General features: G+C 52.7%; 105 protein-coding genes, 7 tRNA genes, 2 pseudogenes and 1 riboswitch (2 of these 115 cut by a window edge). Of the genes and pseudogenes, 50 read left to right on the forward strand and 64 right to left on the reverse strand.

Annotated features, from left to right (window positions below):
- A protein-coding gene (locus tag AC6I4B_RS15425; RefSeq protein WP_497766326.1) for a hypothetical protein crosses the window boundary here: on the forward strand, positions 1–1,277 show its final stretch. 1,318 nt of this gene lie to the left of the window's left edge; the window shows 1,277 of its 2,595 coding nt (coding positions 1,319–2,595); the start codon falls outside the window, past its left edge; the stop codon is at positions 1,275–1,277.
- Between the two features lie 59 nt (positions 1,278–1,336).
- On the opposite strand, the gene gsiD is transcribed toward AC6I4B_RS15425, so the two are convergent.
- Genes gsiD through iaaA form a run of 5 tightly spaced genes read right to left on the reverse strand, consistent with a single transcriptional unit; the run spans position 1,337 to position 7,598 of the window.
- Positions 1,337–2,248 (reverse strand): glutathione ABC transporter permease GsiD, encoded by a 912-nt coding sequence (gsiD, locus tag AC6I4B_RS15430; protein WP_497766327.1) that lies wholly within the window; start codon positions 2,246–2,248, stop codon positions 1,337–1,339.
- A 1-nt stretch (position 2,249) separates the two neighbouring features.
- Positions 2,250–3,170, reverse strand: a complete 921-nt coding sequence (gene gsiC, locus AC6I4B_RS15435) for a glutathione ABC transporter permease GsiC (RefSeq protein WP_497766329.1) — start codon at positions 3,168–3,170, stop codon at positions 2,250–2,252.
- Positions 3,171–3,222: 52 nt separating this feature from the next.
- On the reverse strand, positions 3,223–4,761 hold the full coding sequence (gene gsiB / locus AC6I4B_RS15440; protein WP_497766331.1) for a glutathione ABC transporter substrate-binding protein GsiB: 1,539 nt from the start codon (positions 4,759–4,761) through the stop codon (positions 3,223–3,225).
- Between the two features lie 23 nt (positions 4,762–4,784).
- Positions 4,785–6,644 (reverse strand): glutathione ABC transporter ATP-binding protein GsiA, encoded by a 1,860-nt coding sequence (gene gsiA / locus AC6I4B_RS15445; protein ID WP_497766333.1) that lies wholly within the window; start codon positions 6,642–6,644, stop codon positions 4,785–4,787.
- Between the two features lie 12 nt (positions 6,645–6,656).
- A complete protein-coding gene (gene iaaA / locus AC6I4B_RS15450; RefSeq protein WP_497766334.1) occupies positions 6,657–7,598 on the reverse strand; it encodes a beta-aspartyl-peptidase in 942 nt (313 codons plus the stop codon).
- 213 nt (positions 7,599–7,811) lie between these two features.
- On the opposite strand from iaaA, the gene moeA reads away from it, so the two are divergent.
- A complete protein-coding gene (moeA, locus tag AC6I4B_RS15455; protein ID WP_497766336.1) occupies positions 7,812–9,047 on the forward strand; it encodes a molybdopterin molybdotransferase MoeA in 1,236 nt (411 codons plus the stop codon).
- A complete protein-coding gene (gene moeB, locus AC6I4B_RS15460) occupies positions 9,047–9,796 on the forward strand; it encodes a molybdopterin-synthase adenylyltransferase MoeB (protein WP_497766337.1) in 750 nt (249 codons plus the stop codon). Before moeA ends, moeB begins: the two co-directional genes overlap by 1 nt.
- A gap of 530 nt (positions 9,797–10,326) precedes the next feature.
- Here the strand turns inward: moeB and fsa are convergent.
- Positions 10,327–10,989: a fructose-6-phosphate aldolase gene (fsa, locus tag AC6I4B_RS15465; RefSeq protein ID WP_497766339.1), complete on the reverse strand. Its 663-nt coding sequence runs from the start codon at positions 10,987–10,989 to the stop codon at positions 10,327–10,329.
- A gap of 133 nt (positions 10,990–11,122) precedes the next feature.
- Here fsa and AC6I4B_RS15470 point away from each other — a divergent pair, with 133 nt between their 5' ends.
- The 4 genes from AC6I4B_RS15470 (at position 11,123) to AC6I4B_RS15485 (ending at position 17,985) form a co-directional block, all read left to right on the forward strand.
- Positions 11,123–12,022, forward strand: a complete 900-nt coding sequence (locus tag AC6I4B_RS15470; RefSeq protein ID WP_497766341.1) for a glycyl-radical enzyme activating protein — start codon at positions 11,123–11,125, stop codon at positions 12,020–12,022.
- Between the two features lie 4 nt (positions 12,023–12,026).
- Positions 12,027–14,459: a formate C-acetyltransferase/glycerol dehydratase family glycyl radical enzyme gene (locus AC6I4B_RS15475; RefSeq protein ID WP_497766342.1), complete on the forward strand. Its 2,433-nt coding sequence runs from the start codon at positions 12,027–12,029 to the stop codon at positions 14,457–14,459.
- 1,293 nt (positions 14,460–15,752) lie between these two features.
- On the forward strand, positions 15,753–16,562 hold the full coding sequence (locus AC6I4B_RS15480; protein WP_497766344.1) for a Cof-type HAD-IIB family hydrolase: 810 nt from the start codon (positions 15,753–15,755) through the stop codon (positions 16,560–16,562).
- Positions 16,563–16,719: 157 nt separating this feature from the next.
- Positions 16,720–17,985, forward strand: a complete 1,266-nt coding sequence (locus AC6I4B_RS15485; protein ID WP_497766346.1) for a DUF1479 domain-containing protein — start codon at positions 16,720–16,722, stop codon at positions 17,983–17,985.
- On the opposite strand, the gene AC6I4B_RS15490 is transcribed toward AC6I4B_RS15485, so the two are convergent.
- Complete coding sequence (locus tag AC6I4B_RS15490) at positions 17,952–19,055, reverse strand: LacI family DNA-binding transcriptional regulator (RefSeq protein ID WP_497766347.1); 1,104 nt, start codon at positions 19,053–19,055, stop codon at positions 17,952–17,954. The two genes, AC6I4B_RS15485 and AC6I4B_RS15490, sit on opposite strands and share 34 nt — an antisense overlap.
- 300 nt (positions 19,056–19,355) lie before the next feature.
- Here AC6I4B_RS15490 and AC6I4B_RS15495 point away from each other — a divergent pair, with 300 nt between their 5' ends.
- Both AC6I4B_RS15495 and AC6I4B_RS15500 read left to right on the forward strand, forming a co-directional pair.
- Positions 19,356–20,657: an MFS transporter gene (locus tag AC6I4B_RS15495; RefSeq protein WP_497766349.1), complete on the forward strand. Its 1,302-nt coding sequence runs from the start codon at positions 19,356–19,358 to the stop codon at positions 20,655–20,657.
- A gap of 15 nt (positions 20,658–20,672) precedes the next feature.
- Positions 20,673–23,036 carry a glycoside hydrolase family 31 protein gene (locus AC6I4B_RS15500; RefSeq protein ID WP_497766350.1) on the forward strand — a complete coding sequence of 788 codons (2,364 nt, stop codon included), beginning with the start codon at positions 20,673–20,675 and terminating at the stop codon, positions 23,034–23,036.
- Positions 23,037–23,120: 84 nt separating this feature from the next.
- Here AC6I4B_RS15500 and AC6I4B_RS15505 read toward each other — a convergent pair whose 3' ends face one another.
- A complete protein-coding gene (locus tag AC6I4B_RS15505) occupies positions 23,121–24,716 on the reverse strand; it encodes an ABC-F family ATPase (RefSeq protein WP_497766352.1) in 1,596 nt (531 codons plus the stop codon).
- A gap of 218 nt (positions 24,717–24,934) precedes the next feature.
- Between AC6I4B_RS15505 and ldtB the strand changes: the two genes are divergently transcribed.
- Entirely contained in the window at positions 24,935–25,855 is a 921-nt protein-coding gene (gene ldtB, locus AC6I4B_RS15510) for a L,D-transpeptidase (protein WP_497766353.1), read from the forward strand.
- A gap of 326 nt (positions 25,856–26,181) precedes the next feature.
- On the opposite strand, the gene AC6I4B_RS15515 is transcribed toward ldtB, so the two are convergent.
- The 4 genes from AC6I4B_RS15515 to mntR form a co-directional block, all read right to left on the reverse strand.
- Positions 26,182–26,898 carry a GntR family transcriptional regulator gene (locus tag AC6I4B_RS15515; protein ID WP_497766355.1) on the reverse strand — a complete coding sequence of 239 codons (717 nt, stop codon included), beginning with the start codon at positions 26,896–26,898 and terminating at the stop codon, positions 26,182–26,184.
- A 15-nt stretch (positions 26,899–26,913) separates the two neighbouring features.
- A complete protein-coding gene (locus AC6I4B_RS15520; RefSeq protein ID WP_497766356.1) occupies positions 26,914–28,290 on the reverse strand; it encodes a glycoside hydrolase family 1 protein in 1,377 nt (458 codons plus the stop codon).
- A gap of 141 nt (positions 28,291–28,431) precedes the next feature.
- Positions 28,432–29,544, reverse strand: coding sequence for an anion transporter (locus tag AC6I4B_RS15525; protein WP_497766358.1), 1,113 nt, complete (start codon positions 29,542–29,544; stop codon positions 28,432–28,434).
- Complete coding sequence (mntR, locus tag AC6I4B_RS15530; RefSeq protein WP_497766359.1) at positions 29,541–30,014, reverse strand: manganese-binding transcriptional regulator MntR; 474 nt, start codon at positions 30,012–30,014, stop codon at positions 29,541–29,543. Before mntR ends, AC6I4B_RS15525 begins: the two co-directional genes overlap by 4 nt.
- A gap of 182 nt (positions 30,015–30,196) precedes the next feature.
- Between mntR and mntS the strand changes: the two genes are divergently transcribed.
- A complete protein-coding gene (gene mntS, locus AC6I4B_RS15535) occupies positions 30,197–30,322 on the forward strand; it encodes a manganase accumulation protein MntS (protein WP_497766360.1) in 126 nt (41 codons plus the stop codon).
- 256 nt (positions 30,323–30,578) lie between these two features.
- Positions 30,579–32,159 carry a phosphoethanolamine transferase gene (locus AC6I4B_RS15540; protein WP_497766361.1) on the forward strand — a complete coding sequence of 527 codons (1,581 nt, stop codon included), beginning with the start codon at positions 30,579–30,581 and terminating at the stop codon, positions 32,157–32,159.
- 293 nt (positions 32,160–32,452) lie between these two features.
- On the opposite strand, the gene ompX is transcribed toward AC6I4B_RS15540, so the two are convergent.
- Positions 32,453–32,962: an outer membrane protein OmpX gene (gene ompX, locus AC6I4B_RS15545; RefSeq protein ID WP_497766363.1), complete on the reverse strand. Its 510-nt coding sequence runs from the start codon at positions 32,960–32,962 to the stop codon at positions 32,453–32,455.
- A 353-nt stretch (positions 32,963–33,315) separates the two neighbouring features.
- Here ompX and rhtA point away from each other — a divergent pair, with 353 nt between their 5' ends.
- From rhtA to glnQ, 5 genes are all read left to right on the forward strand, one after another.
- Positions 33,316–34,203, forward strand: coding sequence for a threonine/homoserine exporter RhtA (gene rhtA / locus AC6I4B_RS15550; RefSeq protein WP_497772196.1), 888 nt, complete (start codon positions 33,316–33,318; stop codon positions 34,201–34,203).
- Between the two features lie 296 nt (positions 34,204–34,499).
- Complete coding sequence (dps, locus tag AC6I4B_RS15555) at positions 34,500–35,003, forward strand: DNA starvation/stationary phase protection protein Dps (RefSeq protein WP_497766365.1); 504 nt, start codon at positions 34,500–34,502, stop codon at positions 35,001–35,003.
- Positions 35,004–35,364: 361 nt separating this feature from the next.
- Entirely contained in the window at positions 35,365–36,111 is a 747-nt protein-coding gene (gene glnH, locus AC6I4B_RS15560) for a glutamine ABC transporter substrate-binding protein GlnH (protein WP_497766366.1), read from the forward strand.
- A 188-nt stretch (positions 36,112–36,299) separates the two neighbouring features.
- Entirely contained in the window at positions 36,300–36,959 is a 660-nt protein-coding gene (glnP, locus tag AC6I4B_RS15565) for a glutamine ABC transporter permease GlnP (RefSeq protein ID WP_497766368.1), read from the forward strand.
- Positions 36,956–37,678 (forward strand): glutamine ABC transporter ATP-binding protein GlnQ, encoded by a 723-nt coding sequence (glnQ, locus tag AC6I4B_RS15570; RefSeq protein ID WP_497766370.1) that lies wholly within the window; start codon positions 36,956–36,958, stop codon positions 37,676–37,678. Before glnP ends, glnQ begins: the two co-directional genes overlap by 4 nt.
- Positions 37,679–37,723: 45 nt before the next feature.
- Here the strand turns inward: glnQ and rlmF are convergent, their stop codons facing one another.
- Positions 37,724–38,650, reverse strand: a complete 927-nt coding sequence (gene rlmF, locus AC6I4B_RS15575) for a 23S rRNA (adenine(1618)-N(6))-methyltransferase RlmF (RefSeq protein WP_497766371.1) — start codon at positions 38,648–38,650, stop codon at positions 37,724–37,726.
- Positions 38,651–38,851: 201 nt separating this feature from the next.
- On the opposite strand from rlmF, the gene AC6I4B_RS15580 reads away from it, so the two are divergent.
- From AC6I4B_RS15580 to ybiJ, 4 genes are all read left to right on the forward strand, one after another.
- Positions 38,852–39,112, forward strand: coding sequence for a YdgH/BhsA/McbA-like domain containing protein (locus tag AC6I4B_RS15580; RefSeq protein ID WP_497766372.1), 261 nt, complete (start codon positions 38,852–38,854; stop codon positions 39,110–39,112).
- A 268-nt stretch (positions 39,113–39,380) separates the two neighbouring features.
- Positions 39,381–41,633: a catecholate siderophore receptor Fiu gene (locus AC6I4B_RS15585; RefSeq protein WP_497766374.1), complete on the forward strand. Its 2,253-nt coding sequence runs from the start codon at positions 39,381–39,383 to the stop codon at positions 41,631–41,633.
- A gap of 48 nt (positions 41,634–41,681) precedes the next feature.
- Positions 41,682–42,359 (forward strand): PKHD-type hydroxylase YbiX, encoded by a 678-nt coding sequence (ybiX, locus tag AC6I4B_RS15590; protein WP_497766375.1) that lies wholly within the window; start codon positions 41,682–41,684, stop codon positions 42,357–42,359.
- Positions 42,360–42,820: 461 nt separating this feature from the next.
- Positions 42,821–43,081 carry a DUF1471 family protein YbiJ gene (gene ybiJ / locus AC6I4B_RS15595; protein WP_497766377.1) on the forward strand — a complete coding sequence of 87 codons (261 nt, stop codon included), beginning with the start codon at positions 42,821–42,823 and terminating at the stop codon, positions 43,079–43,081.
- 243 nt (positions 43,082–43,324) lie between these two features.
- Here ybiJ and ybiB read toward each other — a convergent pair whose 3' ends face one another.
- The 3 genes from ybiB to rhlE all read right to left on the reverse strand — a co-directional run bounded on the left by ybiB (position 43,325) and on the right by rhlE (position 48,206).
- Entirely contained in the window at positions 43,325–44,293 is a 969-nt protein-coding gene (gene ybiB / locus AC6I4B_RS15600) for a DNA-binding protein YbiB (RefSeq protein ID WP_497766378.1), read from the reverse strand.
- 64 nt (positions 44,294–44,357) lie between these two features.
- Positions 44,358–46,517, reverse strand: coding sequence for an ATP-dependent DNA helicase DinG (dinG, locus tag AC6I4B_RS15605; protein WP_497766379.1), 2,160 nt, complete (start codon positions 46,515–46,517; stop codon positions 44,358–44,360).
- A gap of 306 nt (positions 46,518–46,823) precedes the next feature.
- Positions 46,824–48,206, reverse strand: coding sequence for an ATP-dependent RNA helicase RhlE (gene rhlE, locus AC6I4B_RS15610; RefSeq protein WP_497766381.1), 1,383 nt, complete (start codon positions 48,204–48,206; stop codon positions 46,824–46,826).
- Between the two features lie 226 nt (positions 48,207–48,432).
- Here rhlE and cecR point away from each other — a divergent pair, with 226 nt between their 5' ends.
- The 5 genes from cecR to AC6I4B_RS15635 all read left to right on the forward strand — a co-directional run bounded on the left by cecR (position 48,433) and on the right by AC6I4B_RS15635 (position 54,163).
- Positions 48,433–49,110 (forward strand): transcriptional regulator CecR, encoded by a 678-nt coding sequence (gene cecR, locus AC6I4B_RS15615; RefSeq protein WP_497766383.1) that lies wholly within the window; start codon positions 48,433–48,435, stop codon positions 49,108–49,110.
- Positions 49,107–50,102 carry a secretion protein HlyD gene (gene hlyD / locus AC6I4B_RS15620; protein ID WP_497766384.1) on the forward strand — a complete coding sequence of 332 codons (996 nt, stop codon included), beginning with the start codon at positions 49,107–49,109 and terminating at the stop codon, positions 50,100–50,102. Before cecR ends, hlyD begins: the two co-directional genes overlap by 4 nt.
- Entirely contained in the window at positions 50,095–51,834 is a 1,740-nt protein-coding gene (locus tag AC6I4B_RS15625; RefSeq protein ID WP_497766385.1) for an ATP-binding cassette domain-containing protein, read from the forward strand. The genes hlyD and AC6I4B_RS15625 overlap by 8 nt, the downstream gene beginning before the upstream one ends.
- A complete protein-coding gene (locus AC6I4B_RS15630; RefSeq protein WP_497766387.1) occupies positions 51,824–52,957 on the forward strand; it encodes an ABC transporter permease in 1,134 nt (377 codons plus the stop codon). The genes AC6I4B_RS15625 and AC6I4B_RS15630 overlap by 11 nt, the downstream gene beginning before the upstream one ends.
- A gap of 99 nt (positions 52,958–53,056) precedes the next feature.
- Complete coding sequence (locus tag AC6I4B_RS15635) at positions 53,057–54,163, forward strand: ABC transporter permease (protein ID WP_497766388.1); 1,107 nt, start codon at positions 53,057–53,059, stop codon at positions 54,161–54,163.
- Here the strand turns inward: AC6I4B_RS15635 and AC6I4B_RS15640 are convergent.
- Complete coding sequence (locus tag AC6I4B_RS15640; protein WP_497766390.1) at positions 54,125–54,535, reverse strand: YbhQ family protein; 411 nt, start codon at positions 54,533–54,535, stop codon at positions 54,125–54,127. The genes AC6I4B_RS15635 and AC6I4B_RS15640 overlap by 39 nt on opposite strands.
- Before the next feature lie 244 nt (positions 54,536–54,779).
- Between AC6I4B_RS15640 and AC6I4B_RS15645 the strand changes: the two genes are divergently transcribed.
- Positions 54,780–54,965, forward strand: coding sequence for a SymE family type I addiction module toxin (locus AC6I4B_RS15645; RefSeq protein WP_497766391.1), 186 nt, complete (start codon positions 54,780–54,782; stop codon positions 54,963–54,965).
- A 40-nt stretch (positions 54,966–55,005) separates the two neighbouring features.
- Here AC6I4B_RS15645 and AC6I4B_RS15650 read toward each other — a convergent pair whose 3' ends face one another.
- The 14 genes and pseudogenes from AC6I4B_RS15650 to moaA form a co-directional block, all read right to left on the reverse strand.
- Positions 55,006–55,332 carry a CdiI-like immunity protein gene (locus AC6I4B_RS15650; RefSeq protein ID WP_497766393.1) on the reverse strand — a complete coding sequence of 109 codons (327 nt, stop codon included), beginning with the start codon at positions 55,330–55,332 and terminating at the stop codon, positions 55,006–55,008.
- 9 nt (positions 55,333–55,341) lie between these two features.
- Complete coding sequence (locus tag AC6I4B_RS15655) at positions 55,342–55,644, reverse strand: hypothetical protein (protein ID WP_497766394.1); 303 nt, start codon at positions 55,642–55,644, stop codon at positions 55,342–55,344.
- A gap of 44 nt (positions 55,645–55,688) precedes the next feature.
- A pseudogene (locus AC6I4B_RS15660) lies at positions 55,689–56,018 on the reverse strand (DUF637 domain-containing protein); the annotation flags it as partial.
- A gap of 74 nt (positions 56,019–56,092) precedes the next feature.
- Positions 56,093–56,515, reverse strand: a complete 423-nt coding sequence (locus AC6I4B_RS15665) for a hypothetical protein (protein ID WP_497766395.1) — start codon at positions 56,513–56,515, stop codon at positions 56,093–56,095.
- A gap of 503 nt (positions 56,516–57,018) precedes the next feature.
- Positions 57,019–57,240: a hypothetical protein gene (locus AC6I4B_RS15670; RefSeq protein ID WP_497766397.1), complete on the reverse strand. Its 222-nt coding sequence runs from the start codon at positions 57,238–57,240 to the stop codon at positions 57,019–57,021.
- 177 nt (positions 57,241–57,417) lie between these two features.
- Positions 57,418–57,666 carry a YxzC family protein gene (locus tag AC6I4B_RS15675; RefSeq protein ID WP_497766398.1) on the reverse strand — a complete coding sequence of 83 codons (249 nt, stop codon included), beginning with the start codon at positions 57,664–57,666 and terminating at the stop codon, positions 57,418–57,420.
- Between the two features lie 137 nt (positions 57,667–57,803).
- Positions 57,804–57,980, reverse strand: a pseudogene (locus AC6I4B_RS15680) (DUF637 domain-containing protein); the annotation flags it as partial.
- A complete protein-coding gene (locus AC6I4B_RS15685) occupies positions 57,965–58,084 on the reverse strand; it encodes a hypothetical protein (protein ID WP_497766399.1) in 120 nt (39 codons plus the stop codon). The pseudogene AC6I4B_RS15680 and the gene AC6I4B_RS15685, both read right to left, overlap by 16 nt.
- 453 nt (positions 58,085–58,537) lie before the next feature.
- Positions 58,538–59,242 carry a Bax inhibitor-1/YccA family protein gene (locus AC6I4B_RS15690; protein WP_497766401.1) on the reverse strand — a complete coding sequence of 235 codons (705 nt, stop codon included), beginning with the start codon at positions 59,240–59,242 and terminating at the stop codon, positions 58,538–58,540.
- 53 nt (positions 59,243–59,295) lie between these two features.
- Complete coding sequence (gene moaE / locus AC6I4B_RS15695; RefSeq protein ID WP_497766402.1) at positions 59,296–59,748, reverse strand: molybdopterin synthase catalytic subunit MoaE; 453 nt, start codon at positions 59,746–59,748, stop codon at positions 59,296–59,298.
- A 1-nt stretch (position 59,749) separates the two neighbouring features.
- The gene (gene moaD, locus AC6I4B_RS15700; protein WP_497766404.1) at positions 59,750–59,995 is read right to left on the reverse strand and encodes a molybdopterin synthase sulfur carrier subunit; all 246 of its coding nucleotides are present in this window, start codon (positions 59,993–59,995) and stop codon (positions 59,750–59,752) included.
- Positions 59,988–60,473, reverse strand: coding sequence for a cyclic pyranopterin monophosphate synthase MoaC (gene moaC / locus AC6I4B_RS15705; RefSeq protein WP_497766405.1), 486 nt, complete (start codon positions 60,471–60,473; stop codon positions 59,988–59,990). Before moaC ends, moaD begins: the two co-directional genes overlap by 8 nt.
- Before the next feature lie 3 nt (positions 60,474–60,476).
- On the reverse strand, positions 60,477–60,989 hold the full coding sequence (gene moaB / locus AC6I4B_RS15710; RefSeq protein ID WP_497766407.1) for a molybdenum cofactor biosynthesis protein B: 513 nt from the start codon (positions 60,987–60,989) through the stop codon (positions 60,477–60,479).
- Positions 60,990–61,011: 22 nt separating this feature from the next.
- Positions 61,012–62,001, reverse strand: a complete 990-nt coding sequence (gene moaA, locus AC6I4B_RS15715; protein WP_497766408.1) for a GTP 3',8-cyclase MoaA — start codon at positions 61,999–62,001, stop codon at positions 61,012–61,014.
- A riboswitch (molybdenum cofactor riboswitch) is annotated at positions 61,989–62,126 on the reverse strand. Its footprint overlaps the gene before it by 13 nt.
- Positions 62,127–62,356: 230 nt before the next feature.
- Here moaA and yvcK point away from each other — a divergent pair.
- Genes yvcK through pmrB form a run of 4 tightly spaced genes read left to right on the forward strand, consistent with a single transcriptional unit; the run spans position 62,357 to position 66,736 of the window.
- A complete protein-coding gene (yvcK, locus tag AC6I4B_RS15720; RefSeq protein WP_497766410.1) occupies positions 62,357–63,280 on the forward strand; it encodes a uridine diphosphate-N-acetylglucosamine-binding protein YvcK in 924 nt (307 codons plus the stop codon).
- A gap of 59 nt (positions 63,281–63,339) precedes the next feature.
- Positions 63,340–64,971 (forward strand): phosphoethanolamine transferase EptA, encoded by a 1,632-nt coding sequence (eptA, locus tag AC6I4B_RS15725; RefSeq protein ID WP_497766411.1) that lies wholly within the window; start codon positions 63,340–63,342, stop codon positions 64,969–64,971.
- A 10-nt stretch (positions 64,972–64,981) separates the two neighbouring features.
- On the forward strand, positions 64,982–65,653 hold the full coding sequence (gene pmrA / locus AC6I4B_RS15730) for a two-component system response regulator PmrA (protein WP_497766413.1): 672 nt from the start codon (positions 64,982–64,984) through the stop codon (positions 65,651–65,653).
- Positions 65,654–65,656: 3 nt separating this feature from the next.
- Positions 65,657–66,736: a two-component system sensor histidine kinase PmrB gene (gene pmrB, locus AC6I4B_RS15735; protein ID WP_497766414.1), complete on the forward strand. Its 1,080-nt coding sequence runs from the start codon at positions 65,657–65,659 to the stop codon at positions 66,734–66,736.
- 361 nt (positions 66,737–67,097) lie between these two features.
- Here the strand turns inward: pmrB and uvrB are convergent, their stop codons facing one another.
- The 5 genes from uvrB to bioB all read right to left on the reverse strand — a co-directional run bounded on the left by uvrB (position 67,098) and on the right by bioB (position 73,362).
- Complete coding sequence (uvrB, locus tag AC6I4B_RS15740) at positions 67,098–69,122, reverse strand: excinuclease ABC subunit UvrB (protein ID WP_497766415.1); 2,025 nt, start codon at positions 69,120–69,122, stop codon at positions 67,098–67,100.
- A 636-nt stretch (positions 69,123–69,758) separates the two neighbouring features.
- Positions 69,759–70,436, reverse strand: coding sequence for a dethiobiotin synthase (bioD, locus tag AC6I4B_RS15745; RefSeq protein WP_497766417.1), 678 nt, complete (start codon positions 70,434–70,436; stop codon positions 69,759–69,761).
- On the reverse strand, positions 70,429–71,184 hold the full coding sequence (gene bioC / locus AC6I4B_RS15750) for a malonyl-ACP O-methyltransferase BioC (protein ID WP_497766418.1): 756 nt from the start codon (positions 71,182–71,184) through the stop codon (positions 70,429–70,431). Before bioC ends, bioD begins: the two co-directional genes overlap by 8 nt.
- The gene (gene bioF / locus AC6I4B_RS15755; protein WP_497766420.1) at positions 71,171–72,325 is read right to left on the reverse strand and encodes an 8-amino-7-oxononanoate synthase; all 1,155 of its coding nucleotides are present in this window, start codon (positions 72,323–72,325) and stop codon (positions 71,171–71,173) included. The genes bioC and bioF overlap by 14 nt, the downstream gene beginning before the upstream one ends.
- Positions 72,322–73,362 (reverse strand): biotin synthase BioB, encoded by a 1,041-nt coding sequence (gene bioB / locus AC6I4B_RS15760; RefSeq protein WP_497766421.1) that lies wholly within the window; start codon positions 73,360–73,362, stop codon positions 72,322–72,324. Before bioB ends, bioF begins: the two co-directional genes overlap by 4 nt.
- A gap of 84 nt (positions 73,363–73,446) precedes the next feature.
- Between bioB and bioA the strand changes: the two genes are divergently transcribed.
- From bioA to AC6I4B_RS15810, 10 genes are all read left to right on the forward strand, one after another.
- Complete coding sequence (gene bioA, locus AC6I4B_RS15765) at positions 73,447–74,736, forward strand: adenosylmethionine--8-amino-7-oxononanoate transaminase (RefSeq protein WP_497766423.1); 1,290 nt, start codon at positions 73,447–73,449, stop codon at positions 74,734–74,736.
- Positions 74,737–74,806: 70 nt separating this feature from the next.
- Complete coding sequence (locus AC6I4B_RS15770) at positions 74,807–75,283, forward strand: kinase inhibitor (protein ID WP_497766424.1); 477 nt, start codon at positions 74,807–74,809, stop codon at positions 75,281–75,283.
- A 439-nt stretch (positions 75,284–75,722) separates the two neighbouring features.
- Positions 75,723–77,705 carry a PTS mannitol transporter subunit IICBA gene (locus AC6I4B_RS15775; protein WP_497766426.1) on the forward strand — a complete coding sequence of 661 codons (1,983 nt, stop codon included), beginning with the start codon at positions 75,723–75,725 and terminating at the stop codon, positions 77,703–77,705.
- A gap of 82 nt (positions 77,706–77,787) precedes the next feature.
- Positions 77,788–78,945: a mannitol-1-phosphate 5-dehydrogenase gene (locus tag AC6I4B_RS15780; RefSeq protein ID WP_497766427.1), complete on the forward strand. Its 1,158-nt coding sequence runs from the start codon at positions 77,788–77,790 to the stop codon at positions 78,943–78,945.
- Positions 78,946–79,024: 79 nt separating this feature from the next.
- Positions 79,025–79,666, forward strand: coding sequence for an MltR family transcriptional regulator (locus AC6I4B_RS15785; RefSeq protein ID WP_497772198.1), 642 nt, complete (start codon positions 79,025–79,027; stop codon positions 79,664–79,666).
- A gap of 204 nt (positions 79,667–79,870) precedes the next feature.
- Positions 79,871–81,154, forward strand: coding sequence for a putative acyl-CoA thioester hydrolase (locus AC6I4B_RS15790; protein WP_497766429.1), 1,284 nt, complete (start codon positions 79,871–79,873; stop codon positions 81,152–81,154).
- Between the two features lie 409 nt (positions 81,155–81,563).
- The gene (locus tag AC6I4B_RS15795; protein ID WP_497766430.1) at positions 81,564–82,943 is read left to right on the forward strand and encodes a family 4 glycosyl hydrolase; all 1,380 of its coding nucleotides are present in this window, start codon (positions 81,564–81,566) and stop codon (positions 82,941–82,943) included.
- 75 nt (positions 82,944–83,018) lie between these two features.
- Complete coding sequence (locus AC6I4B_RS15800) at positions 83,019–83,333, forward strand: PTS sugar transporter subunit IIA (RefSeq protein WP_497766432.1); 315 nt, start codon at positions 83,019–83,021, stop codon at positions 83,331–83,333.
- A 1-nt stretch (position 83,334) separates the two neighbouring features.
- The gene (locus AC6I4B_RS15805; protein WP_497766433.1) at positions 83,335–83,694 is read left to right on the forward strand and encodes a PTS sugar transporter subunit IIB; all 360 of its coding nucleotides are present in this window, start codon (positions 83,335–83,337) and stop codon (positions 83,692–83,694) included.
- Positions 83,691–84,998, forward strand: coding sequence for a PTS sugar transporter subunit IIC (locus AC6I4B_RS15810; RefSeq protein ID WP_497766435.1), 1,308 nt, complete (start codon positions 83,691–83,693; stop codon positions 84,996–84,998). The genes AC6I4B_RS15805 and AC6I4B_RS15810 overlap by 4 nt, the downstream gene beginning before the upstream one ends.
- Before the next feature lie 36 nt (positions 84,999–85,034).
- Here the strand turns inward: AC6I4B_RS15810 and pgl are convergent, their stop codons facing one another.
- Positions 85,035–86,030 (reverse strand): 6-phosphogluconolactonase, encoded by a 996-nt coding sequence (gene pgl / locus AC6I4B_RS15815; RefSeq protein ID WP_497766436.1) that lies wholly within the window; start codon positions 86,028–86,030, stop codon positions 85,035–85,037.
- A gap of 130 nt (positions 86,031–86,160) precedes the next feature.
- On the opposite strand from pgl, the gene AC6I4B_RS15820 reads away from it, so the two are divergent.
- The gene (locus AC6I4B_RS15820) at positions 86,161–86,979 is read left to right on the forward strand and encodes a pyridoxal phosphatase (RefSeq protein WP_497766438.1); all 819 of its coding nucleotides are present in this window, start codon (positions 86,161–86,163) and stop codon (positions 86,977–86,979) included.
- Here the strand turns inward: AC6I4B_RS15820 and modC are convergent, their stop codons facing one another.
- The 12 genes from modC to AC6I4B_RS15880 form a co-directional block, all read right to left on the reverse strand.
- Complete coding sequence (gene modC / locus AC6I4B_RS15825) at positions 86,980–88,038, reverse strand: molybdenum ABC transporter ATP-binding protein ModC (RefSeq protein WP_497766439.1); 1,059 nt, start codon at positions 88,036–88,038, stop codon at positions 86,980–86,982. It abuts the gene before it with no gap.
- 3 nt (positions 88,039–88,041) lie between these two features.
- Entirely contained in the window at positions 88,042–88,731 is a 690-nt protein-coding gene (modB, locus tag AC6I4B_RS15830) for a molybdate ABC transporter permease subunit (protein ID WP_497766440.1), read from the reverse strand.
- Positions 88,731–89,504, reverse strand: coding sequence for a molybdate ABC transporter substrate-binding protein (modA, locus tag AC6I4B_RS15835; RefSeq protein ID WP_497766441.1), 774 nt, complete (start codon positions 89,502–89,504; stop codon positions 88,731–88,733). Before modA ends, modB begins: the two co-directional genes overlap by 1 nt.
- Positions 89,505–89,733: 229 nt before the next feature.
- Positions 89,734–89,883, reverse strand: coding sequence for an AcrZ family multidrug efflux pump-associated protein (locus AC6I4B_RS15840; protein WP_497766443.1), 150 nt, complete (start codon positions 89,881–89,883; stop codon positions 89,734–89,736).
- Positions 89,884–90,068: 185 nt separating this feature from the next.
- Positions 90,069–90,650, reverse strand: a complete 582-nt coding sequence (locus AC6I4B_RS15845; protein WP_497766444.1) for a DUF1120 domain-containing protein — start codon at positions 90,648–90,650, stop codon at positions 90,069–90,071.
- Positions 90,629–93,052: a fimbrial biogenesis usher protein gene (locus AC6I4B_RS15850; RefSeq protein ID WP_497766446.1), complete on the reverse strand. Its 2,424-nt coding sequence runs from the start codon at positions 93,050–93,052 to the stop codon at positions 90,629–90,631. The genes AC6I4B_RS15845 and AC6I4B_RS15850 overlap by 22 nt, the downstream gene beginning before the upstream one ends.
- An 8-nt stretch (positions 93,053–93,060) precedes the next feature.
- The gene (locus AC6I4B_RS15855; protein ID WP_497766447.1) at positions 93,061–93,771 is read right to left on the reverse strand and encodes a fimbria/pilus chaperone family protein; all 711 of its coding nucleotides are present in this window, start codon (positions 93,769–93,771) and stop codon (positions 93,061–93,063) included.
- Between the two features lie 239 nt (positions 93,772–94,010).
- Positions 94,011–94,562 carry a DUF1120 domain-containing protein gene (locus AC6I4B_RS15860; protein ID WP_497766448.1) on the reverse strand — a complete coding sequence of 184 codons (552 nt, stop codon included), beginning with the start codon at positions 94,560–94,562 and terminating at the stop codon, positions 94,011–94,013.
- Positions 94,563–94,597: 35 nt separating this feature from the next.
- Entirely contained in the window at positions 94,598–95,311 is a 714-nt protein-coding gene (locus AC6I4B_RS15865; protein ID WP_497766450.1) for a DUF1120 domain-containing protein, read from the reverse strand.
- A gap of 193 nt (positions 95,312–95,504) precedes the next feature.
- Positions 95,505–96,242 (reverse strand): DUF1120 domain-containing protein, encoded by a 738-nt coding sequence (locus tag AC6I4B_RS15870; RefSeq protein WP_497766451.1) that lies wholly within the window; start codon positions 96,240–96,242, stop codon positions 95,505–95,507.
- Between the two features lie 35 nt (positions 96,243–96,277).
- A complete protein-coding gene (locus tag AC6I4B_RS15875) occupies positions 96,278–96,994 on the reverse strand; it encodes a DUF1120 domain-containing protein (RefSeq protein WP_497766453.1) in 717 nt (238 codons plus the stop codon).
- A 17-nt stretch (positions 96,995–97,011) separates the two neighbouring features.
- Positions 97,012–97,752, reverse strand: a complete 741-nt coding sequence (locus tag AC6I4B_RS15880) for a DUF1120 domain-containing protein (RefSeq protein ID WP_497766454.1) — start codon at positions 97,750–97,752, stop codon at positions 97,012–97,014.
- 634 nt (positions 97,753–98,386) lie between these two features.
- Between AC6I4B_RS15880 and modE the strand changes: the two genes are divergently transcribed.
- From modE to gpmA, 7 genes are all read left to right on the forward strand, one after another.
- Complete coding sequence (gene modE / locus AC6I4B_RS15885; RefSeq protein WP_497766456.1) at positions 98,387–99,175, forward strand: molybdenum-dependent transcriptional regulator; 789 nt, start codon at positions 98,387–98,389, stop codon at positions 99,173–99,175.
- Between the two features lie 67 nt (positions 99,176–99,242).
- Positions 99,243–100,712, forward strand: a complete 1,470-nt coding sequence (modF, locus tag AC6I4B_RS15890; protein ID WP_497766457.1) for a molybdate ABC transporter ATP-binding protein ModF — start codon at positions 99,243–99,245, stop codon at positions 100,710–100,712.
- Between the two features lie 232 nt (positions 100,713–100,944).
- Positions 100,945–101,961: a UDP-glucose 4-epimerase GalE gene (gene galE, locus AC6I4B_RS15895; RefSeq protein ID WP_497766458.1), complete on the forward strand. Its 1,017-nt coding sequence runs from the start codon at positions 100,945–100,947 to the stop codon at positions 101,959–101,961.
- Positions 101,962–101,971: 10 nt separating this feature from the next.
- Positions 101,972–103,018, forward strand: a complete 1,047-nt coding sequence (gene galT / locus AC6I4B_RS15900) for a galactose-1-phosphate uridylyltransferase (RefSeq protein ID WP_497766459.1) — start codon at positions 101,972–101,974, stop codon at positions 103,016–103,018.
- Between the two features lie 2 nt (positions 103,019–103,020).
- Positions 103,021–104,169 carry a galactokinase gene (gene galK, locus AC6I4B_RS15905; protein ID WP_497766460.1) on the forward strand — a complete coding sequence of 383 codons (1,149 nt, stop codon included), beginning with the start codon at positions 103,021–103,023 and terminating at the stop codon, positions 104,167–104,169.
- Positions 104,163–105,203 (forward strand): galactose-1-epimerase, encoded by a 1,041-nt coding sequence (gene galM / locus AC6I4B_RS15910; protein WP_497766462.1) that lies wholly within the window; start codon positions 104,163–104,165, stop codon positions 105,201–105,203. The genes galK and galM overlap by 7 nt, the downstream gene beginning before the upstream one ends.
- Positions 105,204–105,465: 262 nt before the next feature.
- Positions 105,466–106,218: a 2,3-diphosphoglycerate-dependent phosphoglycerate mutase gene (gene gpmA / locus AC6I4B_RS15915; RefSeq protein WP_035892201.1), complete on the forward strand. Its 753-nt coding sequence runs from the start codon at positions 105,466–105,468 to the stop codon at positions 106,216–106,218.
- 64 nt (positions 106,219–106,282) lie between these two features.
- On the opposite strand, the gene aroG is transcribed toward gpmA, so the two are convergent.
- Positions 106,283–107,335 (reverse strand): 3-deoxy-7-phosphoheptulonate synthase AroG, encoded by a 1,053-nt coding sequence (gene aroG, locus AC6I4B_RS15920; RefSeq protein WP_497766464.1) that lies wholly within the window; start codon positions 107,333–107,335, stop codon positions 106,283–106,285.
- A gap of 332 nt (positions 107,336–107,667) precedes the next feature.
- Between aroG and zitB the strand changes: the two genes are divergently transcribed.
- Positions 107,668–108,612 carry a CDF family zinc transporter ZitB gene (gene zitB / locus AC6I4B_RS15925; protein ID WP_497766465.1) on the forward strand — a complete coding sequence of 315 codons (945 nt, stop codon included), beginning with the start codon at positions 107,668–107,670 and terminating at the stop codon, positions 108,610–108,612.
- Here zitB and pnuC read toward each other — a convergent pair.
- The 13 genes from pnuC to tolA form a co-directional block, all read right to left on the reverse strand.
- Positions 108,609–109,328, reverse strand: coding sequence for a nicotinamide riboside transporter PnuC (gene pnuC / locus AC6I4B_RS15930; RefSeq protein ID WP_497766467.1), 720 nt, complete (start codon positions 109,326–109,328; stop codon positions 108,609–108,611). The two genes, zitB and pnuC, sit on opposite strands and share 4 nt — an antisense overlap.
- Positions 109,329–109,351: 23 nt before the next feature.
- On the reverse strand, positions 109,352–110,395 hold the full coding sequence (gene nadA / locus AC6I4B_RS15935) for a quinolinate synthase NadA (protein ID WP_497772199.1): 1,044 nt from the start codon (positions 110,393–110,395) through the stop codon (positions 109,352–109,354).
- Positions 110,396–110,731: 336 nt separating this feature from the next.
- Positions 110,732–110,807 (reverse strand) — tRNA-Lys (locus AC6I4B_RS15940).
- A gap of 33 nt (positions 110,808–110,840) precedes the next feature.
- A tRNA-Lys gene (locus AC6I4B_RS15945) sits at positions 110,841–110,916 on the reverse strand.
- Positions 110,917–111,062: 146 nt separating this feature from the next.
- Positions 111,063–111,138, reverse strand: a tRNA-Lys gene (locus AC6I4B_RS15950).
- A 2-nt stretch (positions 111,139–111,140) separates the two neighbouring features.
- Positions 111,141–111,216, reverse strand: a tRNA-Val gene (locus tag AC6I4B_RS15955).
- Positions 111,217–111,368: 152 nt separating this feature from the next.
- A tRNA-Lys gene (locus tag AC6I4B_RS15960) sits at positions 111,369–111,444 on the reverse strand.
- Between the two features lie 2 nt (positions 111,445–111,446).
- Positions 111,447–111,522: transfer RNA gene (locus AC6I4B_RS15965), tRNA-Val, on the reverse strand.
- A 126-nt stretch (positions 111,523–111,648) separates the two neighbouring features.
- Positions 111,649–111,724: transfer RNA gene (locus tag AC6I4B_RS15970), tRNA-Lys, on the reverse strand.
- Positions 111,725–111,889: 165 nt separating this feature from the next.
- The gene (gene cpoB / locus AC6I4B_RS15975) at positions 111,890–112,684 is read right to left on the reverse strand and encodes a cell division protein CpoB (protein WP_497766468.1); all 795 of its coding nucleotides are present in this window, start codon (positions 112,682–112,684) and stop codon (positions 111,890–111,892) included.
- Positions 112,685–112,693: 9 nt separating this feature from the next.
- Positions 112,694–113,215, reverse strand: a complete 522-nt coding sequence (gene pal, locus AC6I4B_RS15980) for a peptidoglycan-associated lipoprotein Pal (protein WP_061283404.1) — start codon at positions 113,213–113,215, stop codon at positions 112,694–112,696.
- Between the two features lie 34 nt (positions 113,216–113,249).
- Positions 113,250–114,542, reverse strand: a complete 1,293-nt coding sequence (tolB, locus tag AC6I4B_RS15985) for a Tol-Pal system beta propeller repeat protein TolB (RefSeq protein WP_497772200.1) — start codon at positions 114,540–114,542, stop codon at positions 113,250–113,252.
- A 132-nt stretch (positions 114,543–114,674) separates the two neighbouring features.
- Positions 114,675–115,343, reverse strand: partial view of a cell envelope integrity protein TolA gene (tolA, locus tag AC6I4B_RS15990; RefSeq protein WP_497766470.1) — the 3' portion only. 576 nt of this gene lie beyond the right edge of the window; 669 of the gene's 1,245 nt are visible here — the last part of the coding sequence; its start codon lies off the right edge, out of view — the gene reads right to left on this strand; the stop codon is at positions 114,675–114,677.

A 115,343-nucleotide genomic window follows, 5' to 3' on the forward strand; every position in this document is an offset into this window, starting at 1 on the left:
ACGACTTAGCTGAAGCACGTGTTTCCTCCGTCTTTAAATACTCAGGTGATGACGGTATGGGCGATGCATCTGGCTACCTTGACCCGGCTAAAGAGCCAACGGCAAAGATTATCCAAATGGCGCGAGACGTCTCGACCAAAACCCAGGAAGCGGTATTACCGGTGATGATTTCCTACACCTGTAACCTCTCTTTGGGAGATGTAGAAAATATCATCGCCAACCCAGTCCGACATCAATTTAGCTTCGCGAACTTCATACAAGCATTGCAAATCGCGCAATCAATGAAAGACGAGGCGCATCCCGTACCGGCTGGCTTTATCGTCAACCCGGACTATCTCGGCGAATGCCAGAAATACGGCTTATCACCGGATAAACCGATCCCAGTTCGTCAACCGCTTTCCGAGGCACTCGCCCATCACGGGGTGAATATCGCAGTGCCAATGGCGATTACCGACACCCTCAAAGGCTATATCAAAGGTGTCAACTGGCTGGTTCGCGCGGTAGCACCGGATGTTTCGCTCGGCTGGCAGTTGAACCTGTGGAGCGTGGGTGGTTCTCAGTGGGTTTACAACGATTTTTCCTACGATGATGTTTTTGATCCAATCAGTGGCACCAAGAAGAAAATGCTGATGACCCCTGAGCTGGCCGGTAAACTTTGTGCACAATATGCGCTGTTAGTCGGCGTATTTGAGGACACCGAATTTACCCGTCAGGATGGCAGCAAAGCCGTGGCAAAAGGCGCTGATTTTATGGCTGTAGACCGCTACGAAGCCGATGATTTTACTTCACGCGCCTATAAAAATGGTTACTGTTATACCCCTTATGAATGGGATCGCACCTTCGATTTCTGCGCATCGCTGAGCCGCCACTTACGCCAGCCAGTGTTGCCGTGGCAGATGCCCGCAAGCCGCCTGGCGACGGTGAGCGAAGAAGTGGGCGAATTGGATGAGCAATTCTGGGGGACTGGCGGGAGTTATCTGATGGGGCATCCTGAAATCAGTAGCTCAGTATCGGCGATTAACCGTCGTCTGCTTGAAACGGAATTCCTCGATGCACACGCGTCGATGATGGGGCATAACGCGCAAGAATTGTTCAGCCGTCATCAATGGGATTTCACCCAGCCAAAATATGGTGATTTCCCGTCTCGCGGCATTTTCCATGTGCAGGTTGGTGGTGGCGCAACCACTGGCGTAGTCAGCGCTGTCAACCGTAACAGCAGCCGCTGGATGCGCGCAAAGCTGAAGGCATATCGCGATAATCCGGTTAAATTCAAATAATCATCGCTTATCGTGTACCACCGTTGCCCACCCATGTGGTGGGCAACGTTTTGCATTCTCTACCCTTTCAGTTTCGGATCCAGCGCATCGCGCAGGCCATCGCCCAACAGGTTAAACGCCAGCACCGTCAGGAAAATCGCCAACGCCGGGAACACGGCGACATGCGGTGCAATCACCATATCGGCGCGCGCCTCATTAAGCATCGCGCCCCATTCAGGCGTTGGCGGCTGCGCACCCAGACCGAGGAACGACAGGCTGGCGGCAGAAATAATCGACACGCCAATACGCATAGTGAAATAGACCACAATCGACGATACCGTGCCGGGCAAAATATGCTGAAACAGGATAACCCTATCGCTCGCGCCGATACTGCGCGCCGACTCGATAAACGTCTGCCGTTTGAGTACCAGGGTATTGCCGCGCACCAGACGGGCGAACGCCGGTACGGAGAAAATCGCCACCGCAATAATCACGTTGGTCATACCGCTGCCCATCACCGCCACCACCGCAATGGCCAGCAGAATGCCGGGGAACGCAAACAGCACATCGCAAATGCGCATAATAGTGCGATCCCACCCGCCTTCGTAGTACCCCGCCAGCAGGCCGAGCACCGTGCCAATCAGCGTACCTATCAGTACCGCGAATACCCCTGCGGTCAGGGAAATTTGCGCGCCGACCAGCACACGGCTGAAGATATCGCGCCCCATCGAGTCCACGCCGAACCAGTGCATCAACGACGGCCCTTCGTTAAGCCGGTCATAATCGAAATAGTTTTCCGCATCGAAGGGCGCAATCCACGGCGCTAACACCGCGACGATAATCAGCACCAGCACAAAAATCCCCGATGCCATAGCGACCGGTTGCTGGCGAAAACGCCGCCAGAACTCTCGCCACGGCGTGCGCTGTTGCCCACTTAGCACCGTCGGCATGGCATTCAAGAGCGCCTGGCGACGCCAGTTAAATAATCGCACGTTATTTGTACCTGATAGCCGGGTTAATGGCGGCGTACAGCACATCCACCACTAAGTTGATGAGAATAAACTCCAGTGAAAACAGCAGCACTTCGGCCTGAATCACCGGATAGTCGCGCATCTCCACTGAATCGACCAACAGCCGCCCCAACCCCGGCCAGTTAAAGACTTTTTCAACCACAATGGAGCCGCCAAGCAAGAAGCCAAACTGTAGCCCCATCATGGTGACCACGGGGATCATCGCATTGCGCAGCCCATGTTTGAGCACCACCACTTTCTCGCTAACGCCTTTGGCGCGGGCGGTACGCATGTAGTCTTCGTTGAGCACATCGACAAATGAGGCGCGGGTAAAACGCGCCATCACCGAAGCCACAGCCGCGCCCAGGGTTAACGACGGCAAAATATAGTGCTGCCAGCTATCGGCCCCGACGGTCGGCAACCAGCCCAGCTCGACGGAGAAAATCTGCATCAGCAGCATCCCCAGGGCGAACGCGGGGAAAGAGATGCCTGTCACCGCCAGCGCCATGCCGACGCGATCCGGCCAGCGGTTACGCCACACGGCGGCGGCAATACCGGCCGCCATGCCGAACACCACCGCCCATCCCATACTGGTCAGCGTTAGCCATAGCGTCGGCAGGAAGCGGCTGGCAATCTCCGTTGACACAGGGCGGCGCGACACCATCGACGTGCCAAAATCGCCCTGCACCGCATGGCTGATATAGTGCCAAAACTGTACGTACAGCGGCTGATCCAGCTCCAACTGTTGGCGCACCATCGCGATAACTTCAGCGTCCGCTTCCGGCCCGGCAATCAGTCGCGCCGGATCGCCAGGCAGCATATGGACAAACAGAAACACCAGCACCGCCACAATAAACAGCGTGGGGATCAGGCCGAACAGGCGTTTAATGACATAGTTGAGCATGACTCTCCTTGCCGTTGGCTCCCTGCTCCATCATGAAGCAGGGAAACATCGCTTACTGCAAATCCGCATCGTCAAAGCTAAAGCCCGTGTCCGGCATAATATAGAAACCAGACAATGACTTACTGTGCGCCGACACCAGTTTCTCCACCACCAGAGGTATCCACGGAGACTCTTTCCAGACAATGTCCTGCGCCTCTTTGTACAGCCGCGCTTTTTCTGCATTATCGGTCGTTTGTAGCGCGGTCGTTAGGTCTGTGTCCACCTGCGGATTGCTGTAAAACGCGGTGTTAAACTGCGTTGGCGGCCAGTTAGAAGAGGCAAACAGGGGCGACAGCGCCCAGTCAGCCTCACCGGTCGAGGCCGACCAACCGGTGTAGAACATTCTTACGCCGCTCTCTTTTTGCCCTTTGCCTTCAACCTCAGCCGCGCGCTGCCCGGCATCCATCGCCGTGACCTGCACTTTAATGCCAATTTGCGCCAACTGCTGCTGAGTAAACTGCAACACTTTCTGCGCGGTACTGTGGTTGTGCGATGACCACAGTGTTGTGTTAAAGCCGTTCGGGTAGCCAGCCTCTTTCAGCAATTCACGCGCTTTTGCCGGGTCATACGGCCACGGCGTGTACTGCTGAGAGTAAGCAATAGAGGGCGGCACAACGCCAGTTGCCGGGGTCGCATAACCGGAAAATGCCACTTTCACCAGCGCCTGGCGGTTAATAGCGTAGTTAATGGCTTCGCGTACTTTCGGATTATCGAACGGTTTTTGCGTCACGTTCATGCTGATATAGCGCTGCATGATTGACGGGCTAGCCACCAGCTCAAGCTGGCTATTTTTCGCCAGCCGTGCCGCCTGCTCGTAAGGGATGGGGAACGCAAACTGCGCTTCACCGGTTTGTAACATCGCCGCACGGGTGTTGTTATCCACCACCGGACGCCAGGTGATAGTGTCCAGTTTCGGCAACCCAGCCTGCCAGTAACCAGCAAACTTGCTCACTTTCACAAAGTCAGTCTGGTTCCAGGTTGTCAGTTGATACGGCCCCGTCCCCACCGGATGGAAGCCAATTTCATTGCCGTATTTTTTCAGCGCCGCAGGGGAAATCATCGCCGTCGCGGGATGGGCAAGAATATTGATAAACGCCGAGAATGGCTGTTTGAGGGTGATTTTTACCGTGCTGGCGTCCACCGCTTCGGTCTTATCGATATTTTTGTACAAGTTGTAGCGTTTGAGGTGACTTTCTGGATTGCTGGCGCGGTCAAGGTTCACTTTCACCGCTTCGGCGTTGAAATCCGTACCATCCTGGAATTTCACTCCCTGACGCAGCTTAAGGGTATACACCTTGCCGTCGTCAGAAACGGTGTAGCTTTCTGCCAGCACGTTTTTGAGCTTCATCTCTTTATCAAGGCCAAACAACCCTTGATAGAACGATTTCGCCACCGCCTGCGACAACGTATCGTTGGCGTCATAAGGGTCAAGCGTCGTGAAGTTAGAACCTACGGCCACCACCACATCTTTCGCCGCGAACGTGGGAGATGCAGCCAACGCGGACGCAACGCCCAAAGCCATCAGCCATTTACGTGATACGTGTTGTGTCATGTTGTCCCCTGCCTGTCATTTTATTATCGATTAGTCAGCGCACTGCTCATCGGTTCTCGCGCCACAAAATGCCCTGGCGAAACCTGCTGTAAACTGACCTGCTCCACTTCTTCACCCCGTTTATAAATATTCCCCGGCAGTTCATCCGACAGCAGTACACGCTGCGCACGCCGATGCATTGGGTCAGCCACCGGTACGGCAGAAAGTAGCTTGCGGGTATACGGATGCTGCGGGTTTTCAAACACCGCGCGGCGTGGGCCAATTTCAACAATGCGCCCACGGTACATCACCGCCACACGGTGGCTAATGCGCTCGACCACCGCCATATCATGCGAAATAAACAGAAACGCGATGCCCATTTCACGCTGAAGCGACAGCAATAAGTTGATGATTTGCGCCCGGATAGAGACATCCAGCGCCGAGACAGACTCATCGGCAATCACCACTTTCGGCTCCAGCGCCAGCGCGCGGGCGATGCAAACACGCTGCCGCTGGCCGCCGGAAAACTCGTGCGGATAACGCCAGGCATGTTCCGGCAGTAGGCCTACGCGCTGCAATAGCCATTCAACCCGCTGTTGTAGCGCCTCGCCCTGCAACACACCATGAATGCGCAGTGGCTCCATAATCGAGTAACCCACCGTGTGGCGCGGGTCGAGCGAGGCGTAAGGGTCTTGAAAAATAAACTGAATATCGCGGCGCAGCGGTTGAAGCTGGCTGTCTGAAAGCGTGTCAATGCGCTGGCCCTGAAACGTGATCGTGCCGCTCTGCGATTCAACCAGCCGCAGCAACGCGCGCCCGGTGGTCGATTTACCGCAGCCGGACTCCCCCACCAGCGACAGCGTTTCTCCTGGCCACAGATCAAAACTGACGTTTTCCACCGCGTGAACTTCGCGGGTTACGCGGTTTAGCAGGCCGCCGCGCAGCGGGAAACGCGCCACCAGGTTGCGCACTTCCAGAATGGGCGAGCCTTCAGCAACGGTGTTCTGCGGTCGGGGTTCGATATTGAGCGCGCTCAGGTCGGGGAAACTTTTGGGATAATCGCTGCCGCGCATCGCCCCAAGACGGGGGACTGCCGCCAGCAAACGTTGGGAATAGGGATGCTGCGGGGCGCGAAAAATCGCCTCAACGCGGCCGGTTTCAACCGCCTCACCTTGATGCATCACCAGCACGCGATCGGCAACTTCCGCCACCACGCCCATATCGTGAGTGATGAAAATCACCCCCATCGACATCTCTTTTTGTAAGACATCAATCAGTTGCAGAATTTGCGCCTGGATAGTCACATCCAGCGCCGTCGTTGGCTCGTCGGCAATCAACACCGCCGGACGGCACGACAACGCCATCGCTATCATCACGCGCTGGCGCATCCCGCCGGAGAGCTGATGCGGGTAGCGCGAAAGCATGGTTTGCGCTTCCGGAATACGCACGGTATCGAGCATTTTTTTGGCTTCGCCGAGCGCCTCTTCCCGCCCTAAGCCCTGGTGCAAACGGATAGACTCCGCAATCTGCTCGCCGATGGTAAACACCGGGTTGAGCGAGGTCATCGGCTCCTGGAATATCATCGCGATATCCGCACCGCGCACACCACGCATCTGCGCGGACGTCTGCTCTTGTAGCTCGATAACCTCACGATTGCGCCGCCGTAGCAGCATCGAATCACAGCTTAGCAAGTCTGGCGACTGTTCAAGCAGCCGCATCAATGCCAGCGCCGTCACCGACTTCCCCGAACCGGACTCCCCCACAATCGCCAACGTCTCGCCACGGTTAAGGTGGAAAGAGAGCTGATGGACCGCGCGAACGGTTTGCAAGTCCTGGCGAAATGCCACGTTCAGGTTCTGAACGCTCAGCACCTGCGAGGCATCAAGTTCTGCGCAATGCGGCACGGCGGCTCCTTTTTATTCCCGATAAATCCCGATAGTGGGCGTATCACCGGCATAAGCCCAGGCGCGATACATCCCTTCACTGTTAAACGGCAGCACCACGTTACCTTCGCGATCGATAGCAATCGCCCCGCCGCTGCCGCCTAACGCGGGCAGTTTTTCCATTACCACGCGCTCGCAGGCTTCCAGCAGACTCAGGTTGCCGTACTCCATTAATGCCGCGATATCGTAGGCCGCCAGCGTGCGCATAAACACTTCGCCAGTGCCCGTGCAGGACACCGCTACGCTGGCGTTATTGGCATAACAGCCAGCGCCCACCAACGGGCTATCGCCCACACGGCCCGGAAGTTTGTTGGTCATCCCACCGGTCGAGGTCGCGGCGGCCAGGTTGCCGTTCACATCCAGCGCCACCGCGCCTACCGTGCCCATTTTCTGCTGTTCATCAAGCGGCGGAGCGTTGTGGTCGAGAATAAACTCGCCGTTCTCACGCGCCTGTTGCAGTTGCTGATAACGTTCGTCGGTGGAAAAGAGCGTGTTTTCCACTCGCGCCATCCCTTCGGCGTGGGCAAATTTCTCCGCCCCTTCGCCAATCAGCAGGACGTGTGGGCTGCGCTCCAACACCAGCCTTGCCGCCAGCACCGGATTACGCAGATGTTTTACCCCCGCCACCGCGCCCGCCTGGAGTGAATACCCATCCATCACACACGCGTCCAGCTCGTGGGTTTCGTCAGCGGTAAACACCGAGCCAATTCCGGCGTTAAACAGCGGGCACTCCTCAAGCTGGCGCACCGCTTCGGTAACCGCATCCAGCGCGCTAGCACCGGAGGCCAGCATTCCTTGCACGCTTTCGACAATCTCGGAAAGCGCAGTGACATATTCGCGTTCTTTTTCGGCACAAAGATGGCGACGACTGATCGCCCCCGCGCCGCCGTGAATCGCAATAACAGCCTTGCCCATTAAGTGTTTCCTTACCTCATTTTCTCTATAGATATCATTATAGTGGCATTGCGCCTATATCAATTTCGAATATAGAAATAGCCTACGGTGATGTATAGCCAGAATCGCTAAAATTGCCCTGGTATCGGCCTCGCTACACCACAGGTGGCATACAGTCTGCGGGGCTTTTCTGCCATAATGGGCGGATTCGAATGTTTCCCGCAGGAGTAACTCATGGATTTTACCGCTGGATTGATACCGCTTGATACCGCACTGACGCAGATGCTTGATCAAATCACCCCGCTGCAAGAGAGCGAGTCAGTGCCGCTATTGCAGGCATTTGGTCGCATTAGCGCAAGCGATATTGTCTCTCCGTTGGATGTTCCGGGTTTTGATAACTCGGCAATGGATGGCTACGCGGTACGTTTAGCCGACCTGGCCGCCAATACGCCGCTGGGCGTGGCGGGTAAGGCGTTTGCCGGACAGCCATTCCACGGTGAATGGCCAGCAGGAACCTGTGTACGGATTATGACCGGTGCGCCGGTTCCTGTGGGATGCGATGCGGTGGTGATGCAGGAAGAAACCGAGGAAACCGCCGCCGGTATTCGTTTCACCGCCACAGTTAAGCCGGGGCAAAATATTCGCCGTCGCGGTGAAGACATCGCCAACGGCGCGGTAGTATTCCCGGCGGGGACGCGCCTCACCGTCGCCGAACTGCCGGTGCTGGCATCTCTTGGTATTGCCGAAGTGGCCGTGGTGCGCAAAATCCGCGTGGCGCTGTTCTCTACCGGCGATGAGCTGCAACTGCCGGGCCAGCCGCTGGGCGATGGACAAATTTACGATACTAACCGCCTGGCGGTGCATCTGATGCTTGAGCAGTTGGGCTGCGAGGTGATTAACCTCGGGATTGTTCGCGATGACCCAGAGCAACTGCGCCAGACCTTTATTAAAGCCGACCAGTTAGCCGATGTCGTGATTAGCTCCGGCGGCGTGTCTGTCGGTGAAGCTGACTACACCAAAACGATTCTCGACGAGCTGGGTGAAATTGGCTTCTGGAAGCTGGCGATTAAGCCGGGCAAACCGTTCGCATTCGGCAAACTTAGCCATAGCTGGTTCTGCGGCCTGCCGGGTAACCCGGTGTCTGCGGCGCTAACCTTCTATCAACTGGTGCAGCCGCTGCTGGCAAAACTGAGCGCCAGCACCCACGACACCCAGGCGCCGCGTCTGCGAGCGCGCACCACCGACAAACTGAAAAAATCTCCAGGGCGTCTTGATTTCCAGCGCGGCCTGCTTTCGCGCGATGCCGACGGCAATCTGACGGTTTCCAGTACTGGGCATCAGGGTTCGCATATTTTCAGCTCCTTTAGCCAGGGTAACTGTTTTATCGTGCTGGAGCGCGAGCGCGGTCACGTCGAAGCCGGTGAATGGGTGGAAGTGGAGCCGTTCAACCATTTGCTGGGTGGCCTGTAATGGCCGCCGAGTTAAGCGATGCCGAGATGCTGCGCTATAACCGGCAAATCATCCTGCGCGGGTTTGATTTCGACGGTCAGGAACGGCTGAAAGCGTCTCGCGTGCTGATGGTCGGGCTGGGCGGTTTGGGCTGTGCGGCGGGGCAATATCTGGCTGCGGCAGGCGTTGGGCAGCTTACGCTGCTCGACTTTGATACTGTTTCACTGTCGAATCTCCAGCGCCAAACGCTGCACAGCGATGCCACCATTGGGCAGCCGAAGGTGGATTCCGCCCGTGATGCGTTAGCGCGTATTAACCCGCACATCACGCTTATCGCCCGTAACGCCCTGCTCGACGAAGCTGCACTTGCGGCGCTGGTTGCAGAGCATGATTTAGTGCTCGATTGCACCGATAACGTGACGATTCGTAATCAGCTTAACGTGGCCTGTTTCCAGCATAAAACGCCGTTAGTCTCCGGCGCGGCAATTCGCATGGAAGGGCAAATCAGCGTCTTTACCTGGCAGGATGGTGAGCCTTGCTACCGCTGTCTGAGCCGGCTGTTTGGCGAAAACGCCCTCACCTGCGTTGAAGCGGGCGTGATGTCGCCGTTAGTGGGGGTGATTGGCTCACTTCAGGCGATGGAAGCCATCAAAGTGCTGGCCCATTACGGGACGCCTGCGGCAGGAAAAATCGTGATGTACGACGCCATGACCTGCCAGTTCAGAGAAATGAAGCTGATGCGCAATCCGGCCTGTGATGTGTGCGGATAAACGATGTTCCCCCAATGTTCGTAGGCCGGATAAGGCGTTTACGCCACCATCCGGCAATCTGCTCCGTTCTGCCTGATGGCGCTGCGCTTATCAGGCCTACGGGTTTTTACACCAACACTCAACATGGTTCGGGTTTGTAGGCCGGATAAGGCGTTTGCGCCGCCATCCGGCAATCCGCTCTGTTCTGCCTGATGGCGCTGCGCTTATCAGGCCTACGGGTTTTTACACCAACACTCAACATGGTTCGGGTTTGTAGGCCGGATAAGGCGTTTGCGCCGCCATCCGGCAATCTGCATCGCCCTGCCTGATGGCGCTGCGCTTATCAGGCCTACGGGTTTGTGCACCAACACTCAACATGGTTCGGGTTCGTAGGCCGGATAAGGCATTTGCGCCGCCATCCGGCCATCTGCTCCGTTCTGCCTGATGGCGCTGCGCTTATCAGGCCTACGTGTTTGTGCACCAACACTCAACATTGTTCGGGTTTGTAGGCCGGATAAGATGCGAGAGCATCGCCATCCGGCATAGCGGGCTTACAGCGAAGTACGCCCAAACGCTGTTTGCCAGTCGTGTTCAAACTTCGCCACCGCCGCATCCACCGCCGGATAGCTGATTAACTGTTGGGCAACGTCCAGCGGCAGCGTGATGGACTGGCAGCCAGCCAGCAGACAATCCAGCGCCTGGCGCGGCGTTTTAAAACTTGCCGCCAGCACTTTAGACTGCGGTGCATGTAGCGTCAGCAAGTCCTGCAATTCACACACGGTTTGAATACCATTACCGCCCTGCGCATCCATACGGTTGACATACGGCGCCACATATTCCGCCCCGGCCAGCGCCGAAAGCAGCCCCTGCGCCGCACCGTATACCGCCGTTCCCAACGTCGGGCTCCCTTCTTCTTTCAGCAGCTTGATTGCCGCCAGACCTTCCGCCGTCACCGGCACTTTCACCACCAGATCCGGGATAATCGCCCGCAGCTTGTGTGCGTCCGCCACCATGCCATCGGCAGTCGTTGCCATCACTTGTGCAAATAAGCGCCCTTTACCACCCATCGCCTCCAACAGCTCTGGCAGCAGCACATCCAGTGGCTTTTTACCCGCCGCCACAATACTTGGGTTGGTGGTCACGCCCGCGAGCGGGAAAACTCGCGCCAGTTTTTTTACGGCAACAACGTCAGACGTGTCGAGATAGAGTTCCATGATGTTTCCTTAAACCGTGATATTCAGCATGGAATAACACTACCACGACAAAACCTCTTTTTTAGTTGACGCACATCAAGATAAATTTCATTCGAAAGTATTTTAATCTTTATACGAAACAAGAGGGCTCGCTATGATTTTCAACATTCAGCGCTATTCCACCCATGATGGCCCTGGTATCCGCACCGTCGTATTCCTTAAGGGATGCTCACTCGGCTGCCGCTGGTGCCAGAACCCAGAAAGCCGCTCCCGCGCACAAGACCTGCTCTACGACCCACGTCTGTGTCTCGACGGCTGCGATCTGTGCCAAAAAGCCGCGCCTGCGGTCATTGAGCGCGCGCTTAATGGGCTGGTTATCCATCGGGAAAAGCTGAATGACGACCACCTTGCCGCGCTGACGGAATGCTGCCCCACTCAGGCGTTAACCGTCTGCGGCGAAGCAAAAAGCGCCGCTGATATTATGGCGACCGTGTTGCGCGACAAACCGTTTTACGATCGCAGCGGCGGCGGCATGACGCTGTCCGGCGGCGAGCCGTTTATGAACCCAGATTTAGCCTTAACGTTGCTGAAAGAGGCTCATCAGCAAGGGATTCATACAGCGGTAGAAACCTGTCTGCACGTGCCGTGGCGCTACCTTGAACCGGCGTTGCCCTATATCGACCTGTTCCTGGCCGACCTAAAACATGTCGATGAAACCCGATTCAAGCAGTGGACTGATGGCTCCGCCAGGCGCGTGCTCGACAACCTGAAACGGCTGGCGGCCGCCGGAAAAGAGATAACCCTGCGCGTGCCGCTGATTCAGGGCTTTAACGCTGATAAAAACGCTATTCAAGCGATTACCGATTTTGCCGCCGACATGCACGTCGTGCGCGATATCCATTTTTTGCCTTACCACACGCTGGGTATCAATAAATATGCCCTGCTCGGCCTTCCCTACTTTGCACCCGACACGCCGCTGAATGACCCGGAGCTGCTGGATTTTGCCCTGCGCTATGCGGCTGAAAAAGGGTTAACAGCGACACTACGAGGATAAAAACATGACCACGCTGACTCTCGATAAATTAACCGACCGTATCAAAGCCCACAAAAATGCGCTGGTGCATATCGTTAAGCCGCCGGTGTGTACCGAGCGCGCGCGCCACTATACCGAGGCGTATCAACAGCATCTCGATAAACCGATTCCGGTACGCCGCGCGCTGGCGCTGGCGCATCATCTGGCGGAACGCACCATCTGGATAAAACACGATGAGCTGATTATCGGCAACCAGGCGAGTGAAGTACGCGCCGCGCCTATTTTCCCCGAATATACCGTTAGTTGGATTGAGAAAGAGATCGACGACCTGGCGGATCGTCCAGGCGCGGGCTTTGCGGTCAGCGAAGAGAACAAACGCGTGCTGCATGATGTGTGCCCGTGGTGGCGCGGTCAAACCGTACAGGATCGCTGCTACGGCATGTTTACCGACGAGCAAAAAGCGCTGCTGGCCACCGGAATTATCAAAGCCGAAGGCAATATGACCTCTGGTGATGCGCACCTGGCGGTGAATTTCCCGCTGCTGCTGGAAAAAGGCCTCGACGGGATGCGCGCCAAAGTCGCTGAACGCCGTAGCCGTATCAACCTGACCGTACTGGATGACCTGCACGGCGAGCAGTTCCTGAAAGCGATTGATATTGTGCTGGATGCCGTGAGTCTGCACATCAAGCGTTTCGCTGAGCTGGCGCGCAACATGGCCAAGGAAGAGATCCGTGAAAGCCGCCGCAATGAGCTGCTGACGATGGCGGAAAACTGCGATGTTATTGCCCACCAGCCGCCACAGACCTTCTGGCAGGCGCTGCAACTGTGCTACTTCATCCAGTTGATTTTGCAAATTGAGTCTAACGGTCACTCGGTGTCGTTTGCCCGTATGGACCAATATCTTTATCCGTACTACCGTCGAGACGTTGAACTGGAACAAACGCTGGAGCGCGAACACGCCATTGAGCTGCTGCATAGCTGCTGGCTGAAGCTGCTGGAAGTGAACAAAATTCGCTCTGGCTCGCACTCCAAAGCCTCTGCCGGTAGCCCGCTGTACCAAAACGTGACCATCGGCGGGCAGAAGCTGGTTAACGGCGAAGCGCAGGACGCGGTTAACCCGCTCTCGTATGCCATTCTTGAGTCTTGTGGTCGTCTGCGTTCCACGCAGCCAAACCTCAGCGTGCGTTACCACGCCAGTATGAGCAACGACTTCCTCGACGCTTGCGTGCAAGTCATCCGCTGTGGCTTCGGGATGCCTGCGTTTAACAACGATGAAATCGTTATTCCCGAATTTATCAAACTCGGCGTTGAGCCGCAGGATGCCTACGATTACGCGGCTATCGGCTGTATCGAAACCGCCGTCGGTGGCAAGTGGGGCTACCGCTGCACTGGCATGAGTTTTATCAACTTCGCCCGTGTGATGCTGGCGGCGATGGAAGGCGGGCGCGATGCCACCAGCGGCAAGGTCTTTTTACCGCAAGAGCACGCGCTGTCGCAGGGTAACTTCGCGAACTTTGAGCAAATGCTCGCCGACTGGGATAGGCAAATTCGCTATTACACGCGTAAATCGATTGAAATTGAGTATGTCGTGGACACCATGCTGGAAGAAAACGTGCACGATATTCTGTGCTCGGCGCTGGTTGATGACTGTATTGAGCGCGCAAAAAGCATTAAGCAAGGTGGCGCGAAATATGACTGGGTTTCCGGCCTACAGGTAGGTATCGCCAACCTCGGTAACAGCCTGGCGGCGGTGAAGAGACTGGTGTTTGATCAGGGCGTTATTGGGCAGCAGGAGCTGGCAAAAGCGCTGGCGGAAGACTTCGACGGCCTGACTCACGAGCAATTGCGCCAGCGTCTGATTAACGGCGCGCCGAAATACGGCAACGATGATGATAGCGTCGATACACTGCTGGCGCGCGCGTACCAAACGTATATTGATGAGTTGAAGCAGTATCACAACCCGCGTTACGGTCGTGGCCCGATTGGCGGCAACTATTACGCCGGGACATCGTCCATTTCAGCCAACGTGCCGTTTGGCGCGCAAACTATGGCGACCCCGGATGGTCGTAAGGCCAAAACACCGCTGGCTGAAGGCGCAAGCCCAGCGTCCGGCACTGACCATTTGGGGCCAACAGCGGTGATTAGCTCGGTGGGTAAACTGCCAACATCAGCGATTCTCGGCGGCGTGCTGTTAAACCAGAAACTGAACCCGTCAACGCTGGAAAACGACAGCGATAAACAGAAGCTAATGGCGCTGCTGCGTACCTTCTTCGAGGTGCATAAAGGCTGGCATATTCAGTACAACATTGTATCGCGCGAGACGCTGCTGGAAGCGAAAAAGCACCCAGATCAGTATCGCGATTTGGTGGTGCGAGTGGCCGGTTATTCCGCCTTCTTTACCGCGCTGTCGCCGGATGCGCAGGACGATATTATTGCCCGTACTGAGCATTCGTTGTAATTCGGATTTTCCCTTCCCCCTAGCCCTCTCCTCGGAGAGGGCTGCCAAAAATTGAATTAACCATGAGAAAACTAAAGAAAAAACATGTTGATTTATAATGAGTGCTTTCGCTTTCATGAGAAAAACCATCAATAGGCCATCATCGAATACGCTTGTCTGCTTTCAGAATCAACTATTGCAAATCGCTTCACTTCTAATGACTACCTCACATTCTTCATCCACATAGATAAAAAACTGGCGAACGAAACTGAGTGAATGAGTAACGTTCGTTGCTTTCCGCTCTCTTTGGTTACGGTATGCGCTGCGATAAATCTATCGATAGTGAAACTATAAATTTAAAATTTAAATCCCCATTTAATCCAGTGACACCGTTCTGTGCACAATAATCATTCATGTAACCAATTAATTATGGTTTTCTATTTTATATTTATATATAGATGGAATATTTTTTATGGTTTGACGACATACTAATAAAACTATGACAACCGTCACAATCTTTTTATCCACATGGAATATAAACACTTATTAACAACCAAGTAAGGATATTATATGTACCATAAAAGTTACATCATCAATCGAATTGAAACTGATCGAATACTTTCACTAAAGTTGGAGCAGACATATAAATAAAACCACTTCAAGTGATTCTGAGATTGCTGATGCTATATCAAGAATGGTGAAATAATGAAAGAATTCTTAAAAAGAATGTTAAGAATGGAATGTGTCCTTTTCCTTTTGTCTTATGTGCCAATATTAATAATAATTATCATATCGGTATTCGTCGTGCAATATATTGAAGATCCAAACGATTCTATGCCCATCGTAGGAATTGTTGTTGTTATTGTTTACGTAATAACAATAATTGCCGCGAGAAAAGTAAAAATTTAAGATTATTTAAAATGTCAATGCCAGCATATTTATGACTAACCAATAAAAACAACTCCCTAATACGGGCAGGGGCATTTGAACTGTGATTATTCACTCATAATATATACATACACGTCGTAGGGTAATATAGGACGTTAATTGCTCTGATTTTTTGAATTCTCAGAGCACGAGTATCAATTGCCCGACCGTAAGCCTAACGTTCAAGAGATAGCGTTGTTTCCAGAACGGTGAGTGCATTCTCATTAGCAGTAATCAGTGCGCGGGTTTTCTCCCTTGCCCTTTCAGGGAGAGGGCCGGGGTAAGGGTTCAGCACTCACATCCCTCTTTCGAACGAAATAAATTTGTGCTTTAGCTCACATTGTAATTAAATTGTTTCTAGCCGGAGTAACACCAGGAGCATCTTGTATGACTGTTAAAGTTATCGTCACTGATATGGACGGAACTTTTCTTAATGACGCCAAAACCTACGACCGTTCACGGTTTCTGGCGCAGTTTGAACAGCTTCAACAACGTGGCATTGAATTCGTCGTCGCCAGCGGCAACCAATATTATCAGTTGATTACCTTCTTCCCGGAGATTCGCGACCGCATCTCTTACGTCGCCGAAAACGGCGCGCTGGTGTATGAGCACGGGCAGGAGCTTTTCCACGGCGAACTCACCCGCCATGAGTCACAAATTGTGATTGGCGAACTGCTGAAAGACTCTCATCTCAATTTTGTCGCCTGTGGCCTGGAAAGCGCCTATATCAGCGACAGTGCGCCAGATGAATTTGTCTCGCTGATGGCGAAACATTATTACCGCCTGCAACGAGTCGCAGACTACAGCGAGATTAACGACAAGCTGTTTAAATTCTCGTTAAACCTGCCGGACAGCGAAATCCCGGCGCTGGTTGATAAACTGCATGTCTCGCTCGACGGCATCATGAAGCCGGTAACCAGCGGTTTTGGCTTTGTTGATTTAATCATCCCCGGCCTGCACAAAGCCAACGGTATCAGCCGGTTATTAAAACGCTGGCAGCTCTCCCCGCAGCAGTGCGTGGCGATTGGCGACAGCGGCAATGATGCCGAAATGCTCAAACTGGTGAAATACGCTTTTGCGATGGGCAATGCCGCCGACAGCATTAAAGCAATTGCCGATTACCACACCGATGATAATAACCACGATGGCGCGCTGAATGTGATTCAGGCCGTGCTGGATGGCATCGCTCCCTTCTGACATAAAGCCGGATAGCTGCGTTGCCTTATCCGGCCTACCTTTTCCCCCGTCTGAAAAACATCAACATTTTAAACTTGCATTAACTTTATTTTAACTTACATTATCATCTGTAATGCATTCTACTTTCGAATGAAAGAATGAAAATTGCGAGGTTGATATGACGATTACCTTTACCCACCCAACGCTGCCCGCCAATCCCAACGCGGCAATCCGCCAGATGAAACACGCTTTACGCACACAATTAGGCGACGTGCAGGCAGTGTTCGACCGTTTGAGCGCGATCATTGAAGCCAGAGTGGCAGAAATTGACGCCCTTAAAGCGCAGGGCCAGCCGGTCTGGCCGGTTATTCCATTTGCCGACATCGCGGCAGGCCAGGTTAGCGATGCCACACGTGAGGCGGTAAAACGTCGGGGCTGTGCGGTCATTCAGGGCCACTTCCCGCGCGAGCAAGCGCTGGCGTGGGATAAATCCATGCTCGACTACCTCGACCTCAACCATTTCGACGACGTCTACAAAGGCCCTGGTGACACCTTCTTCGGTTCGCTGGAGGCGTCGCGCCCGGAAATTTACCCTATCTACTGGTCACAGGCGCAAATGCAAGCGCGCCAAAGCCCGGAAATGGCGCAAGCGCAGTCGTTCCTCAACCGTCTGTGGCGAGTAGAGAGCGGTGGCAAGCAGTGGTTCAATCCAGATATTAGCGTTATCTACCCTGACCGTATTCGCCGTCGCCCGCCGGGAACCACGTCCAAAGGGCTAGGGGCGCACACCGATTCCGGCGCGCTGGAACGCTGGCTGCTGCCCGCTTATCAGCAGGTTTTCGCCAACGTCTTTAACGGCAACGTTGAGCAGTATGACCCGTGGGATGCGGCCCACCGCACCGAAGTGGAAGAATACAGCGTCGATAACACCACCAAATGCTCGGTATTCCGCACCTTCCAGGGCTGGACGGCGCTATCGGACATGATAGCCGACCAGGGCTTGTTGCACGTCGTGCCTATTCCAGAAGCAATGGCCTACGTGCTGTTGCGCCCGCTGCTCGATGATGTGCCGGATGATGAACTCTGCGGTGTGGCGCCAGGCAAAGTACTGCCGATTTCCGAGAAATGGCATCCGCTGCTGATGCGCGCGTTAACCTCGATTCCGGCGGTGGAGGCCGGGGACTCGGTGTGGTGGCATTGTGACGTGATTCACTCCGTCGCGCCGGTGGAAAACCAGCAGGGATGGGGGAACGTAATGTATATCCCTGCGGCTCCGATGTGTGAGAAGAACCTGGCGTATGCGCACAAAGTGAAGGCGGCGCTGGAAAAAGGAACCTCACCGGGAGATTTCCCGCGCGAAGATTATGAGGCGGACTGGCAAGGGCGTTTTACCCTCGCCGACCTGAATATTCACGGTAAGCGCGCACTGGGGATCGACGCCTGATTGTCGTATAGCCCTTCGCGTTCTACGGCGGAGTGCCCCTTGCCGGGGCGCACCCGCCGTACCGATTCCCGCACCGCCAGGCGCCCATGCAGCAGCAGTGAACCGACAGGCCCATCGGGGCGAATCAGCCGCTGTTGCAGCATTTGCACCGCCTCGCTACCCAGCTCATCACGCGGAACATGCACTGCGGTCAGCGGCACATCTTCAATTGCCGCGAGGTTAAAACCGTCAATACTCATCACCGAGACATCTTGCGGGACGCGTAGACCACGGCGGATCAACGCATTAACGGTTCCCGCCGCCATAAAGTCGCCGCCGACCAAAAACGCGGTAGGCAGAGTTCGACCGTTGTCGGCATCCAGCCACGCGCCCACTTTTTCCTCCGCCTCTTTGGCGCTGAAGCTGCTGATATTGAGCAAATCACGCTCGTGCTTAAACGTCAGATTATGCTGACGCCACGACTCCTCAATCCCCGCCAGCCGCTGTTCCATGGTGTAGCGGCGCAGACACATTACGTTCATCACTTCCCGATGACCCATTTCGAACAGATAACGCGCGGCAAATGCGCCGATCATTCGGTGATCTGGGGCGATTGCCGGTAACCGCATACGATCGTCACGGCAGTTGATCAACACACACGGTTTACCGAGATCTGCCGCCAGATCGTGAATATGCGGATCGTCAATGCCGAGCAAAATCGCCGCCTGGCTATCTGGCTCATTCATCCGCGCCAGAAACAGCGCCGGGTCACTGTCGTTTTCATCCAGCGCACAATAGCGCAGCCGGACTTCATGCGGCGACAGCGCCTTGCTGATGCTTTGAATCACACGGTAGTAAAAGATATCTGAACGTTCATCAAAGGCGCGCGGCGGAGCAAAAATAATCAGGTTATTGAGCAGCATACGCCCAGCCGCCATGCCATCCATCACCCCTAATTCCCGTGCACAGGCTAGCACCTGTTCTCGCGCCCGCGCGCTGGTGTTGGCTTTACCCGCCAACACCCGTGAAACGGTGCTGGCAGACAGCCCAGTACGCGTGGCGATATCGGCGATTTTTAGCTTCTTTTCCATTTTGTGATCCGGCTCTAATTCAGAAATGAAAGAATTTTCATGACACAAAAACCGTGTGTTGTCTGACGTTAACTCCCTATCCGTAATGTATATCAGCCATTCATGAAAAAACGTGCACAAAACCTACTTTTAATAGGTTTTCTGCTCTCTTATTGTGAATTGGTAGAACAACTTCCATACAAGAATAATGGGAGTGAGTGAAAAATAAAATAATAACTATCAAAAGGTTAATAAAAGTGGTGTGACAACTCCCCCACGAAGCTGCCACACAATCCCTCTATACCATCCTGTGGAGAACCTATGAGCCAGGATATCAATAACGATATGGCCGTCAGCAAACCTCGCCGCATTGTCAAAAACTTGCGCTGGTGGATGCTGGTGCTTTTTTTACTCGGTGTTACCGTCAACTACATCACACGTAACTCGCTGGGCATTCTTGCCCCAGAACTGAAAAGCAGCCTGGGCGTCACGACTGAACAGTACTCCTGGATTGTCGGCGCATTCCAGCTTGCCTATACCCTCTTCCAGCCGCTGTGCGGATGGCTGATTGACGTCATCGGCCTCAAACTCGGCTTTATGATTTGCGCCGGGCTGTGGGCGTTGGCCTGCTTGCTGCACGCCGGTGCGGGTAACTGGGTGCATCTGGCGCTGCTGCGCTTTTTTATGGGCGGCGCAGAAGCGGCGGCTACCCCGGCTAACGCAAAAACCATCGGTGAGTGGTTCCCGAAATCAGAGCGCCCTATTGCCGCCGGTTGGGCTGGCGTTGGCTTCTCGGTCGGCGCCATGCTGGCTCCGCCAATTATCTATTTCGCCCATGCCTCATTCGGCTGGCAGGGGGCATTTATGTTTACCGGCATCCTGGCCATGCTGTGGGTGGTGCTGTGGTGGGCGTTCTATCACAACCCAGAAAAACACCCGAACCTGAGCAAAAGCGAGCTGGACTTTATCCGCCAGGATAACGAAGCACCGCCGGTCAAAATGCCGTTCCTGACCGCACTGAAAACGGTAGGTAAAAACAAACGCTTCTACGGTATCGCTATCCCGGCATTTATGGCGGAGCCAGCATGGGCGGTGATGAGCTTCTGGGTACCGCTGTACCTTTCCAAAGCCTATGGCATGGATTTAAAACAAATTGCGCTGTTCGCCTGGCTACCATTCCTCGCCGCCGACCTCGGCAGTATTGCCAGTGGTTATTTAACCAAACTTTATACCCGTCTGTTCGGCCTGAGCCGCGTCAACTCGGTGGTGGCGTCATCGGTTAGCGGTGCGTTCCTGATGGTGTCGTTGGCAGTCATGGCCTTTACCAATAACCCGTATGTCGCTATCGCCTTAATCTCCATCGGCGGCTTTGGTCACCAGATAATCTCCTGCATGTTGAGCGCCCTGGTGGTGGAGTCATTCGACAAAGGCCAGATGGCTACCGTCAACGGTATGCGCGGTTCTGCCGCGTGGATCGCGAGCTTCCTTTTCTCCCTGATTATCGGGGTTACTGCGGACAAAATCGGCTTTAACCCACTGTTTATCGCCATGGGTTTCTTTGACCTGATTGGCGCATTCTTCCTGGTTACTTTTATTGCTGAACGTCGCGCAAAACGCGCCTGAGAGTGGATGTAAAAAATGAAAACGCTGAAAAACTGGACCCTGCAAAAACAGTCTGCCCATCACGTCGAGCTGCTGGTTGATAACCAGCACACGCTGTGCCTGTACGTGTTGGAAGAAAACCTGTTCCGCGTGTTGTTGAAACGCAAAGGCGAACTGGCGCTGAACCGCACCTGGAGCATTGCTCCGGCGCAGGATGTGCCGTGGGAAGGCCGCGACCGTGAAGATCTCAGCGGTTTTACCCTGCCCGCATGGACGTTAAACCAGCAGGACGACACGGTAGTCGTCGCGACTGAGTCATTACGGGCAACCGTCCACCAGCCGCTGTGGATTGAGTGGCACTATCGCAACGCAGCAGGTGAATGGCAGCCGCTGGTTAACGACCGCCCAACCAGCGCCTATTTGGTTAACGCGCACGGCGACGGTGTCGCGCACTACCAAAGCCGCCGCAAAGATGAGCGCTTTTATGGCCTGGGGGATAAAGCCGGTGACCTGCAACGCACCGGCAAGCGTTACGAAATGCGTAACCTCGATGCGATGGGCTATAACGCCACCAGCACCGACCCGCTGTACAAGCACATTCCGTTTACCATTACTCGTCGCGACGACGTTAGCTTTGGTCTGTTTTACGATAACCTCAGCAGTTGCTGGCTGGATCTGGGTAACGAGATCGATAACTACCACACTGCGTATCGCCGCTGGCAGGCAGAAGCGGGTGATATCGACTATTACCTGTTTACCGGCGAGCGCGTGCTCGATGTCACCAAATCCTTTGTGCGTCTGACCGGTAAAACCCTGTTCGGGCCAAAATGGAGCCTCGGTTACAGCGGTTCCACCATGCATTACACCGACGCGCCGGACGCGCAAAACCAGCTGATGAACTTTATTCGCCTGTGTGATGAGCACGCTATTCCATGCGACTCATTCCAGCTTTCATCCGGCTATACCTCGATTAACGGCAAGCGCTACGTGTTCAACTGGAACTACGACAAAGTGCCACAGCCGAAGGTGATGAGCCAGGCGTTCCACGATGCCGGTCTGCATCTGGCGGCAAACATCAAGCCGTGTTTGTTGCAGGATCACCCACGCTATAACGAAGTCGCGGAAAAGGCGCTGTTTATTCGCGACTCACAAAGCGATGAGCCAGAACGCTCTAGCTTCTGGGATGACGAAGGTTCACACCTTGATTTCACCAACCCACAGACCGTGGCCTGGTGGCAGGAAGGCGTCACAACCCAACTGCTGGAAATGGGGATTGATTCCACCTGGAACGATAACAACGAATTTGAAGTGTGGGATGGTGAAGCGCGCTGTCACGGCTTTGGTCAGGAAATTGCGATTAAACACATTCGCCCGGTAATGCCGCTGCTGATGATTCGCGCCTCGCTGGAAGCGCAACAGCGCTTCGCCCCGAACAAACGCCCGTATCTGATTTCCCGTTCTGGCTGCGCGGGGATGCAGCGCTACGTGCAAACCTGGAGCGGTGATAACCGTACCAACTGGGATACCCTGCGCTACAACATCCGCATGGGGCTGGGGATGAGCCTTTCGGGGCTGTACAACCTGGGCCATGACGTCGGCGGTTTCTCCGGCGATAAGCCAGACCCAGAACTGTTTGTGCGTTGGGTACAAAACGGCGTGATGCACCCACGCTTTACCATTCACTCATGGAACGATGACCACACGGTCAACGAACCGTGGATGTATCCGGGCGTCACCCCAGCGATTCGCAGCGCCATTGAACTGCGCTACCGCCTGTTGCCGTATCTCTACACTCTGCTGTGGCAAGCACACGCCGACGACGAGCCGATGCTGCGCCCAACGTTCCTCGACCACGAGCACGATGAGCAGACCTTTGAAGAGTGCGATGATTTCCTGCTAGGCCGCGATCTGCTGGTCGCAAGCGTTGTGGAGCAAGGCGAACGCCAGCGTCGCGTATGGCTGCCGGATAACGAAAGCGGCTGGTACGATTTCTACAACGGCACATGGTTTAGCGGCGGCCAGTGGGTGACCCTTGACGCACCGCTGGAGAAACTGCCGCTGCTGGTACGCGCCGGTGCGGGTTTACCACTGAGCGAGCGAATCACCTACGTTAACGCAGCCGAAGACACGTCACGCGAGCTGAAACTGTTCCCGCTAAAAGGTGTGGGCAGCACAAAAGGCCTGCTGTTTGAAGATGACGGCGAAAGCTGGGGTTATCAGAACGGTAACGCGCTGTGGGTTGAGTGGGAGATGGTTTGCACCGGTGAAGCCATTAACCTGAAAGTCAACGCACGTGGCGACTATCGCCCAGCGTGGAAAGCGCTGAAGGTGACATTACCGGAAGGCGAAAAACGTAAGCTGCTGATTAACGACAAAGACGGGAGTGAGTGGGTTCGGTAAAAAATAGCCCGGTGGCGTAATGCTGACCGGGCTTATCCATCAGACCGTAAGCCGGGTCAGCATCGCGCTACCCGGCAACACGGCTTAGCCTTCGATACCTTTGCTGCGCAGGTAATCTTCGTAGTTACCGGTGAAGTCAATCACGCGTTCTGGCGTAATTTCAATCACACGGGTTGCCAGCGAGCTAACAAACTCACGGTCGTGGGAAACGAAGATCAGCGTGCCCGGATACATTTCCAGCGCCATGTTCAGCGACTCAATGGATTCCATATCCAGGTGGTTGGTTGGTTCATCCATGACCAGAACGTTCGGTTTTTCCATCATCAGCTTACCGAACAGCATACGGCCTTTCTCACCACCAGACAGCACTTTAGCAGGCTTCTTGATATCATCCTGGCTGAACAGCAGACGACCCAGAATGCTGCGCACCGCCTGCTCGTCATCGCCTTCTTGTTTCCACTGGCTCATCCATTCAAAAACGGTCAGGTCATTTTCAAACTCAAATTCGTGATCCTGCGCGTAATAGCCAATCTGCGCATTTTCAGACCATTTCACCGTACCGCTATCTGGCGTTAAATCGCCAACCAGGGTTTTCATCAGCGTGGATTTACCCACGCCGTTGGTGCCAAGGATCGCCAGTTTTTCACCGACTTCCAGCAGCAGGTTGACGTTTTTAAACAGCGGGCCGTTATCGAAGCCTTTGCTGAGCGCTTCCACTTCCAGCGCGTTACGGAACAGTTTCTTGTCCTGTTCGAAACGAATGAACGGGTTCTGGCGGCTGGAAGCCTTCACTTCATCAAGTTTGATTTTGTCAATCTGACGCGCGCGCGAAGTCGCCTGACGAGATTTAGAAGCGTTGGCGCTAAAGCGGCTAACAAAGGATTGCAGGTCAGCAATCTGCGCTTTTTTCTTGGCGTTATCGGCCAGCAGACGTTCACGCGCCTGAGTTGCAGCGGTCATGTACTCGTCGTAGTTACCAGCGTAAACACGCAGTTCACCGTAGTCGAGATCCGCCATGTGGGTACAGACCATGTTCAGGAAGTGACGGTCGTGCGAAATAATAATCATGGTGCTGTCACGCTCGTTCAGCACCTGCTCCAGCCAACGAATGGTGTCGATGTCCAGGTTGTTGGTTGGTTCGTCGAGCAGCAGAATGTCTGGGTTAGAGAACAGCGCCTGTGCCAACAGCACACGCAGTTTCCAACCTGGCGCGACTTCGCTCATTGGGCCGTAATGCTGTTCCAGCGGGATCCCCACGCCCAGCAGCAGTTCACCGGCGCGCGCTTCAGCGGAGTAACCGTCCATTTCGCCGTACAGCACTTCGAGATCAGCCACTTTATAGCCGTCTTCTTCGCTCATTTCCGGCAACGCGTAAATACGGTCGCGCTCTTGTTTTACTTCCCACAGTTCGCCGTGGCCCATGATAACGGTATCCAGCACGCTGAACTCTTCAAAGGCGAACTGATCCTGACGCAGCTTACCGATGCGTTCGTTAGGGTCGAGGGAAACGTTGCCCAGCGTCGGTTCTAAGTCGCCGCCGAGGATTTTCATAAAGGTCGATTTGCCGCTCCCGTTTGCGCCAATCAGGCCGTAACGGTTGCCGCCGCCAAATTTGACGGAGATGTTTTCGAACAGCGGCTTACTGCCGAACTGCATGGTGACGTTGCTGGTAACTAACACGGGAGTATCCTGAAGAATGTGACAAACCGCCTATTATGCCACAAGTACGAATAAAAAGCGCCCGCCTTTGCCGGAGACTAAACTGTAACTCAAGTGAAAAAAATGTGATTTCGTACACATCCGAATTCCCTGTGACCACGAATGCACATATAATGCGCTTCTACCAACAGACTGAATTCTCAAACAACCGCCGTAATGGCACTGATACCTCTCACAACATGAACATGAAATTAACAACGCTTTTCGCTGCGGCGCTCGCTGTCGTAGGTTTCTGCAAGTCCGCCTCGGCCGTGACGTATCCGCTGCCGACGGATGGTAGCCGTGTCATCGGCCAGAACCAGGTTATTACGATTCCAGAAGGCAACACTCAGCCGCTGGAATATTTCGCTGCGCAGTACCAGATGGGGCTTTCCAACATGCTGGAAGCCAACCCTGGGGTGGACACCTTCCTGCCGAAAGGCGGCACAGTGCTGAATATCCCACAGCAGTTGATCCTGCCGGATACCGTGCATGAAGGCATCATCATCAACAGCGCTGAAATGCGTCTGTACTATTACCCGAAAGGCACTAACACCGTTATCGTGCTGCCAATCGGTATCGGCCAGCTCGGCAAAGATACGCCAATCAACTGGACGACTAAGGTAGAACGTAAGAAGGCTGGCCCAACCTGGACGCCGACCGCCAAAATGCACGCTGAATACGCCGCCGCAGGCAACCCGCTGCCGGCCGTTGTTCCAGCAGGCCCGGATAACCCGATGGGTCTGTACGCGCTGTACATTGGCCGTCTGTACGCCATTCACGGCACTAACGCGAACTTCGGCGTTGGCCTGCGCGTAAGCCACGGCTGTGTGCGTCTGCGTAACGAAGACATCAAATTCCTGTTCCAGAACGTGCCTGTCGGTACTCGCGTACAGTTTATTGATGAGCCAGTGAAAGCGACCACCGAGCCAGATGGCAGCCGCTTTATCGAAGTTCACAACCCACTGTCAACGACCGAAGCGCAGTTTGAAGGCGGCGAAATGGTTCCTGTCGTGCTGAACAAGTCCGTACAGGCGGTAACCAACCAGTCTGACGTTGACCAGAGCATTGTTGACCAGGCGGTTAAAAACCGTTCCGGTATGCCGATTCGTCTGAACTGATCTCACGATAGATGATAAAAAGGGCGGGTGTTTATCACCCGCCCTTTTTTTATCGATTCATCTGTAGAAATCGCCTGATGGCGCGGGTTTGTAGGCCGGATAAGGCGTTTACGCCGCCATCCGGCATTCAGGCACAAAGCCTGATGGCGCTGCGCTTATCAGGCCTACGCAGGTTTGTACGCCACCATTTTGAGTAGGCCGGATAAGGCGTTACGCCGCCATCCGGCATTCAGGCACAAAGCCTGATGGCGCTGCGCTTATCAGGCCTACGTGGGTTTGTACGCCACCATTTTGTGTAGGCCTGACAAGGAATACCTGCACAATGTTTATCCGTTGTTCACAATCACGATCCCGCCATGATCGTAACGATAGTGGCAATGCGCGTACTCCAGCGGTGTGCCATCATCCAGGTAGATAACCTGCTCCACTTCCAGAATCGGATCGCTGATTTCACAATGAAGATGCTGGCGGTCAAGTTCGTTGGGTTTCAGCGCGCGTACTACGCGGTATGACCCCATCATTTTCAGCCCTAAATTATCCTGCACGTAGCGAAACACTGAGCTTTCAAGATGCTCTTTGCTTAGCCCAGGAACCAGCGATACCGGCATAACGGTGCTGTCTAGCGACAGCGGCTCGCCATTCAGCAAACGCAGACGAACAAAATCGTAAACCGGCGCATCGGCGTTAATCAGCAGCGAAGATTGCTCTTTTTCGGTCGGAAAACGCAGCTCAAAGCGCACCACCTGGCTTGCCACCGTGCCCAAATGCTCCCAGGTTTCGGTCGCGCCAGCGTAATCGCTGCCGTGAACATCCCACTGCGAGAGTTGCAGGAAGTTTTTGCGCACAAACGTCCCCTGCCCCTTGCGGGTATACACTAGCCCTTCAACAATCAGTTGACGCATTGCCTGCTGAATGGTCATACGGCTGGTGCCAAACTCTGCCGCCAGCGCAAACTGGTCGGGCAATGGCTCAGAAGCGGGATACTGCCGACTCATGATCCGTTTTTTAATTTCCCGCGCTATCGCGATGTACTTCGCTGCCATCACCCGCTCCTGTGGTTACATCTCTTCGCCGTTGCTGTGAATGACTTTTTTCAGCCACGCATAGCTTTTCTTCGGTACACGGCATAAATCTTTTAAGTCGTGGTTTTCACGGTTTACGTACACTACGCCGTAGCGTTTACGCATATCGCCCTGTGAGCTAAGAATATCAATCAGCCCCCAGCCCAGATAGCCAATGACTTGCGCACCATCTTCGAAAATAGCCTCTTTCATGGCGTTGATATGATCACGATGGTAGGCAATACGATAATCGTCAGCGACCATATTCTCACCGTCCCACGACTCAATCACCCCAATGCCGTTTTCAATCGGGAAGACCGGTAAACGCCAGTCATTGTAATAGCGGGTAATGATACTGCGAAAACCGAGCGGGTCTATCTGCCAGTTCCATTCGGTAGCTTTCAGGTGCGGGTTAGGCGTGTCACCAAACAGCATGTAGTTGTTGACCGGCGTTCCTTCGGGAATCGGGTCGCTGTCGAGAGTACGGCTGGCATAGTAGCTAAACGCCATATAGTCGTTCTTCATGGTTGCCAGCACCGCCAGATCGTCCTCCCGATAGATATCGCCCAGACCGGCTTTATCCACAAAATGCATCACTTCCGGGCTGTAACCTTCACCGGCAAATGCGCGCAACAGGTTCTGGTTGAAAAACTCATCCAATTGCTGGGCGCAGAACACATCGCGAGGCTTACAGGTTGCCGGATACACCTGCGCGTGGGCCAACATCCCGCCCATCAGTTTGCCCGGCTGGGTTTCGTGCAGATAATTTGTCAGGTGCGCATGTGCCATCATCACGTGGTGCTGAATCTGGTACAGCTCGCGCAGCGTTTTTTCCCCCTGCATATAGCCGGAAATCAAAAACGCTTCCGGCATATGGTAGAGGTTTTGCTCGTTGAAGGTCAGCCACCAGGTCACGCGGTCGCCAAAGCAGTCGATCACTTTTTTACCGTAGCGGATAAAAGCATCCATAACGTGACGGTCGGTAAAACCGTTGTATTTTTCCGCCAGCGCCAGCGGCATATCAAAGTGGTACAGGCAGATCATCGGCTCAATGCCGCGCGCCAGCAGGCCGGTGATGAAACGCTCGTAGAAAGCGATCCCTTCTTCGTTAAACTCACCGTCGCCGGTTGGGCAAATGCGGCTCCAGGCAATCTGGAAGCGGTAGCAGTTCATGCCCAGGTCTTTCATTAAATCAAAATCTTCTTCGAATCGGTGATAGGAATCCGTCGCCACTTTCCAGTCGGAGGCAAACTCTTTCGGTTCACGGATATCGTAGACCGACATCCCTTTACCGCCCTCATTCCAGGCGCCTTCAGTTTGCATACTGGAGACAGAGTTGCCCCACAGGAAGTTAGCGGGCAGTGATGATTTCATGGTGCGGCTCCTATATGACTAGTCATTTAAATGATATGACTAGTCATATACCGTAAAGCGCAAAAAGGCTGCAACAAGCAGGGTCGTTTTTTGTGAAGCGAGAGGAATTTTTGCGCCGGGATCGTCAAGATCCCGACGCACTCAGCGAATGACCAACAGCAGGCCGTAGGCCACCAGCGCCGCCCACAGCAGCATCGGCAGAGAGTAAAGATGGAAGCGCCACCAGATCCGGCGGTCAGCCGCCATCCGCAGGGCTATCAGATTAGCCAGCGAGCCTGGCAGCAGGCCAAATCCTCCGACGTTTACCGCCCACGCCAACAGCAGCGACGGCGGCACATAGTTGAGCAGTAAAATGGTGGACGGTACATTGCTGATAACCTGCGACAGGCCGATAGCCGTTAGCCACAATTGCCCATCAGAGAGCGTACTTACGCCGCTCAGCAGATGGTTCAGTGCGGGCAGTTGGGTCAGCAGATGGACGTCGATAAACATCGCCATAAAGACCAGCAGCAGCGTCCAGTCAACGCTGAATACCACCCGACGCGCCAGCAGCAAGAAGCCAATAGCGATAATCACAAGCCCCCACAGCTCCTGTTTTATCTCCAGTGCCGCCAGAAAAATCAGGTAAAACGCTAGGCAACTCCACACCAGCAGCGGCTGCCACGACGGCGTGCGTTCACTGCTCTGGAACGCCAGTTTTTTGGCCGGAAAACAGCACCAGCACAACACCAGCAGCGTCACCATCATCGCCAGCGCCAGCGGAGCCATTTGCAAAGTAAAGGCCGGGAAAGATAAGCCTGAGCGCCCCCACAACAGAATATTTTGCGGATTACCGATAGGCGTCAGCAGCGACCCTGCGTTCACCGCCAGCGCCTCAAAAATAATCAGCCGGTTAATCGGCAATGCGCACCATTTTTTCAGCGTCAGGGTCAGCGGCACAACGATAAACAGCGCCACATCGTTGGTAAGAAAAGTGGATAACAGCGCCGCCGCCAGCACCATAAAGAGCGCCAACTGCCGTTCAGTGACAAAACGGCGCGCCATTTTGCGCCCCAGCACATCAAAATAACCGCTCTGCTCCACCCCTTTGGTCAGCAACATCAGCCCGCTGAGGGTAATGATGGTGTGCCAGTCAATCGCCGCTGGCCAACGCGCTGGGGCGAAGGGAACAAAAAAGCTCAACAAGATGCCGACGATAATCAGCAGGTGCAGGAAACGGTCGCGCGCCAGCGACCGAATAAAAGGGAGGTTCATTCCGCGTATTGACCGTGTTTTTGCGTGAACTGGCGGAACATATCCAGCGTTTCCTCGCTGACATGGTGTTCGATGCCTTCGGCATCACGACGAGCGGTGTCGGCGCTGACGCCAAGCACCAACAGGAAGTTTTCAACCACCTGATGACGTTCGCGGCTCTCTTGCGCCAGCTTTTCGCCTTCCGGCGTCAGAAAAACGCCGCGCCAGGGAATTTGTTCAATCAGCCCAACGCCCGCCAGACGTTTAAGCATTTTCGCCACGGTCGGCTGAGACACGCCAAGCCGCGCCGCCATATCGACCTGACGCGCTTCGCCGACTTCACGAATCAAATCAGAAATCAGTTCGACGTAATCATCAATCAGCTCACGACGATGCGCTTCACGGACCTGGCGAAACCCTTCGACATGCTCTTCCACATTCACCAGTTGCGTCACTTTTCTCGTTATTGGCGTACCCGCGCGACGACCCATAGAACTTCCTCATCATGTGTGACGCCTTAATGCGCCATATCAAGTTCGCCCATTGTAATGGATTGTCTCCCGAGCACAAAAATTTAACGTTTTAGCCATAGCTATAAAATATAGCCTGTGCTATATCTGTATGTAATGCAGACGACCTTCAAGGATTGACGGGCCAAATAGCAGGAGGAACCATGAACGAATTCAAAAGGTGTATCAACGTGTTTAGTCACTCTCCATTTAAAGTCCGGTTAATGTTGATTGGGATGCTGTGCGACCTGTTCAACGACAAACCGCATCAGGACACTCCGTCCCGCTAAGCGGCGCGTAGAGCGCCGCTTCATCTCCGTGTCATCTTTCGCTGGCAGACGGCTCTTTTGCTGTTAAAAACAGCGGTTATTTTCCGGTTTTGCAATCGCCCTCCCAAAACAATTTGTTATCAGTTGTTGACCCAGTAATACGCTGGCTATATCTTCTTGCAGCCCTGTACTTTGCATCCCCTCTTCTCGCATTGTCTGGCCAGTAAAGACCCCTTGACGCCAGGGGACGCACATGGCGTTTATATAGTTGCTATCTATGAATCTAACCCTGAAAGACACCCTGGCCGCACGTGGGCTGGCACTTAGCCCGTGGACGGGATTTTATTTTTTACAGTCGATCCTGATAAACCTGGCGCTAGGCTACCCGTTCAGCTTGCTGTATGCGGCGGCTTTTACCTGCGTGTTACATTTGCTGTGGCGCACCATGCCTAAGGTGCAAAAGGTGATTCTGGGGGTTTATTCGCTGGTCGGGGCGCTCTACTTCCCCTTCAGCCAGGCCTACGGCGCGCCAAACTTTAATACCCTGCTGGCGCTACATTCCACCAACATCGAAGAATCGACGGAAATCTTCACCATTTTCTCGTGGTACAGCTACCTGGTGGCGTTGTTTATCTTTGCGCTTGGCGTGCTGGCGGTGTGCCGCAAAGTGGTCGCCAAAGCGCGCTGGAACGTCATCGACACGCTGTATCTGCTGTTTAGCATCGGCGTATTTTTCGTTCAGCCCATTCAAAACCAGCTCTATGGCGGCGTGTTTAAGCTCAAAGACAGCGGCTATCCGGCATTCCGTTTTGTTAAAGACATTATTGTGAATAACAATGAAGTGATTGATGAACAAAAGCGGATGGCGGAGCTTTCCGGAGTGAAAGACACCTGGAATGTGATCGCGGTGAAGCCGAAATATCATACCTACGTGGTGGTGATTGGTGAGAGCGCGCGCCGCGATGCGCTGGGCGCGTTTGGTGGTCATTGGGACAACACGCCGTTCGCGAGTGAAGTGAATGGCTACTTGTTTACCAACTACATTGCCGCCAGCGGCTCCACGCAAAAATCATTGGGGCTGACGCTAAACCGCGTGGTTGACGGTAAGCCCTTGTACCAGGATAACTTCGTCACCCTTGCCAACCGCGCAGGTTTCCAGACCTGGTGGTTCTCAAATCAGGGGCAAATCGGCGAGTACGATACGGCTATCGCCAGTATCGCTAAGCGCGCCGATGAAGTGCACTTCCTGAAAAGCGGGGATTTTGAGGCGGATAAAAATACGCGCGATGACGCGCTGCTGAAGATGACCGAGCAGGTATTATCCACAACTCACAGCCAGCCACAGCTGATTGTTCTGCATCTGATGGGCTCGCACCCGCAGGCCTGCGACCGCACGCAGGGCAAATATGCCCAGTTTGTACAGTCGAAAGAGACATCGTGCTACCTGTACACCATGACGCAAACCGACGAGCTGCTCAGCCAGTTGTACTCTCAACTGCGTCGTTATACCGACAGTTTCTCGATGGTTTATTTCTCCGACCACGGGCTGGCGTTTAAAGAGCGCGGTAAAGCGGTACAGTATCTGGCGCATGATGATAAGTACCAGCAGAACTTCCAGGTGCCGTTTATGGTGCTATCCAGCGACGATAAAGGCCATAAAGTGATTAAAGCGCGCCGTTCTGCGAACGATTTCCTCAGTTTCTTCTCGCAATGGACGGGGATCCAAACGAAAGAAATTACGCCGAAATACCGTTTTATCTCGCAGCAGAAAGCGGGAAAAGTCTACATCACTAACTTCCAGTTACAGAAAGTGGATTACGACACGCTGAAAACCGATCTGTTTGATCCTAAAAGCTAATCACGCAGCATATCTCGCACGCTATCCGTTTCGCTCATGCTCAGGCAACGGATAGCCTACTCTCCCGCTATACTGTTCATACAACGTTTCAGCGCACAGCTGGCGCATGGCAGCGTGGGGAATTGCGGCAATAACACCGATGGTCAGACGGATTAGTAGGATTATGCGGCTTCTTTTTGCCGCCGAGCTATTGATTGATTAGCGCTAATGGTGACGATATTGGGCGGGCTGTTGTCAGGAAAAAAGCATTAAAAAAGGGGTCATATTGACCCCTTTTTGTATCACCGAAGTGATTAGAAGCGGTAGCCAGCACCGATGATCCAGGTACCAACATCAACGCTACGAATGCGAGACTGCTCGTAGGACACGTCCAGAGCTACGTTCTCGATTGGGTTGAATTGCAGACCTGCGCCATAGGAGAAACCGTAGTCGCTGGTGCTGTTGTTGGCTGGGAATTCGTTGTACTGTGCTTTACCGTAACCGACACCGATTACGCCGTAGATGCTTGCCCAGTCGTTCAGACGGTAAGCAGGACCTGCGGTGATGCCGTAGTATTGGCCTTTGCTGTATACGCCGTCTTGAGTGTCGCTTTTAGACGTGTAAGTGAAGGAGCTGATCACACCCAGTGGGCTGTTGTCAGCTTCATAGCGATATTTCAGGTTGAAGCCGCCAGCTTTGTTAGCGACGCCCTGCATATCACTCTGAGCGTAACCACCGGTAACGGTGGAAGTTGCAGCTACGGCAGTACCTGCGGAAACAGCCAGAACTGCGGCCAGTGCTGAAAGACATGCAATTTTTTTCATAACCACCTCAAATGTGCTTCTAATAAGTCCTAAGTTTTAAATATATCAAAAATTGTTAAGAAACTCTTTCGGCATGATGATGTCTAAGGGCACCAATGATGTAACAAAATGTTTCCATTTGATGTTATCCCTTTCATTAGCCACGTCTTTTTACCTTAAATCTTTTAACTTCCCCGGTAAAAACCTGACGCCATTTTCCAGACAATTCCTAATGTTGCAGACGAAATTATCATCGACTACGGAAATTCTACCCGCTCCATGCCATTTTTTTTTCAACAATTCCTCAACCGCCATGTACTAATTCAATTACACTGGCGGTTTTACTTCTTCTGACAAAAATTGACAGGAAAATGATGTCCGGCATCCCCCGCAAACTACCGTCATGGCTACCTATATTCGTTCTCTTAATCTCGATGATCTCGATTCAGAGCGGCGCATCGCTGGCTAAGAGCCTGTTTCCACTGATTGGTGCGCCTGGCGTTACCGCACTGCGTCTGGCGTTGGGTACGCTGATTCTGGTGCTGGTATTCAAGCCGTGGCGTCTACGCTTTGCGAAAGAACAGCGCCTGCCGCTGGTGCTGTACGGCCTGTCTCTTGGGGCAATGAACTACCTTTTCTATCTTTCACTTCAACGCATTCCGCTTGGTATTGCGGTAGCGCTGGAGTTCACAGGCCCGCTGGCTGTGGCGCTGTTTTCCTCACGCCGTCCGGTAGACTTTATCTGGGTTGTGCTGGCGATTACCGGGATGTGGTTCCTGTTGCCGCTGGGCCAGGACGTAGCACACGTTGATTTAACCGGCGCACTATTAGCATTGGGCGCGGGGGCCGGTTGGGCGGTCTATATTCTTACCGGACGTCGCGCTGGTGAAGAACATGGCCCTGCGACGGTCGCCATGGGTTCACTGATTGCAGCGGTCGTTTTTGTCCCGCTAGGGGTAATACAGGCCGGTGATGCGTTATGGCATTGGTCACTGCTGCCACTCGGGCTGGCTATCGCCGTGCTCTCCACTGCCCTGCCGTACTCACTGGAAATGATTGCCTTAACGCGCCTGCCGACTCGCACTTTTGGCACACTGATGAGTATGGAACCTGCGCTGGCGGCGCTGTCCGGTATGGTCTTTCTGGGAGAAACGCTGACCTTCAGCCAAACGCTGGCATTGGGCGCCATTATTATTGCTTCAATGGGTTCAACATTGACGATGCGCCAGGAGAGTAAAATAAAAGAAGTTGAAGTCAGCTAGCGGCCTCTCATTATTATGCATAGTGCAAGCCACTATGCATAATATCCCACTTGAAAAGCATAAATTTTTATTTCAAATCAATAAAAAATATTTTTTAAATATACACTCCGTAGACAAAATTACGTAACACACTGTTTATAAACTATTTTAACCAATAAAATGCGCTCACTATCAAAGCCATAGGCAGAATCAGAAAATACCGTTCCGCTGACGGTGCTATACTTGTTTTCGTTAATTCATGAGGACGCAGATAAAACCGCGTTTATATGTGTAGCGGATCAAGAGGATATATGATTATGAGTACTGCAAAACTGGTTAAAACAAAAAATGCCCAACTGCTGTATACGCGTAACGATGTTCCGGAAAGCGAAAAGCAGGAAACCGTTGCGTTACTCAACCGTCAGGTTCTTCAGTTTATCGATCTGTCCCTGATAACCAAACAGGCGCACTGGAACATGCGCGGCGCTAATTTTATTGCCGTCCATGAAATGCTCGACGGCTTCCGTACCGCGCTCACTGACCACCTGGACACCATGGCAGAACGTGCTGTGCAACTGGGCGGTATCGCACTGGGCACAACCCAGGTGATTAACGCGCAAACGCCACTGAAAAGCTATCCGCTGGATATCACCAGCGTTCAGGATCACCTGAAAGCGCTGGCAGAGCGTTACGCTATTGTCGCCAACGACGTGCGCAAAGCGATTAGCGAGGCCAAAGATGAAGATACCGCCGATATCTTCACCGCCGCTTCCCGCGATCTCGATAAATTCCTGTGGTTCATTGAAGCCAATATCGAATAACCATCAGTAAACGTGATGACCTTCCGGCCTCCTGCCGGGAGGTTTTGCACCATAGAAGTGCACCACCACCTTCAGAAAGCCCGCAAAAGTAAATAATTTGTAATTATCACTTCACGCAATCGTTAATAAAAGATTGTTTTGCCCCCTACGTTTGCGCTAAAAAACACCATACTTAACCACACCGTTTTTATGCACCAATATAGTGCCCCTCTATAGTGCATAAAGACAATTATCCTGCCGCATTCGTGCAGTAAATAAGTCATTACTTGTTAAGAAACAATGAATTGTGAAGTTGGCACGATTTTTTCATAAGCCGATTGTTCTCGCAGGGGATCGCCCCGTGGATATAAAAGGAAATGCTATGAAGTCAATGTTTAAAGTTTCACTGGCTGCACTCACTCTGGCTTTTGCAGTTTCTTCTCAGGCAGCAGATAAACAACTGGTTGTCGCAACGGATACGGCCTTCGTTCCGTTTGAATTCAAACAGGGTAACCAATACGTCGGTTTTGACGTGGATCTGTGGGCGGCTATCGCGAAAGAGCTGAAGCTGGATTACACCCTGAAGCCAATGGACTTCAGCGGGATTATCCCCGCGCTGCAAACCAAAAACGTCGATCTGGCGCTGGCGGGCATCACCATCACTGACGAGCGTAAAAAAGCGGTCGATTTCTCCGACGGCTACTACAAAAGCGGCCTGCTGGTGATGGTTAAAGCCAATAACAACGACATCAAGAGCGTAAAAGATCTTGATGGCAAAGTCGTGGCGGTGAAAGGCGGTACTGGTTCTGTCGATTACGCTAAAGCCAACATCAAAACCAAAGATCTGCGCCAGTTCCCGAACATCGATAACGCCTATATGGAGTTAGGAACTAACCGCGCCGATGCGGTACTGCACGATACGCCAAACATTCTCTACTTCATTAAAACAGCCGGTAATGGTCAGTTCAAAGCGGTAGGCGAATCTCTGGAAGCACAGCAGTACGGTATTGCGTTCTCTAAAGGCAACGACGAACTGCGCGAGAAAGTGAACGGCGCGCTGAAAACGCTGCGTGAGAACGGCACTTATAACGAAATCTACAAAAAATGGTTCGGTACGGAACCAAAATAATAAATGACATTAGCCGCCAACGGTGGCTTGCTGGCGTTGACCCAGACTGAAATTGCCAGATGGCGCGCGACTTATCAGGCCTACCCGGTGTAGGCCAGCCAAGCGTAGCGCCATTCGGCATAACATCAGCAGTCTCACTTTTTTAGCGCTGGGTATTTTGTTTTTCACCAAGGTAACAGGAACGTATTATGCAGTTTGACTGGAGTGCCATTTGGCCTGCCATTCCCCTTCTGATTGAAGGCGCAAAAATGACGCTGTGGATTTCGATCCTCGGCCTGATTGGCGGCTTAGCCATTGGTCTGGTGGCCGGTTTTGCGCGTTCATTCGGCGGTTGGATAGCCAACCACATCGCGCTGGTATTTATCGAAGTTATCCGTGGTACGCCTATCGTTGTGCAGGTTATGTTTATCTACTTTGCCCTGCCGATGGCGTTTAACGACCTGCGTATCGACCCATTCTCTGCCGCCGTGGTCACCATCATGATCAACTCCGGCGCGTATATCGCGGAAATTACCCGTGGGGCCGTGCTGTCGATTCATAAAGGCTTCCGTGAAGCCGGGCTGGCGCTGGGGTTATCTCGCCGCGAAACGATTCTCCACGTGATCCTGCCGCTTGCGCTGCGCCGTATGCTGCCGCCGCTGGGTAACCAATGGATAATCAGCATTAAAGATACGTCACTGTTTATTGTTATCGGTGTCGCCGAGCTGACTCGTCAGGGCCAGGAAATCATCGCCGGTAACTTCCGTGCGCTGGAAATCTGGAGCGCCGTTGCCGTCTTTTACCTGATCATTACGCTCGTTCTGAGCTTTATTCTGCGTCGCCTGGAAAGAAGGATGAAAATCCTGTGATTGAATTTAAAAACGTCTCTAAGCACTTTGGTCAAACCCAGGTGCTGCATAACATCGACCTGGACATTAAACAGGGTGAAGTCGTGGTAATTATCGGGCCGTCTGGCTCCGGCAAATCAACTCTGCTGCGCTGCATCAACAAGCTGGAAGAGATTACCAGCGGTGATTTGATTGTTGATGGCCTGAAAGTCAACGACCCGAAAGTGGACGAACGCCTGATTCGCCAGGAAGCGGGCATGGTGTTCCAGCAGTTTTATCTGTTCCCACATTTGACGGCGCTGGAAAACGTCATGTTTGGGCCAATCCGTGTACGCGGTCTGAAAAAAGACGCAGCGGAAAAGCTGGCAAAAGATCTGCTGGCGAAAGTGGGCCTCGCGGAACGCGCACACCACTATCCGTCTGAGCTTTCCGGTGGCCAACAGCAGCGCGTGGCGATTGCTCGTGCGCTGGCGGTTAAACCGAAAATGATGCTATTTGATGAGCCAACCTCCGCGCTTGACCCGGAACTGCGTCATGAAGTGCTGAAAGTGATGCAGGATTTAGCCGAAGAAGGCATGACGATGGTTATCGTGACCCACGAAATCGGCTTTGCCGAAAAAGTGGCTTCCCGTTTGATCTTTATCGATAAAGGGCGAATTGCCGAAGATGGCAACCCGCAAGAGTTGGTGAAGAACCCGCCAAGCCCGCGCCTGCGCGAATTTTTGCAGCACGTGTCATAATGACAATGCCGTTTATCCCTGCCGGGATAAACGGCATTTTTCAACTCAGCGTTTACGCGCCAGGAAGCGGCGGCGCTGTTCATCATCCATAAAGGACCAGGCGATAAAGCGGCTCTGTTTCTGCCCTTGCGCCATCTCTTTTTTCACCACCTTCACCGCCCCAACGTCAGTTAACGCGCGGTACAGTGGCGGCAGGTTTTCCCCTTTCGACACCAGCGACGTAAACCACATCACCTGACGGCCAAAGTTTTTACTTTCGGCAATCATCTGTTTGATGAAGTTAACTTCCCCCCCTTCGCACCACAGCTCCTGCTGCTGGCCGCCAAAGTTCAGCGCGTCATCGCGGTTCTGGCCCAGATTATGGCGTTTACGTTCGCTGCCCGCGCGTGCAGAGGCGGCGGAATCGTGGAACGGCGGGTTACACAGCGTGGCATCAAACTGTTCATTCTTATGAATAATGCCGTTGAACATCGCGGTGCTGTCTTTCTGACGACGCAGACGAATCATCCGGTTTAGCGCCGGGTTAGCGCTAATAATGGCCTGCGCACTGGCAAATGCCTGTGGATGCGTTTCGCTGCCGGTAAAACGCCAGCCATACTCATGCGCACCAATCAGCGGATAAATGCAGTTTGCGCCCACGCCGATATCCAGAATGCTCGCGCCTTTTACCACGTTGCCGTTTTCATCACTCAGCAAATCCCCCAGGTGATGAATGTAATCTGCACGCCCAGGAACCGGCGGGCAAAGGAAACCTTCCGGGATATCCCACTCTTTTACCGCATAAAAATGGGCCAGCAGCGCTTTGTTCAGCGTTTTTACCGCCAGCGGATCGGCGAAATTAATAGTCTGCTCACCGGCGGGGTTGAGGGTAATAAAATCGCTCAACGCGGGGCACGCCTGGCACAATGCATCCAGGTCGTAGCGGTTGTGGTGACGGTTACGCGGGTGTAACCCCGGTTTTTGGGTACTCATGACTTTCTCCTGTCGTAATGCGGCGTAAGATACCCGTTGACGACGGTGCGGTAAATAAGGGAGTCTGGATTCCTGGGTCTAAATGACAGGTTTATCTGGAACCCGGTCATTCCAGCCGTCTTTGGTCACTGATTTCCCCCTCTTTTTACTCATAGCGACCTACACTTAATGTATTCCCTGTTGCTATCAGGAGGGGATGCCATGAAACGTTATACTCTGCTTTTTGCCGCCATACTCCTCGCGACGCCCTCTTTTTTTGCCCATTGCGCCCCGACACCAACCGATACCGACAGCGGGCCATTCCGCCCTGCCGGTACAGTAACCGCGAGCGGAGCCAGTAACCTTGACGATCTCCAGCGCCAGCTTGCCGATAAAGCCCACAAGGCCGGGGCGAAAGCCTTCGTGGTCGATGTTGCCAGCGGTAACAACAAAATGTTTGGCTCCGCCACGCTGTACAAATAACGCGTCTATTGGTGAGCGGCATAGCTGCCGCTCATCCACATCCTGTTGAAGTATGTAACTCTGATGTATAAAAAATGAAGTTTTTGTAAATCAATGTATTTATTTTTCACCCAATGAGTGATAAAAAGTTACGCGCTTTGATAATGCTTATCACAATCATTATCAGCATCATTTAAAAGAAAAAATAACCTGTAGTGGCGAAGGGGACATGACGCCCCCGGTTGTCATCATTTACATCGCTTTTAAAAATCATAAGACGCTCATTGATATGGAAAAAAATCGCACCATCCCGTTCAGTAGCTTTAGCTCCCTCACCTTCTTTACTGGATTATGTATTGGCTTAACCCCTGCCGCTCAGGCGGAAGACGGTAAAGAAAAGAGCCAGGGTGATACGCTGGTTGTTGAAGCACAAACGCCTTCACTGTACGCCCCAACCCAATCCGCTGACCCGAAATTCAGCCGCCCGATTGCCGATACCACGCGGACGGTGACGGTGATATCCGAGCAGGTTATCAAAGATCAGGGCGCGACCAACCTGACGGATGCGCTGAAAAACGTACCAGGCGTTGGTGCTTTCTTTGCAGGGGAAAACGGCAGCACCTCAACGGGCGACACCATTTATATGCGTGGTGCGGATACCTCTAACAGCATCTATATCGATGGCATTCGTGATATTGGCAGCGTTACCCGCGATACCTTCAACACCTCACAAGTTGAAGTGATTAAAGGGCCGTCCGGCTCAGACTATGGTCGCAGCGCGCCAACCGGCTCCATCAATATGATCAGCAAGCAGCCTCGCCTGGACTCAGGGATTGACGCCTCTGCCAGCGTCGGCAGCGCCTGGTATCGCCGTGGCACGCTGGACGTTAACGAAGCGGTTGGCGAAACCACCGCCGTGCGTTTAAACGTGATGGGTGAGAAAACGCACGATGCAGGCCGCGATAAAATCAAAAATGAGCGCTATGGCATTGCGCCCTCCGTAGCATTCGGGCTGGGCACACAAAACCGTTTATACCTGAATTACCTGCACGTTACGCAGAACAATACCCCAGATGGTGGCGTGCCAACCGTCGGCCTGCCGGGTTATTCCGCCCCTAGCGCGGCGACCTCGGTGTTGAACCACTCCGGTAAAGTGGATACCCATAATTTCTACGGCACAAACTCTGACTACGACGATTCGACCACCGATACGGCGACGATGCGTTTTGAGCACGATTTCAACGACACCACCACGATTCGCAACACCACGCGCTGGTCACAGATAAAGCAGGATTATCTGATGACGGCGATGATGGGGAACACCAAAACCCCCTACGACTGGACGCGTAACATCGTCACCAAAGATGTCAGCAATAAGATCCTGACTAACCAGACCAACCTGACCACCAAGTTTTATACTGGCTCAGTAGGCCATGACGTGAGCACTGGCGTCGAATTTACCCACGAGCAGCAGACAAACTACGGCGTTTATCCGCTGACAGCACCAACCGTTGATCTCTACAACCCAAACAGCGATATCTCTATTGGCGGCCTGAAGCGCAGCGGCGCAAATTCCAACGGTCAAACCGATACTTTTGGTATCTATGCCTTTGATACACTGCAATTAACCCAGGATTTCGAACTGAACGGCGGTATCCGTCTCGACAGTTATCACACGGAGTACGACAGCGCGACATTATGCGGCGGTACTGGCCGTGGAGCCGTTACCTGCCCGGCAGGTGTAGCGAAAAACACCCCAGTCACCACTGTAGATGCGGCTAAATCAGGCAACCTGGTGAACTGGAAAGCCGGTGCGCTTTACCACCTGACGCAGAACGGCAACGTTTACGTCAACTACGGTATCTCTCAGCAGCCTCCGGGCGGCAGCAACTTCGCCCTGGCGGCAGGCGGTACGGGCAACAGCGCTAACCGTACTGACTTTAAACCACAAAAAGCGAAGACCAGCGAAGTGGGAACCAAATGGGAAGTGCTGGATAAACGCCTACTGCTGTCGGCGGCTATTTTCCGTACTGATATCGAAAACGACGTTGAAGCCAACGATGACGGTACGTATTCACAGTACGGCACTAAGCGCGTAGAGGGCTATGAGCTGTCCGTGGCGGGGAACATTACCCCAGAATGGCAGGTCATCGGTGGCTTTACCCAACAGCGTGCAACCGTGCGTGAAGGAGCGGATGTGGCACAAGATGGAACCTCCTCACTGCCGTACACGCCAGAACACGCCTTTACGCTGTGGAGCCAGTACCAGGCCACCGATGCCATTTCCGTTGGTGCGGGTGCGCGCTACGTCGGCAGTATGCATCGTGGTAAAGATGGCGCTGTCGGTACACCGTCCTACACCGAAGGCTACTGGGTGTCTGACGCCAAGCTGGGCTATCGCGTCAACAGCAACCTTGATCTACAGTTGAACGCTTACAACCTGTTTGATACTCACTATGTTGCTTCCATCAACAAGAGTGGCTACCGCTATCATCCGGGCGAACCGAGAACCTTCATGTTAACGGCCAATGTTCACTTCTAAGTGTTATCGTGGGGCGTAAAGCCCCACTTTTTTTAAGGAGAGATTCCCATGATGTACCATATTCCTGGCGTGCTGAGCGCAGAGGAGGTTCACGGCCTCGTGGCACAGTTAGACCAGGCCGAATGGGTAGACGGCAAAGCCACCGTCGGTGCGCAAGGGGCGCAGGTAAAGAACAATCAGCAGGTTGATACCCGCAGCGAACAGTACGCCGCACTCCAGGCGACGGTGCTGGCGGCGGTCAACCGCCACTCGCTGTTTTTCGCCGCAGCGCTGCCGAAAACCCTCTCCAGCCCGTTATTTAACCGTTATCAACAGCAAGAAACCTATGGCTTCCATGTTGACGGTGCTGTTCGCCAGCACCCGCACAGCGGCTGGATGCGTACCGATCTTTCGGCAACCTTATTTTTATCCGACCCAGAAAGCTACGACGGCGGCGAGCTGACGATTAACGACACCTACGGCCAGCATTCGGTCAAACTGCCTGCGGGAGACCTGGTGCTTTACCCGTCCAGCAGCTTGCACTGCGTTACGCCGGTCACACGCGGCGTTCGGGTGGCCTCCTTTATGTGGATTCAGTCCATGATTCGCGACGATAAACGCCGCGCTATGCTGTTTGAACTCGACAGCACTATTCAGGCGCTGAAAAGCCGCCACGGAGAGTCCACTGAAGCGCTGTCTCTGCTGAATCTCTACCATAACCTGCTGCGAGAATGGTCAGAGATCTAAACCGGGCTAATATGTCTCAAATTTTATGAAGAAGATGGGTGGCCAGAAATACGCCATAAATGCAGATGTTTTGAGCGACCCAAAATTAAAAAGAAAGCGAGATAAAAACTCACAACGCAGACAGTAATAAGGATATAATTTCAAGATATCGCCATAAAACCAGCTTTGATGACAAATCTATACCGCAACATACAGAGCAATCGGTTATCTTTACGAGCACGCTTTTTAGCAAAAAAAGTGGCAAAATGTGCCTTCGAACGTCCTTCACCTCGCCATTTTGGCCTAACATCATTTTTGCAGCGAATATTTTATTAATAATCAATAAATTATTAATCATTCAAAATTTTCGAACATGGTCATCAATTCTCTTCGATTTATTCCATCAAATAAAAACGTGATACTTATCACATCGACAGAACATCGTCCCTCTGAACAACGGAATAACCTGCGAGAAATTAATTATGAAAAACATTAAATATACTGTTGCTGCTATCGCCCTCTCTGCCCTGTCCTTCGGTGCTTTTGCAGCACAACCTGTAACTCAGGCTCAGGCCCAGAAAATGAACGAAATAGGTACCGTATCCGTAGATGGCGCAAGCACTCTGGACGGTATGGAAGCTCAGTTGGCGCAGAAAGCTGCCGACGCAGGCGCTTCCGGCTACACCATTACTTCTGCTAACACCAACAACAAAGTTAGCGGTACTGCGGTTATCTACAAATAATCGCCACGCCCTCTGTTAAACACGACATCCTTCAAGCTGCGGCAAGCTAACGCAGAAGCAGCTTGAGGATGACGTAAGCACCCCTCGTAAACTGACCCTTTACGAAAGCTCTAACCCTCATTGAACTTGTTGATACCCTTGTTTGCCCGGCGGCCACGCCGGGCTTTTTTTTGCGTGAAAGGTGCAGTGAGGTGTCGCAGCCGGATAAACGCAGCGCCATCCGGCAGACAGGAAGATATCGCGTTAGTAGGCCTGGGCGATGCGCGCCAAACCGTCTTCAAGAGAACTAACTTCACCCGCCGCCAACAGGCAGCAAGCCATCTGTATTTTCAATGACTGAGGCACTGGCTCAACGCCCGCCACGCAGCGTTCAATCCACAACGCGGTAGTTTCAGGATCTTTTGCCACAGGCAAAACGGGAGATTCTTCCGGCTGTTGGTTTTGCCGCTCGTACACTACTCGCGCGCCCTGTGCATCAATAAGCGTCATCTGCGGGCAGCGCTGTGGGTTGGCGTACACTTCCCCCTCAGTGCCGTGCATCAATAGGCTGCGCCCACCGATATCGGTGAAAAACTTCGCCACTTTGCCCACGTATTCTGGGTGCGACACGCTGGACAAGCGCAGCGCGGCGTCTTGCGCAAACGGGGTTGCCAGCTTCGCCAGCGTGTGCGCGCTGTTACGCACACCCAAACGCCAGCGTAGCGAGAGCTGTTTTTCCAGCGGCGGGCACAGCGCGCCAACCGGAATATACACCGGTTGATGACCATCCAGCTTTGCCTGTGCCTGCCCGGCATGGCGCGTAGGTTCAATACCCATCAGCGTAAAAATGGTTTCGCTCAACACCCGGGTTGGATCTTCACTCACGCCGTGGACGACCACCGGAAAACCCAGTTTGTGCAGCAGTACTGCCAGCAGCGGAGTTAAATTCGCCTGTTTACGCGCGCCATTATAGCTAGGGATAACTATCGGCATCGGTTTGCCCACTGGCGGAGTGAGGCGCATCGTGTGTTGCTGCATAGCCTGATAAAAGCCGAGCATCTCCGCTTCGCCTTCGCCTTTGATGCGCATCGACAGCAAAATCGCGCCCATTTCCAGGTCGGCAACATCGCCATCCAGCATCCGGCTATAGAGAGCCTGCGCTGTTTCCTGGTCCAGATCACGCGCGTGATTTTTGCCGCGCCCAACCTCTTTAATGATTTTGCGGTAATCCATCTGTTGCTCCTTTTAAATACGCATTGGCGGCGGTTTCACCCTGGCGACACAGCGCGCATACGGGCTACCGCTTCTTGCGGCGCGGCGATTTCGTTTTCGCTTTCGCCGTAGTGGCTTTCACTTTTACTGCTGGCACTTCCGGGCGTTCAATCGGGAAAACCGGTAACGCATCCAGTAAACGCTTACCATAGTTTTTGGTCAACAATCGCTTATCGTAGATAACCACTTCCCCCCAGCAACTGTGGCTACGAATAAGACGCCCCACCTGCTGAATCAGGTTAAACGACGCGCTGGGCAGGCTTTGCACCTCAAAAGGATAGCGATTGAGGCTTTTTAGCCATTCACCTTCGGTTATCACTACCGGGCTATCGATAGGCGGGAAGGCGATTTTATGGATATGCACCTGGCTTAACAACTCACCTTTAAGGTCAAGCCCCTCGGCAAAGGATTGCAGCCCCACCAGCACGCTATATTCACCGCTTTCCACGCGTTTGCGGTGAAGTTCCACCAACCGATAGCGCGGCTGATCGCCCTGCACCAGCAGCATCAGCCGCAGGTCGGTGACGTATTCGAGGAAGCGCTGCATGGCGCGCCCACTGGCAAACAGCACTAACATTCCGTGATGTTTTTTGCTCTCGACCTGTTGGCGGAAATAGGCAGCCATCTCGGCAATATGCTGTTCTTCGTTATCAATCAGCGGCTCGTACTGCATCTGCGGAATAACGATTTTACCCTGCTCGACGTGATTAAACGGCGAGTCCAGCGCCACAAAACGGTCGCCCGCTTTCTCTCTCAGGCCACTCATTTCCTGTAGCCGCGAGAAACTGTTCAGCGAGCGCAGCGTGGCGGAGGTTACGACGATATGCGGCACACTGCGCCACAGCAGGCGTTCAAGCTGGTCACTAACGCGGATCCCCACGCAGTGGAACCAGACGTGCATCTGCCCGTCGCGCAGGTCGCGCGTGGCCCATTTGGTCACTGGCGCGCCCGAGGCTTGCGATAGCGACGCCAGCCGCCAGAGCTTGCTTTGCGCTTCGAACATCCCCAACGCGCGGTTCATTTGCAGAATCACCCGATGCAGACGCACGATGTCATGGCTGCCGGTTTTTTCACTCAGGTCATTTAAAAACAGCTCCGCCAGCCCGCGCAGCATTTCTGTAAGCTTCGCCAGCCGCTGGCAGATTTCCATTATTTCATCCGGCAGCTCTCCCATCGGGAAGCGGTGTTCTGCCTCCTGGGTTGCGGGCAGATAGAGATTGAGAATGGCATTCAGCGAGGCGATAAGTTCGTACAACTCTTCGCAATGGGCGGTTAAGCGTTCGGGCAATGCCAGCGGCGGCGTGGTTTTCGGGCGGAACTGCTCCATGCAGGTTGCCACCAGCTTGCTGAAAAGATCGAGCTGCAAGCGATACCACGGCGCGGTAATTTCGGCGCTCATTTCGAGGGCATCGCGAGCGACATCCGGCAGATGGTGGCCTTCATCCAGCACCAGCAGCAGATTTTTTGGCTCTGGCAGCACCGCCTCGCTTTCCATTGCCGCCATCACCAGCGCATGGTTCGCGACCACCACTTCCGCTTCCTGGATTTCCCGCCGCGCGACGAAAAACGGGCATTCACGGTAATAATGACAGTTGCGGTTCAGGCAACTCGCTTTATCGGTGCTCAAACGCTGCCACAGGTTATCGTCGATGGCGACATCGGTGTGATCGCGCAGGCCATCCCACTTGTAGCCGTCAAGGTCACCCTTTAGCTTCGCACAGCGCTTTTGTTCTTCCTGGTTGTTCGGCGTGAGTTCGTCGTCAAGAAAGGCCAGCAGATCCTGTTGATTAGGCTCAGTGCTGGAAAGCGCCGCCAGATTACGTGGGCAGACATAACGCCCGCGCCCGAAAGCGGCGGTAAAGCGCAGATCGGGGATGATTTTGCGCAGCAGCGGCAGATCTTTACTGTAGATCTGATCCTGCAACGCCACGTTGGCGGTGCTGATAACCAGCGTTTTCTGTTCCTCCCTGGCAATAGCAATGCCGGGGATAAGATAGGACAAGGTTTTCCCTACGCCAGTGGGCGCTTCGATAGCCAGATGCCGCCCGTCTTCCCCTGACAGCGTTTTGGCGACGTCCGCAATCATCTGCCGCTGCGGCGCACGGGGAATAAAGTCGGGGATCTGTTCCTGAAGCGCCTTATACCAGGCGGCGATTTGCGCTTTTAGCGCAGCGGTCAAAGCCATGAGAAAACCTGAGATACTGTATAAACAGCCACTATTGTGGCATTTTTCAGCGGGAGGGGGTATCAGTTTTTAGGATTGTGGAAGGCGGCGCGCAATTCGGCTAACCCAGCCCCTGTAATGGATCGTCGTACAACAACAGCGGGCGCGAATCGCTTGTATTCAGGTGCGGGAAAAATCTTCCCCGCACCCCGTCCGTTAGCGCAGTTCCGGCCAGTAGTCCTTATTCGCTTCAATCAGCGCGTCCAGTACCTTGCGGGCTTGCTACGCCGGATGGCGCAGGTTAACGCAAAGACCGCCTGGCAAAACTCAGTTTGCGGCAGGTTTACGCGGGCGGCGCGGTGGACGCGGCTTATCAGAAGCCGGTTTACCTTCCGCACTGCGCGGTTTAGCTTTCGGTGCGCCGCCATCGGTGCGGCGAGGCTGCTGCTGACCGCGACCGGCTCCGCCCTGACCTTGACCCTGGCCTTGCCCACGGCCACGACCGCCGCCATTGCCGCCACCATTACCACGCTGCTGGCGGCCATTCTGAATCGGCTCCGCTTTAATCGACGGATCCGGCTCATAGCCTGGCAGCGCAATGCGTGGGATCTCTTTTTTCAGCAGGCGTTCAATGTCACGCAGCAGTTTGTGTTCATCGACGCACACCAGTGAGAGCGCTTCGCCCGTTGCCGCCGCACGGCCTGTACGACCGATACGGTGGACGTAATCTTCCGGCACGTTTGGCAACTCGTAGTTCACCACGTGCGGCAGCTCTTCGATGTCCAGACCACGCGCGGCGATATCGGTCGCCACCAGCACACGAATGTCGCCGGATTTAAAATCAGCCAGCGCACGAGTACGCGCACCCTGCGATTTGTTACCGTGGATAGCCGCACTGCGGATACCGTCTTTATTTAACTGCTCCGCCAGGTGGTTCGCGCCGTGCTTGGTACGGGTAAATACCAGCACCTGCTGCCAGTTGCCTTGACCAATCATCTGCGACAACAGCTCACGTTTACGCTTTTTGTCCACCATGTGAACGTGCTGCGTCACCTGCTCGGAGGCGGTGTTGCGGCGCGCCACTTCAATTTCCAGCGGGTTAGTCAGCAGTTTTTCCGCCAACGCTTTAATGTCGTCAGAGAACGTCGCGGAGAACAGCAGGTTCTGGCGTTTCGCTGGCAGCTTAGTCAATACGCGGCGGATATCGTGGATGAAGCCCATATCCAGCATCCGGTCAGCTTCGTCCAGCACCAGAATTTCAATTTGATCCAGTTTGACCGCATTTTGGTGTTCCAGATCCAGCAGACGGCCCGGCGTTGCCACCAGCACGTCAACACCGCCACGCAGTTTCATCATCTGCGGGTTAATGCTCACACCACCAAACACCACCAGCGAGCGGATGTTCAGGTAACGGCTGTATTCACGCACGTTTTCACCAATCTGCGCTGCCAGTTCACGGGTTGGCGTCAGGATCAGCGCGCGCACCGGGCGACGGCCTTTAACGTGAGGCTCGCGGGAAACCAGCAGTTGCAGCAGCGGCAACGTAAAACCTGCCGTTTTGCCAGTGCCGGTTTGGGCGCTCGCCATCAGGTCACGGCCCTGCAATACCGCAGGAATAGCCTGCTGCTGAATGGGGGTGGGTTCGCGGTAGCCCTGCTCAGCAACGGCACGCAAAATTTCGGGGTTTAGTCCAAGGGAATCGAAAGACATAGATACTCCACACCCACCCCGACCGCACGCGGTGTAGTTTTCGAGGGGATAAAAAACGAGGGAATGACAAAAACCACAATGTCATGAAGGGGCGGAGTGTAGCAGTTTTTGTGATACACCGCATAAATTATCCCCGAGGAAACAAAACAACAGGCGGCCACCGGCTGGACAAGTTCAAAAAAGCGTCATAATCTTAATCAATCGTTTGATTAATTTTGGTGGTTATATGAATACCACACCGATCACCACAAAAGGCGAGCAGGCCAAAAGCCAGCTAATCGCCGCAGGTCTTGCCCAATTTGGTGAGTATGGGCTACACGCCACGACCCGTGATATCGCCGCGATGGCCGGGCAAAATATCGCCGCCATTACCTACTATTTTGGCTCAAAAGAAGATTTATACCAGGCTTGCGCCCAGTGGATTGCCGATTTTATCGGTGAGAGTTTTCGCCCGCACGCCGAAGCCGCCGAGCAACTGTTTGCTCAACCGCAGCCAGACCGCGAGGCGATACGGGCGCTGATTCTGCGTGCCTGCCAAAAGATGATTTTACTGCTGACCCAGGACGACACGCTCAACCTCAGCAAATTTATCTCCCGCGAGCAGCTCTCCCCGACCGTCGCCTACCAGCGAATTCACAGCCAGGTTATCGCGCCGCTGCACTCGCACCTGACCCGCCTGATTGCCGCCTACACGGGTTGCGATGCCAACAGTACGCAGATGATCCTTCATACCCATGCGCTTATTGGCGAAGTGCTGGCGTTTCGTCTGGGGCGAGAAACCATATTAATGCGCACCGGCTGGACGCAATTTGATGCCGACAAAGCCGAACAAATTTTCCAGGTTGTTACCTGCCATCTCGATTTCATTTTGCACGGTTTAACGCAAAGGAGCCTGAAGCCATGAAAAAACCGGTCGCCCTTATCCTGGCCGTTATTGCCATCGTCGCTATTATTGGCGGCGGAACATGGTGGTATCAGAGCCAGCAGAATAACGCGCTAACGCTGTACGGTAACGTTGATATTCGCACCGTTAACATAAGTTTCCGCGTTGGCGGGCGGCTGCAATCCCTGACGGTTGATGAAGGCGACAGCATCAAGCAAGGGCAAATATTGGGCCAACTGGACAAAGCACCGTATGAAAATGCGCTATTGCAAGCCAAGGCCAACGTCGCGACAGCGCAGGCGCAATATGACCTGATGATGGCAGGCTATCGGGCCGAAGAGATTGCCCAGGCCGCCGCCGCCGTGAAACAGGCGCAGGCCGCCTATGACTATGCGCAAAGTTTCTTGCAGCGCCAGCAAGGGCTGTGGAACAGCCGCACCTTGTCGGCTAACGACTTAGCCAATGCCCGCTCGTCCCGCGACCAGGCGCTGGCAACGTTGAAATCCGCCCAAGATAAACTCAGCCAGTATCGCGCCGGGAATCGTCCACAAGAAATCGCCCAGGCCAAAGCCAATCTCGAACAAGCACAGGCACAACTGGCGCAGTCCACGCTCGATCTCCAGGACACGGTACTCACCGCGCCGTCTGACGGTACGTTACTCACCCGCGCCGTCGAGCCAGGCAGTATGCTGACCGCTGGCAGCACCGTGCTAACGCTGTCGCTAACCCGCCCGGTGTGGGTTCGTGCGTATGTTGATGAAAAAAATCTTAGTCAGGCACAGCCTGGGCGAGAAATTCTGCTGTATACCGATGGTCGCCCGAATAAGCCATATCACGGCAAAATTGGCTTTGTCTCCCCTACCGCCGAGTTCACGCCGAAAACGGTGGAAACGCCTGACCTGCGCACCGATTTAGTCTATCGCCTGCGCATTATCGTTACCGATGCCGACGATAGCCTGCGACAAGGGATGCCGGTTACGCTCAGTTTTGGCGACGAGTCGCGTCATGAGTAACAACCAGATTCAGCTACACGGGCTGATAAAACAGTTCGCGGGCATGGATAAACCGGCGGTCGCCCGTTTGGACTGCACCATCAAACCTGGCTACGTCACCGGCCTGGTCGGGCCGGACGGCGCGGGTAAAACCACGCTAATGCGGATGCTGGCGGGGCTGCTCAAACCCGATGACGGTAAGGCCACTGTTCTCGGGCTAGACCCGATTGCCGACGATAGCGCATTACATGCAGTGATGGGCTATATGCCGCAGAAATTCGGGCTGTATGAAGATTTAACGGTGATGGAAAACCTGAATCTGTATGCCGATCTTCGCAGCGTAACCGGCGAAGCGCGGGAAAGCACGTTCGCCCGCCTGCTGGAATTTACCTCTCTCGGCCCCTTTACCTCGCGGCTGGCGGGCAAACTTTCCGGCGGGATGAAGCAAAAGCTGGGGCTGGCCTGCACATTAGTCGGCGAGCCGAAAGTGCTGCTGCTTGATGAACCCGGCGTCGGCGTTGACCCGATTTCCCGCCGGGAATTGTGGGAAATGGTGCACGAGTTGGCGGGTGACGGGATGCTGATCCTCTGGAGCACCTCCTATCTTGATGAGGCCGAACAGTGCCAGGATGTGCTGCTGCTAAACGAAGGTGAGCTGCTGTATCAGGGCGAGCCAACGGCCCTCACCCAGACGATGGCGGGGCGCAGCTTTCTGATGCTCAGCCACGAAGAGAACAACCGCAAGCTGTTACAGCGGGCGCTGAAGCAACAGATGGTGAGCGATGGCATGATTCAGGGGCGATCGGTACGCGTCATCCTGCGCAAATCCGCCACGGCGGAGGATTTACGCCGCGCGCCGGGAATGCCAGCACTGGAAATTAACGAAACCGCCCCGCGTTTTGAAGATGCCTTTATCGACCTGCTCGGCGGCGCAGGAACTTCTGAATCGCCGTTGGGTGCGATTTTGCACACTGTCGAAGGGTCGCCGGATGAAACGGTGATTGAAGCCAAACAGCTCACCAAAAAATTCGGTGATTTTGCCGCGACCGATCACGTCAATTTCGCCGTGAAACGCGGGGAAATCTTTGGCCTGTTGGGGCCAAACGGCGCAGGGAAATCCACTACCTTTAAAATGATGTGTGGCTTGCTGGTTCCGACATCCGGCAACGCGCTGGTGCTGGATATGGATCTCAAAGTTAGCTCCGGCAAAGCGCGCCAGCACCTGGGGTATATGGCGCAGAAATTTTCCCTGTACGGCAACCTGACCGTGGAGCAGAACTTGCGCTTTTTCTCTGGCGTGTATGGCTTACGTGGACGGGCGCAAAATCAGAAAATCGATAGCATGAGCGAGGCATTTGGCCTGAAAGCCATTGCCCGCCACACCACTGATGCCCTGCCGCTCGGCTTTAAGCAACGCCTGGCGCTGGCCTGCTCGCTGATGCATGAGCCGGATATTCTGTTCCTCGATGAGCCAACGTCGGGCGTCGATCCCATCACCCGCCGTGAATTTTGGCTGCATATCAACAGCATGGTGGAAAAAGGCGTCACCGTTATGGTCACAACCCACTTTATGGATGAAGCGGAATACTGCGACCGTATCGGCCTGGTGTATCGCGGCAAGCTGATTGCCAGCGGTACGCCGGACGATTTAAAAGCGCAGGCGGCAGATGAACAACAGCCAGACCCGACCATGGAACAGGCGTTTATTTCGCTAATCAATGACTGGGATAAGGAGCATGCCGATGAGCGCTAAAGGGCTATCGTGGCGACGGGTGCGAGCACTGTGCGTAAAAGAGACGCGGCAGATTATTCGCGACCCCAGCAGTTGGCTGATTGCGGTGGTTATCCCGCTGTTGCTGCTGTTTATCTTTGGCTACGGCATCAACCTCGACTCCAGCAAACTGCGAGTGGGCGTCTTGCTGGAGCAACAAAGCAAGGAGGCGCTCAATTTTACCCATACCCTGACCGGCTCGCCTTATATTGACGCGACCATCAGCGACAACCGGCAGCAGTTGGTTGAGATGATGCAAGCTGGGCGCATTCGCGGCCTGGTGGTCGTGCCGGTTGATTTTGACAAGAAAATGGCGCGCGCGGGTGACGATGCGCCGATTCAAGTCATCACCGATGGCAGCGAGCCAAACACCGCTAACTTCGTCCAGGGGTACGTCGAGGGCATTTGGCAAATCTGGCAGCAACAGCGGGCGGAAGATAACGGGCAGACCTTTGAGCCGTTAATCGATGTGCAGACTCGCTACTGGTTTAACCCGGCGGCTATCAGCCAGCATTTTATTATCCCCGGCGCGATTACTATCATCATGACGGTGATTGGGGCAATCCTCACCTCGCTGGTTATTGCCCGCGAGTGGGAGCGCGGTACGATGGAAGCGCTGCTGTCTACCGAGGTAACGCGCGTTGAGCTGCTGCTGTGCAAGCTCATTCCTTACTATTTTCTCGGTATGCTGGCGATGCTGCTGTGTATGCTGGTGTCGGTGTTTATTCTCGGCGTGCCGTATCGTGGCTCGCTGGTCATTCTCTTTTTCATCACCAGCCTGTTTTTGCTCAGCACACTCGGGATGGGGCTATTGATCTCAACCATCACCCGCAACCAGTTTAACGCCGCACAGGTGGCGCTGAACGCCGCTTTCCTGCCGTCGATTATGCTGTCTGGGTTTATTTTCCAGATAGACAGTATGCCTGCGGCGATTCGCGTTGTGACCTATATCATTCCGGCGCGCTATTTTGTCAGCACTCTGCAAAGCCTGTTCCTGGCGGGCAATATCCCAGTGGTACTGATGGTAAACACCCTCTTTCTTATCGCCTCGGCGGTGATGTTTATTGGCCTGACGTGGATGAAAACCAAACGTCGGTTGGATTGATCATTGTGCTCGTATTTTGCCCGGTGGCGCTACGCTTACCGGGCCTACGAGCCTTGTAGGTCGGGTCAGCGCAGCGCCGCCCGACATGAGGACAGCACTATGTTTTATCGCTTATGGACGCTTATCCGCAAAGAGCTTCAGTCGCTGCTACGCGAACCGCAAACCCGTGCCATTCTGATTATGCCAGTGCTTATCCAGGTGTTGCTGTTCCCGTTCGCCGCGACACTGGAGGTCACTAACGCCACCATCGCCGTCTATAACGAGGACAACGGCAAGCACTCCGTGGAGCTAACGCAGCGGTTTGCCCGCGCCAAAGCGTTTACCCACGTATTGTTGCTGCAAAGCCCGCAGGACATTCAGCCGACTATCGACACCCAAAAAGCGCTGTTGCTGGTGCGTTTTCCGGCGGATTTCTCCCGTAATCTTGATACCTTCCAGACAGCGCCAATGCAGTTACTGCTGGATGGGCGCAACTCAAACAGCGCCCAGATAGCCGCAAATTATCTTCAGCAAATCGTCAAAAATTATCAGCAGGAGTTGCTGGAAGGCAAAGCGAAACCCAATAACAGCGAGCTGGTTGTGCGCAACTGGTATAACCCCAATCTCGACTATAAATGGTTTGTCGTACCTTCGCTGATTGCCATGATAACCACCATCGGGGTGATGATTGTGACATCGCTGTCCGTGGCGCGTGAACGGGAACAGGGCACGCTCGACCAATTGCTGGTTTCACCGCTCGCCACCTGGCAGATTTTCGTCGGTAAAGCGGTTCCGGCGCTGATTGTCGCCACCGCGCAGGCCACCATTGTGCTGGGCATCGGCATTTGGGCGTATCAAATCCCCTTCGCCGGATCGCTGGCGTTGTTCTATTTCACGATGGTGATTTACGGGTTGTCGTTGGTCGGGTTTGGCTTGCTTATCTCCGCGCTGTGCTCAACGCAACAGCAGGCGTTTATCGGCGTATTCGTCTTTATGATGCCTGCAATTCTGCTGTCAGGATACGTGTCACCGGTAGAGAACATGCCGCTGTGGCTCCAGCATTTGACGTGGATTAACCCGATTCGGCACTTTACTGATATCACCAAGCAAATCTATTTGAAGGATGCCAGCTTGACGATTATTTGGGGAAGTTTGTGGCCGCTACTGTTTATAGCGGCCACGACGGGATCAGTGGCGTACGCGATGTTTCGCCGCAAGATCGCCTGAGGTTTTCTCTTTTACCAGCAGCGAGAATACGGCTGGCCCAGCCAGAATGGCCAGCCCCGCCACCGCCAGCAGGTAGTTGTTATGCAGCACACGTGACAGCAGCCAAAGCGCAATCAACGCCGCCCCAAAGTACCAGGTTGTCGTTAGCTCTTCGAGCACGTCGGCGACCTCGCGCCAGCGCTGCTCATGATGACGCTGCAATGCCAGCATCAGTATAACGGTCACAGTGTAAAGTGCGCACAGGCCCAGCCCTACGCGCACCAGCGCACCGCTCATCCAGCCCATCACCAGCACGGCGATGACCAGCAAATGCAACATAATCTGCCAACAACTTAGGCCAGTTGCGACACGAACTCGCTGTTGCCACTTCATGGTTTATCTCCTGAAGAATTTTATTTGCTTATTCAGAGTACGCGACTTTACAGAAAATTCCGTAACGTCGCCTCTTTTTGTGATGCTGGTGTCACTATTTCGCTCAGTAAGAGAACAATTTGGGTGTTTTTGCAGCGATAACTACCACCGCGAGCCAGCGCTAACATTCAGCGCACCTATCTCCAACCGGTGGAAAATCGTATAGCCGTCTACTTACAGAACCATTTCCAAAGCACAGCGGCGGATGAAGATCGGTTATGTCAGTATCCGGCATTTTAACCCCCGCAACTACACCGCTACCTGGTATTCCCGCAGCCCCAGCCTGCGTCTGAACGGCAACTGGCTGGAAGAGGCAGGATTCAGCACCGACACGCCGGTCATTGTCAGCGTGGAGCTGGGAAGGCTGGTGGTTGAGCTGGTTAAGGGCTGATAGCTAAAAAGACGAACCCGGCAACTACGCCGGGATCTTTTTAATCTTCATTTGGCCACGTCATACCTTCATTAAATTTTTGATACCAATATTTACGAGAGTAAATATCGTCTCTCTCAAAATGGTAGACAAAATTACGCAACTCATCACTCAGCATAAAATCATACTTATATAACGCTATAGCTAATTTTCTCTGAATATCATAAAGGCTTTCAAAAAGCATTTGCACATCATCAAAAGACTTCCCCTTTATTTGTTGAATGAGGGTTTGACACTCTTTTTCATAGGAAAACAAAATCCTTTTAATTGATATAGATACATCTCTGTATTGTATCAATTCTTCTTCTAAAACAGACCACATATCCATTTTTTCACCTTACTTTTTCTTAATTGGTTGAATATGACCGATTTGCCCGGAAGTAGGTTTATAGAACATTTCTAATCCATTACTTTCATACTTAAAGTACCCCGGAACTCCTCTTGGATCAGGAAGAATTTTGGGGTTGCTATTTAATATCTCTTTGGTCTGCAAGAATGGAGCCGAACGCCCTTGACTCCATAGACGGTCGTAATAACTTTGACTTATTTCCATACCGTCAACAGAGTAAAAGCCTCCCTCTAATTTTATTGGTTTTCCGCCTTTAGCTATCCCGCCACCACCACCGGTAATGGCAACCATCGCCGCCGCTTCACGCCGAGCCTGTACCCGCTTCGCTGCGGCCTTATCCCCGCCAGTACCGCATGGCTCACCGTTTTGCCCGGCACACCGAGGATTTCCCCGTTATCACCAATCAGCCCCGCCCCTTCGGCATTGATCTGACTGCCCACGTTTGCCAGCAGCGCATTAACCAGATTGTCTTTGTGGCTGCCACCGTTAATGGCGGTATTCAGGCTGGAACTTATCACCGACTGCCCAGCCACTCGCTGGGCGATCGTTCCCCAATCGGCGTCCTTCACCAGTACCGGCAACCGTGCGTTGTCCGGGGTGACAGAGACATTCACAACCTCATCAAACCCCGCCAGTGCACCGCCGATAGCCATTGACGACACCAGCAGCAAATGCACCATCTTGTTTACCGCTCGTCACACCCCAGCGAGCCAGAACAAAAGCCTTTTCCAGCGGTGTTTTAGTCGCCGCAAGGTCTTTGTCCATAAAGAGAGTAAAAATATTCCATATCAGAAAAATTACGCTCAATTATCCCAGTGTAATGAGAATAAGATTCTATTAATCTTTGGTATCCACAGATAGAATGGATACCAAAATCCATTAGCAAATCAGAATATCCTTCATGTTCTTTAGTAAAAAGAATCCCCCATCCCTGAGGAATTATATTATCTATTACATCAAATAATTCTGATGGAGCCCACATTGGTCCACCCGGTTCTGGACAAACTAAAAAATCAACACGTGAAGAATAAAACATCATGCCATAAACATTATAATGCTCGTCTACCCGCAATGGCGAAAAAACGGTTTCATCGGTTTCCCCCATTACTCTTGACATTTCGGGAAGCAAGCTCCCTGATGCTGAATGGCAACGCACTAACATAGTCACTTCCTATTTAAATTTAAAATCATCAACTTGGCCCGTTTTGGTATTACGGACATAGTTGTAAGTATCCCGATAAACTGAACCATTCACTTTTAGAGATCTCCCGACATACTCAGTATGTTCCCTGAGGAGATCGTCATGCGTAAAGCCCGATTCACCGAACACCAGATCATTGACGTTCTGAAGTCTGTCGAAGCCGGACGTACCGCCAAGGATGTCTACCACCAACCATTTCATAGAAGATAGAGAACGGTATTTACATTAGAATAAATACATAACTTCAGACACACCGATAATCAAACAATGGCGTAAAATTAATTTCATCACTGAACATAATCAATGTATCCTGTCTGAAGATTAGAATTACATAGTTACAGAGTTAGATTACTCAGGTCCACGTCTGCAACAACCCATAAATTATTTGCCATATGGCTGACAAAATCATGTGGCAATACCAAGCCATAATTCTTCACATAGTAAACCAGGTCGCTTGGCCAAGCTCATACGCCATCAGTTTGTATAGAAAGTGGCCCAATCCTTATTTCCTTTTCAGAAAACACATCTGCAACAACCGTAGGATAAATTATAAATAAATGGCCATTATCAAGATAGTTTACAATTTGCGATAAATTAGCGGACGTATCTCTGCTCAACGCATCTGTTATAAAATCACCATTTTCATCGCCATGTTGCAACTCTTTATAAAAGCCAACCTTATTCATTTCTCACCTGAATAAGGAGTAAAAATATTCCACTGACCTGTATTTGCCGTTGCATTTTTTCCAATCCCGCTCACCCCGATGAAGCATCAATTATTTTATCTTTGATGGAGTCTGAAAAAGACAATCCCAAGATAATATTCTGAAAAGATCCCGGCTCGGTGGCCAGGATCTCTAACATTATGACTCCAATAACCACAGCCAATCATTGAGATCATCAATACCATACAAATAATCCCGATCTGAGGAGGGAAGATCGACAGCGCCTAAGCTTTGAATAACTTTCCAGGCAACTTGATCTGTAACTCTAATATCATCCGCATCGATAATCGAAAAAGCCCATTGTGCAGCATAAGTTCTGTCTACTGCACCGCTTTTCAACTTATTAATTACGTTAGCAATTTCATGCCGAGTTGGAAACGTATTCATACTTACCTCCTTCCTTGAAAGTTACCATCAGCATCAAAAATATGGTGATTATTATCATTGGTTACGGGTTTCGGAGCCACACTACGAATATTTCCAGCATGATCAAGTGGTTAGCACCGTGCTTTGTCCAGGGTGACAGAGACGTTCACAACCTCATCAAACCCCGCCAGTGCACCGCCGATAGCCATTGACGTCGCCAGCGATTTCACCGAGCTGCTGCTACCCAACGCCTTCAGGGTTTTCGATAAATCGCCTTTGTTCTCAACCAGCGCGACCGCCGCCTGCGAAACCAGCGAAGTCATTCCTGCATAGGCAGAGCCATAAACCGCCGCTCGCCGGTGCTTTTTTGCCCGCTGTTATCCGTGCCAGCCTGGAGAGAAAGGGGAAGCCGCTTTTCGGTAGACGTGAGTTGCAGCACAGAAAAACCGGGCTATTTCTCTGACGCGTTGACGAATATTCGCCGGATGTAGACCCCCACTGACGGGATGACGCTGCGCCTCCGGCAGGGGCAATTCAGAAGCCGTGTTTTGCCATGTTTCGCGCTGCTGCTGGGCCTGTTCAAGCCGCTGTTTCTGCTGCTGCTCGATAGCATCATGAACCGCAGGGCTAAGCGGAAGCGCCTGCGACGCTAAGGGAATGGCCTGCAAAACGGCGATAATAAGAGCGAGCTTTATCCAATACGTTGATGACAACATCGAAACTCCGTCTCCATAATGTTGTGCAACGCATTGTCATCATTTGAAATACTTAATCTGTGATCTCTTTATAATTCATTAGTACGAGTCGTCGTTTCAGAAAAGCGCCCAACCATCGGGTTTGGGCAAAAAAAATCCCGGAACCAGTCCGGGATTTATCAACCTAATCAGTCCGTTTAGCGACGATTACCAAAGATCCGCAGCAGCATCAGGAACAGGTTGATGAAGTCGAGATACAACGTCAGTGCGCCAAGAATGGCGTATTTACGCAGATTGGATGAGTCACGCACATCAATCTGTTCACCGATATTTTTCAGCTTCTGAGTGTCGTAGGCAGTCAGGCCAACAAATACCACCACGCCGATATAGGTAATCGCCCACATCAGCGCATCGCTTTTCAGCCAGAAGTTCACCAGCGATGCCAGCACGATACCAATCAGCGCCATAAACAGCATATTGCCGAAGCCGCTCAGGTCGCGCTTGGTGGTGTAACCGTACAGGCTCATGAAACCGAACATCCCGCCGGTCACCACAAAAGTGCTGGCGATGGATGAGTAGGTATACACGATGAAAATACTGGAGAGCGTAAGCCCGGTTAGGGCTGAATAAAGCATAAACAGCGTGGTCGCCATACCGGCGCTCAAGCGTTGCACCATGCCGGACAGCACAAAGACCAGCGCCAGTTGGGCGATAATCAGCCCAAAGAAAGTAATTTTACTGGAAAAGACAAACATCATTACCGCAGGCGTGTTTGCCGCATACCAAGCGATAAACGCCGTCAGCAACAGCCCGCAGGTCATCCAGCCGTACACCTGCGCCATATAAGTTTGCAGGCCTGAACGGGCCTGCACGATAGAATCGGACCGAGGGTATCGTTCCATGACTTTCTCCTGAATTTCAGTGAAGACTACGTTAAGCGTACCACATCTACAGATTACCAGCGTTCGGCAGCCTGTTTATCGCTGTCTCGCGCTTCCACCCAACGATCGCCTTCCTGGGTCGCTTCACGCTTCCAGAACGGCGCGCGGGTCTTCAGATAATCCATGATAAATTCGCCTGCGTCAAAAGCGCTACTGCGGTGGGCGCTCGTTACGCCAACAAACACAATTTCTTCGCCAGGCCACAATTCGCCAATGCGATGGATAACGGTGACACGCCCCAACGGCCAGCGCGCGCGCGCGGCATCAACAATTTCCCGCAGCGCTTTTTCCGTCATCCCCGGATAATGCTCCAGCGTCAGTGCTTTCACGCTATCGCCGAGGTTGTGATTACGCACTTTGCCAGTGAAAGTGACGACCGCGCCATCTTCATCGCGCTCGGCAAGCCACGGGTATTCGTTACCCACGCTAAACGGCTCATGGCCGACGCGAATTCGGGTATCGCTCATCTTAACCTCCCGTAACCGGTGGGAAAAAAGCCACTTCATCGCCATCCGAAACCGGATGATCGAAGCTCACCAGCGTTTGATTTACCGCCGCCAGCAGCTTGCCCTCTTCCAGTGCGAGCGCCCAGCGCCCCTCTTGCGCCACCAGATGCTGGCGCACGGCTTCCACCGTCGAGAATTCTGGCGCTAACGCCAGAGAATCCGTCCCCACCAGCTCACGAACTTGAGCAAAAAACAGCACATTAATCATAGGAATCCGCCTTGAAATCGCCCGATTTGCCGCCACTTTTCGCCAGCAGGCGAACCGGGCCAATGACCATATCCTTTTGCACCGCTTTGCACATGTCATAGATGGTCAGCGCCGCCACCGATGCAGCGGTGAGCGCTTCCATCTCCACGCCGGTTTTTCCGGTCAGACGGCACAGGGACTCAATGCGCACACGGTTATGTTCCGGCTGCGCTTGCAGGTTGACCTCCACCTTGCTGAGCATCAGCGGATGGCACAGAGGGATCAGCTCCCAGGTGCGCTTGGCGGCCTGAATCCCGGCGATACGGGCGGTTGCGAACACGTCGCCCTTGTGGTGGCTGCCGTCAATAATCATCGACAGCGTTTCCGGCTGCATGGTAACAAACGCTTCAGCGCGTGCTTCGCGAACGGTTTCCGCTTTGGCAGAGACATCCACCATATGGGCTTCACCCGCCGCGTTGATATGGGTCAGTTGCGACATCGTTTATTTCTTCAGATGAGGGTGGAAATTACACGGACGAGTACGAGCATCCAGTTGCGGGGCGATAATGTTGTCCCAGGCCGTTCGGCAGGCTTTGGTTGAGCCAGGCATTGCAAAAATCAGCGTGCGGTTCGCCATGCCTGCAACAGCGCGTGATTGCAGCGTTGCCGTGCCAATTTCTTCAAACGAGAGCATGCGGAACACTTCGCCGAAGCCTTCGATTTCACGGTCAAACAGCGGCAGCAGCGCTTCTGGCGCCTGGTCGCCATCGGTCAACCCTGTGCCGCCGGTAATCAGCACCACCTGCACGTCGTCACGGGCAATCCATGCGGAAACCTGCGCGCGAATTTGGTAGCGGTTTTCTTTGACTATCGCTTTATCGACAATGTGATGCCCCGCTTCTTCGGCAGAATCACGCAGAAAATGACCGGAAGTGTCATCTTCTTCACCACGGCGGTTGGAAATCGTAAGAATAGCAATGCGTGTAGGAATAAATTCAGCGCTCACCTGACTCATTTAAATGCTCCTTGATGACGAATTATCCACCAATATAGGATAAATTCTGGGTAATTCCGGTATTGCCCTGGTGCAGGAAGTGGGTCTGTTTTTTATGCGTTAAGGCTTCGGCAATGCACGCTTCCAGCGCTTGCTGCTGAGAATCATCAGCCAGCAGTTCACGCAGATCTACGCCGCCGTCGCCAAACAGGCACAGATGCAGCTTCCCAATGGACGATACGCGCAGACGGTTACAGCTTGCGCAGAAGTCTTTCTCATACGGCATGATTAAGCCGATTTCCCCTTCATAGTCGGGGTGACAAAAGACCTGCGCCGGGCCGTCGCTGCGTTGACGGATTTGATGAATCCAGCCGCGTTTGAGCAGTTCGTCGCGCAGCACCATGCCTGAGATATGGTGTTTGCGGAACAGCTCGCTGCCTTCGCCGGTTTCCATCAGTTCAATAAAGCGGAGTTGAATGCGGCGCGGTTTGATCCACGCCAGAAAGGTGTCGAGCTGGTGATGGTTAACGTCGCGCATCAGCACGGTGTTGACCTTCACTTTGTCAAAGCCTGCGGTAAAGGCGGCGTCGATGCCGTCCATGACCTGGCGAAATTTATCCTGTCCGGTTATCGCGTGAAACTGACGCGCGTCCAGGCTGTCTACGCTGACGTTGATAGCCGTTAAACCGGCGTCACGCCAGGCGGCGACATCTCGCGCCATACGGTAACCATTCGTGGTTACCGCAATCTGGCGGATAGAGGCGTTTTCTTTCACTGCGGCGATAATATCGGTGAAGTCGCGGCGTAGCGACGGTTCGCCGCCCGTTAAACGGACTTTTTCCGTGCCCAGCGCGGAAAAGGCGCGCGTCACTCGACGGATTTCGTCAATCGACAAAAAGCCTTTGTTGGTGACACCGTTCGGCTGGTAGCCATCGGGCAAGCAGTAGGTGCAGCGAAAATTGCAAACGTCGGTAATCGACAAACGCAGATAGAAGAATCTGCGCGCAAACGCATCAGTGAGTTGTGAAGCCATAGACACCTTTCCAAATACGGGAGGCGAGATAATTTCTTCCCTCGCCCTGGCAACAGAGAACCTGTCGCGGCCAAAGCGCCCTATCTTTCGACTTAGGCACAGAGGCTAGAGTGTTTTGTTCAGTGAGTTGAACTGAACCATGTTATGCCGAATAGTAGCGCGAGAATAACGGTTTCGCCATTTTCGCTTTCGCTATATAAATCTGTACATAGCGACCTGATCGTGCACTTTCCCTACAGAATACGTAAAAATCACGTTTTTGCATTGATATACGTCATTTTGCGCGGGGTGGAGCATCGTCTTTTAGGGGTAGTTACGCTAATGTAAGCCAGTTTGTTTCGAATAAGGAAGTTGTATGCGCAATCGCACTTTTGCCGATCTCGACCGCGTCGTCGCACTCGGCGGCGGGCATGGTCTTGGCCGCGTGATGTCCTCATTATCATCACTCGGTTCCCGTTTGACCGGCATCGTCACAACCACGGATAACGGGGGTTCTACGGGGCGTATTCGTCGCTCAGAGGGCGGGATTGCCTGGGGCGACATGCGTAACTGCCTCAACCAATTAATTACCGAACCCAGCGTTGCTTCTACGATGTTTGAGTATCGTTTTAGCGGTAATGGCGAACTTTCCGGGCATAACCTCGGAAATCTGATGTTAAAGGCGCTGGATAACCTGAGCGTGCGGCCTTTAGAGGCCATCAATTTAATCAGAAACCTGCTGAAAGTTGACGCGTCGTTGATTCCAATGTCGGAACAGCCGGTGGATTTAATGGCTATCGACAGCGAGGGCCATGAAATCTACGGCGAGGTGAATATTGACCAGCTAAAAGTGCCGCCGCAAGCGTTAATGCTCACCCCAACCGTTTCGGCCACGCGCGAAGCGGTACAGGCGATTGCCGAGGCGGATTTGATTCTCATCGGGCCAGGAAGTTTCTACACCAGCCTGCTGCCGATTTTGCTACTGCCGGATATTGCCACAGCGCTACGACGTACACCTGCGCCAATGGTTTACATTGACAACCTCGGGCGCGAGCTAAGCCCTGCGGCGAATCTGAGCCTGAGCGAGCGTATCACCCTGCTGGAGCACTATATCGGCAAATCGGTTATTGATGCCGTGGTGACAATCCCGAAAGTAGACGTGCGCGGGGCGGAGAATAAAGTCATTATTCAACAACCGCTTGAGGCTAGCGACATCCCGTATCGTCACGATCGCAATCTATTACGTGCGGCACTGGAAGAGGCACTTCAGGCATTCGGCTCCCCTTCCTTAAAATCTTAAGGTTGTCTTAAAATTCATCGGGCAGCATAGCGAGCATAATGATTACTGAGTTTATCGCTATGCTTCGCTTATTACGTACACGCCCTACCGTTAGTCGCTTAACCTATATTGTTCTTTTCTCGCTATATATTGCGCTGGCGCTGAACATTGTCTTTTATCGCCAGGCATTTAACCTGCTACCGGTAGACAGCCTGCATAACGCGCTGGTTTTCTTGAGTATGCCGTTAGTCGCTTTTGCCGTCATGGCGATTTGCCTGACGCTTGCCTCATTTGTTCGTCTTGAGCGGCCAGTAGCGACGCTGTTTATTGTGCTCAGCGCCAGCGCTCAGTATTTCATGATGAATTTCGGCATTATCGTCGATCGGTCGATGATAACGAATATTTTGGATACCACAGCGGCTGAAAGTTACGCCCTGGTTTCCGCACAAATGGTGGTGGTACTCACCTTCAGCGCGCTGTTATTTGTCGCCCTGGCCTGGTGGGTCAAAATTAAACCTTCGGCAAACCGGTGGCGCGGCGTCATTATGCGCATCGCCACTGTCGTGGCCTCCACCTTACTTATCGTGTTAGTCGCCGCACTGTTTTATAAAGATTACGCCTCGCTGTTTCGCAATAATAAAGAGCTGGTGAAATCACTGAACCCATCAAACAGTATTGTGGCCGTTAACTCCTGGTATTTTCATCATCAAATGGACAATTTACCGCTGGTGAAAATAGGTGAAGACGCCACGCAAAAAGCCGTGATGAAAAATGGGCCGCGTAAAAACCTGACCATTTTAGTGTTAGGTGAAACCTCTCGCGCCGAGAATTTCTCGCTGGGTGGTTATTCGCGCGAAACCAACCCATTACTCGCCAAAGATAACGTGGTTTATTTCCCTAAAACGGCGTCTTGCGGTACGGCAACGGCGGTTTCCGTGCCGTGCATGTTCTCAAATATGCCACGCACAGGATATGACGAATCGCTGGCACACCATCAGGAAGGGTTGTTGGATATTATTCAGCGTGCAGGCATTCAGGTACTGTGGAATGACAATGACGGTGGCTGTAAAGGCGCCTGTGACCGAGTACCGCACCAGGATGTAACGGCATTAAAGCTGCCAGGACAATGTATTAACGGTGAATGCTACGATGAAGTGTTATTCCACGACCTGGAAAAAACCATTGATTCGATGAAAGGTGACGGGGTTATTGTGCTGCATACCATTGGCAGCCACGGCCCGACCTATTATAACCGTTATCCCCCCGCGTTTCGTCGTTTTACGCCGACTTGTGACACCAGCGAAATTCAATCCTGTAGCCAGGAGCAACTGAAAAATAGCTACGACAACACCATTTTGTATGTCGATTATATCGTCGATAAAGCGATCAAACTGCTGCAATCCAAACAGGATAAGTTCACGGCAAGCCTGGTGTATCTGTCTGACCATGGTGAATCATTGGGTGAAAATGGCGTATATCTGCACGGCCTGCCGTATTCCATTGCGCCAGAAACACAAAAACATGTGCCAATGCTGATATGGTTATCAGACGATTACCAGCAACGCTATGGCGTCAATTACCACTGCCTGCAAAAACAGGCCAAAGAGAATGACTACTCACAGGATAATCTGTTCTCTACAATGTTAGGCCTGACCGGCGTAGAGACACGGGAATATCGCCCAGCGGATGATATCTTAGCCACATGCAAATAGGGGCCAGCAGATGAAGATTTTAGTTGTTGAAGATGATTCCCTGTTGTTACAGGGGCTGATTCTGGCAATGCAAAGCGAAGGATACGCCTGCGATGGCGTCTCGACCGCATCACAGGCGGCGCTTAGCCTCGCTAACGGGCACTACAGCCTGGTGGTTCTGGATTTAGGTCTGCCGGATGAAGACGGCCTGCATTTTCTGGCGCGTATGCGCCAGGAGAAGCAAAGCGTGCCAGTGCTGATTTTAACCGCCCGCGATACGCTTGAAGATCGCGTGAACGGCCTGGACACCGGCGCTGATGACTACCTGGTGAAACCGTTCGCCCTGGAGGAGCTGAATGCGCGCATTCGTTCTTTGCTGCGGCGTAATCTGAATCAGGGTGATAACGAAATTAGCGTTGAAAACCTGCGGCTTAACGTCACTCGCCGCCAGGTATGGTTAGACGGCGAGCTGCTGGAGCTGACGCCAAAAGAGTACGCGCTGCTTTCACGGCTGATGTTAAAAGCCGGTAGCCCAGTGCACCGCGAAATTCTCTACAACGATATTTATAACTGGGATAACGAACCCGCCACCAATACGCTGGAAGTACATATTCATAACCTGCGCGATAAAGTGGGTAAATCGCGGATTCGTACCGTTCGTGGTTTCGGCTATCAGTTAGTTAACTCCATTAAGGCGGATTGACGCATGGCGTTACTTTCCATCCGTAAATGGCCGATGCGCCATCAGTTACTGTTAACCATCGGCGTTATTCTGGTGGTTTGTCAGTTAATTAGCGTGTTTTGGCTATGGCATGAAAGCAAAGAGCAGATAGAACTAGAAGTTGCCACGCTGTTGCATAATCACAACAATGCCAAGCATATTCGCCACGAAGTGCGTGAGGCGGTGGCCAGCCTGTTAGTGCCTAGTCTGCTGATTATCGGCCTTGCGCTGTATCTCTGTTTGCAGGCGGTAAAACGTATCACCCGCCCGCTTGCCGACCTGCAAAAAGAGCTGGATATGCGCACGCCAGGTAACTTACAGCCTATTTTCCTCCAGCAAACGACGGTGGAAGTTGAAGCCGTGACCACCGCGATTAATCAGTTGGTTGAAAATCTCACACAAACGCTCGATCGCGAACGCCTGTTTACCGCCGATGTGGCCCATGAACTGCGCACACCGCTGGCAGGGTTAAGGCTACACCTTGAACTGCTGGAGAAAACCCAGCACCTCACGCTGACACCGCTGCTCCAGCGCCTGGATCAAATGACCGAAAGCGTTGCGCAACTGCTACAACTGGCCCGCGTCGGTCAATCGTTCTCGGCGGGGAGTTATCAGCAGGTTAATCTGCTTATTGATGTGATTGAGCCGCTCAAAGCCGAGCTGGAAACGATGCTGAGCGCACGTGCGCAAACGCTGGTCATTACCGAGCCGACACCGACGGTGATTGTGTCGGGTGATGCCACATTGCTGGGCTTGCTGGTACGCAATCTGGTTGAAAACGCACACCGCTACAGCCCGGAATCATCAACGATTACGCTATCGCTGGCGTCGGAGTCACGCCCAATGCTGGTCGTCGAGGACGAAGGCCCCGGGATTGATGAGTCAAAGGTTGGCGAGCTGAGCCAGGCGTTTGTCCGCATGGATAGCCGTTATGGCGGGATTGGTTTAGGGCTGAGCATCGTTACACGCATTGCACAATTGCATGAAGCGGCATTCTTCTTACAAAACCGCGAAACCACTAACGGCACGCGGGCTTGGGTAGAATTTCAATCATCCAGGCGTTAAAGCGTTTAGTAGGTCAAAGCCCAGTGGCAAAGAAAGCCTGCCACAATCATGACAGAAACGAGTACGGAAAATAGCTGCTGAATATTCAGATTGGACATAACACTACCCCCAATGATTTTGCAGATAGTATCAGTGGAATTTATTAAGCAAAGATTAAGAATCTCCCCTAACAGGTAATCTTACTCGCCATTTTATTCCGGGGTAGCGCTCAGGCCCCTCACTGACGGGGTGTACACTGCGGGTTTTCCGCGCTGTCCATGTCCAAACTGGCTGCGCCAGTATACGCCTTTCAGGTAGGTTCTACGGTTGGCATCCGTGCATGATGCCAACCGCATTTCTTGCAAAATTCCGTGAGTCCTCATCAGGACGCGGCGATAAATAGCTCGCGCAATTGATGCAGACGGTCGCGAATTTCCGCCGCTTCTTCGAACTCCAGGTTCTGTGCATGTTTCAGCATTTGCGCTTCCAGCGTTTGGATCTGCTGCTGTAGCGCTTTTGGCGTCAGTGCAGGGACATCGGCCTCGACAATTTTCGCTGCCGTTCGTGACTTGCCACGCCCTTTCGCTTTGGTTTTCGCCAGCCCCTCGCCCATCGCCAGAATATCAACCACGTCTTTGACCAGCCCTTGCGGAACAATGCCGTGTTCTTCGTTGTAGCGCTGCTGTTTCTCTCGACGCCGTTCGGTTTCACCGATCGCTTTCGCCATCGAAGGAGTGATTTTATCGCCGTACAGAATCGCTTTACCGTTGATGTTACGCGCGGCACGACCAATGGTCTGGATTAGCGAACGCTCGGAACGCAGGAAACCTTCTTTATCGGCATCCAGAATCGCCACCAGAGAGACTTCTGGCATGTCCAATCCTTCACGCAACAGGTTAATCCCCACCAGCACATCAAACTCGCCAAGGCGCAAATCACGGATGATTTCCATACGCTCAACGGTGTCGATATCCGAGTGCAGATAACGCACCCGTTCGCCGTGCTCTTCTAAATATTCGGTAAGGTCTTCCGCCATACGTTTGGTCAGCGTAGTAACCAGCACACGCTCGTTAATCACCGAACGTTTACGGATTTCCGATAGCAGATCGTCCACCTGAGTGCCGACAGGGCGTACTTCGATCAATGGGTCGAGCAATCCGGTTGGGCGTACGACCTGGTCAATGACGTCGCCACCGGATTTTTCCAGCTCATAGTTGCCCGGCGTCGCCGAGACATAAATGCTTTGCGGTGCCAGCGCTTCAAATTCTTCAAACTTCAGCGGGCGGTTATCCAGCGCCGACGGCAGGCGGAAGCCGTATTCAACCAGCGTTTCTTTGCGCGCACGGTCGCCGCGATACATCCCGCCAATTTGCGGAATGGTGACGTGGGATTCATCAATTACCAGCAGGCCATCGGCAGGCAGGTAGTCAAACAGCGTTGGCGGCGGCTCGCCCGGCCCGCGCCCGGAAAGGTAGCGCGAGTAGTTTTCAATGCCCGAGCAGTAGCCCAGCTCGTTCATCATCTCGAGGTCAAACTGGGTACGCTGGCTCAGACGCTGTTCTTCCAGCAGTTTGTTATTCGCCAGCAGCACTTTGCGCCGCTCCGCCAGCTCAACTTTGATCTCCTCCATCGCTTGCACAATGCGCTCGCGCGGCGTGACGTAGTGCGATTTCGGGTAGATGGTATAGCGTTGAATGGTTGACTCAACGTGCCCGGTCAGCGGGTCGAACAGTGAAAGCCGCTCGACTTCTTCATCGAACAGTTCGACGCGCAGCGCAAGGTCATCCGACTCCGCAGGGAAGATGTCGATCACTTCGCCGCGTACGCGGAAAGTCGCGCGCTGGAATGCCTGATCGTTGCGGGTGTACTGCAAGTCAGCCAGACGACGCAGAATAGAACGCTGGTCGATTATCATGCCGACCGTCAGGTGCAGCATCATTTTCAGGTACAGATCCGGGTCGCCCAGGCCGTAGATAGCGGAAACCGATGCCACCACGATAACGTCGCGGCGCTCAAGCAACGCCTTAGTGGCTGAAAGGCGCATCTGCTCGATGTGCTCATTCACCGAGGCGTCTTTTTCAATAAACGTGTCGGAGCTTGGGACATAGGCTTCTGGCTGGTAGTAATCGTAGTAGGAGACGAAATACTCCACTGCGTTTTCCGGGAAGAACGCTTTCATCTCGCCGTACAACTGCGCCGCCAGCGTTTTGTTCGGCGCAAGCACCATTGTCGGGCGTTGGAGGTCTGCAATGACGTTTGCCACGGTAAAGGTTTTGCCTGAACCGGTCACCCCCAGCAGCGTCTGGTGCGCCAGGCCGTCTTCCAGCCCTTCTTTCAGGCGCGCGATCGCGGCAGGCTGGTCGCCGGAGGGACTAAATGCAGAATGTAATTTAAAGGATTTACTCATGAGCAACGCTACCTGATGACGAATGGGCTGGCTGGGGATTAATTCTACTCGCCACTTGCCGAATTGCCAATAAAAAATACTGGATATAAACACAGTAATACATTATCGTATTTGGTATACACAGCGTAACGGCAAGCAAGAGCGGCTGAAATTTATCCTCTGACCAGATAAAACACCAGCCAGATGAGGTTATCCCCAGAATTTTTTCTCTTTTAACATTTGTCAATATTGGTCATGAAAGTTTTGTGGCAATCCATAGCACTTTTCAACACGGCATTGCTTTTACGTATCTTATTGATAACAAATGAAAACGTTAAAAAGCCGCGTTTCGCATCAATTCATGCGCAAGCCGCATGTTCTCTCGTTTACCGCGTGTTTTCTAACTCTAATACACAGGGTTATCCACAGGAATAGTGGATAACTACCTCTAGCCCCTATCCCTCGCCATCCGGCGATTTGCGCAACAGAGGGCAAAACGGCGAGCAAAAATTTTTTTTAGTCCCAATTTTGATATGCATCAGCGAAAAAGCCCGGCCATTTTTTCGTGACCACAGTCGAATTCTTTACGTTTTCTGCGAGTTATCGCTTACGAATGAAGATAACCCACAGAAATACAATACAAGCGGATAAAGCCGTTTAGAGCGCGCTCAGATCAAGATATTCACCCAGCGGCTGCGATTCAACAGCGTCACCCAGCCACGGGATTTCGCCAAGCATCGGCGCTGGCAGCATTCGCTGTAGGGTGCTGAGGTACTCGGCGTGACGACGCCCTGGCGGTATGACATCGTTCGCAACCCAACCCGCCAGTCGCAGCCCCGCTTGTTGAATGGCTTGTGCGGTTAGTAGCGCGTGGTTGATACAGCCAAGCTTAACGCCCACCACCAGAATCACCGGCAGTTGCTCCGCCAGCACCCAGTCGGCCAGCGTTAACGTCGGCGATAGCGGCGTAAACCAGCCCCCCGCGCCTTCAACCAACACCCAGTCAGCCTGCGTTTCTAACGCGCGCAGGCCCGCAGACAGCACGCTGGCTTCAATCGGGCGCTGTTCATCGGCGCTGATAATATGCGGAGAGGTCGGCTCGGCAAAGGTATACGGATTTACCTGTTCGTAGGTTAGCGGCAACACGCTGTTGCGCTGTAGTGCCAGAGCATCGCTATTGCGCAACCCTTCATCCGTCATTTCACTGCCGGAGGCCACCGGTTTGTAGCCCGCAGTTCGCCAGCCGCGCAATGCGGCGGCTTGCAATAACGCAGTGCTGACCACCGTTTTTCCCACTTCGGTATCGGTTCCGGTCACATAGTAGCGTTTAGTCACGCGTAATCACTCCTGTAAAAAGATGGTAAGTCAGCGGGCATTCCCCCGCTTGCGACGGCCACGCCAGTTGCAGTTGTTGTAGCCTGCCGCGCGTCAGCGGTAGCGGGCTACGCCCCTGATGGAGGTGCGTCGCGCCTATCCCTTTCAGCGAGCGCATTGCGCTTAATGCATCGGGGAATGGCAAAGTCATGGTGGTTGAAGTACAACGCGCATTGAAGCCCGCCAGCGCTGCGCGCAGCGTTTCCTCCGCCAGAAAACGGTTTGCGTGCGGATGATTATCCACCGCTTGCCAGGCTTGATTTAACTCGGGTAACGACCCTGCCGTCAGGGTGGTAAACGCCAGCGTGCCGCCGGGGCTAAGCTGGCGATACAAACCGGCAAGCGCCACATCAATGTCGCTACACCACTGAATCGCCAGATTGCTCCACACCAAAGAAAACTCGCCGCCGGGCAGCGGGATATCTTCAATATCCGCCAGCAGATAGCGGTCTGCGGCCTGTTGGCGCTGCGCCTGTTCCAGCATCTCGGCACAGAGATCTAATGCGGTGACATGGCTGCCTCTATCGCGCCAATAACGGCTGTAACTCCCCGGCCCGCATCCGGCATCCAGCACCGTTTCAAACGTCTGAGGTGGAAGCTGTTCCAGTAAATGCGCGGCACTTCGGCGCTGGAGTTCATCATGTTGATGGTAAGAGGTTGCCGCGCGACTAAACGCGGCTGCCACGGCCTGTTTATCAACCCTCGCCATGCAACACCTCCAGCAGATGCGTAATATCCTGCGCCTGATGAGCGGCGGTCAGCGTCAGGCGCAGGCGCGCAGTGCCCGCTGGCACTGTCGGCGGGCGGATAGCCGTCACCCAACAGCCCTGTTCGCGCAGCCGTTCAGCCAACTGTAGCGTCCGGGCATTGTCGCCGACGATCAGCGGCTGAATAGCGCTTTGTGAGTCGCTTAACGGGTAGGCCAGCCCGCTGGCTCCGTGGCGAAATTCAGCCACGCGCTGCGCCAACGTTTCACGCCGCTGCTGCCCGTCGTCGCTCTGAATGACCGCCAACGCCGCCTGGAGCGCCAGCGCTTGTGCAGGGGGCATGGCGGTGCTGTAAATCAAGTGGCGGGCAAACTGCAAAAAGTAATCCGCCACCACATGGCTGCATAATACCGCCGCGCCGCTCAGGCCAAACGCTTTACCAAAGGTCACAACCAGCAATTCAGGATGAACGCCCTGCTGCTGGCAACTGCCGCGCCCGTTGTCGCCGTCAACGCCAATACCGTGCGCGTCATCAACCATCAGCCAGGCCTCGGCCTGCCGCGCGGCGAGGGCGATGTCTGCCAGCGGTGCACGGTCGCCGTCCATACTGAACACGCCCTCCGTCACCACCAGTTGCTGCCCGTCGCACGGCGCCGCCAACAGCCGGGCGAGGTGCTGGCTGTCGTTGTGTTGAAAACGCCGAAGCTGTGCGGCGTTTTGCGCCGCCGCTTCCAGCAGTGAGGCATGGCTTAAGCGGTCGGCGACAATGCGGTCTTCACGGCCTGCCAGCGCGGCAATCACCGCCTGATTCGCGGCAAAGCCGGAGATAAACAGCAGCGCGCGGTCATAGCCCAGCCAGTCGGCAAGCTGCTCTTCCAGGCGCTGATGCGCCTGGTGATAGCCCGTCACATGACCGGAGCCGCCGGAGCCAACGCCGTATAGCTCCGCGCCCTGCTGCCAGGCGCGTATCACTTGCGGGTGCTGGCTCAGCCCTAAATAGTCATTACTGGAGAAATTGCGATAGCGGCGCTCGCCGCACACCAGCCAGCGCCCTGCGCCTTGTTGCAGCGGCTGGCGGCGGCGAAAAGCCTGCGCTTCGTGGCGTTCAGCAACCGCGTGTTCGATGCGTTGTTGCCAGCTCATACCGCCGCCGCGTTGTAGTATTCCTCAGTATCTGGCGTCATCAGCGCCTGTTCCAGACGCTGTTGCTGCTCGTTGTCCCCGGCAGTAACCGTGGTTTGCTGCGGGTTTAACCCTAGTTTTCGGAACAACTGCAAGTCTTTGTCTTCTTCCGGGTTCGGGGTGGTCAGCAGTTTGCAGCCGTAGAAAATAGAGTTCGCGCCAGCCATAAAGCACATGGCTTGCGTTTGCTCGTTCATCTGCTCGCGCCCCGCAGAAAGACGTACGTGCGAAGTCGGCATCATGATCCGCGCAACGGCAATAGTGCGAATAAAATCAAAGGCATCTACGTCGTCGTTATCCGCCAGCGGCGTCCCTTTTACTTTCACCAACATATTGATAGGCACGCTTTCCGGCGGCGTCGGCAGATTAGCCAGTTGCAGCAATAGCCCAGCGCGGTCGGTCACGGTTTCGCCTAAACCGACAATCCCGCCAGAGCAGACTTTAATCCCGGCATCGCGCACTTTATCCAGCGTGTCCAGGCGTTCCTGATAGCTGCGCGTGGTGATGATGTTGCCGTAAAATTCCGGCGAGGTGTCGAGGTTGTGGTTGTAGTAATCCAGCCCCGCCGATGCCAGACGCTGCGCCTGGCTATCGGACAACGTGCCGAGCGTCATACAGGCTTCCAGCCCCATTTCTTTCACGCCCTGCACCATCTGTTCGAGGTATGGCATATCGCGGTCGTGCGGGTTTTTCCATGCCGCTCCCATACAAAAACGGGTAGAGCCTGCCTGCTTGGCTTTGCGCGCCGAGTCCAGCACCTGTTCGACTTCCATCAGGCGCTCGCTTTCCAGCCCGGTTTTGTAGCGCGAGCTTTGCGGGCAGTATTTGCAGTCTTCCGGGCACGCGCCGGTTTTAATCGACAGTAGCGTACTGACCTGCACCTGACGTGGGTCGAAATGCTGGCGATGAACTTGCTGAGCTTCAAACAGTAAATCCAGCAGGGGTTTTTCGAAAAGAGCGGTAACTTGCGACATTGTCCAGCGTAAAGGGTGAGCCATTGGCTTCTCCGGGGGTTTTGTTAATTTTCGGATCGGTTTATACTTGTAAACCTAAAACTTTTCAAAATGGTTTACAAGTCGATTATGACAACGGACGATCTCGCCTTCGATCAACGCCATATCTGGCATCCCTACACTTCAATGACCGCGCCACTGCCGGTGTATCCGGTAGTTTCTGCCGAAGGCTGTGAGCTACAGCTTGCCAACGGCGACCGTCTGGTTGACGGTATGTCGTCCTGGTGGGCGACCATTCACGGCTACAATCACCCACGCCTCAATGCGGCGATGAAAACGCAAATCGACCAGATGTCGCATGTGATGTTTGGCGGGATCACGCACCCGTCTGCCGTCGCGCTGTGCCGCAAGCTGGTCGCGATGACGCCGGAGCCGCTGGAGTGCGTTTTCCTCGCGGATTCAGGATCGGTGGCGGTGGAAGTGGCGATGAAAATGGCCTTGCAGTACTGGCAGGCTAAGGGCGAGCCACGCCAGCGTTTTCTGACCTTCCGCAACGGTTATCACGGCGATACGTTCGGGGCGATGTCGGTATGCGACCCGGATAATTCGATGCACAGCCTGTGGAAGGGGTATTTGCCGGAAAACCTGTTCGCTCCTGCACCACACAGCCGTTTTGACGGTGAGTGGGACGAATACGATATGGTGTCATTTGCACGCCTGATGGCGGCGCATCGTCATGAAATTGCAGCGGTGATTATCGAGCCTATCGTGCAGGGAGCGGGGGGAATGCGGATGTATCACCCTGAGTGGCTCAAACGTATTCGTAAAATGTGTGACCGCGAAGGCATATTGCTGATTGCCGATGAGATAGCCACCGGATTTGGCCGTACCGGCAAGCTGTTCGCCTGTGAACACGCGGGGATCAGCGCCGATATTCTGTGCCTCGGCAAAGCGTTGACCGGCGGTACGATGACGTTATCCGCCACCATCACCACTCGTCAGGTTGCACAAACCATCAGCAATGGCGAGGCGGGCTGCTTTATGCACGGGCCGACATTTATGGCTAACCCGCTGGCCTGCGCGGTCGCCACGGAAAGCCTTGCCATACTGGAGAGCGGCGAGTGGCAAACGCAGGTTGCCGCTATTGAGCGTCAGTTGAAGCGTGAACTGGCCCCTGCCAGTGATTCACCGTGGGTTGCCGATGTGCGCGTGCTGGGGGCAATTGGCGTGGTAGAAACGCGCTATCCGGTCAATATGGCGCGCTTGCAGCGTTTCTTCGTCGAGCAAGGCGTCTGGATCCGTCCTTTTGGCCGCCTGATTTACCTGATGCCCCCTTATCTCATCGCCCCGGAGCAGTTGACACGCCTGACCCGATCGGTCTGTCTGGCGGTTGAACAAGAAACATTTTTTATCGATTAAAGCGCAGAAATTTCGTTCGCTAGCCGCTACACTCCTTTGTTAATCAGTCGATTAACAAAGGAGGCAGTCGATGAAATTAGTCAGCCACGATCTGCGTGATGGCGAAAAACTCCCCCACAGCCAGGTTTTTAATGGCATGGGCTATGACGGCGGAAATCTTTCTCCCCATCTGGCGTGGGATGACGTCCCCGCAGGCACAAAAAGTTTTGTGGTGACCTGTTACGATCCCGACGCGCCAACCGGTTCCGGCTGGTGGCACTGGATTGTCGCTAATATCCCGGCAGATATTCGAGAACTGCCCACTGGCGCAGGTTCTGGGCTGGTAGGTTTACCGGCCAGCGCGCTTCAAACCCGCACCGACTTTGGTAAAGCGGGCTACGGTGGCGCAGCGCCGCCGAAAGGCGAGACTCACCGTTATATCTTCACCGTACATGCGCTCGACGTGGACAAAATCGACGTTGATGAAGGTGCTAGCGGGGCGATGGTCGGTTTTAACGTCCATTTCCACAGCCTCGGCAGCGCGTCAATCACAGCGCTGTTTAGCTAATTCGCCACACGCAGTATCTGCCCTGCCGGGGAAACCTCGCAGGGCTTTTTTATGTAATTTTCTGACGAAAAACCAACAGACAGGAAGGCAAACAAGACGAGCTACGGCGAAGGGAAATTTATCTTGTGAAGATAGTCACAGTTTAAAAACAAACACGCCAACGACAAAGGTGATTTAAATCACAAAAAAGTCGTGAATAACGGCGGTATTTTAACTTTGTAGCCGACTTTCAGTGCATTTATGTGACAAGCATCACTAAAAACAGCCTTTGAGTGGGAGTTGTATGGTGACATTAATCACAAAGAGCCCTCGAGTACGCGAGATGAAAACGGCGTGATAGAGTCGATTTTGCATACAGAACGACTGGATGGTTTTTGGCGAAACCACCGCAACTATTACGACGCGCAGCATCTTTACCGCGCACCACGAGGGGTCTTTTATGTTATCACCAGATATCAAGGTCAAGATACAGAATTTTGGCCGTTTCCTCAGCAATATGGTGATGCCCAATATTGGCGCATTCATCGCCTGGGGCTTAATTACCGCGTTATTTATTCCCACCGGTTGGCTGCCTAATGAAACGTTAGCCAAACTTGTTGGCCCGATGATCACTTACCTGTTGCCGCTGCTAATCGGTTATACCGGTGGCCGTCTTATTGGCGGCGAGCGCGGCGGTGTTGTGGGCGCTATCACTACCATGGGCGTTATCGTCGGCGCGGATATGCCGATGTTTATGGGTTCAATGATTGCAGGCCCGCTGGGCGGCTGGGCCATTAAGCGGTTCGACCGCTGGGTCGATGGCAAAATCAAAAGCGGTTTTGAGATGTTAGTAAATAACTTCTCCGCCGGGATTATCGGGATGCTGCTGGCGATATTGGCCTTCATGGCTATCGGGCCGTTGGTTGAATTGCTGTCGAAAGCGCTGGCCTCGGGCGTCAACATTATGGTGCAAAATAACCTGCTGCCGTTGACCTCTATTTTTGTCGAACCGGCCAAAATCCTGTTCCTGAATAACGCCATTAACCACGGTATTTTCTCCCCGCTGGGTATTCAGCAGGCAACAGAAACGGGCAAATCTATTTTCTTCCTGATTGAAGCGAATCCAGGGCCAGGTTTGGGCGTGCTGTTAGCGTATATGACCTTTGGCAAAGGCAGCGCGAAGCAGTCTGCCAGCGGAGCGGCGATTATTCACTTCTTTGGCGGTATTCACGAAATCTATTTCCCGTACGTGTTGATGAACCCGCGCTTAATTCTGGCGGTGATTCTGGGCGGTATGACCGGCGTATTTACGCTGACGCTGTTCAACGCAGGCCTGGTCTCCCCGGCGTCTCCTGGGTCTATTTTTGCCGTACTGCTAATGACGCCGAAAGCGTCGCTGATTGGCGTCGTGCTGTCTATTCTGGCCTCGACGCTGGTGTCGTTCCTCACCTCCGCCATGTTGCTGAAGCGCGTTCGCGTCGGCGATGAAGAGAGCAATGGTCTGGCCGAAGCCACCCGCCGGATGCAGAGCCTGAAACAGCAATCTAAATCCGGCGGCAGCGTTTCTGGCACACAGCCACAGCCTGCGGCGTCTGCCACGCTCGATTTAGCGAAAGATCTGCATCATGTTCGCAAAATTATCGTCGCCTGCGATGCCGGTATGGGTTCCAGCGCTTTGGGGGCTGGCGTGCTGCGCAAGAAAGTGAAAGATGCCAATCTGACGCATATTTCTGTCACCAACTGCGCCATTAACAGCCTGCCGGAAGACGTTGATTTAGTCATCACCCATCAGGATTTAACCGAGCGGGCCATGCGTTTTGCTCCGCAAGCGATGCATATGTCGCTGAGCAACTTCCTCGATAGCGGGCTGTATACTGACTTAACCACCCGCTTACTGGCGGCCAAGCTGCCGTCCGCCGCCAACGATAGCCGACTGATTAATCAAACGATTATCGCCGCTAACGATGACGCGTTCACACCAGCGGAGCGCGAAGAAAACCTGTTTGAACTGAGTGCTGAAAACATCTTCCTCAACCTGCACGCCGATAACAAACAGCAGGCCATTCGTTTTGCCGGTGAAATGCTGGTGTCCGGCGGCTACGTTGAGCCGGACTATGTAGACGCTATGCTGGCGCGTGAAGCGCTGACCACCACCTATCTTGGAGAGTCCATCGCCGTACCTCACGGCACTGTAGAAGCCAAAGACCGCGTGCTGCGCACCGGGATTGTCATTTGCCAATACCCACAGGGTGTGCGATTCGGCGATGAGCCGGATGACATTGCCCGGCTGGTTATCGGCATTGCCGCCCGCAATAACGAGCACGTGCAGGTTATCGCCCGCTTAGCCAACGCGCTGGATGATAAAGACGTTATCGAACGTCTGACACAGACCACCAGCGTCCAGGAGATCTTGCAGCTTCTTTCTGGCGAGCAAGCGGCATAACACGAGGGTCTGACGCCCGTGGGCGTCAGGGCTGGGGCTATCCGCCCCACTTTTACAGCGACACTTTTCAAGGTAGACATTCATGAAAGCAATTCATTTTGGCGCAGGGAATATTGGTCGTGGTTTTATCGGCAAACTGTTGGCAGACGCGCAGGCGGAATTAACCTTTGCTGATGTTAACCAGCCGTTGGTCGATCAGCTTTCACATCAGCAGCGCTATCAGGTCAACGTCGTGGGCGAAAACGCGCGCATTGAGCAGGTCAATCGGGTCAGTGCGATTAACAGCAACAGCAGCGATGCCATTCAACAGATTTCCCAGGCTGATATCATCACCACCGCCGTTGGCCCGCAGGTGCTCGGCAAAATCGCCCATACGCTGGCGCAAGGTTTGATCGCCCGCCATCACAGCGGGAATCATCAGCCGATGAATATTATTGCCTGTGAAAATATGGTGCGCGGCACGAGCCAGCTCAAGCAGCACGTTCTCCAGGCGCTGCCCGCAGAGCTTCACTCGTGGGTGGAAGAGCACATCGGTTTTGTCGATTCCGCAGTCGATCGCATTGTGCCTCCGGCCTCCGCCGCCAACGATGATCCGCTGGATGTGACGGTTGAAACCTTTAGCGAGTGGATTGTTGACCGCACCCAGTTCAAAGGGCAACTGCCGGAGATTGCCGGAATGGAACCTACCAGCAATTTGATGGCCTACATTGAGCGTAAGCTGTTCACCCTCAATACGGGCCACGCGATTACCGCTTACCTTGGTCAACTGGCGGGCTATCACACCATTCGCGACGCAATTTTAGACCCAGCCATTCGCGACACGGTGAAGCAAGCGATGGTAGAAAGCGGCGATGTGCTTATTCAGCGCTATGGTTTCGATGCCGAACAACACGCGGCCTATATCGAAAAAATAGTGACGCGTTTTGAAAACCCGTATTTGCACGACGAAGTAGAACGCGTGGGCCGCCAACCGCTGCGCAAGCTGAGTGAGAACGACCGTTTAATCAAGCCATTGCGCGGTACGCTGGAATATGGCTTGCCTAATCATCATTTGATTATTGGCATTGCCGCCGCCTTGCACTATCAAAGCCGCCAGGATCCACAGGCACAAGAAATGGCAAACTTATTGGATGAAAAAGGTGTAACAAACACGGTTATCGAGATTTGCGGCCTGCAAGACCAGCCAGAACTTGTGGCACAGATAGTGAGTGTGTATAACGCCATGCAACGCAAAGTATGATGTAACCCATATGGTTGGAGTTGTCGGCGAGCGGCAACTCCAAAATAAGAAGGGTAAGATGAAACAAAACCATCTGCGCATGACCGCGCAACCAGAGACTAACAGTCAGCAACCGAAGGCTGCCGCACCAGAGAAGCCGCGACTATCGGACAATAAAACTACGATGATGGCCACCATGGACGAATCTGAGCTTTATAAGAATCAGGCGGTTGAAAACCGGATTCTGGAAAGACTTAACGCCCGGCAAACGCTGACGGGATTTATTCAGACTACAGTCGGGCTACTAGCCGAAGCGGTAGATTTGCTGATCCTACAAGCCTTTCGCAAGGACGATTACGCCGTGAAATATGCGGTAGAACCGTTGCTTGAGGGCAGCGGCCCGCTGGCTAATTTATCGGTACGCCTGAAACTTATCTACGCGCTGGGCGTCATCAGCCGTGATGAATATGAAGATGTTGAGCTGTTATTGGCGCTGAACAATGAGCTACAGCACGAAAACAAAATCTACAGTTTTACCGATGATGAAATTCTGGGGCCTATCAATATGCTGCACTGCATGACGGCACTGCCACCGCCGCCGACGCTGCATATGCCTGAAGATGTCGTCGATGACTCTCTGGTGACAATGCAAGAACAGCGCTATCAACAAATGGTGCGCTCTACGCTGGTACTCAGTGTGACCGATTTAGTCACCAGCTTAACGCACAAAAAAGCCTTTTAAGATGGCAGCAAGCGATGGCAAAGCCAATCGCTACTGCCACAGAGATAAACAGCCTTCCCCCATCGTTTCCCCCTGGTTTATGCAGAGATAAGTCGCCAAAAAAACAGGTGATTTTTGTCATCATGTCTTCCCGTTTCGCTCAACTTAGTATAAAAAGGCTGCTTTTACAGGATTCAACTTTCACTTAAATTAGCCTGGAGCAACATGAACACTTTCTCGGTTTCTCGTCTGGCGCTGGCATTGGCTTTTGGCGTGACACTGACTGCTTGCAGCTCAACACCTGCGGATCAGCAACCGTCTGACCAGACCGCCCCTGGAACAGCATCTCGCCCGGTATTGACGGCAGATGAAGCGCAAAACTTTACCGCTGCGCGCTATTTCTCATCGTTAACCCCTAACGCTGCGGCCTGGTCCCCGTCATCTATCGCTATTCCAGCGAAAGCCGACTTCGTGGTTGGCCCTGCGGGCACGCAGGGTGTGACGCACACCAGCATTCAAGCAGCCGTTGATGCAGCCATTGCTCGCCACAGCAGCGCACGTCAGTACATCGCGATTCTGCCAGGTGAGTACACCGGCACAGTTTACATTCCTGCGGCTCCGGGCAGCCTGACCCTTTACGGCACTGGCGAAAAAGCCATCGACGTGAAAATCGGCCTGGCCATTGACTCGCAGATGGACCCATCAAGCTGGCGTCGTCTGGTTAACCCAGGTGGCAAATATATGCCGGGCAAACCAGCGTGGTACATGTTCGACAACTGCCAGAGCAAGCACAGCGCCACCGTGGGAGTGATGTGCTCTGCGGTCGTGTGGTCACAAAACAATGGCTTACAGCTACAAAACCTGACCATTGAAAACAATCTGGGCGACGGCGTTGACGCAGGTACTCATCAGGCGGTTGCGCTGCGCAGCGATGGCGATAAAACGCAAATCAACAACGTCAATATTCTGGGCCGCCAGAACACCTTCTTCGTCACCAACAGCGGCGTTGAAAACCGTCTGCAAAACAACCGCCAGACCCGCACGTTGGTCAGCAATAGCTACATTGAAGGTGATGTTGATATCGTCTCCGGTCGCGGTGCTGTGGTCTTCGACAACACGGATTTCCGCGTGGTGAACTCTCGTACCCAGCAGGAAGGCTACGTGTTTGCACCGGCAACACAGTCCAATATTTATTACGGTTTCCTCGCGACCAACAGCCGCTTTACCGCCGCAGGTGATGGCGTGGCGCAACTGGGCCGTTCCCTGGATGTAGACAGCAACACCAACGGCCAGGTCGTCATTCGCGATAGCGCGATTAACGAAGGCTTTAACGTTGCCAAACCGTGGGCCGATGCGGCGATTTCAAAACGTCCGTTCAGCGGAAATACCGGTGCGGAAGATGAAAAAGGTCAGATGAAACGCGATCTGAATGACCGTAACTTCAACCGCATGTGGGAATACAACAACCGAGGTGTGGGAAGCCATATCGTGGCTGAACCGAAGAAATAAGCCCCCTCACCTTATCAAAGCCCATGCCTGACATGGGCTTTTTCATATCTGCCACATAGATAAAAAATATAATTAATTGATTTTAATGATATTTAACATCTTTTTCTTTTCTCGCCTTTGTGACTGAATTAACAACATCACCAGGCGATGTCATGACATCATCCTGCCGCTAAGAGCTTAATGGGATAGGCTCTAAGTCATCTCAGAGAGAACGACAAACCTTTATCAATAACAGCTTCCCTGAATACTGAATTGAAATGGCACGCAGCAGTAAGCTCGAATCTGTCTCCAAATTACAAGGCGTGACCATGAACTCGTCAATAACGGCTGTTTGATTAATTCCTGATGTCACGCACCTATTTTAAACAGCCACTATTTTTCTTAGTCGCTGTAAAAAGGAGTGACTTGAATGAAATTAACCGTATTAGGCGGTGGTGGCGTTCGCGCCCCCTACCTGGCAAAAACATTAGCATTACAGTCTAAAGAACTCGCCCTGACTGAAATATGCTTAATGGATATCAATGAAGAAAAACTGGCTATTTATGGCGGCCTTGCGCAGACCATTGTTCATCAAATTAATCCACAGCTACAAGTATGTTTAACTGCCGATGCCACCGAAGCATTAAAAGAAGCAAATTATGTTATTACCACCCTGCGCGTTGAAGGCGATGCCGGAAGAGTCTTTGATGAAAAGCTGGCGCAGAAATTTAATATTTTAGGCCAGGAAACCACCGGCATTGGCGGTTTTGCGATGTCGCTGCGTTCTATTCCGGTATTGAAACACTATCTTGATTTAGCGCGCCAGGTTTCGGCAAAAGAAGTGTTGTTTTTTAACTTTACCAACCCATCAGGGATCGTCACCCAAGCGCTGATAAACGCCGGATATCATAATGTGTACGGCATTTGCGACGGCCCAGCCAGTTTTATGCGTGAAATCGCCCATCTTCTGGATGTCGATATTATGCGTTTCTCTGCAACCTGTTACGGCCTGAATCATCTTTCGTTTTATCGCGACTTTACCGTTGATGGGCAAGATGTCTCAGCTCAGGTTCTCCGCCATCCGCACTTGTTTAAACAAACAGAAATGAAGCTATTCGATGATGAAACCATCGATATCCTGGAACAAGAGCTGCCCAACGAATATCTCTACTTCTATTTTAATCACCAGGATATTATTCGTTCTATTGCCGATAACGGTGGCGCTCGCGGGGAGTCCATTCAGGATATTAACCGCCGAATGCTGCAAGATCTTAAAGCAAATCAGGCTGCAAGTATTGAACAGCGCTTTGATGTTTTTGCCCGCTACCTGCTGGAGCGAGAAAACAGCTACTTTGCGATAGAAAGTCATGGACGGCGAGATAACCACTATAAAGCACTTAACCTACAGGAATTTATCGCGGCGCCAGACACTGGCGGCTATTCGGGTATTGCACTCAACATTATCAGAGGCCTGCAACGTAAACCGGCTTATCCGATGACCATTCTGGTGAAAAACAATGACAGCATTGCACAACTGCACCCGGATGATGTGATTGAAATAACCTGCGACATCATTGATGGAAAAATAACACCGCGCCATGTCGATGATTTACCCCACTACCAGGCACATATCATTAAAACCATTAAGCACTTTGAAAACCTGACGATTGCAGCCATTGAAAACAAAAGCAAGCACAGCGCAATTCAGGCATTAATGATTCACCCACTCATTAACGATTATCGTATTGCCACGCAGATTCTTGACGCACTGTTAGCGGAATACCAGGCCTACACGGGGGAATGGCATTAGCAAAATGGCGGGAATACTCCCCTGCCATGCATCACGATGACCGGATAATACCATTTTCAACGCTGAGGCCATTATATGAATGATGAACAGAAGTGGTTTAGCATTATTGCTTACGCAGGTGAAAGTTTCTCTTTATTAAACGAGGCATTACAGGCGGCTAAAAGACTTAATCCGCAAGAGGCCGAGCGGATTTTTAGCGAGTCAGAAAAAGTGCTCCAGCAAGCACACCATATCCAAAAAGAACTGCTGCAAGAGGAAATAAGCGGTAAACCAATAGCCTTTTCGATGTTGTTTGTCCACGCCCAGGATCATTTGATGAACGTATTGCTTGCGCAAAATATTTATCGCGAATTTATTGAACTTTATAAAAACAAAGAACAAGGAACATAATATGGATTATCAAAATTTACGGATCCTATTGGTGTGTAATCTGGGTGCTTCGACAAGCGTAATGGTCAGCAAAATGCGCCAAGTGGTCGAAAAGAGCGAGAAATTAAAAGACCAGAATATCTGTATTGATGCGCGTAACGCAGGCGATCTCAGTACCTATATAACAGATTACGATCTGGTTTTGGTCGGGCCACAAATGAAACATAAACTCACCGAGTTAACCGCGATTACCTCACTACATGGCAAGCCTATTGAAGTTATCGATAGCAAGGCTTATGGCCTGGCCGATGGCGCACTCATCCTGAAACAGGCGTTGTATCTTTATCATGTCAACCAGCCAGTCAAGGATGACTCTCGATGATATCTTCACATGCTTTTCTCAATAAGTTTGAGAAACATATGGTCTTTATCGCCACTAAAATTGAGCAGAATCGGTTTATCTCTTCTATCAAGAATGGAATGATTAGCTTAATGGCGATACTGATGGTGGGTTCTATCAGCCTTATCGTGACGGGGTTAGGCAGTTTATTCTCTCCAGACTCGGCAGGCAGCCGTTTTTTTACCCAGTACAGCGAGTTATTACAACTGCCCTTTACCTTCACCTTTGGCTTATTATCCATTTACTGTGCAGTAACCGTTAGCTATCACCATACCCAGCGGATTAATGTCGCACCGTTATACCCGATGATTAGCGCCGTGATGGTCACGCTGATATTAAACAGTAAAATGGTTAATGGTAGCGTTAATATTGCATTTTTAGACTCGCGCGGGCTATTTGTCGCCATTATTTCATCACTGGCAACCGTTGAATTTATCAGTTGGGCCTATCGTAAGAAGATAACTATTCGTATCAGCGGGTTGCCTGATATGATTGCCAAAACCTTTGAGTCGATATTTCCGCTACTGTTTGTCGTTATCGTCGCCTGTTCTGTCTCGATTGCCAGCCAGGCGTACTTTAATCACCAAATTGTCCCGGAACTGTTTACAACCGCGCTAGCCCCTGCAATCAGCGGAATAGATTCCGTCTGGGGTGTGTTCACTATTATTTTCCTCGAAATGGTATTCTGGTTTTTTGGCTTAAACGGTTATGCCATTTTAATTGGTTTTACGCTGCCATTTATGACGCAATATTTGTCGCTCAACGCTGCCAACTTTGCGCAAGGTTTACCAACCGAATACGTCTTTACCGAGGGATGGTGGGGAGCATTTGCCGCCTGTACCGGCTCAGGGATCACCGGTGCGATTGCAATATTAGGATTAATGAGTAAAGCCCCACAGCTTAAAGCCGCCGGGAAAGCGGCGATTGTTCCCTCATTATTCGGGATTTCTGAACCGGTGGTCTACGGTTTTCCTATTGCCTTTAATCCTTACTTTTTCTTTCCTTTTGTTCTCGGTACGCCCATTCTCGCCTCACTGATTTATTTAATTTTCGACGCCGGTTTTATCGGCGGGCCAGTCGCTCAAGTGGGCGGTATTCCCACACCTATTGCGCAGTATTTTATTACGATGGATTGGCGAGCGCCGATTCTGGCTGTCCTCATTATTGTGGCGGGGATGATGATGTACTACCCATTCTTCAAGATGTATGAACGCAGTTTGCTCAAAAAAGAGAGCCAGCTCAGTGCAGAACAGAGTAAATATAACGTGCTGGATTTAGATTTCTGATACAGCGCCGCCATTCGGTGGCGCTGTCTTCACATGTTAGTGAGCGTAAACCACCATCCACATTGGCCCTTGCCCAACGGCATAGCGCCCTTTTTCCTGCAACAGCCCCTGCTCACCGGCAATTTCATACACCGAGATATGGTGTGATTTCTGCCCTGCCGCGATCAGATATTTACCGCTGTTATCAATATTGAAGCCACGCGGCTGGGTTTCCGTAGGCTGGAAGCCTTCAACAGACAGCACGCTGCCGTCCTCCGACACACTAAACACGGTGATAAGGCTAGAGGTGCGGTCACAGGTGTACAGATGGCGACCGTCCGGGGTGATGTGAATATCTGCCGCCCAGCGGGTGTCGGTGAAGTCGGCAGGCATCATATCCAGCGTTTGCACACATTCGATTTTGCCATGCGGATCTTTCAGTTCCCACACATCTACCGAGCCGTTCAGCTCATTGACGCAGTAACCGTACTGTTCATTCGGATGGAACACCATATGGCGCGGGCCTGCGCCTTCAACGGTGGACACTTCTGCCGGGTTTTGCGCCGCCAGGAAGCCGTCGTCGCTCAGGGTAAACAGGCAGATACGGTCTTGCTTAAGTGCCGGAACCCACAGGGTACGGTTGTCCGGGGAGATATTCGCGGAGTGGCAGCCATCCAGCCCTTCGACCACCGTGACCGTATCGCGCGGCAGGCCGTCTTCAAGACGAATCACGCTGACGTTAGCCTGGTTGTAGGAGGCGCTAAAGATAAAGTTGCCTTTGCGGTCAGTCGAAATATGGGTTGGGCTACCCGGCAGCGGCGCTTCGCCCGCGAAGGTTAATGCGCCATCATCTGGGGCGATACGGTAGGCCAGCACGCGAAACTCAGGGCGCACGCCAACGTACAGAAAGCGTTTATCAGGGCTAATGACCATCGGCTGCACCTGACCTGGAACATCCACCACCTGAACCAGCTTCAGGCTGCCGTCATGATTCAGCGTCCACGCATGGATCTGCTGGCTTTCCGGGCTGGCGGTATAAACGGTCTGTTTCATGAATACTCCTTTCTGAAAACATCTAATTTGCGGCTACTTTTCGCGGCCTTGTCCACATCATTTTGCCGTACAGGTATCTCGGTGTACCATCCTGCACAGCGAATTTTCTCTCTAACTCGAGACAAGAACTATGACTACACGCGTGATTGCTCTGGATCTGGACGGTACGCTCCTGACGCCAAAGAAAACCCTTCTACCTTCTTCATTGGATGCGCTGAATCGCGCCAAAGCGGCAGGGTATCAGTTGATGATCGTTACCGGTCGTCATCATGTTGCCATTCATCCTTTTTATCAGGCACTGGCACTAGATACACCTGCAATTTGTTGTAATGGCACTTACTTGTATGATTATCATGCAAAAAAAGTATTAGATGCCGATCCGATGCCGGTAGAGAAAGCCCAGCAACTGATTACTCTGCTGGATGAACACCAGATTCACGGCCTGATGTATGTTGATGACACCATGATGTATCAGTCGCCCACCGGACACGTCGTTCGCACCCGCAATTGGGCGCAGACCCTGCCAGAGCACCAGCGCCCGTCGTTTACTCAGGTTGCGTCGCTGGCTCAGGCGGCCCATGAAGTGCAAAACGTGTGGAAATTTGCCCTGACCGACGAAAACGGCCAGAAATTGCAGGATTTTGCCCATCACGTCGAGCAAACCTTGCAACTGGAGTGCGAATGGTCGTGGCACGATCAGGTCGATATCGCCCGCCAGGGTAACAGCAAAGGTATGCGCCTGACGCAGTTTATTACCGCCCAGGGCTGGTCAATGCAGGATGTGGTAGCTTTTGGCGATAACTTTAACGATATCAGTATGCTGGAAGCTGCCGGAACGGGTGTCGCGATGGGGAATGCCGCCGACGAAGTGAAAGCGCGAGCGAATGTGGTGATCGGCGATAACACCACGGATGCCATCGCCGACTTTATCAACAATCAGCTGTTGTAATCAGGCGGTGATTGAAACGCTCTTGATTTGCGCATAGAGCCATAGGCCTGGTTTTACCGCCAGGTCATCTCTCGCCCACGGGCTGATACGCGCCCATAGCGTGCGGCCACTCACGTCTAACTGCACCTCGACCTGGCCATTATTGTCGTAGCACTGCACCACTTTGGCATGTAGTACATTACGAATACTGCTTTGCGGTGACGGTTGCAGTACCAGAGAAACATCTGTGGCCTGAATGCGAATGCGCACCGCACTTTGCAGCGGTTTATCCAGCTTGTTTACCCAGATATGCTGGTCGCCCAACGCCAGCGCTGTCATGGCGTAGTGCGGATGATGTTCCAGCACGGTCACGCGCAGAATACTGCTTTGTTGATCCTGCGGCAGCCACGGGTGCATCACGCTACTGCCCCACACCTCTTCGAGGTTGCCAAAGGCTTTGACCTCGCCGCCTTCCAGCACCAGCACTTTATCCGCCAAATGCAGGATCTCGTCCAGCGAGTGGCTGACGTAAAGCATCGGGATGTTTATCTCGCTCGCCAGGCGCTGCAAATAAGGCAGCAGCTCACGTTTACGCGGGATATCAAGCGACGCCAGCGGCTCATCAAGCAGCAGCAATTCGGGCGCGGTGAGTAACGCCCGGCCAATCGCCACGCGCTGTTTTTCCCCACCGGAAAGGCTCCCCGGCAGGCGTTCTAACAGAGGCTCGATACCCAGCAAGGCAACCAGCTTATCAAACTGTTCGGTCATGCTTTTCGCCATGCCGTAACGCAGGTTGCCGCGCACTTTATAATGCGGGAACAGTCGGGCATCCTGGAAAACGTAGCCCACGCGGCGTTGTTCTGGCGCCAGGCATACGCCCTGCTCAACGTCATTCAACACGCGGCCATTCAGGACAATACGCCCCGTCTGGGGTTTGGTCAGCCCGCTAATCGCGTTGATCAGCGACGTTTTACCCGCGCCGGAAACGCCAAAAACGGCGGTTATCCCGGAGGCAGGCAAGGATTCATTAATGTTCAGGCAGTGCGTGCCCAGCGTCTGGCTAAAATTCAGTTCCAGCATAATTTAGCCTCCGATCCGGCGACGGCTGATGCGCGCCAGCCATTCGGAAATCATCAGTGAGATCAACGCCAGCACGATAGAAATCAGACACAGGCGAGCTGCTGCGCTTTCGCCGCCGGGCGTCTGAATCAAGGTATACATCGCCGAAGGGATGGTGCGCGTTTCGCCAGGAATATTAGACACAAAGGTAATCGTCGCCCCAAACTCGCCCAGCGAGCGGGCAAAAGCCAGCACCGTGCCAACAATAATCCCCGGTAACATCAGCGGCAGCGTAATGGTGTAAAACACCCGCCAGCGCCCTGCTCCCAGCGTGCGCGCCGCCTGTTCCAGTTTAATATCAACGCTTTCCAGCGCCAGGCGAATGGCTCTGACCATCAGCGGGAATGACATCACCGCCGCAGCCATCACCGCACCGCGCCAGCTAAAAGCAAAGGTCAGACCGAACCAGTCATACAGCCAGGCCCCGATAAAACCGCGCCGCCCCATCGCCACCAGCAGCAAATACCCCACCACCACCGGCGGTAAAACCAGCGGCAGGTGGAGAAGGCCGTCGAGCAGCGCCTTTCCGGGGAAGTTGCGGCGAACCAGTAGCCAGGCGAAGAAGATCCCAAACGGCAGGCTAAATACCACAGCCAGGGATGACACTTTTAGGCTCAGCAAAACCGCCTGCCATTCGGGGTCGGTCAATATCATTAGCGAGTCGTAAATCCGTAACGTTTAAAGATTTCAGATGCCTGCGGCCCTTTCAGATAGTCATAGAACGCCGAGACAGTTGCGTTTTTATGACCATCGGTAATGGCAATAGGGTATTCCACTTTCTGGTGAGAGTCTTCCGGGAAAGTCCCGACCACTTTAACACCTTTGCTGGCAACGGCATCAGAGCCGTACACAATACCCAGCGGGGCTTCGTTACGCTCAACCAGTGCCAGTGCGCCACGCACGTCTTCCGCCGGGGCCAGTTTGGGTGACAGCGTTTCCCATGCTCCCAGTTTTTGCAGCGCTTCTTTGGCGTAGATGCCCGCCGGTACGTGATCCGGGTCGCCAACGGCCAGGCGTCCACCTTTCAGCAGGCTCGTCCAGTTGGTTTTCGCATCAATGGTAATATCGCCCTGTGCGCTGGCTTTCGGGGCCACAACCACCAGGCTATTGCCCAGCAATGTTTCGCGCGTAGAGGTATCAATCGCTTTTTTATCAACCGCGTAGTCCATCCACTTCTGATCTGCGGAAATGAACAGGTCAGCTGGCGCACCCGCTTCAATCTGGCGAGCCAGCGTAGAAGAAGAGGCAAAAGAAGAAACGACATCAACGTTCTTCTCTTTTTTGTATTCTTTCGCGATATCCTGCATCGCGTTAGTCAGCGATGCCGCAGCAAAAACGGTTATTTTGCCTTCATCCGCCAGCGCGTGACCCGCAACGGAAAGCGTTAATGTTGCCCCTGCAAACAAACGTAACCATGAACCTGTCATTTGGAACTCCTGTGAATGCCGTTATATACAAAGAAATACAGCGCAGAGTATAGGGGTTTTCTGGAATTAATGCATTACAGGTACATCAATTATTGCAGTGAATACGAAGAGATATCGGCAGGAGTGTGAATAACTTAAAATTTACTGCGTAATATGAAGGAGGCGCGCAGGGCTGAACTGTTGGCTGAAAAGCAAAACGCCCAGTTAGACCGGGCGTTTCAGGGAAGAATCAGTGGTTTTGCTGGTTACTGTCTTTATGACCAACACCGGAGAAAATGTTGAACACCTCTCCCAGACCGTAAATTAACCCCAGGATGACAGCCATCACTACGGGTACCATGATTACGGCAAATACCAGACTTTTCAACAGCTCTAACATGGTGAACTCCATATATCGTGAATGCTTTTATTCTAACTTGAAACGGGCAGAAATCCCTCCCCTTTTGTGCGGTGCGGGAGAAAAACCTCAGTGCCAGCCCCCAATAGAAAGCCAGGTTGACAATAAGCTTATCACCTGAACATCACGCATCAAAATCAGGCCTAAATATGGCTACCCGATTGGGGTTAGTCCAGCGATTCAGCAACAATATTCAGAGTGGCCTGCAACCGTGTTTTATCCCTGATATCGAATACCGAGTGCCTCAGCAGGGGCTGAACCGTGAGTTGTAACGAAAAGGTCGTGCCTTTTACTTCACCGTTCTGGAGAAACAGCAGTTGGTTTCCTGGGTTAACCGGCTGCTGCATCCCGCCATCAGCCGGCCTGGGCTGCTCTCCTTGCTCATGGCTAAGAAGCGAGACGGTTTGCCCATCGACGCTCGCGTGCTCCGCTTTCAGCCGATAAAAGCCCCCCGGCGGCAGGCGGAATGCGCGTTTGTCCTCCTGATTACCGGCAAAATAGAGCCGCAATCGGGTTGGCTGAGTACAACTGACCGTCAGGATTGCCTGCTTCGTCGTCAGTGCATCGGCCCGGCCCCTTTCCGTCTGCCGGGACGCCGTGATGTCGCTGCGAGTCAGATGCCCATAATTGAGCGTTCCAGCGCTGAGAACGGGAGTGCATACCGTTTCAGCTCTGGCGGGCAGTACGGTTATCATGCCCACCCATAACAGCCATCCCCAGCGTCTCATCACGCCTTTATTGGCTTGCATACCGCCTCCGTTGTTTCATAAAAAATGCTCGTGTCTGCGCCTTCCGCTAGCGAAAAATCAATCCGGCAGTGTTGCTTTATGCTCGGTTCGTTAACCAGCAAGATATTGTTAACGTCCACATTGTTCAGAAAGACGACGCCGTCATCCGCGCTGGTAGTGATGTAATGGCTGTCTGCGTCCATTAACGCGACGCCTTTCGGTAAAGGCGAACCGTCAGGCAAGCTGACTTTTAACAGCACTCGCCGCTGGGTCAGCGTTTTGAAAGCCACTCTGCCAACGGAACCCCGCCCCTGATTAAGCATTTGCAAACCGTTATCCACGTCCACATTTTTAGGCAACGACTCAGTTTCAATTTCAACGCGCGAAGAGTGCCAGGCTGAAAGCGCGGGGATCACCGCTTTACCGGTAAAATCGGTCCATACCGGCCCCTGCTGAGAGTTAATTTTCACGCCGGATAACGACGGCTCAGTAGTGACGATGGCAAATGTGTCCTGCAGCGGATAAGGGGAAAAGGTCAGGCCGTTCTGATGCAGTGCTACGCCACCGGTCAGGGAGCCTGAGTAATTGCGCGAATCATCATCAGAATGGCTGGCGTTAAGGCTCATTTGCGTGTAGTGCAGATTAGCGCTCAGGCCGCCGTTGATATTGCTTTGCTGGTTTTGCTGGTCGTGGTCAACGGCCGCATTCCACGAAACATTGTCGCTGACGTTTCCCGATGCGGATGATCCGTAGGTTTTGTGCTGCCCGCTCTGGCGCATCCAACTGTTCACCGTCCGCTCACCCAGCGGGATACTGACGTTCACATACAGGGTATCGCCATCCTCCCTGATGTCATTGTCGTAACCGCTGTCGTTTTGGCGATCGCGCTCATTACTCAGCATATGCTGCCAACTGACGGAAATACTGGCTTTAGAAAAGCTTTTACTCCAGTTCAGCGAAATATTGCGGGAGTCATCTTCAGAGGTGAACCCGACACTGCGGGAATAGCCGAATGAAATGCCGCCCAGCATCGAGTTTGACCAGCCGAGGCTTGCGGTATAGTCGCTCTTGGTATGTACCATATCGTCTTCATCAGAAACCGCATCGCCGAGATCGCGGTAGCCCCGCGTATAACGCGTGACCGACAGGCCAGGCGTTATCCCCGATGGTGCGCTCCATGAGCCAGCCAGGGTCAGCGACTGCCCCTCACGGTGGTGTCGATTGTCACGGCTGGTATTGATTTGCCCGGAAAGCTGTAAATTCTCCAGCGGCATCATTTCCGCGCTGCCCGCCAACGCCTGGTATTTTTCCGCCGCCATAAACCCGGCGCTGCTGGTGATATAGCGGTTAACTCGCCAGCCGCCAGAGCCCGTCATCAGCCAGGGCTCTGCAATGTAGCCGTCGGTATCATGCATTTTGCCGAAAGAAAGCGTATACCCCTGCGGCTGACTACTTTGCTGGCTGAAGGCGGCAGCAGTCACCGTATAATTACGCGTCTGGCCGTTGGTTTCAGTCACCCTGACGTTCAGATCGCTCTGGTTACTGACCACCGGCACGTTCGTCAGCTCAAAAGGCCCTGCCGGAACCAGCGTCGAAAAAATCAGGATCCCTTGCTGGCGGATCTCCACTCTGGCCTGCGGTGTGTTGGCCATGCCGGTCACAACAGCGTTGTTCTTTTGGGGGATTAAATCATTGTCGGGCGCGAACTGAATACCGTAAATAGCCGTCCCGGATAACAGGGGATTATTGGTATTGATCTCGCCTACCTGCATCAGCGCTTTGTAGTCCGGCAGGCTGCGCTGCGCCCAGGAGTAGATCCGGCTGACTTCATTGCGCCCATCCATACGGGTCAGAATATGCCCACCTCGCAGCATCCAGTCGCTGACGTTAATCCCCGTATTTAAGGTTGCCTGCGAATAATCGGAATTCTGTCCGCCAAATTCGCTGCGGCTGCTGAGTAACGTATAGTTAATTAGCCCAGCCGCCCCGCCACGCTGCGATTCATTAACGCTGGAATCCGATAGCTCCAGCGCCTCATCCGGCAGTAACAGCTCCACTCGGCTTTCATTAGGAAATAACGAGATGGATCCAGTGGGCCAGGCGGCCCGTAGATCACGACACTCGCCGCCCGCATCGGACGAATTGCCCCCTTTAATCCCCACCTTACGTAACAGCGTACTGTCTGCACAGAGTTCACCCTGCTGATTAAAGCGTGCGTCAACCCGCCCTTTCGCCGTGCCGTTGACCGCCACATCAACAGGGCTGATACCGGGAAGAAAACGGGATTCTTTAGCAAAGTAGTCGCCAAGGTGCTCGCTCAGCCCCAGCGACTTCATGGTCCCGGTATCAAATTCAATACCCTCTGCTGAAGATGCACTGGCGCAACATGCTCCCCATAGCAGCAATGACAGTGAATAACGCATTGCCCGGCTCAGTCAGCAAGGTCTGACGTATAGCTTTTCCCCTGATATCCATAACGGGAGGCAGGGAAAAATGTTATCTGCTTTGCGCTGGAGAGTGATGCATTTTCAGTTACCGCAACCGTCAGCTTTTCGCCAGGCTGGATCCAGGTTTTAGGCAATTGACCGACGATATTACCCGGCATTCCCTGAACCTGCTGACCTAATCGGACGATATACGGGCTTGGGTTCTCTACGACCAACTGAGCGCCTTTTTTATGCCACTGTAGACGTTTCCAGGGTTCGATATCTTCCGCCAGACCCGCAGGGTGAATAATGACCGGGATATTCTGGCGGATGGTCATAGCGACCTGGTTTTTGCCTTTCTCCTTCGGTGGAATGCCTTCAAAGGTGACGCGTTTTAAATGTTCAACAGCCAGCGGTGCTTTGGTCTGCAAAATAAACCGCACTCGCTGGCTTTTTCCTGCCTCCAGGCGGACGACCGGCTGGGTCACCACCAAAGCGATGCTTTTATCTTCCCCTTCCACATCCAGCACTCGGGTATAAAGCAAGGCGGGCTGCGGGTCAGTATTTTTCACATTGAGGCTTGCCTCACCTTTGCTTTCATCAACCAGCAGCACGGAGGTTTCAGGCACCATACCGGTAGCAAAGCTGGAGATGGAAAACGATAACGAGGCCAGGCAGACGCCGTACAGGAAACTCCGTTTCAGTCTATTATTCACTTTATTCATTCCCTTTAATTCCCTTTAATTCCCTTTAATTCCCTTTGCTGGCAGGCAACTCTATTTAGAGGTAAACCATGCTCAGCGTGACGTTACCATCCAGGTTGATTTCGTCTTTAGTATCCAGCGTATTGTATTGAGACACCGCCGCACTGATAATTAGTGGGAGAGTGGCATTGGTAAAGGCAATAGGATAGAACCTACCATAGTCATAATAACCGGGAGTCACTGCATCCCAGCTACTGGTGCTCGTACAGCGCACCAGTAGAAGTACGAGTCCATGAAACATTGCTGGCGTTTACATTACTGGTCACTAACAGTTCGATAGCGGAAACTGCCTGAGCGTCAACGGTCAGGCCTTCTAAATCAACCCCTATCGAAAATGCGCCAATGGGTTTTCCTGCGGTTGTTTTCCCCAGACCATAGCGCTGCTTGGTTATTGGTGTACTTATCGTGGAATTACTATTCCATGAGTTCTTAATTTCCACCGCAGCCTGGCTGTCCGCTCGGTTATCCGTGGAATAAACCGCGACCATCGTTGGGCTATCGCAGACAATTGTTAGGTCAATATTTTTCACTCCAAGCTGATTGGAGACTGCTATCAGACCCATACCGTAAATCGTGCCGTAATCAATAATACCGCTATTACTTAAAGTCGGCGTACAGCTTCCAGGGGTTAATGTTCCAGTCACTTCCAACGTGGCGCTGCTCTCTTCTGCCTGAGCGACCTGAGAGATAATCAAGACGCAACAGGCCAGAGTCGGATATAAAACTGAAGAGGTAATTTTCATTTTATGCATAATCCCTTATTTAAAGAATATATCCGTTAAAGATAAATAATGCTGAACGTGACGTTACCGTCAAGCGTGACTTTATCGGTAACGGATAACTCTCGGGCATCGACAATCGCAGCGCTGATAATTAAGGGGATCTCTGCCTCTTTAAAAGCCTGAGGTGTTGATACAGAAGAAGTCCTGAATCCTTGTACAGCAGGAAATTCGCTAGTATAAGGATATATTCCGCCATTATAGTTAGCAGACCACGCCACATTATCCAGAGAATAGTATAATGTTTTATTCTGGAGAGAGGCCCCATCTAAACTTACATTATTTACATCAATACCAATAGTGAATGCGCCAACTGGTTTATCTTCCAGCGTCGTTCCCAGACCAAATAAATAACTGGTATAGCTGGTATTATTACTTACCGTGGTCTTAGAAGAAAACGAGTTAGCCACTTCGATATTCTCCGCTACGCTACCTCGACGGTTATCTGTAGCTGTAAAACCAACATAGGCCTTATCATTACAGGAAATAGACAGGGTTATATTTTTCACCCCCAGACTATTTGATGGACGAAATAAAGATGTCGTCTGGATCGTACCATAATCCACCTTCCCGCCGTTGCTTAAGGTCGGCGTACAGCTGCCTGGAACTATTTTCCCTTTTACCGCGAGGGCTGAAGTGGCATCATCAGCCACAGCAGAACCAACGCAGCATATCGCCCCTGCCAGCGCAATAATATACAATGAATTACGCATAACCATTCATCCTTACCTCATAAAGAAATTATATCACTATCCTCCCCTTCTATATCCAGTTCGTGGATATTGGATATAACGCAGGGTGGGTGTGAATTCATATTTTTACATCGTCTCTACTTTCACTAATCTGCAAACTCCATTTCAGTTTACATTCACTGTATTTATTTTATTTGCCGACAGAAAGCCTTATTCAGAGGTAAACCATACTCAGCGTGATATTACCATCGAGGTTGATTTCGTCTTTAGTGCCCAGCTCACTATATTTAACCACCGCCGCACTGATAATTAACGGGAACGTGGCATTAGTAAAGGCGATGGGGCTATAACCATAGGGGCCCTTGCCATCATAATGACCGGGAGTTACCGCACTCCAGGTGCTATAGGAGTGCTCTGCTAACATACCCGTAGTATTATTACTCCATGAAACACTGTTGGCATTAACGTCACCAGTCACTAACAGACTGATATCCGATACCGGATGATCGTCAATGATCAGACCTTCTATATCAACACCAATCGTGAGCGCGCCAATGGGGTTACCCGCGCTCGTTGTGCCTAACCCATAGCGCCGTAGATCTTTTTGGTTTGCCTCGGTATTGATATTCCATGAGTTATTCACGGTCACACTGGTCTGGCTATCCATGCGGTTATCCGTGGAATACACTGCAACCATCGTCGGGCTATCACAGTTGATCGTCAGATCAATATTTTTTACCCCGAGCTGGTTGGAGGTTTCTGTCAGCCCCATACCATAAATTGTGCCGTAATCAACAATACCGCTATTACTTAAAGTCGGCGTACAGCTACCAGGGGTTAGTGTTCCGGTAACTTCTAATGTGGCACTGCTCTCTTCAGCCTGAGCGGCCTGAGAAATCATCAGGGCGCAGCAGACCAGAGCCGGATATAAAACTGAAGAGGTGGTTTTCATATTATACGTCATCCCTTATTTAATGAATGCATCCATTAAAGATAAACAATGCTAAACGTGACATTACCATCAAGCGTGACTTTATCGGTGACGGATAACTCTCGTGCATCAAGAATGGCAGTACTGATGACTAAGGGAATTTCGGCATTTTTGAAAGCTATAGGGCCGTTGGCTGAGTTCTCCTGAAATGAAAAGATATAAGGCAGCGATTCAGTATAATGATAAAACCCATTGTAGTTTGAATGAGTCCATGAATAACCATTATTGGTTGAATAATTAACATATTTATATAATAACCCTTCACCATCCATGCGCGTATTTTCTATATCAACACCAATGGTAAATGCACCAACCAACTTATCCTCAAGCGTTTTGCCCAAACCAAATAAGTATTTACTACCGTTACTGTCATTTCTTATAGTGACCTTACTAAAAAATGATTCAGCAACCTCTATATTGTCCGGTAAACTGTCGATACGGTTATCTGTTGCCGTAAGCCCAACATACCCTGTATCACTACATGAAATAGATAGGGTAATATTTTTCACTCCCAGGCTATTTGATGGACGAAATAAAGATGTCGTCTGGATAGTACCATAATCTACCTTCCCGCCGTTGCTCAAGACCGGCGTACAGCTACCTGGAACTATTTTTCCTTTTACCGCGAGGGCTGACGTGGCATCATCGGCCAGAACCGGCCCCACAGTGCATATCGCCCCCACCAGGGTAATAACATACAATGAGCTACGCATAACCATTCATCCTTAGCTTATAAGTAAACCAGGCTTAACGTCACATTGCCATCCAGTTTGACAGGTTCAGTGATATCCATATTGCTATATTTAGTGACAGCAGCGCTGACGATAAGGGGAATAGTTGCCGTTTTAAACGCGAAAGGCGTGTTGGACGAGGCGCTAGGCATTATGGCGCTCCAGCCACCTGCAGTGGACTCATAATCGCTGATTGCGCCATCAGTGCTTGATGTCCAGACAATAGGAACAGCCTTCACATTAGCCGTTTTAGCCAACGTTTTGGTGCTTCCAGCATCAAAAACCATATTATTGAAATCAACCCCCAGTGAAAACGCACCAATGTTTTCTCCGCCAGGAGTAGTCCCTAAACCAAAAAGCTGTTTTTTATCGGTAACGGTCGTTTTACCCACCCATGATTGTTCAACGCTGACGCCGTCGGCAATAGTGGTTTTACGGTTATCCGTGGCATAAAGCGCCACCACCGCAGTAGCTGAACATGACACCGTCAGGTTAATATTTTTCACCCCTAACTGATTGGACGCTTTGGTTAAAGTTGTGCGCGGAAAACTCCCGAAGTCAACTTTACTTCCGCCCTCTAATGAAGGCGTACAGGAGCCAGGAACCACTTCGCCGACCACCGTTAACGTAACCTGTTCTGTAGCTGCGAAGGTATTATTGGCGCCCGAAATTAAACAAGAAAATGCAGAGAATAAAAAAAGAGATTTCTTCACTCTTTTTATAGAATATTTAGACATCATGGCCTCCTGATAATGTTAAAAACCGGAAATACGAACGGATATTATCATGGAGTTAAAAACAACCAATGCTACGAGGTAGAATTTAAGAAAACATTTATATTCAACTTATAAATTAATTTAGCGTATTCTATTGATGGATAAAACGTACAGCACGAGTGCTTAAGATAATTTACAACCAATTAAAACAATGAGTTATCCAGATTATGCAAAATAATAAAGACACCATCACCTGTAAGATAGACGAGTTATAATACAAGTATTAGTGCAATTATCAAGCATTAAGATTGGTTTTAATAATATCAATTAATACATTAGATTCACCAACCACATTAGTTAAAAAACATAAATTACCTACAGAGTTTCCACTACGTAACTGAGATTACTTCTTTCGACAGTCAGGAATATTTTCCATTTTTCTCATACATCCTTATGCAATAGATTATTTTATTTAAACAAATAAACAATGTAACTATATTGCGTGTTTTTATGGGAAAATTTTATCGCCGAACCTCCTCACTTTCAAAAAATAAACGTTAGTAAGCGATATGTCTCCACACATTTATATAATTGTCGCGCTATAGGTTGGCGTCGAGAGGCATTTACGTCACAATACTCTTTTTGCCAGGACATCGTTATGCAGGCTGAAATCCTCCTTACCCTGAAACTCCAGCAGCGCCTTTTCGCCGATCCGAGACGCATCACCCTGCTTAAACAGATTGATAAAACGGGTTCGATTAGCCAGGGAGCCAAAAATGCAGGCATCAGCTATAAAAGCGCCTGGGATGCCATTAATGAAATGAACCAGCTTAGCGAGCAGTCGCTGGTTGACCGCGCCACCGGCGGCAAAGGCGGCGGCGGTGCGGTATTAACTCGCTATGGGCAACGCCTGATTCAGCTCTACGATCTGTTGGCACAAATTCAGCAAAAGGCATTCGATGTGCTGAGCGATGACGACGCCCTGCCGCTGGACAGCCTGCTGGCGGCGATTTCCCGCTTCTCTTTGCAAACCAGCGCCCGCAACCAGTGGTTTGGCACAGTAACCCGTCGCGACCACCAGCAAGTACAACAGCATGTTGATATTCTGCTGGCTGACGGCACAACACGCCTGAAAGTAGCCATTACCGCGCAAAGTGGTGAACGACTGGGGCTGGATGAAGGCAAAGAAGTGCTGGTTCTGCTAAAAGCGCCGTGGGTGAACGTCACGCTTGACTCAGCGGTCGCCGCCGAGGCGGATAACCAACTGTCTTGCTGCATTAGCCATATTCAACGCGGTGAAGAACAGTGCGAAGTGCTGATGGCGCTGCCGGACGGGCAAACGCTGTGCGCGACGCTGCCACTGGCAGAGGCTGTTTCGCTGGAAGAAGGTGCTAACGTAACAGCCTACTTTAACGCCGATCGCATCATTCTTGCGACGTTGTGCTAACAGCATTGACATTAGCTGAAGGAAAACGTATCCCTGATATTCATCGCTGCATAAAACGGGATACATCATGTCATTATTGCAAATTTCGCAAGGCACGTTTCGTCTTAGCGACACAAAAACATTAAAAATTGAGCATTTGACGCTGCGTGCCGGTGAAAGTTGGGCGTTTGTCGGTAGCAACGGTAGTGGTAAATCGGCGTTGGCTCGTGCACTCGCGGGCGAACTGCCGCTGCTTTCTGGCAGCCGTGACAGCCTGTTCACGCGCCCTACTCGCCTCTCTTTCGAGCAGTTGCAAAAACTGGTCAGCGATGAGTGGCAACGCAACAATACCGACCTGCTTAGCCCCGGCGAAGACGACACCGGCCGCACCACCGCTGAAATCATTCAGGACGATATCAAAGACGCCGCACTGTGTGCCACGCTGGCCGCGCAGTTTGGTATTACGCACCTGCTGGAGCGCCGCTTTAAATATCTCTCAACCGGCGAAACCCGCAAAACGCTGCTGTGCCAGGCGTTAATGGCGAAGCCCGATCTATTAATTCTCGATGAACCCTTTGATGGCCTGGACGTTGCCTCCCGCCGCCAGTTAGCGGAGCATTTGGCAATGCTGCATCAGGCGGGTTACACCCTGGTGTTAGTGCTTAACCGTTTTGACGACATCCCAGATTTTGTGCCATTTGCCGGTGTGCTAGCCGACTGTACGTTGACCGAAACCGGTGAGAAAAAAGCGCTGCTGGAACAGACGCTGATTGCACAACTGGCGCACAGTGAGAAGTTGTCGGGTATGGCGCTACCAGAGCCGGATGCCCCCTCAGCGCGACTTTTGCTCGCCGACGATACGCCACGCATTTTGCTGCGTGACGGCGTGGTGTCATATAACGACAAGCCCATCATCAACCATCTGGACTGGACGGTTTTACCGGACGAGCACTGGCAAATTATCGGCCCCAACGGCGCGGGAAAATCGACGCTGTTAAGCCTGGTGACTGGCGATCATCCACAGGGTTACAGTAACGATCTCACGCTGTTTGGCCGCCGTCGCGGCAGCGGCGAAACGATTTGGGATATTAAAAAACACATCGGCTACGTGAGCAGTAGCCTGCACCTTGATTACCGGGTGAGCACCACGGTGCGTAACGTGATCCTCTCCGGCTATTTTGACTCAATTGGCATTTATCAGGCGGTATCGGATAGGCAGCGTAAATTGGTTGATGAATGGTTAGCAATCCTCGGGATCGACTCGCGCACCGCCGATGCCCCGTTCCACAGCCTCTCCTGGGGGCAACAGCGGCTGGCATTGATCGTTCGCGCGCTGGTTAAACACCCGACGCTGTTGATTCTTGATGAACCGCTGCAAGGGCTTGACCCGCTCAACCGCCAGGTCGTGCGCCGTTTTATTGATGTGCTGATTAGTGAAGGCAAAACGCAACTGCTGTTTGTTTCACACCACGCAGAAGATGCGCCTGAATGTATTACCCACCGCTTAGAGTTTGTCGCCGATGGCGACGGGTATCGTTACCAGGTAGGCCCACGCTAAATCCCCCTTCCCGGAGGAGGCACAACGCCGACTCCGGCCTCTCTGTTTACGAGATTTTTTCGGATAATGTTTCCGATGCAACTCGAATACCATTGATTTAGAATATAAATACAGGTCATTTTTATGCTGTGACATGCAGTGTAAACGTTACCACTAATTTAACCGATGTCACACTTTTGGCTTCTCTGTTATGCTAAGCTCATTCTATGCCATAAGCTTAACGGAGCTAAAAATGAAAGTATTGGTTACAGGTGGTAGCGGTTACATTGGCAGCCACACTTGCGTACAACTGCTGCAACAAGGCCACGATGTCATCATTCTCGATAACCTGTGCAACAGTAAGCGCAGCGTTCTGCCCGTCATCGAACGTCTTGGTGGCAAGCAGGCAACCTTTGTTGAAGGTGACATTCGTAATGAAACGCTGATGACCGAGATCCTTCGCGATCACGCCATCGAAGCCGTCATTCATTTCGCAGGGCTGAAAGCCGTTGGCGAATCCGTGCAAAAACCGCTGGAGTACTACGACAACAACGTCAACGGCACGTTGCGTCTGATTTCAGCTATGCGCGCCGCCGATGTTAAAAACTTTATCTTTAGCTCCTCCGCAACCGTGTATGGCGATCAGCCAAAAATCCCTTACGTTGAAAGCTTCCCGACCGGTACGCCGCAAAGCCCATACGGCAAAAGCAAACTGATGGTTGAACAGATCCTGACCGACCTGCAAAAAGCGCAGCCGGACTGGAGCATTGCGCTGCTGCGCTACTTCAACCCAGTGGGCGCACACCAGTCTGGCGACATGGGTGAAGATCCGCAGGGCATTCCGAACAACCTGATGCCGTACATTGCGCAGGTTGCCGTTGGCCGTCGCGATTCGCTGGCGATTTTTGGTAACGATTACCCAACCCCAGACGGCACCGGTGTGCGTGACTATATCCATGTTATGGACTTGGCTGACGGCCACGTTGCGGCAATGGAAAAACTGGCGAATAAAGCCGGTGTACACGTTTACAACCTGGGCGCTGGCGTTGGTAGCAGCGTGCTGGATGTGGTTAACGCCTTCAGCAAAGCCTGTGGCAAACCGGTTAATTACCACTTCGCGCCACGTCGTGAGGGCGATCTCCCAGCCTACTGGGCTGATGCGACGAAAGCCGATAAAGAGTTGAACTGGCGCGTTACCCGTAATCTCGATGAAATGGCGCAGGACACCTGGAACTGGCAGTCCCGTCATCCTCAGGGATATCCCGACTAAGGATTCTGTCATGACACAATTTAACCCCGTCGATCATCCACATCGCCGTTTTAATCCGTTAACCGGCCAGTGGCTTCTTGTTTCACCGCATCGTGCAAAGCGCCCCTGGCAGGGGGCGCAAGAGACACCGTCAAAACAGACGCTGCCCGTTCACGATCCAGATTGCTTTTTATGTCCGGGTAATACGCGGGTGACGGGCGATAAAAACCCTGACTACACCAGTACTTACGTTTTTACCAACGACTTTGCGGCATTAATGACCGACACGCCAGATGCGCCGGAAAGCGATGATCCACTGATGCGTTGCCAGAGTGCGCGCGGCACTAGCCGCGTTATCTGCTTCTCACCGGATCACAGCAAAACGCTGCCAGAGTTAAGCCTCGATGCACTGCAATCCGTCGTGAAAACCTGGCAAGAGCAGACCGCAGAGCTTGGCCAGCAGTATCCGTGGGTGCAAGTTTTTGAAAATAAAGGCGCGGCGATGGGCTGTTCTAACCCGCACCCGCACGGACAAGTGTGGGCAAACAGCTTCCTGCCGAACGAGATTGAGCGTGAAGACCGCCTGATGCGCGAGTATTACGCTAAACAGCAGTCGCCAATGCTGGTGGACTACGTTCAGCGCGAGCTTGCCGACGGCAGCCGTACCGTGGTGGAAACCGAACACTGGTTAGCCGTAGTGCCATATTGGGCGGCCTGGCCGTTCGAAACACTGCTGTTGCCTAAAGCACATATCCTGCGCATTACCGATTTAACCGCAGCACAGCGTGAAGATTTAGCGCTGGCGCTGAAAAAACTGACCAGCCGTTACGACAACTTGTTCCAGTGCTCCTTCCCGTATTCGATGGGCTGGCACGGCGCGCCGTTTAATGGCGAAGACAACCCGCACTGGCAGCTACATGCGCACTTTTATCCGCCGCTGCTGCGCTCCGCCACGGTGCGTAAATTTATGGTCGGGTACGAAATGCTGGCAGAGACCCAGCGTGACCTGACGGCAGAACAAGCCGCTGAGCGCCTGCGCGCGGTCAGTGATATTCATTTTCGCGAGTCCGGAGAATAACAATGAGCCTGAAAGAAAGAACACAAACCCTGTTTGCTGAGAAATTCGGCTACCCTGTTACCCACACCATTCAGGCTCCGGGCCGCGTCAATCTGATTGGCGAGCACACTGACTACAACGATGGCTTTGTACTGCCATGCGCGATTGATTACCAAACGGTGATTAGCTGTGCACCGCGTGATGACCGCCAGGTGCGCGTCATCGCCGCTGACTACGACAACCAACGCGATGAGTTTTCTCTCGATGCGCCTATCGTCACCCACGACAGCCAGCAGTGGTCGAACTATGTTCGCGGCGTAGTGAAACACTTGCAGAAACGCAATAACGCTTTTGGCGGTGCGGATCTGGTGATCAGCGGTAACGTGCCGCAGGGCGCGGGCTTAAGCTCCTCGGCATCGCTGGAAGTGGCCGTCGGAACGGTATTCCAACAGCTTTATCATCTGCCGCTCGACGGCGCACAAATCGCGCTGAACGGCCAGGAAGCGGAAAACCAGTTCGTCGGCTGTAACTGCGGCATTATGGATCAGCTGATTTCCTCGCTCGGCAAGAAAGATCACGCCCTGCTGATCGACTGCCGTACCCTCGGTACGAAAGCCGTTTCCATGCCAGAAGGCGCGGCGGTGGTTATCATCAACAGTAACTTCAAACGTACGCTGGTCGGCAGTGAATACAACACTCGCCGTGAGCAGTGCGAAACGGGTGCGCGCTTCTTCCAGCGCCCTGCGTTGCGCGATGTCACCATCGATGAATTTAACGCCGTGGCGCATGAGCTTGACCCGATTGTCGCAAAACGCGTGCGCCACGTTCTGACGGAGAACGCCCGTACCGTAGAAGCGGCTTCAGCGCTGGAAAAAGGTGACCTGCTGCGCATGGGCCAGTTGATGGCGCAGTCCCACGCTTCAATGCGCGATGATTTCGAAATCACCGTACCGCAAATCGACACCCTGGTAGAGATTGTGAAAGCTACTATTGGGGAACAGGGCGGCGTCCGTATGACCGGCGGCGGCTTTGGCGGCTGTATCGTGGCGCTGATTCCTGAAGCGTTGGTTCCGGCAGTAAAACAGGCTGTAGCCGAGCAGTACGAAGCAAAAACCGGCATCAAAGAGACCTTCTATGTGTGCAAACCGTCACAAGGAGCAGGCCAGTGTTAAGAGAAACGCCAACGCTGGCAGCGGATGGCCAGCCGTATCGACTGATTACGTTACGTAACGCGCACGGCGTGGTCGTGACGTTAATGGACTGGGGCGCAACGCTGCTCTCAGCACGTATTCCGATGATCGACGGCAGCGTGCGTGAAGCGCTGCTGGGCTGTGCTTCGCCGGAACAATACACCGAACAAGCCGCCTTTCTTGGCGCATCCGTTGGTCGTTATGCCAACCGTATCGCTAACAGCCGCTTTACGCTGGACGGGCAGACAATTGAGGTGACACCGAGCCAGGGCGAACATCAGTTGCACGGTGGCCCACAAGGGTTTGATAAACGCCGCTGGGTGATTGCGTCGCAAAACCCAACCGAAGCCGTCTTTACCCTCACCTCGCCGGATGGCGACCAGGGTTTTCCAGGCGAGCTACAGGCAACGGCAACCTATCGCCTGACGGATGACAACCGCATCTCCATCGAATACCGGGCGAAAGTCGATAAAGCGTGCCCGGTGAACATGACAAATCATGTTTACTTTAACCTTGATGGCGAACAGAGCGACGTGCGCAACCATACGCTTCAACTGCTGGCAGATACCTATCTGCCGGTTGATGAAAGCGGGATCCCGTACGACGGGCTGAAAGAGGTGACTCACACTAGCTTCGACTTCCGCCAGCCGAAAACGGTCGCGAAGGACTTCCTGAGCGATGACGATCAGAAAAAAGTGAACGGTTACGATCACGCTTTTCTGCTTCAGGCTCAGGGGGATGCCAGCAAAGTCGCGGCGTACGTGTGGTCAGAAGATAAGAAACTGCAAATGGCGGTTTATACCTCTGCCCCGGCTATTCAGTTCTATTCGGGCAATTTCCTCGACGGTACGCTGTCTCGCAGCCCGCAGCCTTACGCGGCGTGGCAAGGGCTGGCGCTGGAAAGCGAGTTTCTGCCAGATAGCCCTAACCACCCAGAATGGCCACAGCCAGACTGTGTGCTTCTGCCTGGCGAAGAGTATGTCAGCCTGACGGAATATCAGTTCACCGCGCTATAATTCGTTAGCCCTCCCACCCGGAGGGCTAATTTTTTCCAGGCCGTGCAAGCCCTCGCTTTTTATCGCCCTTCCCGTCACGACGATCTTTTAGGCATATTGCTGAATTAAGCGTCATATGCAGACAAAATAATAACGCTTGATTCACATGCGGCTTACACTGAGAAACTATTTTCGCTATGGTTATACATAAGCGTTGCTGTGAAGCGAGTCACAGCAATATAATGAGAATTGTTATCATTCAATAAGCTTGAGGAGTGAGAGTATGGCTGTAACTAAGCTGGTACTGGTTCGTCACGGTGAAAGTCAGTGGAACAATGAAAACCGTTTCACCGGTTGGTACGATGTTGATCTGTCTGAGAAAGGCGTTAGTGAAGCGAAAGCGGCCGGTAAACTGCTGAAAGCTGAAGGCTTCAGCTTCGATTTTGCTTATACCTCTGTGCTGAAACGTGCCATCCATACACTGTGGAACGTGCTGGATGAACTGGATCAGGCCTGGCTGCCGGTCGAGAAATCCTGGAAACTGAACGAGCGTCACTACGGTGCGCTTCAGGGTCTGAACAAAGCAGAAACCGCAGAAAAATACGGTGACGAGCAGGTTAAACAGTGGCGTCGCGGCTTCGCGGTTACTCCGCCAGAGCTGACCAAAGACGACGAGCGCTATCCGGGCCACGATCCGCGCTATGCGAAACTGACCGACAAAGAGCTGCCAACCACCGAAAGCCTGGCGCTGACCATCGAGCGCGTCGTGCCATACTGGAACGAAACCATTCTGCCACGCCTGAAAAGCGGTGAGCGCGTTATCATCGCCGCTCACGGTAACTCTCTGCGCGCACTGGTGAAATATCTGGATAATATGGGCGAAGACGAGATTCTTGAGCTGAACATCCCAACCGGTGTACCGCTGGTGTATGAGTTCGACGAGAACTTCAAACCTATCAAACACTACTATCTGGGTAACGCTGACGAAATCGCAGCAAAAGCCGCTGCCGTGGCAAACCAGGGCAAAGCGAAGTAATTTCGCCGCCGTCGAAACAAAAAAAGCGTGGAATTATCCACGCTTTTTTATTACCTGTAATGCGTTAGCCGCGACGCGCTTTCACGGCATTCGCCAGTTGACGCAGCAGCGCATCGGTGTCATCCCAGTTGATGCAGGCGTCGGTGATGCTCTTACCGTAGACCAGCGGCTCACCGCTGTCTGGGTTCTGGTTACCTTCCACCAGATGGCTTTCAATCATCACGCCCATAATGGCTTTCTCGCCGCCAGCAACCTGCTGACACACGTCGGCTCCGACTTCCATCTGCTTTTTGTACTGCTTGCAGGAGTTGGCGTGGCTGAAATCAATCATGATTTGCGCAGGCAGACCTGCTTTCGCCAGCCCTTCTTTCACCGCCGCCACGTGCGCCGCGCTGTAGTTTGGCTCTTTGCCGCCGCGCAGGATGATATGGCAATCACCATTACCGCTGGTGTTCACAATCGCCGAATGGCCCCATTTGGTCACAGACAGGAAACAGTGCGGTGCGCCTGCGGCGTTAATCGCATCAATCGCGACTTTAATCGTGCCATCAGTACCGTTTTTGAAGCCCACCGGACAAGAAAGGCCGGAAGCCAGCTCACGGTGAACCTGTGACTCGGTAGTGCGCGCGCCAATAGCGCCCCAGCTCATCAGGTCAGCCAGATACTGCGGGGTGATCATATCCAGGAACTCACCCGCCGCCGGTAAACCCGTGTCGTTGATATCCAGCAGCAGTTTGCGCGCAGTACGCAGACCATCGTTAATCTGGAAGCTGTTATCCATGTGCGGATCGTTAATCAGCCCTTTCCAACCCACGGTAGTGCGCGGTTTTTCAAAATAAACGCGCATGACGATTTCCAGCTCGCCGTTCAGTTCATCACGAACTTTCAGCAGACGCTGGGCATATTCTTTAGCCGCCACCGGATCGTGAATAGAGCATGGGCCGATTACGACCAGCAGGCGATCATCGCTCCCTTTCAGGATCTGATGGATCGCTTTGCGTGCTTTAGACACCGTATTCGCCGCATTTTCAGTGGCCGGGAATTTCTCAAGGAGTGCGACAGGAGGTAATAACTCGTTGATCTCTTTGATACGTAAATCGTCGTTCTGATAATTCATGACTGTTCCAGTGTTGCCATACTTATACAATTGAGTGCAATCCCTTCAATCTATATCGCTAGCAAAAAAGTGTAAACTGGATTTTACACTTTAGGCGGGGAATTACTAAAAAATGGCTGCAAAATAGAATTTAATAGCAATTAATTAAATCCAAAATCTAATTAACAAAACAAATATCTATAACCACACTAAGAAACAATATATTTAAATATCACAGTACGGAAGTTGCGCTATTTTGCCCCATCTACCTGCGCGACGTATTTCTGTGCGCAAAAAGCAAAGATCTGCAATGATGTCAGTCAGTCGCATTCAAAATACGGAGGATGAGCTTAATGGCGCACAGGCAAAATTCACATTCACACGCCACACCCGACGATGGCAACGCCCGCCGTTTATTGTTGGCTTTCGGTGTTACCGCTGGATTTATGATTGTCGAAGCCGTGGGCGGGGTTATCTCCGGCTCGTTGGCGTTGCTGGCCGATGCCGGACACATGCTGACTGACTCAGCGGCCCTGTTATTTGCGTTGTTGGCCGTCCGCTTTGCCCGCCGTCCGCCCAGCGTTCGCCATACTTTTGGCTGGCTGCGTCTCACAACGTTAGCCGCTTTCGTGAATGCCCTTGCCCTGCTGTTTATCATTGTGCTGATCGTTTGGGAGGCTGTGCAGCGGTTCTATCATCCGCAGCCGGTGGCAGGCGTCACGATGATGGTGATTGCGGTTGCCGGGCTGCTGGCAAATATCGTCGCCTTCTGGATTTTGCACCACGGAAGCGAGGAGAAAAACCTTAACGTCCGCGCTGCGGCGCTGCATGTGATGGGCGATTTGCTCGGTTCGATCGGCGCTATCGTGGCGGCGATTGTTATTATGACGACGGGGTGGACGCCTATCGACCCCATTCTGTCGGTATTGGTGTCGTGCCTGGTGCTACGTAGCGCCTGGTCGCTGCTGAAGGAGAGCGTCAATGAACTGCTGGAAGGCGCGCCGCAGTCGATAGATGTCGCGGCGTTAAAGCGTAATATGCGTCGTTCACTGCCCGAAGTGCGAGATGTTCACCACGTGCATGTTTGGTTGGTCGGCGAAAAACCGTTGATGACGCTGCATGTCCAGGTGGTTCCACCGCATGACCACGATGCGCTGCTGGAACGTATTCACCATTTCCTTGAGCATCAGTACCAAATTGAACACGCCACCGTGCAGATGGAATACCAACCCTGTAACGGCCCAGAATGCCACCTCAACGAGGCGCAATCTGGACACGGGCATCATCACCACCACTAATGAGACAGCGCGCGAGAACCGCGTTCACGTGCGCTATTCATCCACATTCGGCTACCGTTCAGGGCGATAAAGGTCAGGATTAAATATTCCAGCGCCATCGCGTAAACGCCCTGTAGCGCGAAAATCGCCACACTAATTACGTTAATTATCACCCACAATAGCCAATTCTCGACGTATTTGCGGGTCATCAACACCATAGCGGCAATCGACAGCACCATCATGCAAGAGTCCCAGAACGGGTATGCATCTGGCTGAAGTTCCGGCATCACCACGTTAATCCCCAGCGTCTGCATGGTGTCTACCGCAACGCGCGTCAGCACGGCGAAAACGGGGTCGATGTATATCGTCATCAGTGCAATGGCCACGACACATGCCACAAGCCAGGCCAATGCTTTGGGCATGGGCAACCAGCGGATTTGTAGCTCGGCCTGATTCTGGCTGGTTTGCCGCGACCAGGCATACCAGCCGTAGACATTGGCAGCGAAAAAGAACAGCTGCAAAAGCAGGCTGGCGTAAAGTTGAATCTGGAAGAAAATAATCGCAAACAACGTGACGTTTATCAGGCCAAACGCGTAGTTGGTAATTTTCTCAAGGCTTGCCAGCCAGATACACAGCAGACCGGCGATAGTGCCAACGGCTTCAATCCACGACAGGTCATAGCCCCCTGTTCCCAGAGGGATATGCACCAGAATATTTTGCGTACTCAAAAAATCCATTTTTGCTCCAACGTGTTAGACGGTTACCCTCGAAGTGTAGCCGCAAAATCTAACATTCGGTTCAGTGGAACCAACGCCCCCTGACGAAGCGCTTCATCAACGTGAATCTCATGCGCTACGCCACCCTTTTCCAGGCTTTCAGCTATCGCTTTCAAGCCGTTCATCGCCATCCACGGGCAGTGCGCACAGGTGCGGCACGTCGCCCCTTCCCCCGCCGTTGGCGCTTCAAATAATTCTTTCTCCGGCACAGCCTGCTGCATTTTGTAGAAAATGCCGCGATCGGTCGCCACAATCAGTTGTTGGTGTGGCAGCGTTTTAGCCGCGTTGATAAGCTGGCTGGTTGAGCCGACGGCATCGGCCATATCAACGATGGCCTGTGGCGATTCTGGATGCACCAACACCGCAGCCTGTGGGTATAACGCCTTCATACGGCTTAATGCCTGGGTTTTAAACTCGTCGTGAACGATACACGCCCCCTGCCAGCACAGAACATCGGCCCCAGTTTGCTTTTGCACATAGTGACCGAGGTGTCTGTCAGGCGCCCAAATAATTTTTTCACCGAGGCTGTCGAGATGTTCGATCAGTTCTACGGCAATGCTGGAGGTCACCACCCAGTCTGCACGTGCTTTAACGGCGGCTGAGGTGTTGGCGTAAACCACCACCGTGCGGTCAGGATGGGCATCACAGAAGGCGTTAAATTCATCAATAGGGCAGCCGAGATCGAGCGAGCACTCGGCGTTTAGCGTTGGCATCAGGATGGTTTTTTCTGGGCTGAGGATTTTCGCCGTCTCCCCCATAAAGCGCACACCGGCGACCAGTAGCGTGGACGCCGCGTGTTTTGCGCCAAAACGGGCCATTTCCAGCGAGTCCGAAATACAGCCACCGGTCTCTTCTGCCAGTTGTTGAATTTCTGGGTCGGTATAGTAGTGCGCTACCATTACCGCATTGCGCTCTTTTAGTAAACGCTTGATCTTTTGGCGATAAAATTGTTTTTCATCATCGCTTAACGGCACTGGCTTCGCAGGGAACGGGTAAATTGCTGCTTCAGGGTCAAACATCACGCTCATCATGCATCTCGTTTTACTGGCTTAACGAATTAACCAATTGAAGGCGTTACTTGCGCCATGATTGGCCATATTTGTTTTATATGCTAAACAAGATAGCGGATCGGCTGAGAAAAGTCACAATAATTGCGCGGAGCTATGCCGGATGGCGACGAATGTCTTATCCGGCCTATAAGTATCTTATTCATTAGGCTGATAAATAAAACGCAGGTAGAAAATCAGGCAGGAATGGGGATATACCAGATAGCAAAAAAGCGCCTTTAGGGCGCTTTTCTACATTGATGGGTTGTGCTCAAGCAACATTATCCTTCACATTTAACATCTGCACTTGATGTTAGATGGTGGGTCGTGCAGGATTCGAACCTGCGACCAATTGATTAAAAGTCAACTGCTCTACCAACTGAGCTAACGACCCCTTTCGGGATGGCACTGCATTAATCATTCAGGATGGTGGGTCGTGCAGGATTCGAACCTGCGACCAATTGATTAAAAGTCAACTGCTCTACCAACTGAGCTAACGACCCATTCGGATGTTGCCTGAAAGATTCTTTACTCGGATCCACCAGGAAAATGGTGGGTCGTGCAGGATGACTCGGCTTCGCCTCGCCCTATGGGCCGCTGCTAAAGCAACGTTATCCTTCACGTTTAACATCTGATGTTGATGTTAAAATGGTGGGTCGTGCAGGATTCGAACCTGCGACCAATTGATTAAAAGCCAACTGCTCTACCAACTGAGCTAACGACCCGGTGGTGGGTGATGACGGGATCGAACCGCCGACCCCCTCCTTGTAAGGGAGGTGCTCTCCCAGCTGAGCTAATCACCCGATACTACGCTGGATACTGCAATTACTGCTTCCACCAGACCTATAATAAAGAATGGTGCGTCGTGCAGGATGACTCGGCTTCGCCTCGCCCTACGGGCCGTTGCTAAAGCAACGTTATCCTTCACGTTTAACATCTGATGTCGATGTTAAATTGGTGGGTCGTGCAGGATTCGAACCTGCGACCAATTGATTAAAAGTCAACTGCTCTACCAACTGAGCTAACGACCCGGTGGTGGGTGATGACGGGATCGAACCGCCGACCCCCTCCTTGTAAGGGAGGTGCTCTCCCAGCTGAGCTAATCACCCGATACTGCGCTGGATACTACATTAAGTGGTGGGTAGTGCAGGATGACTCGGCTTCGCCTCGCCCTACGGCTGTTGCTTACGCAACGTTATCCTTCACGTTTTACTACCACTATCTACCTTAGTAGATGGTGGGTCGTGCAGGATTCGAACCTGCGACCAATTGATTAAAAGTCAACTGCTCTACCAACTGAGCTAACGACCCACTTTTTTCGCCACTTTCAGGATGTTTGATATCCCTTGGCAACGGCGGCATATATTACTGAATTCAGAATTCTGCGCAACAAAAATTTCGACAAAGATCACTTAAGTGCTTACGTTTCACGCGGTAAGACCAGAAATAACACGATTTCTGGTCTTACTTTAGGCGTTACAGCGCGCTAAGACGTTTTTGCGCCTGTTTCGCACCATCAGTGCCTGGGTACTTGCTAACAACCTGCTGGTACACCGCTTTTGCTTTTGCGGTATCCCCTTTGTCCTGCATGATAACCCCGACCTTGAACATTGCGTCTGCCGCCTTCGGCGACTTCGGATAGTTTTTCACCACCGACGCAAAGTAATACGCCGCATCATCCTTTTTACCCTTGTTGTAATTCAACTGACCCAGCCAATAATTGGCGTTCGGCTGATACGTTGAATCTGGGTATTTTTTGATGAAATTCTGAAACGCCGTAATCGCATCATCCTGGCGAGAGCTGTCTTTCACCAGTGCGATTGCCGCGTTGTAATCGGTATTGGCGTCACCAGTTTGTACTGGTACGCCAGAAGCCGCCGTATTGCCGCTCGCAGGTGCTGCTGTGGCTGCCGTCGCATTGCTCTGGTCCGAAGCTTGCTGCGTCTGCGCACTACCGCTACCGCCGTTAAGGCTGTCGATTTGCAGCATGATCTGCTTTTGACGATCCATAACCTGATTCAGCTGGTACTGACTTTCCTGGATTTGACCACGAAGGGCATCAATATCAGTCTGGTTATCGGAGAGTTGTTGCTGGAGTTGGGTCAAAAGCTGGCTGTGAGCATTAGAAATACGCTCGAGTTGAGTGACACGGTCTTCGACCGAGCCTGAGCCGACACTACTGATTGGTGCCTGAGCAAAAGCGGCCCAGGGGGCCGCTATTCCAACCAGTAACGACAGACTCAACAGGTGATGTCTGAAGTTACTGTTCATGCAATTCTCTTAGTAAACCAGTACGGCACGACGGTTTTTGGAGTAAGCCGCTTCGTCATGACCCAGTACTGCTGGTTTTTCTTTACCGTAAGAAACGATGGAGATCTGGTCAGCAGAAACGCCTTTACCTTGCAGGTACATTTTAACAGCGTTAGCACGACGTTCGCCCAGGGAGATGTTGTACTCAGGAGTACCACGTTCGTCCGCGTGACCTTCTACGGTGACTTTGTAAGATGGGTTGCTACGCAGGAAGTTTGCGTGTGCATCCAGCATGGCAGCAAAGTCAGAACGGATATCGTATTTGTCCAGATCGAAGTATACGATGTTGTTCTGTTGCAGCTGTTGCATCTGCAGACGAGCCTGCTCTTCGGAAGACATATTGCCGTTACCGTTCGCATCCATACCAGTGCCGGCACCCAACATGCCTTCGCCGCTCTGGTCATTGCTGGCGTTCTTGTTAGAAGAACATGCCGCGATTGCCATTACAGGCAGAGCGATCATCAGCCCTTTCAGCACTTTGTTCAGTTGCATTTCTATGATTCCTTTAGTAATCAATTAATTATTATTACAGATACGGCGACCAGGCAGGGAATTTAACCTGTCCATCAGTTGCCGGAAGACGCGCTTTGAAACGCCCATCTGTAGAAACCAGATTCAGCACGGATCCCATCCCCTGAGAAGAGCTGTAGATTACCATAGTGCCGTTAGGTGCCAGACTTGGCGTTTCGTCCAAAAACGTTGATGACAGAACCTGTACACCACCCGCTTCTAGATCTTGCTTAGCAATGTGTTGCTGGCCGTTAGCCGAGCTTACCATCACCATAAACTTACCGTCGCTGCTGACGTCAGAGTCCTGGTTCTGTGAACCTTCCCAGGTAATACGCTGCGGAGCACCGCCGTTGATATTCACTTTATACACCTGCGGACGACCGGCCTGGTCAGACGTAAACGCCAGATTCTGGCTGTCCGGGAACCATGTAGGTTCGGTGTTGTTGCTGCGACCATCCGTGACCTGACGAATCTGACCTGAGCCAATATCCATCACGTACAAGTTCAGGCTACCGGTTTTAGACAACGCAAACGCCAGTTTGCTGCCATCCGGAGAGAACGCTGGAGCACCGTTGTGACGCGGGAACGAAGCAACCTGACGCACCGCACCGTTAGCCAGAGTCTGGATAACCAGCGCAGAACGACCGCTTTCGAAGGTCACATAAGCCAGTTTAGAACCGTCTGGAGACCACGCCGGAGACATCAGCGGCTGTGGAGAACGGTGAACCACAAACTGGTTGTAGCCATCGTAGTCAGACACGCGCAGTTCGTATGGGAACTGACCGCCGTTGGTCTGAACAACATACGCAATACGCGTACGGAACGCGCCCTTAATGCCGGTCAGCTTCTCGAACACTTCATCACTGGCAGTATGGCCGGCATAACGCAGCCACTGCTTGTTCACTTTATAAGTGTTTTGTGCCAGTACCGTACCTGGCGCACCACCGGTATCAACCAGCTGATAAGACACATTATAGCTGCCGTCAGCGTTAGGGGTTACCTGGCCGACAACCACCGCATCAATGCCCAGAGCAGACCATGCGGCAGGTTGAACTTCCTGCGCAGTACCCGGCTGCTGTGGCAGACGAGAACGGTCTAATGGGTTGAATTTCCCGCTGTTACGCAGGTCAGCGCCAACAATGCCGCCGATATCTTCAGGTGCAGCACCCGGTCCGGCCCACTGGAACGGAACGACGCCAATCGGACGTGCAGAGTCCACCCCTTGGGTGATCTCAATACGTACTTCTGCGTGCAGCACCGCTGCCCACAGCATCAGAAAACCAAAAGCTACTCGTAATGCCTGCTTCATCATATCTCCCTTATCTGGACGGAAAGCCCACGATAATTTAGCAGAATGTTAACAAACTAAAATACACAAAACTACCAAAACTCTGCGACGATCCGGCCTTTATTTTTCACTAACTGCGGCGAAAAATAATCTTTACGGCTTAAAGTCCAACGGCGCATTTTTAAAGGTCTGCCAAACCGCTTGTGACGGCGGTTTCGGGAACTTGGTCATTCGGCTTGTCGCCGCCAGCATCTGCTGACAGAACGCCGGATCGCCACCTTCCTGCTTCACAGTCAGTACCGTGCCATCCTCGGCAAGGTTCACACGTAAAGTACAGGTCTTCCCTTTATAGGTGTCCCAGTCATACAAATGGCCTTTAATCGCGGCCTGAACCTGCGCGATATAAGACGCAATTTCAGCCTGCGATGCCCCGCCCTGCCCCGGCTTGTTACCTTTAGCAGGAGATGAGCCACCGGCGCTACCGCTGGTGTTACCTTTCGGCGCATTCTTACCCGAGCTGAGATCACCCAGCAGGTCATCTACGCCAGAAGCTGCGGCAGCTTTTTCAGCAGCGGCTTTCTTGGCTGCGGCTTTTTCTCCGGCAGCTTTTTTATCCGCAGCCGCTTTTTCAGCAGCAGCTTTCTTATCGGCGGCAGCCTTAGCGGCGGCAGCTTTTTCCGCAGCAGCCTTCTCGGCTGCGGCCGCTTTTTTCGCGGCTTCAGCGGCAGCTTTCTTCTCCGCCTCTGCTGCGGCCTTCTTCTCGGCATCCGCAGCCGCTTTCGCAGCGGCAGCTTCCGCGACCTTTTTCGCATCAGCGGCGGC

The organism is Kluyvera fluvialis (assembly GCF_059725275.1).

Excerpts from the sequence above, each read along its gene's own strand:
- bioF (WP_497766420.1), bottom strand. The coding sequence starts at position 72,325 with ATGAGCTGGCAACAACGCATCGAACACGCGGTTGCTGAACGCCACGAA.
- aroG (WP_497766464.1), bottom strand. The coding sequence starts at position 107,335 with ATGAATTATCAGAACGACGATTTACGTATCAAAGAGATCAACGAGTTA.
- gsiC (WP_497766329.1), bottom strand. The coding sequence starts at position 3,170 with ATGCTCAACTATGTCATTAAACGCCTGTTCGGCCTGATCCCCACGCTG.
- AC6I4B_RS15480 (WP_497766344.1), top strand. The coding sequence starts at position 15,753 with ATGACTGTTAAAGTTATCGTCACTGATATGGACGGAACTTTTCTTAAT.
- modB (WP_497766440.1), bottom strand. The coding sequence starts at position 88,731 with ATGATATTGACCGACCCCGAATGGCAGGCGGTTTTGCTGAGCCTAAAA.
- rhtA (WP_497772196.1), top strand. The coding sequence starts at position 33,316 with ATGTCCGGCATCCCCCGCAAACTACCGTCATGGCTACCTATATTCGTT.
- AC6I4B_RS15475 (WP_497766342.1), top strand. The coding sequence starts at position 12,027 with ATGACCACGCTGACTCTCGATAAATTAACCGACCGTATCAAAGCCCAC.
- modE (WP_497766456.1), top strand. The coding sequence starts at position 98,387 with ATGCAGGCTGAAATCCTCCTTACCCTGAAACTCCAGCAGCGCCTTTTC.
- AC6I4B_RS15845 (WP_497766444.1), bottom strand. The coding sequence starts at position 90,650 with ATGCAAGCCAATAAAGGCGTGATGAGACGCTGGGGATGGCTGTTATGG.
- AC6I4B_RS15800 (WP_497766432.1), top strand. The coding sequence starts at position 83,019 with ATGAATGATGAACAGAAGTGGTTTAGCATTATTGCTTACGCAGGTGAA.
- zitB (WP_497766465.1), top strand. The coding sequence starts at position 107,668 with ATGGCGCACAGGCAAAATTCACATTCACACGCCACACCCGACGATGGC.
- AC6I4B_RS15865 (WP_497766450.1), bottom strand. The coding sequence starts at position 95,311 with ATGCGTAATTCATTGTATATTATTGCGCTGGCAGGGGCGATATGCTGC.
- AC6I4B_RS15870 (WP_497766451.1), bottom strand. The coding sequence starts at position 96,242 with ATGAAAACCACCTCTTCAGTTTTATATCCGGCTCTGGTCTGCTGCGCC.
- AC6I4B_RS15790 (WP_497766429.1), top strand. The coding sequence starts at position 79,871 with ATGAACACTTTCTCGGTTTCTCGTCTGGCGCTGGCATTGGCTTTTGGC.
- bioA (WP_497766423.1), top strand. The coding sequence starts at position 73,447 with ATGACAACGGACGATCTCGCCTTCGATCAACGCCATATCTGGCATCCC.
- rhlE (WP_497766381.1), bottom strand. The coding sequence starts at position 48,206 with ATGTCTTTCGATTCCCTTGGACTAAACCCCGAAATTTTGCGTGCCGTT.
- ompX (WP_497766363.1), bottom strand. The coding sequence starts at position 32,962 with ATGAAAAAAATTGCATGTCTTTCAGCACTGGCCGCAGTTCTGGCTGTT.
- moeA (WP_497766336.1), top strand. The coding sequence starts at position 7,812 with ATGGATTTTACCGCTGGATTGATACCGCTTGATACCGCACTGACGCAG.
- pmrB (WP_497766414.1), top strand. The coding sequence starts at position 65,657 with ATGGCGTTACTTTCCATCCGTAAATGGCCGATGCGCCATCAGTTACTG.
- AC6I4B_RS15820 (WP_497766438.1), top strand. The coding sequence starts at position 86,161 with ATGACTACACGCGTGATTGCTCTGGATCTGGACGGTACGCTCCTGACG.
- AC6I4B_RS15525 (WP_497766358.1), bottom strand. The coding sequence starts at position 29,544 with ATGAACCTCCCTTTTATTCGGTCGCTGGCGCGCGACCGTTTCCTGCAC.
- AC6I4B_RS15640 (WP_497766390.1), bottom strand. The coding sequence starts at position 54,535 with ATGAAGTGGCAACAGCGAGTTCGTGTCGCAACTGGCCTAAGTTGTTGG.
- AC6I4B_RS15860 (WP_497766448.1), bottom strand. The coding sequence starts at position 94,562 with ATGAAAATTACCTCTTCAGTTTTATATCCGACTCTGGCCTGTTGCGTC.
- tolB (WP_497772200.1), bottom strand. The coding sequence starts at position 114,542 with ATGAAGCAGGCATTACGAGTAGCTTTTGGTTTTCTGATGCTGTGGGCA.
- AC6I4B_RS15875 (WP_497766453.1), bottom strand. The coding sequence starts at position 96,994 with ATGCGTAGCTCATTGTATGTTATTACCCTGGTGGGGGCGATATGCACT.
- ldtB (WP_497766353.1), top strand. The coding sequence starts at position 24,935 with ATGAACATGAAATTAACAACGCTTTTCGCTGCGGCGCTCGCTGTCGTA.
- bioC (WP_497766418.1), bottom strand. The coding sequence starts at position 71,184 with ATGGCGAGGGTTGATAAACAGGCCGTGGCAGCCGCGTTTAGTCGCGCG.
- ybiX (WP_497766375.1), top strand. The coding sequence starts at position 41,682 with ATGATGTACCATATTCCTGGCGTGCTGAGCGCAGAGGAGGTTCACGGC.
- modC (WP_497766439.1), bottom strand. The coding sequence starts at position 88,038 with ATGCTGGAACTGAATTTTAGCCAGACGCTGGGCACGCACTGCCTGAAC.
- pgl (WP_497766436.1), bottom strand. The coding sequence starts at position 86,030 with ATGAAACAGACCGTTTATACCGCCAGCCCGGAAAGCCAGCAGATCCAT.
- glnP (WP_497766368.1), top strand. The coding sequence starts at position 36,300 with ATGCAGTTTGACTGGAGTGCCATTTGGCCTGCCATTCCCCTTCTGATT.
- AC6I4B_RS15495 (WP_497766349.1), top strand. The coding sequence starts at position 19,356 with ATGAGCCAGGATATCAATAACGATATGGCCGTCAGCAAACCTCGCCGC.
- AC6I4B_RS15880 (WP_497766454.1), bottom strand. The coding sequence starts at position 97,752 with ATGATGTCTAAATATTCTATAAAAAGAGTGAAGAAATCTCTTTTTTTA.
- AC6I4B_RS15625 (WP_497766385.1), top strand. The coding sequence starts at position 50,095 with ATGAGTAACAACCAGATTCAGCTACACGGGCTGATAAAACAGTTCGCG.
- AC6I4B_RS15775 (WP_497766426.1), top strand. The coding sequence starts at position 75,723 with ATGTTATCACCAGATATCAAGGTCAAGATACAGAATTTTGGCCGTTTC.
- AC6I4B_RS15470 (WP_497766341.1), top strand. The coding sequence starts at position 11,123 with ATGATTTTCAACATTCAGCGCTATTCCACCCATGATGGCCCTGGTATC.
- AC6I4B_RS15665 (WP_497766395.1), bottom strand. The coding sequence starts at position 56,515 with ATGTTAGTGCGTTGCCATTCAGCATCAGGGAGCTTGCTTCCCGAAATG.
- iaaA (WP_497766334.1), bottom strand. The coding sequence starts at position 7,598 with ATGGGCAAGGCTGTTATTGCGATTCACGGCGGCGCGGGGGCGATCAGT.
- dps (WP_497766365.1), top strand. The coding sequence starts at position 34,500 with ATGAGTACTGCAAAACTGGTTAAAACAAAAAATGCCCAACTGCTGTAT.
- AC6I4B_RS15805 (WP_497766433.1), top strand. The coding sequence starts at position 83,335 with ATGGATTATCAAAATTTACGGATCCTATTGGTGTGTAATCTGGGTGCT.
- AC6I4B_RS15540 (WP_497766361.1), top strand. The coding sequence starts at position 30,579 with ATGAATCTAACCCTGAAAGACACCCTGGCCGCACGTGGGCTGGCACTT.
- AC6I4B_RS15515 (WP_497766355.1), bottom strand. The coding sequence starts at position 26,898 with ATGGCAGCGAAGTACATCGCGATAGCGCGGGAAATTAAAAAACGGATC.
- AC6I4B_RS15810 (WP_497766435.1), top strand. The coding sequence starts at position 83,691 with ATGATATCTTCACATGCTTTTCTCAATAAGTTTGAGAAACATATGGTC.
- moaC (WP_497766405.1), bottom strand. The coding sequence starts at position 60,473 with ATGTCGCAACTGACCCATATCAACGCGGCGGGTGAAGCCCATATGGTG.
- AC6I4B_RS15795 (WP_497766430.1), top strand. The coding sequence starts at position 81,564 with ATGAAATTAACCGTATTAGGCGGTGGTGGCGTTCGCGCCCCCTACCTG.
- gpmA (WP_035892201.1), top strand. The coding sequence starts at position 105,466 with ATGGCTGTAACTAAGCTGGTACTGGTTCGTCACGGTGAAAGTCAGTGG.
- galT (WP_497766459.1), top strand. The coding sequence starts at position 101,972 with ATGACACAATTTAACCCCGTCGATCATCCACATCGCCGTTTTAATCCG.
- AC6I4B_RS15650 (WP_497766393.1), bottom strand. The coding sequence starts at position 55,332 with ATGGATATGTGGTCTGTTTTAGAAGAAGAATTGATACAATACAGAGAT.
- glnH (WP_497766366.1), top strand. The coding sequence starts at position 35,365 with ATGAAGTCAATGTTTAAAGTTTCACTGGCTGCACTCACTCTGGCTTTT.
- AC6I4B_RS15675 (WP_497766398.1), bottom strand. The coding sequence starts at position 57,666 with ATGAATACGTTTCCAACTCGGCATGAAATTGCTAACGTAATTAATAAG.
- AC6I4B_RS15645 (WP_497766391.1), top strand. The coding sequence starts at position 54,780 with ATGAAGATCGGTTATGTCAGTATCCGGCATTTTAACCCCCGCAACTAC.
- uvrB (WP_497766415.1), bottom strand. The coding sequence starts at position 69,122 with ATGAGTAAATCCTTTAAATTACATTCTGCATTTAGTCCCTCCGGCGAC.
- bioB (WP_497766421.1), bottom strand. The coding sequence starts at position 73,362 with ATGGCTCACCCTTTACGCTGGACAATGTCGCAAGTTACCGCTCTTTTC.
- modF (WP_497766457.1), top strand. The coding sequence starts at position 99,243 with ATGTCATTATTGCAAATTTCGCAAGGCACGTTTCGTCTTAGCGACACA.
- AC6I4B_RS15500 (WP_497766350.1), top strand. The coding sequence starts at position 20,673 with ATGAAAACGCTGAAAAACTGGACCCTGCAAAAACAGTCTGCCCATCAC.
- AC6I4B_RS15580 (WP_497766372.1), top strand. The coding sequence starts at position 38,852 with ATGAAACGTTATACTCTGCTTTTTGCCGCCATACTCCTCGCGACGCCC.
- ybiB (WP_497766378.1), bottom strand. The coding sequence starts at position 44,293 with ATGGATTACCGCAAAATCATTAAAGAGGTTGGGCGCGGCAAAAATCAC.
- ybiJ (WP_497766377.1), top strand. The coding sequence starts at position 42,821 with ATGAAAAACATTAAATATACTGTTGCTGCTATCGCCCTCTCTGCCCTG.
- hlyD (WP_497766384.1), top strand. The coding sequence starts at position 49,107 with ATGAAAAAACCGGTCGCCCTTATCCTGGCCGTTATTGCCATCGTCGCT.
- AC6I4B_RS15850 (WP_497766446.1), bottom strand. The coding sequence starts at position 93,052 with ATGCGTTATTCACTGTCATTGCTGCTATGGGGAGCATGTTGCGCCAGT.
- modA (WP_497766441.1), bottom strand. The coding sequence starts at position 89,504 with ATGACAGGTTCATGGTTACGTTTGTTTGCAGGGGCAACATTAACGCTT.
- dinG (WP_497766379.1), bottom strand. The coding sequence starts at position 46,517 with ATGGCTTTGACCGCTGCGCTAAAAGCGCAAATCGCCGCCTGGTATAAG.
- mntS (WP_497766360.1), top strand. The coding sequence starts at position 30,197 with ATGAACGAATTCAAAAGGTGTATCAACGTGTTTAGTCACTCTCCATTT.
- moaB (WP_497766407.1), bottom strand. The coding sequence starts at position 60,989 with ATGAGTCAGGTGAGCGCTGAATTTATTCCTACACGCATTGCTATTCTT.
- AC6I4B_RS15630 (WP_497766387.1), top strand. The coding sequence starts at position 51,824 with ATGAGCGCTAAAGGGCTATCGTGGCGACGGGTGCGAGCACTGTGCGTA.
- AC6I4B_RS15840 (WP_497766443.1), bottom strand. The coding sequence starts at position 89,883 with ATGTTAGAGCTGTTGAAAAGTCTGGTATTTGCCGTAATCATGGTACCC.
- fsa (WP_497766339.1), bottom strand. The coding sequence starts at position 10,989 with ATGGAACTCTATCTCGACACGTCTGACGTTGTTGCCGTAAAAAAACTG.
- pnuC (WP_497766467.1), bottom strand. The coding sequence starts at position 109,328 with ATGGATTTTTTGAGTACGCAAAATATTCTGGTGCATATCCCTCTGGGA.
- cpoB (WP_497766468.1), bottom strand. The coding sequence starts at position 112,684 with ATGAACAGTAACTTCAGACATCACCTGTTGAGTCTGTCGTTACTGGTT.
- AC6I4B_RS15655 (WP_497766394.1), bottom strand. The coding sequence starts at position 55,644 with ATGGTTGCCATTACCGGTGGTGGTGGCGGGATAGCTAAAGGCGGAAAA.
- nadA (WP_497772199.1), bottom strand. The coding sequence starts at position 110,395 with ATGAGCGTGATGTTTGACCCTGAAGCAGCAATTTACCCGTTCCCTGCG.
- moaD (WP_497766404.1), bottom strand. The coding sequence starts at position 59,995 with ATGATTAATGTGCTGTTTTTTGCTCAAGTTCGTGAGCTGGTGGGGACG.
- AC6I4B_RS15770 (WP_497766424.1), top strand. The coding sequence starts at position 74,807 with ATGAAATTAGTCAGCCACGATCTGCGTGATGGCGAAAAACTCCCCCAC.
- mntR (WP_497766359.1), bottom strand. The coding sequence starts at position 30,014 with ATGGGTCGTCGCGCGGGTACGCCAATAACGAGAAAAGTGACGCAACTG.
- cecR (WP_497766383.1), top strand. The coding sequence starts at position 48,433 with ATGAATACCACACCGATCACCACAAAAGGCGAGCAGGCCAAAAGCCAG.
- AC6I4B_RS15690 (WP_497766401.1), bottom strand. The coding sequence starts at position 59,242 with ATGGAACGATACCCTCGGTCCGATTCTATCGTGCAGGCCCGTTCAGGC.
- gsiB (WP_497766331.1), bottom strand. The coding sequence starts at position 4,761 with ATGACACAACACGTATCACGTAAATGGCTGATGGCTTTGGGCGTTGCG.
- rlmF (WP_497766371.1), bottom strand. The coding sequence starts at position 38,650 with ATGAGTACCCAAAAACCGGGGTTACACCCGCGTAACCGTCACCACAAC.
- AC6I4B_RS15635 (WP_497766388.1), top strand. The coding sequence starts at position 53,057 with ATGTTTTATCGCTTATGGACGCTTATCCGCAAAGAGCTTCAGTCGCTG.
- galK (WP_497766460.1), top strand. The coding sequence starts at position 103,021 with ATGAGCCTGAAAGAAAGAACACAAACCCTGTTTGCTGAGAAATTCGGC.
- AC6I4B_RS15490 (WP_497766347.1), bottom strand. The coding sequence starts at position 19,055 with ATGGAAAAGAAGCTAAAAATCGCCGATATCGCCACGCGTACTGGGCTG.
- yvcK (WP_497766410.1), top strand. The coding sequence starts at position 62,357 with ATGCGCAATCGCACTTTTGCCGATCTCGACCGCGTCGTCGCACTCGGC.
- AC6I4B_RS15670 (WP_497766397.1), bottom strand. The coding sequence starts at position 57,240 with ATGAATAAGGTTGGCTTTTATAAAGAGTTGCAACATGGCGATGAAAAT.
- moeB (WP_497766337.1), top strand. The coding sequence starts at position 9,047 with ATGGCCGCCGAGTTAAGCGATGCCGAGATGCTGCGCTATAACCGGCAA.
- AC6I4B_RS15780 (WP_497766427.1), top strand. The coding sequence starts at position 77,788 with ATGAAAGCAATTCATTTTGGCGCAGGGAATATTGGTCGTGGTTTTATC.
- pmrA (WP_497766413.1), top strand. The coding sequence starts at position 64,982 with ATGAAGATTTTAGTTGTTGAAGATGATTCCCTGTTGTTACAGGGGCTG.
- AC6I4B_RS15785 (WP_497772198.1), top strand. The coding sequence starts at position 79,025 with ATGACCGCGCAACCAGAGACTAACAGTCAGCAACCGAAGGCTGCCGCA.
- moaA (WP_497766408.1), bottom strand. The coding sequence starts at position 62,001 with ATGGCTTCACAACTCACTGATGCGTTTGCGCGCAGATTCTTCTATCTG.
- pal (WP_061283404.1), bottom strand. The coding sequence starts at position 113,215 with ATGCAACTGAACAAAGTGCTGAAAGGGCTGATGATCGCTCTGCCTGTA.
- AC6I4B_RS15520 (WP_497766356.1), bottom strand. The coding sequence starts at position 28,290 with ATGAAATCATCACTGCCCGCTAACTTCCTGTGGGGCAACTCTGTCTCC.
- eptA (WP_497766411.1), top strand. The coding sequence starts at position 63,340 with ATGCTTCGCTTATTACGTACACGCCCTACCGTTAGTCGCTTAACCTAT.
- galE (WP_497766458.1), top strand. The coding sequence starts at position 100,945 with ATGAAAGTATTGGTTACAGGTGGTAGCGGTTACATTGGCAGCCACACT.
- AC6I4B_RS15585 (WP_497766374.1), top strand. The coding sequence starts at position 39,381 with ATGGAAAAAAATCGCACCATCCCGTTCAGTAGCTTTAGCTCCCTCACC.
- AC6I4B_RS15485 (WP_497766346.1), top strand. The coding sequence starts at position 16,720 with ATGACGATTACCTTTACCCACCCAACGCTGCCCGCCAATCCCAACGCG.
- moaE (WP_497766402.1), bottom strand. The coding sequence starts at position 59,748 with ATGAGCGATACCCGAATTCGCGTCGGCCATGAGCCGTTTAGCGTGGGT.